74 protein-coding genes, 1 tRNA gene, 2 rRNA genes and 3 pseudogenes (2 of these 80 running past the window's edge) are annotated in these 87,579 nt (G+C 60.7%); 43 read left to right on the top strand and 37 right to left on the bottom strand.

The window, feature by feature from the left end; translation table 11 throughout:
• The 4 genes from WDB91_RS16355 to WDB91_RS16340 form a co-directional block, all read left to right on the top strand.
• Positions 1-1,635: ribosomal RNA gene (locus tag WDB91_RS16355) — 23S ribosomal RNA — on the top strand (it extends 1,196 nt beyond the left edge of the window).
• 78 nt (positions 1,636-1,713) lie between these two features.
• Positions 1,714-1,828: ribosomal RNA gene (rrf, locus tag WDB91_RS16350) — 5S ribosomal RNA — on the top strand.
• Between the two features lie 58 nt (positions 1,829-1,886).
• A tRNA-Met gene (locus tag WDB91_RS16345) sits at positions 1,887-1,963 on the top strand.
• Positions 1,964-2,162: 199 nt separating this feature from the next.
• Positions 2,163-2,585, top strand: a complete 423-nt coding sequence (locus WDB91_RS16340; protein ID WP_339114692.1) for a hydantoinase B/oxoprolinase family protein — start codon at positions 2,163-2,165, stop codon at positions 2,583-2,585.
• A gap of 157 nt (positions 2,586-2,742) precedes the next feature.
• Here the strand turns inward: WDB91_RS16340 and WDB91_RS16335 are convergent, their stop codons facing one another.
• The 6 genes and pseudogenes from WDB91_RS16335 to WDB91_RS16310 all read right to left on the bottom strand — a co-directional run bounded on the left by WDB91_RS16335 (position 2,743) and on the right by WDB91_RS16310 (position 11,136).
• On the bottom strand, positions 2,743-3,636 hold the full coding sequence (locus tag WDB91_RS16335; protein ID WP_339114691.1) for a LysR substrate-binding domain-containing protein: 894 nt from the start codon (positions 3,634-3,636) through the stop codon (positions 2,743-2,745).
• Positions 3,637-3,782: 146 nt separating this feature from the next.
• Positions 3,783-4,766: pseudogene (locus WDB91_RS16330) on the bottom strand (aldo/keto reductase); the annotation flags it as partial.
• 121 nt (positions 4,767-4,887) lie between these two features.
• Positions 4,888-5,826, bottom strand: a complete 939-nt coding sequence (locus WDB91_RS16325; RefSeq protein WP_339114690.1) for a helix-turn-helix domain-containing protein — start codon at positions 5,824-5,826, stop codon at positions 4,888-4,890.
• A gap of 161 nt (positions 5,827-5,987) precedes the next feature.
• Complete coding sequence (locus WDB91_RS16320) at positions 5,988-9,530, bottom strand: ATP-binding cassette domain-containing protein (RefSeq protein ID WP_339114689.1); 3,543 nt, start codon at positions 9,528-9,530, stop codon at positions 5,988-5,990.
• A 95-nt stretch (positions 9,531-9,625) separates the two neighbouring features.
• A complete protein-coding gene (locus WDB91_RS16315; RefSeq protein ID WP_339114688.1) occupies positions 9,626-10,735 on the bottom strand; it encodes a substrate-binding domain-containing protein in 1,110 nt (369 codons plus the stop codon).
• Between the two features lie 50 nt (positions 10,736-10,785).
• Positions 10,786-11,136, bottom strand: coding sequence for an EthD domain-containing protein (locus WDB91_RS16310; RefSeq protein ID WP_339114687.1), 351 nt, complete (start codon positions 11,134-11,136; stop codon positions 10,786-10,788).
• A 255-nt stretch (positions 11,137-11,391) separates the two neighbouring features.
• Here WDB91_RS16310 and WDB91_RS16305 point away from each other — a divergent pair, with 255 nt between their 5' ends.
• Positions 11,392-12,294, top strand: coding sequence for an arginase family protein (locus tag WDB91_RS16305; protein ID WP_339114686.1), 903 nt, complete (start codon positions 11,392-11,394; stop codon positions 12,292-12,294).
• Positions 12,295-12,351: 57 nt separating this feature from the next.
• Here WDB91_RS16305 and WDB91_RS16300 read toward each other — a convergent pair whose 3' ends face one another.
• The 8 genes and pseudogenes from WDB91_RS16300 to WDB91_RS16265 all read right to left on the bottom strand — a co-directional run.
• Positions 12,352-13,062 carry a cysteine hydrolase gene (locus tag WDB91_RS16300; protein WP_339114685.1) on the bottom strand — a complete coding sequence of 237 codons (711 nt, stop codon included), beginning with the start codon at positions 13,060-13,062 and terminating at the stop codon, positions 12,352-12,354.
• Between the two features lie 188 nt (positions 13,063-13,250).
• Positions 13,251-14,339, bottom strand: coding sequence for an ABC transporter ATP-binding protein (locus WDB91_RS16295; RefSeq protein WP_339114684.1), 1,089 nt, complete (start codon positions 14,337-14,339; stop codon positions 13,251-13,253).
• A 7-nt stretch (positions 14,340-14,346) separates the two neighbouring features.
• Positions 14,347-15,240, bottom strand: coding sequence for a carbohydrate ABC transporter permease (locus tag WDB91_RS16290; protein WP_339114683.1), 894 nt, complete (start codon positions 15,238-15,240; stop codon positions 14,347-14,349).
• Positions 15,237-16,118 (bottom strand): sugar ABC transporter permease, encoded by an 882-nt coding sequence (locus WDB91_RS16285; RefSeq protein ID WP_339114682.1) that lies wholly within the window; start codon positions 16,116-16,118, stop codon positions 15,237-15,239. Before WDB91_RS16285 ends, WDB91_RS16290 begins: the two co-directional genes overlap by 4 nt.
• 60 nt (positions 16,119-16,178) lie before the next feature.
• Positions 16,179-17,414, bottom strand: coding sequence for an ABC transporter substrate-binding protein (locus WDB91_RS16280; RefSeq protein WP_339114681.1), 1,236 nt, complete (start codon positions 17,412-17,414; stop codon positions 16,179-16,181).
• Positions 17,415-17,457: 43 nt separating this feature from the next.
• Entirely contained in the window at positions 17,458-19,149 is a 1,692-nt protein-coding gene (locus tag WDB91_RS16275) for a glycoside hydrolase family 3 N-terminal domain-containing protein (RefSeq protein WP_339114680.1), read from the bottom strand.
• Between the two features lie 143 nt (positions 19,150-19,292).
• Positions 19,293-20,234 (bottom strand): AraC family transcriptional regulator, encoded by a 942-nt coding sequence (locus WDB91_RS16270; RefSeq protein ID WP_339114679.1) that lies wholly within the window; start codon positions 20,232-20,234, stop codon positions 19,293-19,295.
• Positions 20,235-20,537: 303 nt separating this feature from the next.
• Positions 20,538-21,632: pseudogene (locus WDB91_RS16265) on the bottom strand (integrase core domain-containing protein); the annotation flags it as partial.
• 264 nt (positions 21,633-21,896) lie between these two features.
• Here WDB91_RS16265 and WDB91_RS16260 point away from each other — a divergent pair.
• The 3 genes and pseudogenes from WDB91_RS16260 to WDB91_RS16250 all read left to right on the top strand — a co-directional run bounded on the left by WDB91_RS16260 (position 21,897) and on the right by WDB91_RS16250 (position 24,586).
• A complete protein-coding gene (locus WDB91_RS16260) occupies positions 21,897-22,979 on the top strand; it encodes an amidohydrolase family protein (RefSeq protein ID WP_339114678.1) in 1,083 nt (360 codons plus the stop codon).
• 68 nt (positions 22,980-23,047) lie between these two features.
• The gene (locus WDB91_RS16255; protein WP_339114677.1) at positions 23,048-23,776 is read left to right on the top strand and encodes an IclR family transcriptional regulator; all 729 of its coding nucleotides are present in this window, start codon (positions 23,048-23,050) and stop codon (positions 23,774-23,776) included.
• 61 nt (positions 23,777-23,837) lie between these two features.
• A pseudogene (locus tag WDB91_RS16250) lies at positions 23,838-24,586 on the top strand (IS5 family transposase).
• A gap of 30 nt (positions 24,587-24,616) precedes the next feature.
• Here the strand turns inward: WDB91_RS16250 and WDB91_RS16245 are convergent.
• Positions 24,617-25,051, bottom strand: a complete 435-nt coding sequence (locus tag WDB91_RS16245; RefSeq protein WP_339114676.1) for a DDE-type integrase/transposase/recombinase — start codon at positions 25,049-25,051, stop codon at positions 24,617-24,619.
• Between the two features lie 38 nt (positions 25,052-25,089).
• Positions 25,090-25,578: a hypothetical protein gene (locus tag WDB91_RS16240; protein WP_339114675.1), complete on the bottom strand. Its 489-nt coding sequence runs from the start codon at positions 25,576-25,578 to the stop codon at positions 25,090-25,092.
• A gap of 645 nt (positions 25,579-26,223) precedes the next feature.
• Here WDB91_RS16240 and WDB91_RS16235 point away from each other — a divergent pair.
• Positions 26,224-26,856, top strand: a complete 633-nt coding sequence (locus WDB91_RS16235) for a MarR family winged helix-turn-helix transcriptional regulator (RefSeq protein ID WP_339114674.1) — start codon at positions 26,224-26,226, stop codon at positions 26,854-26,856.
• Between the two features lie 53 nt (positions 26,857-26,909).
• Here the strand turns inward: WDB91_RS16235 and WDB91_RS16230 are convergent, their stop codons facing one another.
• The 5 genes from WDB91_RS16230 to WDB91_RS16210 all read right to left on the bottom strand — a co-directional run bounded on the left by WDB91_RS16230 (position 26,910) and on the right by WDB91_RS16210 (position 31,364).
• On the bottom strand, positions 26,910-27,617 hold the full coding sequence (locus tag WDB91_RS16230) for an ATP-binding cassette domain-containing protein (RefSeq protein ID WP_339114673.1): 708 nt from the start codon (positions 27,615-27,617) through the stop codon (positions 26,910-26,912).
• Entirely contained in the window at positions 27,614-28,351 is a 738-nt protein-coding gene (locus tag WDB91_RS16225) for an ABC transporter ATP-binding protein (RefSeq protein ID WP_339114672.1), read from the bottom strand. The genes WDB91_RS16230 and WDB91_RS16225 overlap by 4 nt, the downstream gene beginning before the upstream one ends.
• Before the next feature lies 1 nt (position 28,352).
• Complete coding sequence (locus WDB91_RS16220; RefSeq protein WP_339114671.1) at positions 28,353-29,189, bottom strand: branched-chain amino acid ABC transporter permease; 837 nt, start codon at positions 29,187-29,189, stop codon at positions 28,353-28,355.
• Positions 29,189-30,082, bottom strand: coding sequence for a branched-chain amino acid ABC transporter permease (locus WDB91_RS16215; RefSeq protein ID WP_339114670.1), 894 nt, complete (start codon positions 30,080-30,082; stop codon positions 29,189-29,191). Before WDB91_RS16215 ends, WDB91_RS16220 begins: the two co-directional genes overlap by 1 nt.
• Positions 30,083-30,149: 67 nt before the next feature.
• Positions 30,150-31,364 carry an ABC transporter substrate-binding protein gene (locus WDB91_RS16210; protein ID WP_339114669.1) on the bottom strand — a complete coding sequence of 405 codons (1,215 nt, stop codon included), beginning with the start codon at positions 31,362-31,364 and terminating at the stop codon, positions 30,150-30,152.
• Positions 31,365-31,883: 519 nt separating this feature from the next.
• Between WDB91_RS16210 and WDB91_RS16205 the strand changes: the two genes are divergently transcribed.
• The 7 genes from WDB91_RS16205 (at position 31,884) to WDB91_RS16175 (ending at position 37,809) form a co-directional block, all read left to right on the top strand.
• Positions 31,884-32,387 (top strand): flavin reductase family protein, encoded by a 504-nt coding sequence (locus WDB91_RS16205; RefSeq protein ID WP_339114668.1) that lies wholly within the window; start codon positions 31,884-31,886, stop codon positions 32,385-32,387.
• Positions 32,388-32,430: 43 nt separating this feature from the next.
• Positions 32,431-33,888, top strand: a complete 1,458-nt coding sequence (locus tag WDB91_RS16200; RefSeq protein ID WP_339114667.1) for a 4-hydroxyphenylacetate 3-hydroxylase N-terminal domain-containing protein — start codon at positions 32,431-32,433, stop codon at positions 33,886-33,888.
• Positions 33,889-33,966: 78 nt separating this feature from the next.
• Positions 33,967-34,365, top strand: coding sequence for a cupin (locus tag WDB91_RS16195; protein ID WP_339114666.1), 399 nt, complete (start codon positions 33,967-33,969; stop codon positions 34,363-34,365).
• Entirely contained in the window at positions 34,362-35,744 is a 1,383-nt protein-coding gene (locus WDB91_RS16190; protein WP_339114665.1) for an amidase, read from the top strand. Before WDB91_RS16195 ends, WDB91_RS16190 begins: the two co-directional genes overlap by 4 nt.
• A 1-nt stretch (position 35,745) precedes the next feature.
• Positions 35,746-36,423 (top strand): DUF2848 domain-containing protein, encoded by a 678-nt coding sequence (locus tag WDB91_RS16185; RefSeq protein ID WP_339114664.1) that lies wholly within the window; start codon positions 35,746-35,748, stop codon positions 36,421-36,423.
• Between the two features lie 20 nt (positions 36,424-36,443).
• Positions 36,444-36,857 carry a hypothetical protein gene (locus tag WDB91_RS16180; protein WP_339115118.1) on the top strand — a complete coding sequence of 138 codons (414 nt, stop codon included), beginning with the start codon at positions 36,444-36,446 and terminating at the stop codon, positions 36,855-36,857.
• Positions 36,763-37,809 carry an AraC family transcriptional regulator ligand-binding domain-containing protein gene (locus WDB91_RS16175; protein WP_339114663.1) on the top strand — a complete coding sequence of 349 codons (1,047 nt, stop codon included), beginning with the start codon at positions 36,763-36,765 and terminating at the stop codon, positions 37,807-37,809. The genes WDB91_RS16180 and WDB91_RS16175 overlap by 95 nt, the downstream gene beginning before the upstream one ends.
• A 50-nt stretch (positions 37,810-37,859) precedes the next feature.
• Here the strand turns inward: WDB91_RS16175 and WDB91_RS16170 are convergent, their stop codons facing one another.
• From WDB91_RS16170 to WDB91_RS16160, 3 genes are all read right to left on the bottom strand, one after another.
• Positions 37,860-38,693: an alpha/beta hydrolase gene (locus tag WDB91_RS16170; protein WP_339114662.1), complete on the bottom strand. Its 834-nt coding sequence runs from the start codon at positions 38,691-38,693 to the stop codon at positions 37,860-37,862.
• Positions 38,686-40,098: an APC family permease gene (locus WDB91_RS16165; RefSeq protein WP_339114661.1), complete on the bottom strand. Its 1,413-nt coding sequence runs from the start codon at positions 40,096-40,098 to the stop codon at positions 38,686-38,688. The genes WDB91_RS16170 and WDB91_RS16165 overlap by 8 nt, the downstream gene beginning before the upstream one ends.
• A 314-nt stretch (positions 40,099-40,412) precedes the next feature.
• Positions 40,413-41,339 carry a LysR family transcriptional regulator gene (locus tag WDB91_RS16160; RefSeq protein ID WP_339114660.1) on the bottom strand — a complete coding sequence of 309 codons (927 nt, stop codon included), beginning with the start codon at positions 41,337-41,339 and terminating at the stop codon, positions 40,413-40,415.
• Between the two features lie 96 nt (positions 41,340-41,435).
• Between WDB91_RS16160 and WDB91_RS16155 the strand changes: the two genes are divergently transcribed.
• From WDB91_RS16155 to WDB91_RS16145, 3 genes are all read left to right on the top strand, one after another.
• Positions 41,436-42,143 (top strand): HAD-IA family hydrolase, encoded by a 708-nt coding sequence (locus tag WDB91_RS16155; RefSeq protein WP_339114659.1) that lies wholly within the window; start codon positions 41,436-41,438, stop codon positions 42,141-42,143.
• On the top strand, positions 42,140-43,450 hold the full coding sequence (locus tag WDB91_RS16150) for an FAD-binding oxidoreductase (RefSeq protein ID WP_339114658.1): 1,311 nt from the start codon (positions 42,140-42,142) through the stop codon (positions 43,448-43,450). The genes WDB91_RS16155 and WDB91_RS16150 overlap by 4 nt, the downstream gene beginning before the upstream one ends.
• 84 nt (positions 43,451-43,534) lie before the next feature.
• On the top strand, positions 43,535-45,148 hold the full coding sequence (locus tag WDB91_RS16145) for an ABC transporter substrate-binding protein (RefSeq protein ID WP_339114657.1): 1,614 nt from the start codon (positions 43,535-43,537) through the stop codon (positions 45,146-45,148).
• Positions 45,149-45,283: 135 nt separating this feature from the next.
• Here the strand turns inward: WDB91_RS16145 and WDB91_RS16140 are convergent, their stop codons facing one another.
• Complete coding sequence (locus WDB91_RS16140) at positions 45,284-46,294, bottom strand: LacI family DNA-binding transcriptional regulator (protein ID WP_339114656.1); 1,011 nt, start codon at positions 46,292-46,294, stop codon at positions 45,284-45,286.
• Between the two features lie 222 nt (positions 46,295-46,516).
• On the opposite strand from WDB91_RS16140, the gene WDB91_RS16135 reads away from it, so the two are divergent.
• The 6 genes from WDB91_RS16135 (at position 46,517) to WDB91_RS16110 (ending at position 52,487) form a co-directional block, all read left to right on the top strand.
• Positions 46,517-47,551, top strand: coding sequence for a sugar ABC transporter substrate-binding protein (locus tag WDB91_RS16135; protein WP_339114655.1), 1,035 nt, complete (start codon positions 46,517-46,519; stop codon positions 47,549-47,551).
• Positions 47,552-47,604: 53 nt separating this feature from the next.
• Entirely contained in the window at positions 47,605-48,381 is a 777-nt protein-coding gene (locus tag WDB91_RS16130; RefSeq protein ID WP_339114654.1) for an ATP-binding cassette domain-containing protein, read from the top strand.
• Positions 48,378-49,610, top strand: coding sequence for a sugar ABC transporter permease (locus tag WDB91_RS16125; protein WP_339114653.1), 1,233 nt, complete (start codon positions 48,378-48,380; stop codon positions 49,608-49,610). Before WDB91_RS16130 ends, WDB91_RS16125 begins: the two co-directional genes overlap by 4 nt.
• A 9-nt stretch (positions 49,611-49,619) precedes the next feature.
• Complete coding sequence (locus WDB91_RS16120; RefSeq protein ID WP_339114652.1) at positions 49,620-50,342, top strand: SDR family oxidoreductase; 723 nt, start codon at positions 49,620-49,622, stop codon at positions 50,340-50,342.
• Position 50,343: 1 nt separating this feature from the next.
• Positions 50,344-51,909, top strand: a complete 1,566-nt coding sequence (locus tag WDB91_RS16115; protein WP_339114651.1) for an FGGY-family carbohydrate kinase — start codon at positions 50,344-50,346, stop codon at positions 51,907-51,909.
• A gap of 272 nt (positions 51,910-52,181) precedes the next feature.
• Positions 52,182-52,487: a zinc-binding dehydrogenase gene (locus WDB91_RS16110; protein ID WP_339114650.1), complete on the top strand. Its 306-nt coding sequence runs from the start codon at positions 52,182-52,184 to the stop codon at positions 52,485-52,487.
• A gap of 148 nt (positions 52,488-52,635) precedes the next feature.
• Here WDB91_RS16110 and WDB91_RS16105 read toward each other — a convergent pair whose 3' ends face one another.
• From WDB91_RS16105 to denD, 3 genes are read right to left on the bottom strand one after another with little or no spacing between them, the layout of a single operon-like run.
• The gene (locus tag WDB91_RS16105) at positions 52,636-54,417 is read right to left on the bottom strand and encodes an IlvD/Edd family dehydratase (protein WP_339114649.1); all 1,782 of its coding nucleotides are present in this window, start codon (positions 54,415-54,417) and stop codon (positions 52,636-52,638) included.
• Positions 54,414-55,295: an NAD(P)-dependent oxidoreductase gene (locus WDB91_RS16100; protein ID WP_339114648.1), complete on the bottom strand. Its 882-nt coding sequence runs from the start codon at positions 55,293-55,295 to the stop codon at positions 54,414-54,416. The genes WDB91_RS16105 and WDB91_RS16100 overlap by 4 nt, the downstream gene beginning before the upstream one ends.
• Positions 55,292-56,263 carry a D-erythronate dehydrogenase gene (denD, locus tag WDB91_RS16095; RefSeq protein ID WP_339114647.1) on the bottom strand — a complete coding sequence of 324 codons (972 nt, stop codon included), beginning with the start codon at positions 56,261-56,263 and terminating at the stop codon, positions 55,292-55,294. Before denD ends, WDB91_RS16100 begins: the two co-directional genes overlap by 4 nt.
• Before the next feature lie 124 nt (positions 56,264-56,387).
• On the opposite strand from denD, the gene WDB91_RS16090 reads away from it, so the two are divergent.
• The 13 genes from WDB91_RS16090 (at position 56,388) to WDB91_RS16030 (ending at position 71,510) form a co-directional block, all read left to right on the top strand.
• Positions 56,388-57,800, top strand: coding sequence for an FAD-binding oxidoreductase (locus WDB91_RS16090; protein ID WP_339114646.1), 1,413 nt, complete (start codon positions 56,388-56,390; stop codon positions 57,798-57,800).
• Positions 57,801-57,836: 36 nt separating this feature from the next.
• Positions 57,837-58,553, top strand: a complete 717-nt coding sequence (locus tag WDB91_RS16085; protein ID WP_339114645.1) for a FadR/GntR family transcriptional regulator — start codon at positions 57,837-57,839, stop codon at positions 58,551-58,553.
• Between the two features lie 138 nt (positions 58,554-58,691).
• Positions 58,692-59,858: a fumarylacetoacetate hydrolase family protein gene (locus WDB91_RS16080; protein WP_339114644.1), complete on the top strand. Its 1,167-nt coding sequence runs from the start codon at positions 58,692-58,694 to the stop codon at positions 59,856-59,858.
• 2 nt (positions 59,859-59,860) lie between these two features.
• Positions 59,861-60,409: a TRAP transporter small permease gene (locus WDB91_RS16075; RefSeq protein WP_339114643.1), complete on the top strand. Its 549-nt coding sequence runs from the start codon at positions 59,861-59,863 to the stop codon at positions 60,407-60,409.
• Positions 60,406-61,683: a TRAP transporter large permease subunit gene (locus WDB91_RS16070; protein WP_339114642.1), complete on the top strand. Its 1,278-nt coding sequence runs from the start codon at positions 60,406-60,408 to the stop codon at positions 61,681-61,683. Before WDB91_RS16075 ends, WDB91_RS16070 begins: the two co-directional genes overlap by 4 nt.
• A 48-nt stretch (positions 61,684-61,731) precedes the next feature.
• Complete coding sequence (locus tag WDB91_RS16065) at positions 61,732-62,739, top strand: TRAP transporter substrate-binding protein (RefSeq protein ID WP_339114641.1); 1,008 nt, start codon at positions 61,732-61,734, stop codon at positions 62,737-62,739.
• Between the two features lie 59 nt (positions 62,740-62,798).
• Complete coding sequence (locus WDB91_RS16060; protein WP_339114640.1) at positions 62,799-63,995, top strand: mandelate racemase/muconate lactonizing enzyme family protein; 1,197 nt, start codon at positions 62,799-62,801, stop codon at positions 63,993-63,995.
• Between the two features lie 3 nt (positions 63,996-63,998).
• The gene (locus WDB91_RS16055) at positions 63,999-64,760 is read left to right on the top strand and encodes an SDR family oxidoreductase (RefSeq protein ID WP_339114639.1); all 762 of its coding nucleotides are present in this window, start codon (positions 63,999-64,001) and stop codon (positions 64,758-64,760) included.
• A 22-nt stretch (positions 64,761-64,782) separates the two neighbouring features.
• Positions 64,783-65,589: an HpcH/HpaI aldolase/citrate lyase family protein gene (locus WDB91_RS16050; protein ID WP_339114638.1), complete on the top strand. Its 807-nt coding sequence runs from the start codon at positions 64,783-64,785 to the stop codon at positions 65,587-65,589.
• Positions 65,590-65,774: 185 nt separating this feature from the next.
• On the top strand, positions 65,775-66,743 hold the full coding sequence (gene araD1, locus WDB91_RS16045) for an AraD1 family protein (RefSeq protein WP_339114637.1): 969 nt from the start codon (positions 65,775-65,777) through the stop codon (positions 66,741-66,743).
• Positions 66,744-66,753: 10 nt separating this feature from the next.
• The gene (gene araD / locus WDB91_RS16040) at positions 66,754-68,502 is read left to right on the top strand and encodes an L-arabinonate dehydratase (RefSeq protein ID WP_339114636.1); all 1,749 of its coding nucleotides are present in this window, start codon (positions 66,754-66,756) and stop codon (positions 68,500-68,502) included.
• Positions 68,503-68,572: 70 nt separating this feature from the next.
• Entirely contained in the window at positions 68,573-69,919 is a 1,347-nt protein-coding gene (locus WDB91_RS16035) for an MFS transporter (protein ID WP_339114635.1), read from the top strand.
• A gap of 76 nt (positions 69,920-69,995) precedes the next feature.
• Positions 69,996-71,510: an aldehyde dehydrogenase (NADP(+)) gene (locus WDB91_RS16030; protein ID WP_339114634.1), complete on the top strand. Its 1,515-nt coding sequence runs from the start codon at positions 69,996-69,998 to the stop codon at positions 71,508-71,510.
• Positions 71,511-71,534: 24 nt separating this feature from the next.
• Here WDB91_RS16030 and WDB91_RS16025 read toward each other — a convergent pair whose 3' ends face one another.
• Together WDB91_RS16025 and WDB91_RS16020 are read right to left on the bottom strand one after the other, a co-directional pair.
• Positions 71,535-72,464, bottom strand: coding sequence for a LysR family transcriptional regulator (locus tag WDB91_RS16025; protein WP_339114633.1), 930 nt, complete (start codon positions 72,462-72,464; stop codon positions 71,535-71,537).
• Entirely contained in the window at positions 72,464-73,366 is a 903-nt protein-coding gene (locus WDB91_RS16020) for a sugar kinase (RefSeq protein ID WP_339114632.1), read from the bottom strand. Before WDB91_RS16020 ends, WDB91_RS16025 begins: the two co-directional genes overlap by 1 nt.
• 342 nt (positions 73,367-73,708) lie before the next feature.
• Between WDB91_RS16020 and WDB91_RS16015 the strand changes: the two genes are divergently transcribed.
• Both WDB91_RS16015 and WDB91_RS16010 read left to right on the top strand, forming a co-directional pair.
• On the top strand, positions 73,709-75,169 hold the full coding sequence (locus WDB91_RS16015) for a NarK family nitrate/nitrite MFS transporter (RefSeq protein WP_339114631.1): 1,461 nt from the start codon (positions 73,709-73,711) through the stop codon (positions 75,167-75,169).
• Between the two features lie 71 nt (positions 75,170-75,240).
• Positions 75,241-77,046 carry a bifunctional protein-serine/threonine kinase/phosphatase gene (locus WDB91_RS16010; RefSeq protein ID WP_339114630.1) on the top strand — a complete coding sequence of 602 codons (1,806 nt, stop codon included), beginning with the start codon at positions 75,241-75,243 and terminating at the stop codon, positions 77,044-77,046.
• Here the strand turns inward: WDB91_RS16010 and WDB91_RS16005 are convergent.
• Positions 77,009-77,419 carry a (2Fe-2S)-binding protein gene (locus tag WDB91_RS16005; protein ID WP_339114629.1) on the bottom strand — a complete coding sequence of 137 codons (411 nt, stop codon included), beginning with the start codon at positions 77,417-77,419 and terminating at the stop codon, positions 77,009-77,011. The genes WDB91_RS16010 and WDB91_RS16005 overlap by 38 nt on opposite strands.
• Positions 77,420-78,649: 1,230 nt before the next feature.
• A complete protein-coding gene (locus WDB91_RS16000) occupies positions 78,650-78,856 on the bottom strand; it encodes a cold-shock protein (protein WP_339114628.1) in 207 nt (68 codons plus the stop codon).
• 329 nt (positions 78,857-79,185) lie between these two features.
• Between WDB91_RS16000 and WDB91_RS15995 the strand changes: the two genes are divergently transcribed.
• Complete coding sequence (locus WDB91_RS15995) at positions 79,186-79,692, top strand: PRC-barrel domain-containing protein (RefSeq protein ID WP_339114627.1); 507 nt, start codon at positions 79,186-79,188, stop codon at positions 79,690-79,692.
• A gap of 974 nt (positions 79,693-80,666) precedes the next feature.
• Here WDB91_RS15995 and WDB91_RS15990 read toward each other — a convergent pair.
• Genes WDB91_RS15990 through WDB91_RS15970 form a run of 5 tightly spaced genes read right to left on the bottom strand, consistent with a single transcriptional unit; the run spans position 80,667 to position 86,024 of the window.
• Complete coding sequence (locus tag WDB91_RS15990) at positions 80,667-81,644, bottom strand: sugar ABC transporter substrate-binding protein (RefSeq protein ID WP_339114626.1); 978 nt, start codon at positions 81,642-81,644, stop codon at positions 80,667-80,669.
• Positions 81,645-81,698: 54 nt separating this feature from the next.
• Positions 81,699-82,658, bottom strand: coding sequence for an ABC transporter permease (locus WDB91_RS15985; protein WP_339114625.1), 960 nt, complete (start codon positions 82,656-82,658; stop codon positions 81,699-81,701).
• Between the two features lie 11 nt (positions 82,659-82,669).
• On the bottom strand, positions 82,670-83,644 hold the full coding sequence (locus WDB91_RS15980; RefSeq protein WP_339114624.1) for an ABC transporter permease: 975 nt from the start codon (positions 83,642-83,644) through the stop codon (positions 82,670-82,672).
• Positions 83,641-85,149, bottom strand: a complete 1,509-nt coding sequence (locus tag WDB91_RS15975; protein WP_339114623.1) for a sugar ABC transporter ATP-binding protein — start codon at positions 85,147-85,149, stop codon at positions 83,641-83,643. The genes WDB91_RS15980 and WDB91_RS15975 overlap by 4 nt, the downstream gene beginning before the upstream one ends.
• On the bottom strand, positions 85,146-86,024 hold the full coding sequence (locus WDB91_RS15970) for an arginase family protein (protein ID WP_339114622.1): 879 nt from the start codon (positions 86,022-86,024) through the stop codon (positions 85,146-85,148). The genes WDB91_RS15975 and WDB91_RS15970 overlap by 4 nt, the downstream gene beginning before the upstream one ends.
• A 309-nt stretch (positions 86,025-86,333) precedes the next feature.
• Here WDB91_RS15970 and WDB91_RS15965 point away from each other — a divergent pair, with 309 nt between their 5' ends.
• Both WDB91_RS15965 and WDB91_RS15960 read left to right on the top strand, forming a co-directional pair.
• Positions 86,334-87,260 (top strand): AraC family transcriptional regulator, encoded by a 927-nt coding sequence (locus WDB91_RS15965; protein WP_339114621.1) that lies wholly within the window; start codon positions 86,334-86,336, stop codon positions 87,258-87,260.
• A gap of 105 nt (positions 87,261-87,365) precedes the next feature.
• On the top strand, positions 87,366-87,579 hold the 5' portion of the coding sequence (locus tag WDB91_RS15960) for an EthD domain-containing protein (RefSeq protein ID WP_339114620.1). Its footprint extends 131 nt past the window's final position; the window shows 214 of its 345 coding nt (coding positions 1-214); its start codon is at positions 87,366-87,368; the stop codon falls past the right edge of the window.

Genomic DNA, 87,579 nt, shown 5'->3' with positions numbered 1-87,579 from the left:
TGAAGTGCGTGGTAGCGGAGCGTTCTGTGATATAGAACGCTGCCTCCTTATCTCCTTCGGGAGTATTGGAGGCAATGTTCTGACTGTGAAGCCGGGCTGTAAGGCATCCGGTGGAGTGATCAGAAGTGAGAATGTTGACATGAGTAGCGACAAACAGGGTGAGAGACCCTGTCGCCGAAAGTCCAAGGGTTCCTGCTTAAAGCTAATCTGAGCAGGGTAAGCCGGCCCCTAAGGCGAGGCCGAAAGGCGTAGTCGATGGGAACCAGGTTAATATTCCTGGGCCGTGAGATGGTGACGGATCTGAACCGTTGTTCGACCTTATCGGATTGGTCGGGCAGCCTACAGGTCCCTGGAAATAGCCTCTCTATAAGACCGTACCCGAAACCGACACAGGTGGACTGGTAGAGAATACCAAGGCGCTTGAGAGAACCACGTTTAAGGAACTCGGCAAAATGCCTCCGTAAGTTCGCGAGAAGGAGGCCCCATCTGTAGGCAACTATAGGTGGGGGGCACAAACTAGGGGGTGGCGACTGTTTACTTAAAACACAGGGCTGTGCGAAGCCGTAAGGCGACGTATACAGTCTGACGCCTGCCCGGTGCCGGAAGGTTAAAAGGAGGGGTGCAAGCTCTGAATTGAAGCCCCGGTAAACGGCGGCCGTAACTATAACGGTCCTAAGGTAGCGAAATTCCTTGTCGGGTAAGTTCCGACCTGCACGAATGGCGTAACGATCTCCCCGCTGTCTCAAACGTGGACTCAGCGAAATTGAACTGTGTGTCAAGATGCACACTACCCGCGGTTAGACGGAAAGACCCCATGAACCTTTACTACAGCTTCACACTGGCATCAGGATTGTGATGTGCAGGATAGGTGGTAGCCTTTGAAGCCGGAACGCTAGTTCCGGTGGAGGCATCCTTGAGATACCACCCTTCGCACTCTTGATGTCTAACCGCGGTCCGTTATCCGGATCCGGGACCCTGTGTGGCGGGTAGTTTGACTGGGGCGGTCGCCTCCCAAAGAGTAACGGAGGCGCGCGAAGGTGGGCTCAGACCGGTCGGAAATCGGTCGTTGAGTGCAATGGCAAAAGCCTGCCTGACTGCGAGACTGACAAGTCGAGCAGAGACGAAAGTCGGCCATAGTGATCCGGTGGTCCCAAGTGGGAGGGCCATCGCTCAACGGATAAAAGGTACTCTGGGGATAACAGGCTGATGGTGCCCAAGAGTCCATATCGACGGCACCGTTTGGCACCTCGATGTCGGCTCATCTCATCCTGGGGCTGGAGCAGGTCCCAAGGGTACGGCTGTTCGCCGTTTAAAGAGGTACGTGAGCTGGGTTTAGAACGTCGTGAGACAGTTCGGTCCCTATCTGCCGTGGGTGTAGGATACTTGAGAAGAGTTGCCCCTAGTACGAGAGGACCGGGGTGAACGGACCACTGGTGGACCAGTTATCGTGCCAACGGTAGTGCTGGGTAGCTATGTCCGGACAGGATAACCGCTGAAAGCATCTAAGCGGGAAGCCCCCTTCAAAACTAGGTATCCCTTGAGGGCCGTGGAAGACCACCACGTCGATAGGCTGGAGATGTAAGTGCAGTAATGCATTCAGTTGACCAGTACTAATTGCCCGATTGGCTTGATTTGATCCAGTAGTAGACAGACACTCCTACAGATCAAAATCATGCATACGAACACAACTTGACTTGGACGCTCTTTATTCGGTTTGGTGGTCATAGCGCTGGCTATACACCCGGTCCCATTCCGAACCCGGCCGTTAAGGGCCAACACGCCAATGGTACTGCGTCTCAAGACGTGGGAGAGTAGGTCACCGCCAAACCTAATAAAGAGCGTCAATCATCTCTATAACGATACCCCCCCAATCAGACACATCCTTACGCGGGATGGAGCAGCCCGGTAGCTCGTCAGGCTCATAACCTGAAGGTCGTAGGTTCAAATCCTACTCCCGCAACCACTGAAATCTTACCAATTAGCCGCAAAGCCTCCTTAGGGAGGCTTTTTTGCTGTCTATCAACACCTTCCTCGAATGGGGCGGGCCTTCGTCTTCACCGAAACGGTGATGGGGACATGGGGGGCGTCTGCCGTTCACGACGGGCAGGTGGGCGTGCCGCATATGGGGGCCGGGGGCCAATCAGGCCAATGTCCCGATCGAGATGATCGAAGCTACCTATCCCTTGCGCATCCGCCGATACGGTATTGTGCCGGATACCGGTGGGGCGGGGCGCCATCGGGGTGGAAATTCCTTTATTCGCGAATATGAATATCTTGGCGAAACTGAGGGGCTTATGTCGCTACGCTCGGATAAACGCGATTACCGGCCACACGGGCTTTATGGCAGGCAAAAGGGCACTGGTCCGGTCAGCCATCTGATCCAAGGGGAAGAAATGATCGAGCTACCCGTGTTGGTAACCGAGCCCTACCCATTGAAGAAAGGAGATATTTTCCGTCATATCTCACCATCCGGCGGCGGGTTCGGCGCTCCTTCGGAGCGGTCGGCCAATGATATCCGGCACGATCTGGAGGCAGGGCTGATCTCGGCGGATACAGCAATGCGCGATTATGGATATACTGCGTAGGTGCTGGTGGGAGGATCGTGCATCAACGGAAGGAATAGCTGATCCCGGACCGAGCTTGGTCTTGCCCTCCTGAACTAGTCCTCCATCATTCGGGATAAACTATCCCAAAACCTAGACCGCTTCAGGGCGGCAAGGCCAGAGGCGTATCCATCTCCGTTCAGGTGGCGGACATATAGATTGCGAGCTGGCGGTCGAATGCCTCTAAATCGCGGCCCAGAAGCGTGCCGCGCGGGCGAATGATAGAGAAGCCGAAGCTGGTTCGTGCCTCGAATGGTCGTGTCACCCCGCCTGCAGCCGCGTGCAGCCGTCCGGTGCAGGGGTCGGCCACCGAGACCCCCAGACCGCGCAGCACCAACTGCGAGGCCAGTGTCGCCAGATGTGAGCGCACCACCACTTCGGGCGGAGTATTCATCTGGCTGAAGGCGCGCTCCATCATCACGCCGGTGGCGGTCGTGTCGTGATATCCGATCACCGCGTGGCCAACAAAATCCTCGAACCGGATTACGTCGCAGGCGGCGAGGGGGTGGCCTGCAGGCATCAGGCAGACATAGGGCAGGTGAACATTACGGATCAGATCGATGTCGTGGGCATGGCGGGTAGGGGCGGTAAATCCAAGCTGACACTGGCGGCTGGCGACCTGCCTGATGACATTGTGGGTCTGCATCGAGTTCAATGTCACGCGGAAATCGGGCTGATGGGGCAGGAGATCGGCCAACGTATCGGCAAGGATCGAATGCGCCAGTGCCGGCATCGCGGCAATCGAGACGGTCGAGCGCCGCCCCAGCCGAATATCGCGCGCGCTTTTCTCGATTGCGGTAAGTCCCACGAAAGAGCGGTTTACCTCGATCGCCAGCTCATGGGCTTCGGGCGTGGGCACGATTTTGCCACCGAAGCGGGTGAAGAGCCGCAGGCCCGTGCGCTCCTCAAGATCGCGGATCAACCGGCTAACGGCGGGTTGCGAGACATTCATGATTTCGGCCGCTCCCGAGACGGAGCCGCATTCGAGGACAATTTGGAAGGCTTCGAGGGCACGTTGGGAGAGGTAGGCCATAATTGGCCTTGCTCCGCTGAAGAGGTGGGTTCGGATGTTGGCGTGCTCTCGCAGGGGCTTCGCGCGTTACGCGCGGCGTTCTGAAAATCACTCTCCCCGGCCTCCCGTCCGGACGACGCTGTCCGGACGGGGCTTTCCGTGTCAGGCGGGAAGGGGGCTTTGGTGTGGACCAGCTCTGCCGCACGCAGATCGGCCCAGAAGGCTGCGGGGATGGTCTCGCGCAGGGCGGCTGTATCTTCGGCAATCCGCGAGGGGCGGCTTGCGCCGGGAATGACGGCGCTGACCGCCGGATTGGCCAGCGAGAATTGTAAGCCTGCCGCCTTCATCGACACGCCATGTGCCTCGGCAATGGCCCGTATCGCATCAATCCGCGCCTGCATCGGGGGCGTGATGGGGGCATATTCGAAATTGGGTCCGCCAACCAGCGCGCCCGAACTGTAAGGCCCGCCAACCACGATCCCCAACCCCTGAGCACTCACTTCCGGCATCAGCCGTTCAAGCGCGCGACTATGGTCCAGTAGGGTATAGCGTCCCGCCAAGAGCGAGCCGTCGGGGCGCGGTCCGTCGAGCGAGAGCAGCAACTCCACCGCTTCGACGCGGTTCACGCCAAGACCCCAAGCCTTGATCACCCCTTCATCTCGCAATCGATCCAGCGTCACGAAGGCGCCTTTGCGGGCCTGATCGAACACGCTGATCCAGTCGTCGCCCCAGAAATCTTGCGCCACATCATGCACCCAGACGATGTCGAGCCGGTCGGTCTGCAGTCGTGCGAGGCTGTCTTCGATCGAGCGCATCGTGGCATCATGGCTGTAATCGCTGATGACCCTGTTTTTGCGCCCATGCGCGAAGACCGGATTATCGTTCGGCTCGGCCATCTCGTCGAGCACGACCCGCCCGACCTTGGTGCTCAGAACATAGTCATCGCGCGGCTTGTCCTTGAGGGCCTGCCCCATACGGATCTCCGCCAGCCCCGCGCCATACATGGGCGCATTGTCGAAATAGCGGATCCCGTCGGCCCATGCGGCTTCGACGGTCTCCATGGCTTCGTCTTCGGGGATTGCGCGGAACATATTGCCCAAGGGCGCGGCCCCAAAGCCGAGTTTGCTGGTCAGGAGATCTTTGAGCGCCAAGAGTGATGTCCTTTCGGTCTGCGTGACATCCCGCATCCGCAGGACCTGCGTCGCAGCTTGACGCAAATCTGCAGCTCGCACAGCAGACGAGCCTGCCCGATTGCAGGAGCATCTTGCCAGATCAGTTCCGCTCGAGAAGCGTCTTGGGCGTGATCCCGTAGGTCTTCTTGAACGCCTTGCCGAAATAGGAGCTGTCATTGAAACCATAGGCAAAGGCGGCCTCGGAGACGTTTTCGACGCGGCGTTCATTGAGTGCGGCATAGGCACAGGCCAGACGCTGGCTCTGCAGCCATGCCATAGGCGTTGTGCCCGCTTCGGTGAACAGCCGCGCCAAGGTGCGCATCGAGACATTCTGGGCAGTGGCGATTTCGGCGAGGCCCAAGCCGCTATCGGCGAGATTGTCACGCATGTAATGCTGGATGCGGCTCAGAAGCCGCTGGTTGCGAGAGCCGCAACTTTCTGCGCCAAAGCTTGCACCTATGGCTGCGGTCATCATGTCCAGTACCGAGGTCGAGAAGCCTTGCAGGGCTTGCTCGCGGTCACCCTGCGCCGAGATCTCGGAGGCTTCGACAATCAACGAGGACAGGATACGCCCATAAGGCGTGTCGCCCTTGAGGACGCGACCCGTGATGTCGTCCAGCTGGGTCAGGCGTGCCTGTGCCAGCGCGCGGGGAATGCGCAACGAGACGCAGCGGTAATCGGCATCGGAATGGTGCTGGTAGGGGCGGGCGGAACTGTAGAGGTAGATGTCCCCCGGTCGGGCCCATGTCTCGTGGCCGTTTTGCACCAGCATCGTGCGCCCCGACAGCATTGCCACGGCAAAGAAATCATCGCGCGGATCATAGCGCACATCGCTCAGGCGGCGCTCATAGGTGATCGGGCTCGACGCCACGCGTGAGATCATCATCTGCCCGAAAGGTAGGGCTTCTAAAGTCGCGCTGAATTCCTCGTCTTTGGGTGCACGCCCCATACACGGGGCATAATTCTTGAAGACGAGATCGTTCCAATAGGCGAAACGGTTCTGTGTCTCGATCTGGCTGGTGTCAAAAAGAGCGCTCATTGACCCTCGCGATAGCAACTTGGTTTGGACCGAGTATTTCTTCAAATAGCTGTTAGGTGAATGTCATCTTGGGGAAGATGGGGCGTGCACCCTATCTCCCCCGAGAAGCCGAGCATAATCTGCCGGAAATATAGGCTATAAGCGTAAATTTCCGGCATAAATTAGCCAGTCCGGCGACCGAGCGCGAAGAGGCTTGCCGCAAAGAGAGTCACCAGACCGACCAGCCAGTATTGCCATTCGGTGCCGACCTGCATGAAAGTCGTGGCCGAGAAGGTCAGCTGGATCAGCAATGCGCCGAAGATCGTGGCGATGAAAGATCCCATACCACCGCTGATCACGGCCCCTCCCAGCACCACTGCGGTAATGGCCATCAGAGAATAATTGGCGCCGGTTGTTCCCGAGCCTACCCCCACGGTCGCGGCCAGAATAAGCCCCGCCAACCCGACCAGAAACCCGTTGAGGGCAAAGGCTGCCGGTAGCAGAACCTTGCGTTTGGCGCCGAGTTTGGCCGCCGATGATCCGTCCGAACCCAATGCCCGCAACTTCTTGCCGAAGGCTGTGCGCATGAGCACCAGCTCCAGCCCGACTGCCAGCATCACGGCCACAATGGCGGCCAGTGTGACCGGACCGAAACGCATCAATGCACCGTCAATCAACTTGGCATCGATGATCCCGCCCGGCACCGGGCGCAGATAGAGCGAGAGCCCCTGCAACGCGAAGAAGGCTGCCAATGTGACGATGATCGAGGGAATTCCCAGCACCAATGTGATCAAGCCTTGCAAAAAGCCCATTGCGGTGGTGATGGCCAGAATGCCAATGACGGTAAACACAAGCTGCGTGCCCGAGATGCCGTCCGGGATCCAGAACGACGACAGCACCACGACGAACCCCGCCATTGGCCCGACCGAAAAATCGATCTCGCCTTGCAGGATCAGGAAGAGCTGGCCAAAGGCGATCAAGGCCAGCGTTGCCATCTGGATCTGCACATTGTCGAGGTTATAGGGCGACAGGAAGCGGCTGTTTACCGAGACCGCCGATTGCACGATCAGCGCGCAGGCCAGCGTCAGGATGCCGATGGCAAACCATTTGCTGTCCAGAAGGCCACGCAGCATGCTGCGCTCGCCTGTGGCTGGGCTTTCGGTTTCGCGGCGGCCACCGGCGGTCAGGTTGGCTGCGGTAATCTCGGCGTCATTGACGTGATCGCCCGAAAGCTCGGCTGCAACCTCGCCCCGCGCCATGATTGCCACATGGTCGCACAGCCCCTCAAGCTCTACCCCGTCCGACGAGGCCACGATCACGGCCACACCCTGCGCGGCAAGCGCCCGCAGCTTGTGGTAGATATCGCTTTTCGAGCCGATATCGACGCCTTTTGTGGGCTCGTCCGCGAGGAAGATGCGCGGGGAGCCAAGGATCTCGCGCCCGATCAGCACCTTTTGCTGGTTGCCACCCGAAAGGGCATTGATGGTCACGCCATGAGAGGGCGCCTTGATCCGAAGATCTGTCGTGCGCTCGGCAATCTGGCTGCGTTCTGACAGCCGGTCAATGCGCAGCCCTTCGCCGTTGACACCCGCGCCAAGGTTCTCGGCGATGCTCATCGACATGAAGAGCCCCTCTTTGTGGCGGTCGTCAGGCACATAGGCCACGCCTGCCTCGCGGGCGGCAGCGCGGCTTTGCCATTCGAGGGCTTCACCGTGCAGGGTGACGGTTCCACTATGGGGCGCAAGTCCCGCCAAGGCACGCATCACATCGCGCTGGCCCTGACCCTCGACGCCCGCAAGGCCCAGAATTTCGCCCGGACGCAGGGTGAGGTTGATATTATTGAACCCTTGCCCCGAGAAGTCACGCAGTTCGAGCAGAGGTGCCTCTCCCTGCGCCCCCGCTTTCGGCGGATAGACCTGTCCCACAGGGCGGCCCACAATCATCGATACGATATCGGCGCGGGTGAACGCGTCACGCGGGCGGGTGGCGATCAGTGCGCCATCACGCAGAACGGAAATCCGGTCGGCGATCTCTTCCACCTCGTCGAGACGGTGCGAGATATAGACGATGGCCACGCCACGCTCCCGCAGACGCCGGATCAGCGCAAAAAGCTGGCGGACATCTTCTTCCTTGAAAGGTTCGGTCGGCTCGTCCAGCACGATGATGCGCGGATCGGAGGCCAGCGCCCGCGCGATCTCGACGACATGGCGCTGGCCGATGGTCAGGTCCGAGATGCGCGCATGGGGGTCCGCAGCCAGAGCGCCCGTGGTTACCTGTGCGATCAGCGCACGCACGCGGGCGGCTCCTTGTGCCCCTTTGAGCGAGGGGTCGGCCAGTGACAGACATTCAAGCACGCTCAGATGCGGCGGCAGTGGCGGGTGCTGGAAGGCCACGGCAATCCCGGCAGCCCGGAAGCGGTCGGGATCTGCGCCCTGCATGCGTTGGCCATTGATGACGACCTCGCCCAGCGTCACCGGCAAAACCCCGCAGGCCACCGAGATCAGCGTGGATTTGCCCGCGCCGTTTTCACCGATCACGGCATGGACCTCGCCCGGCGACACCGAAAGATCGACGCCGTCTAGGGCTATGGTCTTGCCGAAATGTTTATGGATGTCGCGCAGCTCCAGCACGGCGGGTCTATTGGACACCGCCGCCTTCGGTCGCGAGGCCGGATCTTTGGGGCGCGGTTGCGGCCGGTTCCGGATATGCCGGATCAGCTGCGGCAGGGTCACGCCTGCCAGAATGATGGCCGCCTGCACGATGGACTGGATGGCATAATCAAAACCCAGCGACACGACGATCTGGTCCAGCAGGACAAGGAATACCGCCCCGATCATCGTCGCCAGCACGCTGCCGCGATCACCGTTGAGCGGGCTGCCGCCCACAATAACGGCGGCGACCGTGGTGAGCATATAGGGATTACCCGACAGGAGCGTGGGCGTAACAGCAAGCCCTGCCAGCATTACACCGGCCAGCGCGAAGAGAAGCCCTGCCGTAGTATAGGCCCCCAGCGTGCACAGGCTTACGGGAATGCCCAAGGCGCGCGCGGCATCGGCGCTAACAGCAGACATGAGGAACTGGCGGCCTGGACGGGTGCGCGAAATGCCCCAAGCGAGGGCGGCCCCGAGCAGCAGAAACGCCAGAAACAGCACAGAGACCAGACCGACCCGTGCGCTGGCGATCTGCACAAGCGCTGAGGGGGCCGAGCTGATCGAGCCGCCTGTCATCCAATAGACGAGACCGACCAGCAGGGAATTGGTGCCGATGGTGACAATCAGCGGCGGCACCCGCACAAAGGTGACGAGCGCACCATTGACCAGCCCGATCAGCGCGCCGCAGATCAGTGTCAGCGCCACATAGCCCAATGTCGCCCCGAGCCCTGCATCGCTTGCGGGCAGGGCGGTCATCATGACGGCCGCGACAGAAATGGTGCCTGCCACCGAGAGGTCGAAGCCGCGTTGCTGGATGACCAGATACTGGCCGATCGCGGCAACACCCAGCACCCCGATAAAAGGCGCCATCGCGAAAAGGGAGCCCGCCGACACGGCCCGCGGTGCCAGAACAAGCGCCAGTGCCACGAGAAGCACGACACCGAGGGCTGCACGGAAAGCCAGCGTTCCGGTGCTTTCCCGTAAAGTCTGGCGCAGCGCGGCTCCGGTTTGCGGCGTGGGGTCGGGGGCGGCCTGAAGGGAGGCCCCTTGATGATAGGGGTCGGGTGCGGGCATCGGGTGTCTCGTCTTGCAAATGGGTAGAAACAGGCGGGCCCGTATGCAGGCCCGACGGGCGTGGCGGCGGAAGTTTCCTCCCGCCGCGCTATGTTTTATTTGAAGATTGCGATCAGCTGCTCTTTCGACAGAAGCGAGGAGTGCAGCGAGACATCTGCCGGAAGATCAGGGTCACAGACTGGGTGGATTTCGGGATTGTCGGAGGTGCTATCGACCAGAAGATCCACATTGACGATGCTGGGCTCTTCGCTGTCGATATCATTCACCGCCGCAAGACCTTTACGCAGGGCAAGGCGGAAGATCCAGGTCCAGGAGCTGGTCAGACCCATTTCGAGTTTCGGCTCATTGGGCTTGTTCTCGGTATAGAAGCATTGCGCGCCGTTGGCATCAAGCCCCGTGACGGGCGGCATCGGACGACCAGCGGCCTTGAAGGCCCGCAGCGAGCCCAGAACGCCCACGCCATAATCCGAATACATGCCATCAATCTCGGGATATTTGGCCAGAAGCGCGGTGGTCACTTTCTGGTATTGTGCCGGATCCCAGCCCGAGACAACCGGACCCTCCAGAACATTGATGCCCGGATTATCGGCAAAGACCTTTTTCCAACCCGGTTCCTGTGCGGTGGTTTGCGGTGCCCCCGGCGAGCCACCCCAGACGATTACATTCCCTTTGCCGTGCAGCTGGTCGACGAGGAATTGCGCATAAACGCTGGCCATCTGTTCCTGATTTGGGGTGACGATGGTGGTGTAATCGGTGCCGATCTTGCCGGGGAAGTTCACGCCCACCTCGATCGGGATCACGACAGAGCCCATGCGCATCGCATCGCGCATGGCGGGGATAGCGGCGGGGCCTGCATCCGGCGGGCCAAGCAGGATGATGTCAAAGCCTTGCGCCGCGAGCGAGCGGATATTGGCCAGTTCTTTTTCGGGGTTGCCCTGACCATCGGCCAGACCGACCTCGGTGATGTTGGGGCATTTCGCGGCCTCGTCCTTGAGTTCCTCGAATTTCATCTGCCGGTTGGCATTCATGAAACCGACCGAGAGCGCCACTTTGATGGGCTTGGTGCCACAGAATTTCGTGACATCCTCGAAATCGGCTTCGGTGCCGACCTTATCGGAGTTGAGATTGGCGGCATGCGCCGCACCGGCCACAAGAAGGGCAGCGGCCACCGCGCCCGCGCGCTGTGTCAGGGTCTTGAAATTCATGATGTCTCCTGTTGGAAGAGCGTTTACGGGGCTTTTGCCCCTTTTGTTATTCAGTTGGCTTTGGGGAAAACCGCGCGGCGCGAAAGCGGCAGAGAGATCATCGTTTCGAAATCGATGAATTTCGCGCTGTCTGCCATCACCTCGGGGATAGCCCAGCATTCCTCGGCCTGTTGCTCTGTCTCGAAGCTGTAGATCGAAATGGCGTCATATTCGAGATCGCCCTCGGTCACATAGCGCGCACCCGCGCTGGCACTGGCGGCAGGGAAATGCTCGTAAGAAATCAGGCCGCGATTGGTGATATGTTCCAGCATCAGCGGGCCATGACGGTCACGGTAATACGCCTGAAATTCCTCCAGCGACATGCCGGGTTTGCGGCGGAAAATCATTGCGACAGAATACATTGGCTGTCCTCGGTGTTGGGTGTCTATTTGCTATGCGGCCCCTTTCGAGATCGGGCCGTTCCCCTATGGCTAGCAACTGGCGTGGCGCTGCGCCCGTACCCTGTTGCCAGATTGCGGGATTCTCTTGCCAGCCTTGGTCTCTGGCTGCCACGCGGCCATGATCTTGGCAAAATGCTCCCGTTTTCGGGCAATCTCGTCCGGTCGCATCAGGTGTCCGCGCTTTATCAAAGGTCCGAACACCGATTGGAGATATAGATGCCGCATTCCCCGACACCCGCGCCCCAAACGTCCCCCGCCCCCAAAACGTTACGCCTGAAGATGGCGCAATGGCAGGGCGGCAATCTGCCTGCCTATCATTTCGGAGCCGAGTTGCTGGCATGGCTGGCACCACCCTCCGACACACCGATGGTCGAAGTGCCCGTCGATCCGCCGAGCGCCGATCCTTTGCCGCTCGAGGATGGAATTCTCGCCAAAAGCCGCGTGCTCGCGCAGGCCAGATCCGCCCGCGTGCTGATTGATGCCCATGCGCCCGACCGTCTGGTTGTATTCGGCGGGGATTGCGGCGTGGATCTGGCGCCCTTTGCCTATCTCAACGAGAAATACGAGGGTGATCTGGCGATCCTCTGGGTCGATAGCCATCCCGATATCATGACGCCCGCCGAGTTCGAGCGTGCCCATGCGATGGTGCTCGGTGCGTTGATGGGGCAGGGCGATCAGGATCTGGCGGATATCGCGGCACGCAAGGTTGAGCCTGCACAAGTGGTTTATGCCGGTATGGACGAGATGAGCCCGCTCGAGCGTGAGCGCCTGACGGATTGGGGGATCCCGTTTATCGGGCCGGATCAGCTGGCTGAAACCAGCGCGCCTGTATTGGACTGGCTCCGTCAGAGCGGGAAGAAACATGTTGCGATCCATCTGGATCTGGATGTGCTCGACCCGAAGGGGTTCCGCTCGCTGCTGTTTAACAAACCCGGTAGTGACAATGCCGAATGGGCAGACACGCCGCAGGGCCGCATGAGCCTTGCGCAAGTGGTGCGGCTGCTGCGCGATGTGGCGGGAGAGGTCGAGATTGTGGGGCTGGGTATTGCCGAGCACCTGCCGTGGGACGTGATGAACCTGCGCGACATGCTGGCAGAGCTGCCGCTTTTATCGGACTAATGGCAAGGGGCGCCCAATTGGCGCCCCTGTTTTATATGCAGGCGTGACAGATCGGGTTCATTCAGCGGCCGCGCGGCTTTCCGCTCCCGCCTGTAAAAGCCCCACGACCTCTTTCGTGCTGCGGATATCGGCATAGACCGGATAGAGACTGTCCAAGCTGCCGTTATGCTCGTCATCATTCAGCGCCGCATTACCGTCAGAGATGAAGATCACCTTATAGCTCAGCTGATGGGCGTCACGGGCCGTTGCCTCGGAACAACAATTGGTGACGGTGCCGGTAATCAGAACCGTGTCTATATCGAGATCCTCCAGAACCCTCTGCAGATCGCAGGTGCCTTGGATGAACCCGCTGAAGCGGGTCTTGTCGAGGATCGCCTCGCCCTCGGCGACATCGAGACCCGGCCATAGAGCGTGATCATGTTCGCCCGCGGTGAAGCCTTTTTTCAGACCTTCGGAGAATGGCGTGCCAAGCATCGACCCATACCAGCTATTCCACTGCTTTTTCTCATCGGGATCATAGGTATAGCGCAGGAAAATATTGACGCCGCCCGCCGCGCGGACCGCTCGCGAGAGGTCATTGACATTAGGGACGATGTCTCGCGCGACAGGCACCTCGGAGACGGCGCCTTCTTCCATGAATCCGTTCTGGAGATCGACGATGATATGCGCCGTGCGCGAAGGATCAATGGTCTCGAAGGCATGGTCGCGGCCATTGCGGTTATGCTTGCCCCGAGCCAGGGAGGCGGGGGTCATCTTAATGTTATGCATCTGATTTCCTTTCTTGTTATCAGGGTTCGAGACCCCGGTGCAGACGGGCCTAGCGCAAGCCTGACCGAGTTTACAAACTCGGCTCGGTCAGTGCATGTCGCGGTGGATAGGCGGGTATGGGTTGTACTGTTTGCCTTGGTAAAAGCGGGTGTTTGCCGGAACTCTGGGCTGCGGTCGCGGGCAATGGATCAGAGGCGTTCCTCCGTTTTGGCATCGAAGACCGAAAGACGCGCGGCGTCATACCACATCGTTACCCGCTCGCCGGAAACCGGCACGGGCGACCAGTCGGAGGGCAGTTTGACCGACACGGTCGCCCCTGAAAGTTCCGCCCACAGAAGCGCATCGGCTCCCATGCTCTCATGCACCGAGATCGTCATTGTTGCGGGGCAATAGCCCTCTTCCGGCTCGGGTTGCAAATGTTCGGGGCGCAGGCCCAACGTCACCTTATGGCCGTTTTGTGGCGGTTCCATGAACGGATAGCGGGTCAGATCAAGCGTGCCTTTTGCCGTTTTCAGGTCGATCTTGCCATCGCGGACCAGTAATTCTCCCTCGATGAAATTCATCCCCGGAGAGCCGACAAAACCCGCCACGAATTTATTGACCGGCCTGCGATAAATCTCGTCGGGGGCATCGAGTTGCTGGATCACCCCGCCTTGCATAACGGCAATCCGGTTCGCCAGCGTCAGGGCCTCGACCTGATCATGGGTCACATAGATCATGGTCGTTCCGAGCCGGGCATGGAGTTTCTTGAGTTCGACACGCAGTTCGGTGCGCAGCTTCGCATCGAGGTTGGAAAGCGGTTCGTCGAAGAGGTAGACATCGGCATCGCGCACCAAGGCCCGCCCGATAGCCACACGCTGGCGCTGGCCGCCCGACAGCTCTGCCGGACGGCGCTGCATCAGCGGTTTGAGCTGCAGCATCTCGGCCGCGCGCGCCACGCGTTCGCGGATTTCGGGTTTGGGCAGGCGCGCCATCTCCAGCCCGAAGGACATGTTCTGTTCGACCGTCATCCGCGGATAGAGGGCGTAGGATTGGAACACCATGCCGATCCCGCGATCCTTGGGTTCGGCCCATGTCACATTGCGATCCCCGATCCAGATCTGGCCGCCGGCCACATCAGTGAGGCCCGCCACCGCGTTCAGCAGCGTGGATTTTCCGCAACCGGACGCTCCCAGCAGCACGAGAAATTCTCCGGGTTGGATATGGAGGTCGAGATTACGGATAACCTTATGTGAGCCAAAGGCGATATCGAGGTTTTTGATTGAGACTTGAGACATTTGCGGATTATCCTTTGACAGCGCCTGCGGCGATGCCGCGCACGAACCAGCGTCCGGAGACGAAATAGACGAACAGCGGGACAATGGCCGTGAGGATGGTTGCGGCCATATGGACGTTATATTCCTGTGCGCCCCTCGCGCTATTGACGATATTGTTGAGCTGCACGGTCATCGGCAGGTTGTCCGCCCCTGCGAAGATGAGGCCGAAGAGGAAGTCGTTCCATACGCCTGTCACCTGCAAGATGACCGCGACAATGATGATCGGCGTCGACATCGGCAACACCACACGCCAGAAAATGGCCCAGAACCCACCGCCATCAACCCTTGCGGCCTTGAACAGGTCCATTGGCAGGCTGGCGTAATAGTTGCGGAACAACAGCAGCATGATCGGCATCGCGAAGATGGTATGCACGGCTACGATGCCGCCCAGATTGCCATAAAGCCCCACCGTCGAGAGCACACGCACCAGCGGATAGATGAAGACCTGATAGGGCACGAACAGGCCCAGAAGCAGCCCGCCAAACAGGAGCTTTCCGCCTTTGGGACGCCAGAAAGACAGCGCGTATCCGGTGATCGCCCCCAGCATGACAGGCAGTGCCACCGAAGGCACGAGGATGAAGACGGAGTTGACGAACCCGCCCTGCAGCCCGTGACAGCTGAGCCCCGTGCATGCGCTCTGCCAGGCGGTTTTCCACGCGCCGAGGCTCGGGTGCTGGGGCAGGGCGAAGATCGAGCCCTGACTGATTTCGGGCAGCGTTTTCAGCGAGGTCGAAACCATCACATAAAGCGGAAAGAGAAACAGCAGCCCCGCCAGACCAAGGCATCCATAAAGTGCCAGCCGCCGCAGGTTAAGCCGGTTCGGGCGCAGGCCCTCGGCGTGACTCGGATAGAGATCCTTCATGATTTGGCCTTCCGCGCGCGATGGGATTGGACATAGAGAACGGGTGCAAGGGCTGCGATCATGGTGGCCAGCAGAACGACCGAGGCCGCTGTCGCAAGGCCAAGGTTCGACCGCCCGAACAGGTAATCCATGATGAATTTTGCAGGCAGTTCCGTGGCATTTCCCGGCCCGCCACCGGTCATGGCAACAACGAGATCGTAGGATTTGATCACCGCAACCGACAGAAGCACGGTCGAAGACACGATTGAGGGTCTGATCAGCGGCAATACTACGCGCAGGTAGTAGCGGCTTGCCGAGGCCCCGTCCACGCGGGCGGCTTTCCACAAATCACCATCGACGCCGCGCAGCCCTGCCAGCATCAGTGCCATCACCAGCCCCGAGGCTTGCCAGATCGCGGCGCCCGCAAGCACATAGATCGCACGATCGCGGTCCACCAGCCAGTCGAAGGTGAAACTGCTGAACCCTAGATCCTGAACGGCTTTCTGCAGACCAAGTGTCGGGTTGAGCACCCATTGCCAGACCAGCCCCGTCACCACGAAGGAGACCGCATAGGGGTAGAGGAAAATCGTGCGGAAGAGACCTTCGCCTTTTACCTTCTGGTCCAGCAGAACCGCCAGCAGGAAACCGATCACCAGACAGCCGATGATGAAGATCCCTCCATAGACGACCATATTCTCGAGAGATTGCGTCCAGCGGCTCGAACTGAACAGGCGCCGATACTGGCTGAGCCCCGCAAAATCATTGACAGGGATAGAGCGCGAGGTGGTGAAAGACATCCGCACCGTCCAGACGATGGTCGCGAGATAGGCCCCGATCAGGATGAACCACCCCGGCAGCAGCGCGACCTGTCGGCTGATATGTCTGTAATATCGTGTCATATTTTAGCCCTTTGTGATCCGGTAGCGCCGCGCGGCCAGACAGCCGCGCGGCGCCCACCCTCACTGGAAGTCGGCGAAGACGTCTTGCAGCTCGGCTGCGAGATCCTCGGCGCTGGCACCGGTGTCGACCCAGAAATTGTCGAGGACATCGCCGATGCTACCTGCCACATCGCCCGAGAGCATCGCGGGATAGGCCGGCACGCTGCCGGCGGTTTTGGCCTGCGCAAGCGCCTTGGTCGAGCACATGTCAAGATCGGGCATCTGCGCATCCGTGCGCATGGGCAGGGCGCCTTTCGTGGTGGCGAAGGCCACCTGCGTGTCAACCGAGGTGACGGTCTTTGCCAGCAACGCCTGCGCCTCGGTGGGTGTCTTGCTGTCATTCATCGCAGGGAAGATCATCGCATCGCCATTCAGCGAGACGGGGGTATCATTCACGCCGATGCTGCACAGGATATCTTTGCCCGGCACCACGCCTGCCGCATCCAGTTCGCCCTTGACCCAGCTCCCCATGAAGAGGAAGGCCGCATCGCCCTTCATGACAAGCTGCGTCGAGAGGTTCCATTCGCGCCCCGCAGCCCCCTGATCGGAATAGTCGCGCAGACGGGCGAAAATCTCTGTGGCTTCGGTGAAGCTCGGGTTGTCGAACACCTGCGGATCGACTTTGTGGAACTGCATATAGGCTTCGGTATCGAGAGAGGCGAGAACAAAGCCGAAGAGGTTGAGATCCCAGTACCATTTACCCGGATGGGCATAGGGGATGATACCCTTTTCCTTCAGCTTGTCGCCATCGGCAAAGAATTCGTCCCATGTCTTGGGAGGCTCGGTCTCGCCAATGGCGGCCAGTGCCTTGGGCGAGGTCCACAGGAAGTTGTTCACCGCCATGCCGACGGGAGCGCCGTAAATATGGCCGTCAACGGTGACAGCCCCCATCAGCGCTTCAGGCACAACATCTTTCCAGCCCAGATCTTTCGCCAGATCATCGAGATTGGCGAAATAGCCGGCGCGCGCCATATCCTGATATTCAAGCACGGATGTTGCGACCATCGCAGTGGGTGGGTTGCCGGCTTGCACGCGCGTGGTAAAGGCTGCACGGGCGGCATCGGTGCCCGCCACCGCGCTATCGATCCAGTGGCCGCCCGCTTTGTCATAGGCATCGGCAAGCACCCGCGCCGAGGCGGCCTCGCTGGAGGAGGTCCAGAAATGGATGACTTCGGCATCTTGTGCATGGGCGGCAGCCGTGAGGCAGGTCAGCGCGGCACCGGCAAGCAGGCCAGCCCTGAGCGGGGAGTTCAGCATGGTCTTCTCCTGTTGGGTTTGTTTTATGGGGTCGGGCGGCGCGTCAGTACCGCGCCTGACCCTGTCCGCAGAACGCATCGACGGGCGAGCTTGCGACGAACGGCGTTTTGCCGGTCAGCGCGTCGACCACAGCCTGCTGCATCTCGGGCAGGGTGGAATAGGCGTTTACGTAGGTCGGCACACGCGGCGCATCATAGAGGAAATAGGGATGCCCGAAGCCCACCATGACCGTCGGGATATCGTGCCAGGGCCGTTCGGTGGTCCGGAAGAAGTCGCCCATCATACGGAACCAGTCGATATAGATATGGCTCTTCATATTCAGCGATTCATCGGCCATCAGATAGAGCACAAGATCGGTTTTGGCCGGATCATAGGTCGGGCCCTCGAATGTGTCCTTGTCATAGACCTGCACCTCGAAACCTTCGGCGCGCAGCATATCGGCGACGTCCAGAGGTTTGTTCTCCCAGCCCATCAGCGCGTTGCGGATGCCGGTCTCGATAATCAGGACGCGCTTATGCGTCTGCGGCGAGACCGGAAGCGTCTTGTTGACATCCTTCACCAGCGTGGGGGCACGGCGGAAGGCTTCCTCGGCAAGCGCTGCATCCTCGGGCTGGCGCAGGCGGGCGCGGGCCGTTTCGGCAGTAACCGGACGATGCGTGCCATCGAGAAGCCCGACCACGGTCTTGAGCGCCAGAACCCGCGCGACGGCCTCGTTCAACCGGCTTTCGGGCAGCGAGCCGCTTTCAACCGAGCCGCGCACCTGTGCCATATCCGCCTCGGGGTCGAGCGAGAACAGGATCACATCACAGCCCGCGCGCAGCACTTCGGTGGGCATTTCGCGATGCGAGATCCATGCGCTCATCCCGCCCATTTCGGTCGCATCCGATACGACGATGCCGTTAAAGCCCATTTCCTCGCGCAGAAGCCGCGTGGTCAGTGCCGGATTGATCGAGGCGGGACGATAGGCGTCAATGCCGCAATCGGGATCAATGGACTGCATATAGGCAGGAAAGCCGATATGGGCCGACATGATCGACAGCACGCCCGCATCGAAGGCCGCGCGATAGAGATGCCCGAAACTCGCCTGCCATTCCTCGATGCTCAGCGGGTTCTGGGTGGTGACCAGATGCTGGTCGCGGTCATCATAGCCTTCACCGGGCCAGTGTTTGACGGTAGCGGCGATGCCGTTGCTCTGGAGCCCCTCGATATGAGCCAGCGCGTGGCGCTCGATCCGCGAGACATCGCTGCCATAGGAGCGCGATCCCACGATAGAACTGCGGAAGGCCGCATTGATGTCGATCACCGGCGTGAACGACCATGTGACGCCCATCGTGCGGCCCTCCCGGGCCATCAGCGCCGAGCAGGATCCGGTCAGTGCCGGATCGTCGACGGCAGCAAACGCCATCTGGTTGGGCACCTTGGTGCCAAAGGCAAAGCTCAGATGGCTGCCCTCCATATCGGCGCTGACCAGGGGTGGAATGGGCAGGCTGTCGAAGATGCGCTGCATCTGGGTCGTTTCGCGGTCCAGATCGTCACTGAAAAACCGCGTCACCCCGCCAGGTTTCATCTTCAGCACCAGCTCCAAGTCTTCCGGTTTGTCGCCCAGCAGGATCAGGAAGAAGACCTGTGCCACGCGGTCGGCAAGCGGCATGGTGTCGATGCGGGAGCGGATATCGGCGACCTGCGCATCGGTCAGATTGAACGGCGCGGCCTTGAGGCTTTCGTAGATGGTCATGGGGCTATCGGTTCTCGTGGTTTGTGAAGGCGTCGCCTGTCGGACACAGGCGTCATGATCACGAGCCTAGGAGGAACCTTGTCACGGGGTCTCGGACCAGATGGCCAGAGCATAGGACGAGAGGGACAAAGGTCCGGTGCTGTCTATTGCTGATCGAGAAGCGTCTTGGGCGGGAAGCCATAGACCTTCTTGAACGCCCGCCCGAAATACGAACTGTCGTTGAAGCCGTAGGTGAACGCGGCTTCGCTGACATTGTCGACGCGTCCTTCCGCCAGCGCCGCATAGGCCACGGCAAGGCGTTGCGATTGCAGCCATGCCATAGGTGTTGTGCCCATATCTGCAAACATGCGCGTGAGCGTACGGGTAGAGATACCCTGTGCCTGTGCAATATCGGCCAGCCCCAGTTCTGGGTCTTCGAGATTGTCACGCATATAGCGCTGAACGCGCAACATCAGCTTGCGGCCGCGCGAACTGAGATCCTGCCCTTCGCAGGTGCCCGCACTGATTGCCGCTGCGATCAGATCCAGCACTGAACTCGAGAACCGCTGGATTTGTCCTTCGGCATCGTCATGTGCGGCCAAGGCGATCCCTTCGTGGATGAGCGCTGTGACGATGCGGTTATAGGGGCTATTGGCCTTGAGAATACGCCCGTTCATGTCATCGGCCCGTTCCAGCCGCCCCAGTGCGAGCGAGCGCGGGATCCGCAGGGCCATACTCCGATAGGGCGTCTCGGTATGGTGCTGATAGGGATAGGCCGAGCTGTAAAGATAGATGTCGCCGGTATTGGCCCAGACCTCGCGGCCGGATTGTCTGAGAAAGGTCCGACCGGCAAGCATGATGATCGCGTGGTAATCATCTCTGGATGAGAGAGAAATATCTGCAGGGCGCCGGTTATAGGTGATTGGACTGGAGCGGACATCACTGATCACCATCGGTCCGAACTGGGCCAGATGGAGTTGCGCCTGAAAACTTTGCCTGTCAGCTGCAGTCCCGACACAGGGCGCATAGATCTTATGAACCACGTCCTCCCAGAAAGAGAGCTGTTCGGCGGCCGCGACCTGCGTGGTGTCATAAAGCGGGGACATGTACTTCACTCGTTCAGGGAATGGCCCGAGACTGGAGAGCGGACGCTTATTTGTTAAGCGTCTATCTTCGGTTTCGGCGAGTAATGGCAGACATATGGCGTTAGGGCGCTGATAGAATAGACAGAACGCCGCGTTTTGCGCGAAAGACGGGCGGCCCCTGTTCGAAGACAGCCAAATAGTATGTGCTTAGCTCGGTGCGATTGTATGCGACGTCCCTGCCAAACCTACGCAAAAGCGGCTGACCTGACCCCAGCTGTGCCTACCAACTCTGGACCACCCGAAGCTGGAGTTTCGGACCTTTGATCATGATGGCGGGCGGCTGGGTTCGTCGAGACAGTATAGCGCGCTCGGGATTGTGTATCCGATGGCGCGATGTGGTCTGTCCTCGCTGTAGCGTCTACGCCAAGCCTCCAGCTTTTCGCCGGTGTCTTCAAGGCTCAAGACCCCATATGCGTTCTGGCATTCGGGCCTGAATGTGTTGTTGAAGGCGAGGCGGGATCAGCAAACAGGCCGGGAGACTTTACTGGCCCCGACGCAAGATGAAGCCGTTATCCGTTGGCTTTCCCGGTCGTAAGAAGTGCGGCGCGACGTTATTGCATCGGCCCATAGATCGAGGCCTCGGCAAAAGAGGTCACGGCCCTTATCGACTCTTATCGTTTTCGGATGGCCCGTTTTTGCGCAGACCTTTACCAATATCTGGATGACATCGTCGCCGCTGTAGCTGAAGCGGGCCTCAAAAACGCGGTAGGCGCGCGAGTGTGTGCGCCCACCGTAATACTGCGCGACTTCTGCCCTAGAGCGCTTGCGCGATTTTTCTGGAGCTCCGCCTATCCGGTGTCTTGTTCCGCAACTGCATGCCCATAGCCTTGTAAACATTGAAGGGTCTTTTAACCCTGTGATGCCAAGCTTCGCGATCAAGGAGGAAATGCAAGCGCCGATACCCCGACCGGACACGCGTTTCGTAACTCTCATTGCTGCGCGCCTTTGGCGCTGCCGGATCGGTGCGGCGGAACGGAGATTGTCGCTTGATCAGTCCAAACGCGGGGCTCCGCACGCCTTGCGGATCAAGAGCGCGCAATCTGTGCACATCCCGCGAACGAGTGTACGCGACCGCTCCGGTGCTTGCGAACTTTCGCCGGATGACTTCCGTTCGCGGGTATACTCGAACCGGTGGCCTTCCCCGCGTCCCCTCTCGCAGCCCAGCGTCGGGCTTGTAAGGATCTTGAGACGCGCATTCTCGTCTTCAAGCAACTTCAGCCGCTGCATTTCGTCAGGCAGCAAACCACCGAACTTTTTCTTCCGATTGAAATATACCGACTGACTGATGCCGATCTTCCGGCATATCACGGCGACAGGCATTCCCTCTTCACCTTGCCCAGCTAGAGAAGACTGCCAGGAAACTCCAGCTTTACATGGTCAGGTTTTCAGCAGGTAGATCAACTCTCCGGTGGTGCGCGCTATTGTGATGTCGCCTGATCTGCTCGTCTGAATGGACAACGTCTACTCCGTGCCCCCAGAACCATCCCACCGCTACCGCAATGGAGTTTGTGACCGCCGTTCTCATCAACTCTCATCGACGTGATAAATGGTTAATAGCCAAATTTTCCTGTGTCCTTTAATTGGACATCATATCCATTATTCGGTCATTACGTGGAGATTCTTATGTTACGCAATCAGTTCGATCGCCGTACGGTCCTTGCCGCGGGAGCCTTAAGTGCCCTCGCACCTGCTGCAGCCAAGGCGCAATCAGCAAAAACTGAAGGCCAGGCGGCGACCAAAAAAGCTGTGCCGAAGATCGCGCTCGAAGAACATATTATCTTCCCTGATTTTGTGGAATATCTAGCTGAAACAAAACAGAATATTCGTTCTGACCTGTTCGATAAGGTGGTCCCTATTCTAGAGGATTTTGGCGACAGGCGCCTTGAGGCAATGGATCGGAACGGCATTGCTTACTCGGTGTTGTCTATCTCGGGGCCAGGGGTGCAGATCGAACCCGATCACGCCAAAGCAGCAAAACTTGCGAAATCGGCAAACGATCGGCTGGCCGCGCAGGTCCAGAAACAGCCAAAACGTTATGGCGGTTTTGCCCATCTGGCATTGCAGGATCCGGCAGGTGCGGCGGATGAACTGGAACGTTGTATGACAGATCTCGGCTTTCAGGGCGCGCTGATCAATGGAGAAACCAATGGCGAATATCTCGACCATCGCCGTTTCGATGTGTTCTGGGAGCGCGCCGCGGCGCTGAAGGCGCCAATTTATATCCATCCAGGAAATCCCGCAGGCAAGTCGGCTGCCTATGCCGGGCATCCCGAGCTTTGGGGGCCGACCTGGAGTTGGGCGGCCGAGACCTGTACCCATGCGCTTCGACTGGTCTTCAGCGGTGTCTTTGACCGCTTTCCCGATGCGCGGGTTATTCTTGGGCATATGGGTGAGACGCTTCCCATGCAACCGTGGCGTCTAGATAGCCGCTACCCGATCTCCAACACAGCTTTCGAGATTGAAAAGAAGCCCTCCGAGTATCTACGCAATAACCTTTGGCTGACGACGTCTGGCGTGTGCGACGACGTGGCGCTGCGCTGTGCGCTTGATAATATCGGCGGAGATCGCGTGTTGTTCTCGGTAGACTATCCCTTCGAGAAACCCGAAATCGCGGCCAAGTGGATCGATAATGCCGAGATCAGCGAGGACGAGCGCTTCGCTGTTTCGCAGGGCAATGCGGCCAAGCTGATGAATATCTCGCTTTAAGCCCAATGGGATTGATTGGCCCTTTCTTCTTGCCGTGATAACTCTCACGACAAGAAGGAGGGCTGGAAATGACCCAGGCCAGTGAGAGCAAGGCGATTGGCGTAATCGCACGGGCCGCGACGATCTTTCGCGTGCTCGAGAGGGCCCCGCGCGGGATGAGCATCTCGGAACTTGCGCGCGAGGCAGCTCTGCCGCGCTCTACCGTACATCGTCTTATCACCGATTTGGTTCAAGAACACCTGCTGCTCCTTGCTAACGGACGGGTCTGTCTGGGCCCTGCGCTCCCGCGCCTTGCCGCAGCCAACCAGCATGATGTCCAGAGCCTTTCGCGCCCCGAATTGGAAAGGCTTGCCGAATGCTGTGGAGAAACAGTCAATCTTTCGGTTTTGCGGGCGGATCAGGCGCTGCTGGTAGATCAGGTCGCCTCGCGCCAGCCGTTAAGGGTAGTCTCGCCGGTCGGCGAGGTCCTGCCGCTGACCGTTACTGCGCAGGGTCATGCGTTTCTAGCTGCGCTACCGGAGGCCGATCTCCGAGCGCGGCTCGGGCTGGAGATTACACAGGCCGGCGATTACCTGGCACTTTGCAAGGAGCTTGACGTGATCCGTCGCGACGGGATCGCTTTTGAGGCGCAGCGATATCTCGCTGGTGTCTGTGCGTTCGCACTTACGCTTGATCTCCCCGTGAGCGAACGCTACGCGCTGTCGGTCGTCCTTCCACTCGCGCGGCTGGACGGACGCGAGGATATGATCCGCGATGCCCTAAGGCAGGCGGCAGACGCGATCAGGGCACGGTTCTAGGCTCAGGACCTATTAACTTTTGAAGTCGAATCTGGATCTGAACGATCTGGAGTTTGAGGTGATGAATAACTTGTTCTGGCTGACCGAGGCGCAGATGAAGCGCATTGGCCCCTATTTTCCGAAAAGCCGTGGGCGGCCTCGCGTCGATGATCTGCGTGTGTTGAGCGAGTTGTCTTCATTAATCGCAATGGGTTGAGGTGGCGTGACGCGCCCCAAGGAATTTGGTCCGCCCAAAACGCTCTACAATCGTTGGAGCCGAATGGGTGTCTTCGCTCGGATCATGGAAGGCCTGACCTCCGAAAATTCCGACACTCGAACCGTGATGATCGATGCGACATATCTGAAAGCGCATTGCACGGCATCCAGGCTGCGGGTCAAAAAGGGGGGCGTCGACGCCTGATCGGCCGCACGAAGGTCGGGATGAACACGAAGCTCCACGCCGTCACCGACATGAATGGCCGCCCGATCCGACTGTTCATAACAGCAGGTCAGCTCAGCGACTTCACCGGTGCGCAGGCGTTGCTCGACAGCCTGCCACAGGTGAAATGGATGCTGGGCGATCGGGGATGTGATGCAGATCGGCTCAGAGAAGCGTTGAAAGACAAGGGAATGAAAGTGTGAATCCCAGGTCGGAAGTCCCGCAGGGTGGCGGTGAAATATGACAAAAGGCGCTACAAACGGCGCAACCGTATCGAAATCATGTTCGACAGCCTCAAAGACTGGCGGCGCGTCGTCACGCGATAAGACCGCTGCCCGGAAACCTTCCTCTCAGCGATGATGCTCGCCGCTACCGTTCTGTTCTGGCTGTGAAAGGGAATGAGTCTGGAGCCTAAGATGGACTCATTTGTATTTCACAGAGCGCCAAAGCCGTTTGATCATCCGGTTGTCGATCCAGCGGCCCCGACAATTCATAGAGATTTTCACCCCGGCCTCGGTCAGCGTGTCGGCCCATTCACAGCCGGTGAACTGGCTGCCCCGATCGCTATTCATGATCTCAGGCGGGCCATATTTGGTCAAAGCCGCTTTCAAAGTCTCAACATAGAAGTCTGCCTCCATGCTCTTAGAAAGCCGCAAAGCCAAACCTTTGCGATTGAACCAGTCCATGATGGTGACGAGATACAGAAAGCCCCGATGCATCGGGATGTAGCTGATGTCGACACACCAGACCTGGCTGGGTCGAGTTACCGCCAGTCCTTTCAGTAGATAGGGCGTGACCTTATGCTGGGGACGTTTCTTGCTGGTGTTGGGCGTCTGATAAATCGGAACCAGCCGCATCTTGCGCCTTAGACGGTGTACCCTGTGGCAGCCGCATTTTAGCCCCTGATGCTGGATGTATCCGCCATCTGCCGCAAACCATACCACGGCGCTTCCAAGAACTGCTTGTCGATGAGGTCCATAAATCTCAGGCTCTCGGCACTTTCTCCAACAGGACGGTAATACAGCCCCGCTGCAGCAGTGCGGATTGCCGTCGCGGCCTCAACTGATGATCCGCGCTCTCCATTTTTAGCTTGCGCCCCGAGCAACTGGTGCGAGGCGCTCGATGGAAAAAACCACTCCACGACCAACTGTCCGATCCTCGAATGCAGTTTCTCAATCTCGGCCTCGGAGGCGCGAGCCCTATCGGTTTGATCGGGCTCGAAAGCCTGCGCCATGTTGGTAACCGCCGGACATTTCCACCCGCTGATCATGTTCGGATGAACGCCGTATTTCTTCGGCAATTCCGCCAGCGTCATCTCCTCGCGGATCGCTTCCAATGCGACCTTCGCCTTCAAATCAGCTGAGTGGTTCTTTCTCTTTGCCATGGTAGATCGCCTTTTTCATTCGGCGACCCAGCTTAAGCTCTGGCCCGAATGTCCAAGACCGCTTCTCGGGAAACTGTCCGATTTTCGGGGGGCAGCTCATATCTCAGGGCGGAGCGTCAGGTCCTCCACAAGCTTATCGAGCCGTATGTTCTTTTTCTCCAGCGCCTTCAGTTGACACATCTTGTTCGGAAACGGGTCGCGGTAATTTCTTCTAGTTGAAATAGGACGCTTGGCTGCCTCCCGCCTTTCGGAAGATCTCAGAAACCGGGGTGCTTTGCCTGTCCTTCTTCAGGATGGCCGCCTTCTGCGCCTCCGTGAACTTCGAGGCTTTCAAGCGTTTCCGCTCCTCTCCCGGCCAGAACAGAATAGCCAAAGCCTCCAGATTTAAACAATCCGGTTTTCAGGGGGCAGAGCAATACCCGAAGAATAAAACTGCAAGATCTGGGCTGCAGTGACAGACAGCTTCATTTTGAACCCGATCCACCAACTGATGGGACTGTACACCTTTCCTAATTCCCATAGCGCCAAACTCGCAAATTATTTATCACCGCTAGCATCAATCGCGGTGCCAACCTGCCCGCAGAAGGTGTTCGTACCTGCAAGTCTCTGTTATGCTGGTGCTTCAATTTGGAAAGATCGCGTTAGATGCCTTCAGAAAAGCCTACAGTCAAACCTATTGCAGGGCATAATTTTACGCCCGTGGCTGTAGATTTATATGATCGGACAGACCGTCCTCTGACAGTGTCGCGGCCTGAGCTGCTAATAAACGGATCAGATGCAGAGTTCCGCAAACTTATCCATGCTTTTTTCGGGTTTTTGTCTCGCCACGAGAAGGTGCGCGCAAATTTCGGGGCGAATATTGGACTGGGGGGGGTGGAATATAGCGTTCTCGTTGCGATCAGCCACATGACCGCCGACGATGGCTTCGTTATTGTCAGTCAGTTGGCCGAGCATCTCCATCTCTCAAGTGCGTTTGTCACTACTGTGACAAAGCGCCTAGAAAAAATGGGCTTGGTCGAGAAAACCGTCGATCCTGAGGATCGCCGAAAAATCCAGCTGACGATCACCGAGACTGCATATGGACTGCTGTGCACGTTGGCACCAATCCAGCAAAAGGTGAACGATGTGGAATTCGGGACGCTTCGCCGGGGCGATCTGAGCTTTATGGTTAATATGATGGAGAGCCTCATCGAGGGGGCTGAGCGAGCGCTGAAGCTGCAAGATTATTTGCGCAGTAACCCGGACCACATCCAGCCCGAGCCGAGCAAAGACGCCTGAGATGCGGCGATGGGGGTTCGGACCAGTTTTGGTCCGAACCAGTGATATGCCTGTCAGCCGATGGCCAACATTGTATTGAGAATGAGGCCACCTTCCGCCAGCTCGTTTGCGGCACCGCTTGCAACCACTTCGCCCATCGAGAGAAGATAGGCACGGTCGGCAATTGCGAGCGAATGCTTGGATTTCTGTTCCGCTACAAGCACACTCAACCCCTGAGCGCGGAATCCTGCAATGAACGAGAAGATTTCGGCCGTCATCAACGGAGCCAAGCCTAGAGATGGCTCGTCCAGAAGCAGAAGTTTTGGTCGTGCAAGCAGGGCCCGTACGATCGCAAGAATCTGCTGTTCCCCCCCGGACAGGTAGCCTGCCAGGCCGTTCCGGCGCTTGCCGAGGATCGGAAAACGCTCGAAGGCGCTAATGATTTCGCGGTTTACTGCCGCGTGGTCGCGGCGCAGATAGGCGCCCATCCGAAGATTTTCCTCGACTGTCATTCTTGCCAGAATGCCCCGTCCTTCCGGCACGAGTGACAGACCTGCCGCCAAATTGGCCTCGGCGCGCATTGGTGCCAATACCGATCCGCGATATCGGATTTCGCCACGATAGGGTAGCAAGCCGGCAATTGCTTTCATGGTCGTGCTTTTGCCTGCACCGTTTGCGCCGATCATTGCAACGATCTCTCCCTCGTCGAGAGTCAGATCGACTGTACGCACCCCGGGAATGGCGCCGTAATTCACCGCCAATGCATTCAGTTCGAGTATCAAGCCTCTTCTCCTAGGTAAGCGGCGATCACAGTAGGATCAGCCTGGATCTGCGCTGGTGTACCGCTGGCAATGCGGGTGCCGAAATTCATGACATGGATCTTGTCGCATAATCGCATCATGAAGCGCATGTCATGTTCGATAATGAGGATTGAGAGCCCATCCATACGCAGTCTTAGCAGGGTCTGACGTAGATCTTCGGCCTCGTCATGGTTCATCCCGGCAACGGGTTCGTCAAGCAGGAGGAGTTTCGGGGCCATAGCACAGGCCCGCGCCATCTCTATCTTGCGTTGCACGCCGTAAGGCAAGGAGGTGGCGACACGGTCGCGATATTGGGCAATACCGAACAACTCCATCATCTCGTCGGCACGCGCCTGCACTTTGCCGTCGGGCAGAAATCTGCGTGCCAGCCCTAGTTTCGGGGCCTGCGCCAGCAGAATATGCTCGCGTACGCTCAATGATGGGAAGAGCCTGATATTCTGGAAAGTGCGCGAGATCCCTGTCCGCGCGATCCGCCAGGAAGCACGGCCCAGTTGGTTCTCGCCCGACAGTCTTACGGCTCCGCTGTCGGGGCGATAGGCGCCAGTGATGACGTTGAAGATCGTGGTCTTACCAGCGCCATTGGGGCCGATGATGCCGGTAATTTCCCCCGCGCGACAATCGAACGAGACCTCATTGAGCGCGCGGATCCCGCCAAAGCTCTGGGTTACGTTCTCAAAAGTAAGGATATGGGTCATATCACGATTTCCTCCGTAAACGCGCCAGACCGAAGAAATTCCGGTCGACAAGCCCCTGACGGCGCACGAGCAGGACGCCGATCAGCAGCGCTCCGAAGATTGCCTGACGCCAGTCTGTGAAATCGCGCAAAACTTCGGGTAATAGGATCAGCACTGCAGCGCCCAAAAGCGAACCCAGCGCAAGGCTTGAACCACCCAGAATAACAGCCAGCACAAACGAGACCGAATGGTCGAACCCGAAGTTTGCCGGTTCGATATAGAGGTTTTGATGCGCGAACAGCGCTCCGGATACCGCTGCAAGACCCGAGCCAAACGCAAAGCTTGCGAGTTTGATGCCGGTGGTATTGAGGCCCATAAGCCCTGCCGCGAGTTCGTCATCCTTGATTGACTTCACCTCGAACCAGAGGCGTGTGCGTTCAAGTGCCAGCACCAGTGCCAGACAGCCTAGCGTCCAAGCAAGGATGTAGCCCAAAGACACATGTTCCATCCCCGCGTAGCCGCCGGAGCCACCTGTCGGTTCAAAGTTCAGGAAAAAGCTGCGGACCATCTCGCCAAAAGCCAGTGTGGCCATCGCAAGGTAAATGCCGCGAAGCCGCAGCGCCGGAAAGCCGATGAGCAGTCCAAACCCCATGGCGACCACCACTGAAATTAGGATGGCTGGCGTGAGGGCAAACCCCGCGCTCACCGTGAGCCAGGAGGAAAGATAGGCGCCGATTGCCATGAAACCCGCGTTGCCCAGTGATAACTGGCCGGTTGCAAGGATGACATAGACCGAAAGCGCGCCCAAAAGCAGGATGGAGCCATCGGCCAAGAGGCCGGATTGATAGGCTGACAACATTATACGCGTCCTCCGGAAGTCTTGGCCGAGCCTCCGAGCAATCCTTGCGGGCGGACCAGCAAGATGACGATCATCAGGCCATATACAATAAAATCACGCAATTCCGCGCCCAGGTAAGCAACGGTAAGAACCTCGAGCACACCGATGATCGGTCCTGCCAAGAGCGCCCCCCAGATATTGGTCGCCCCGCCGACCACCATGACAGCGATTGCCTTTACCCCGACATCCGCCCCGATATAGGGCGTGATAGCGGAGTATTGCACGCCCACAAGCACGCCCGCCGCGCCTGCTAGGGCTCCGGATAGCGCGAAGGTGATCAGGATCAACCGTCCCGGATAGATACCCAAAAGGCGTGAGATTTCGCGGCTTTCGGCAACGGCACGCAGCGCCCGTCCCACAGCACTCCGCTGGATCAGGAGGCCAATGACCACACAGAAAAGAACAGTGACTACGATGACGATGATCTGCACCAGGCTGATAGAGACCAGTCCGATTGAGAAACGTGTGGCAAGGAGACCATCAAGCGACAGTTGTAGCGGGTCCGAGCCCCATAGGTTGGTCGCAAGGTTTTGTAAGATCATCGAGAAGCCGAGCGTGCTTAACATCGGCGTGACATGACCGGCATTACGCAGAGGTTCGTAACCGATACGTGCGACAATCGCCCCGATGATAGCCGTACCCGCCATCGCGGCCACAAGCGCAAGCCAGAGGGGGAAACCAGACAATAGCAGTGCAAAGCCCAGGTAGGCTCCGAACATGAAAATTTCGGCAATGGCGAGGTTGAGGATGCCGAGCACCCCCATCACCAGCGAGAAAGCGAGAGCGATCAGCGTATACACCGCGCCCAAAGTTAGGCCATTCAAGACCTGCTGGATAAAGATACTGACATACATCGAGGCGACGCGAACCCTGGTGAGAGAAAGAAGATCGTCCCAACCCTGAGGTTGGGACGCAGAGTGCTTACTGGCTGCAGGCGCCTTCAGCGGAGCACGCCGTGTCTTTGGCTGTCCATGCGCCATCTTTGGCTTCAACGATGAAGAAGGACTTCACAGCATCACCATCCTCGCCAAAGGAGATTTTGCCGCCCAGGCCGGAGAAATCGTGCTCGGAAGCCATATAGTCGCGTATCTTCTCGCGGTCGGACGCTAGATCCTCAGGCTTGCCGGTGATTTTTGCCGATTTTGCCGCTTCGACAAAAAGCGACATGATTTCATAGATATTGGCATCGAATTGTGAAGGTTCGATTGTGTCGGGGAGGTTCTTCTGCGCACGCAGAAGGGGGGTAAGTTTGGCGGTGAAATCCTGCACTGCGGGCGTATCGAGGCCGGCGAAGAAGGTTGTCGGAGCTACTACCGGAATTTCGGGATCGGCCGCGAGGATTGCACTCGAGATTAGCTGGGTCGAGCCTAGAACAGGCAGTTTGACACCTTGACGACGCATCTCGCGCAGCACGGTGATCGCCTGACTGTAATCTGCGGAGAGGATTACGGCATCGGGGGCCATTGCACGGATCTTGGTGACTTGCGCAGAGACATCAAGATCGCCGGTATTGAAGGTAATAGGGCTTGCGCCGTCCACGACGTCGATGTCATTTGCCTCTAGCACCTTGGGAAAGATCGAGGAGCCGACAGCGGTCGCGGTGGCATCCTTGGCGTCATAGATGATGGCAACCTTCTTCACACCATAGGTTTCGACAAACCACGGCAGAGTAACATTCGCGAGCTTGGCCTCATCGACCGTATTTCGGAAGGCCCAGGGACGGTTCGAAGCTGCTAGTCCTGGTTTCGAGCTGTTTTGCGAGACCGCGACGATCCCGAGCTGGTTTGCGAGCGGAAAGGCGACCTCGGCAGCCGAGGAGGTCGCGGGGCCAGCAATCGCCAGAACCTTGTCGTCATCCGTTAGTTTGCGGATCATCGATGCAGCCTGACCGGGCTTTGCACCATCGTCATAGATCGAGATCTCGAGCTTCTCGCCATTGATACCGCCGGCGTCATTGACCTCCTTCTCGAGCATCTTGAGCGCCACCGTATTCGCGCGGCCCCATTCAGCGAACGGGCCCGAGGCGGGTACGACTGCGCCAAAACGGATCGTGTCAGCATAGGCCGCGCTAGATGCCAGCGTGATGGCGAGTGCAGCTGCTCCGGATCGCGCGAGCATCATCTTATTGAATTCCATGTCTCACTCCACTGTTGTTGCAGACCCGAGAGCCCGCGCATTCTTATTTTTCAGGGCAGGGATTCTGCCGCTTAGTCAATCACGCTTCGATACAGAAAAACTTTCAAATAAAAACTTCCTAACAAAGCTATTTATATTGATGCGCTCATGTATGCATCATCGGCGCCCAGCTTGGGCATGTTGAGTGAGCAAAATATAGACATTACAAGAATCTATGTTTTTCACCTGTAGTTCTATTGAAAATAAGCTATTGAATTTAGTGATATTAATAAACGATTATTGATTCGGACATTCGCGGATCCAAGAACATTGTATGACTTTAAAATATGCAATATTAGAGATCTCTTAAGGGATCTTCGACGCGTTTAGGTGCCGGACGCCAAATTTCTAGGCAAATATATTTTGGAAATACCTTTGTAAGTTAATTAAATTGACAGATGATCCTTGGTGACTGAACCTTAAGAACAGTTGCGGCCCGACAGGATTGTGGGGCCAGCCGTTTGATAAGGGACCTCCGTTATGGGCCATTACCGCCAGACCTTTACGCCTGATCCTGCCGATACCCGCAGCCTGCGCAACGCGCTCGGACGCTTTCCCACCGGCGTCGTTATCGTCACGGCGACTGTTGCCGGGGAACGTATCGGCATGACGATGAGCTCGTTCAACGCGCTCTCGCTTGATCCTGCGCTGATCTTATTCTCTATCGGGCGCCATGCACATTCGCTGCCACTCTTCGAGAAGGCCGAAAGCTATGCGATCCATGTGCTCTCGCAGGATCAGACCGATCTGTCGAACCGCTTCGCGCGAGCAGGTGCGGATAAATTCGCCGGGGTCGAGACGACTCCCGGTCTGAATGGCGCGCCCCATATCACTGGCGCCCAGGCCATTTTCGACTGCGTTCCCAACGCCATCCATGACGCGGGCGACCATCGCCTCTTCGTGGCGCAGGTCAGCGAGATCCATCTCGCTGAACCGAGTTACCCGCTTATTTTCTCCCAAGGAGGCTATGTCGAGCTGCGCTGAAGCGCTGGCTCGCCGCCTCTCCCCTGCCTGAAGGATCCCCCCGATGATCAAGAACGGTGCCCAGCACACCAAATCGCTTCGCGACGGACGCGAAATCTATATCTACGGCCAGCGTGTCGAGGACGTGACCACAGCTCCCGCTTTCCGCCACTCGGTGGCATCCATGGGCAAACTCTACGATTTTCAGGCGGCGCCGGAAAATCAGGCCCTGATGACTTTCGAGACCGGTAATGGCGCCCGCGCCAATCGCATCTGGCAGCTTCCCAAGAGCTATGCCGAGCTAGTCGAGCGCCGTCACGCGCTGGAAGCTTGGACCGAGCTGCATGGCGGCTTCATGGGCCGCGCGCCCGATCACGTCGCCTCTTGCATCGCGGGCATGTATATGGGGCTCGAGGTCTTTGAGGAATATGACCAAACGCGCGCTTCGGCTCTGGCGGATTACTACCATTATGCGCGCGATAACGAGCTTTATCTGACCTATGTCATCATCAATCCGCAGGCCGATCGTTCGAAGGCCGCCAATGAGCAGAAAGATCCGTTCTTCGCGTGTGGTGTGGTTGATCAGGACTCTTCAGGGCTCACCGTGCGTGGAGGCAAGATGCTGGCCACGGGGGGCGTGCTGGCCAACGAGGTTTTCGTAACATGTATTCAACCGATGCGTGAAGGCGAGGAGCCCTACGCCATCTCCTTCGCGATCCCGATGAATACTCCCGGCCTCAAAATCCTGTCGCGGAAATCCTATGAAGCGCAAAGCCCCGAGATCTTTGATAATCCGCTTGGCGCGCAGTTCGACGAGAATGACGCGGTGCTTTATTTCGATGATGTGAAAGTTCCGTGGGAGCGCGTCTTCATCAATCAGAATACCTCAATGTGCGCGCGACAGTTCCATGCGACCCCCGCCCATGTCTATCAAAACTATCAGGCGCAGATCCGGCTTATGGTGAAGATGCGTTTCCTTATGGGGATTGCGCGCAAGACAGCCGAGACCAATGGAACATTGGCTATTCCCGCCGTGCGCGAGACGCTGGGCCAACTGGCTGCGCAAGCGGCAATGGTTGAAGCGTTTGTCTATGGTATGGAAGCCAAGGGCAAGATGCGCGGGGCATACTACATCCCCGATACGCATCTGCTTTACTCGGCGCAAGTCTTGACCCAGCAACTCTATGCCCAAGTCATTACTACCATGCGTGATTTGGCAGGCGGTGGGCTGATTATGCTGCCCTCCTCGGTCGCCGATTTCGCAAATCCCGAAGTGGCGCGTCTGATCGAGAAGACGCAGGCCAGCCCTGTCACCGACGCGAAGGGCCGCGTGAAGTTCTTCAAGCTTGCATGGGATGCGCTTGGGTCGGAATTCGGCTCACGCCACCAGCAATACGAAATGTTCTATGCAGGTGCGACCTTCGTCACAAAGGGGCATTCCTTCCGGCACTTTGATTGGGACCGCTCCACCGGGCTCGTCGATGCCATGATGGCAGGTTACGAGCTGCCGGCTGTGTCCTGAATGTAATCCGAGCTTTGGTGTTTGATCGGCATCACTTGGCTCAAGTCGAAAACCTCTTATCTAACCACAGGAAAAAAAATGAAAATCGCAAAGTCGCATGAAGAGTTCTATCCGATTGATATGGGCACCGAGGGCTGGGAAGTGCCGCCGGGATATCCGCAGGGCATCGAGCAGAAAATCCTCTCGGGTTTCCTTGACGAAGAAAAGAAGGAGGGCTTCCGAACCCGCCTTCTGCGTTTTGCACCGGGGATCTATACGACCAAACCTTTCGTGCATGATTACTGGGAAGAGGTCTATCTCGTCTCGGGCGATCTGACCGTCGGAAATGATGAGAATGGCGAAGGGGGCGAGGCATTTGGCCAGCACACCTATGCCTGCCGCCCCAAGGGCGCCTATCACGGGCCTTTCAAATCCGAAAAGGGCTGCGTTCTGATGGAACTGCATTACTACGTTGCCGAGGATGAAGTGGTCGCATGAGTTTGACCATTGCTGAAGTAACCGCGGCGCTGGAAAGCGGCGCGGTTACCGCCCAGGGCCTGCTCGAGCGTGTTGAGGCAGCGCTCGACGCTGCGGGCCCCGAGGCGGCGCGCATCTATACCGCGCTCGATCTGGAAGGTGCCCGCAGGGCGGCTTGCGCCTCTGACGCCCGCCGTGCGGAAGCCGCGACTTTGGGGCCGCTTGACGGAGTGCCGATCTCGGTCAAGTGCCTTTTCGATATGAGAGGCTTTGTCACGCATTCGGGCTCGAAAGTATTGGCAAATGCCGCACCTGCTGCAGCCGATGCTGACGTTATCAAGCGGTTGCGCGCCGCAGGGGCCGTGATTGTCGGCCATACAAATATGACCGAATTTGCTTATTCCGGTCTTGGTCTCAATCCCCATTTCGGCACCCCGCGCAATCCGGCGGTAGCGCCGGACTTGCCCGCGCGCATCCCTGGTGGATCATCGTCGGGGGCTGCGGCATCGGTTGGTGCGGGGCTTGCGGTGATCGGTCTCGGCACCGATACCGGCGGATCGTGTCGTATCCCGGCAGCTTTCTGCGGGCTGACAGGGTTCAAACCTACTGCAAGGCGCATACCGCAGGAGGGCTGCTATCCACTGTCACATACGCTTGATTCCATCGGCTCGATCGCCGCAGATGTGGCTGGCGTGGCGCTTGCGGATGCGGTGTTGGTCAACGAGCCCGACCTCGGCCTCTCAGTGCCCGAGAGCATCGTCGGCCTTCGCTTTGGCGTCCTGCGGAATTATGTCGTCGACGGGCTCGAGCCCGAAGTTTCGCAAGCGTGGACTGATGCACTCGAGCGTTTGAGGCAGGCCGGAGCCGAGCTGGTAGATCTCGAGTTGCCTCCCATCGAAGCGATTCCGGCGCTCAATGCAGGAGGCGGGATCACCGGCGCGGAAGCCTTTGCCGTGCATCGCGAACGACTTGTTGAAGCAGAAGCGGATTATGACCCTCGCGTTGCGGTCCGTATCCGCAAGGCCGAAACGATGACGGCTGAGGACTATGCCGCCGTTTTAGCTGCCCGCGCGGCGATGATCGCCGAATGTGATGCGCTGACCGAGGGGCTTGATGCGGTGCTTCTGCCCACGGTGCCAATGCTTGCGCCCGAGCTTGCGCCGCTTGAGACGGACGAGGCGCTTTATGGTCAGACGAACCTGCGCGCTCTGCGAAATCCAACGGTCACGAATTTCCTCGACCGCTGTGCATTGTCCCTTCCGTTGCCGCAGCCCGATGGCGCGTTGCCGGTAGGGCTGACCCTCATGGGCGAAACCATGGATGACCGCCGCCTGCTTGGCATCGGCACAACCGTCGAGGCGGTGCTGCGTCATCTCGCGCCCGCATTTTCAGGAGAATGACATGAAATTCGAGATCATATCCCGCACCGGATCGCAGGAGATCGTCTTCGACCCGCGCCAGCTCGTCATTGCTGGCTGGGCCGGACGCGACAAGGCGGCAATGGAGCACCATATCGTCGAGCTGGAAGCGCTCGGCATCGCGCGCCCCAAGACCACGCCGACCTTCTACCGCGTGGCTGCCGAACGCCTGACGCAGGCCGACATGATCGAAGAACTTGGCGACAAGTCCTCCGGTGAGGTCGAGCCGCTTCTGCTGCGCCATAATGGTGCGCTCTATGTTGGGCTCGGTTCTGATCATACTGACCGCGAAGTCGAAGCTTACGGGATCTCCGTGTCCAAGCAGCTCTGTGCCAAGCCGGTTTCGACAACGCTCTGGCCCATGGACGAAGTCAAAGACCATTGGGACAGTCTAGTTCTTCGCAGCTGGATCGAGACCGAGACCGGTCGCGTGCTTTATCAGGAAGGCTCGGTTGCCTCGCTGCTAATGCCGCTCGAGACGATGGCCCGCTACGAGGCCGAGGGACATTTCGAGGACGGCACCGCCATGCTCTGTGGCACCATGCCCGCCATCGGTGGCATACAGTACTCCACATATTTCAGTGCAGAACTCGAAGATCCTGTCCTCGGGCGCACCATTACGCTGGGCTATAAAATAGCAAGTCTGCCGATCCTTGGCTAACCCACATTCAAGAGCGCGGCTTGTTCTGCGGCGCTCTTCTTGCTCTATGGCTCTACCAGTTCGGTAAGATCGATGCTCCTGTGAAAACAGGTCTCGAATGGTCCTCATGCACCATTCGAGACCCGAAGTCGCGCACCGGCTTCATGTTCCTCGCGGCAAACATTTCCAGTGCCTACTTTACTGGCGCCCGCAACCAGATCCGAACGATTTCTGGGCAGTTCATTCTGATGCTCTCATTACTCGGGTTCGCCGGAGACATATTTCTCGTCTGCTGCGATATTATAGGCCAGAGCCAAGGAAGGAAGACGTTGGCGCCAGAGCCATGGCAGGGTATCGGATATGCAGCAGCACAGCTCGCTGACAAGAAGTCTCGACAGCTCGATCCGGATCGGATGCCTGATTGGGTGCGCGGACATCGTCAGCCGGAACGGTAGCTCTTTCGAGGCAGTTGTCCGCAAGGCGGGGCTGAGCCCTGAATCGCTATCCACGCCCGATCGCATGATCCCATTAAGCCTGTATACGCGTGTGCTGGATGTGGCGGCCGCCGAATGTCCGACAGGTAATTTCGGGATCTGTTTCGGTGACGTTTTCGATATTCGTAATCTTGGCGCAATCGGCTATCAGATGTTGCATGCCGGAAGCTGGGGCGAGGCACTGGAAACCTTTTGCAGCAACTTTTCGGTTGTTCAGGACCATTCGCATATGCAGCTGAAGCGTAGCGGCGGTTTGGCCTGCCTGAGCTACGAGCTGAGCGCGTTGCACTCGGATCTTCGTGCGCAGGATGCGGAGTTTTCAATTGCGCTTTTATGTCGTGCGCTAACGCGTCTGTCACCGGCATTCGTCCCCTCGCGCATAGATTTCCAGCATGTATTTCGCGCTTCTGCCCGTGGCACCTGTCTTGAAGAGGTTGAAATCCGTAGCCGCCAGCCGATGACCGCGCTTTATTTCGACGCGGCATGGCTGGAACGGCCCGCGCCGCAGGCCGATCGATATATGCATCGGCTGATCCTGGAGGATTTGGAGCGAGAGCTTCTGACGCGCAGCAACCGGACGGGGCTGATTGGCGCACTCCATGACGCGATGCAGTCCCGCAGTGACGGTCGGGGTCTCGCGACCTGTAGCGCGGGTGAAATCGCAGCGGAACTCGGGCTCAGCGAACGCACGATGCACCGTCGGCTTGAGGCTTATGACACAAGCTTCCGAGATCTGCGCGCCGCTGTCTGCATGGAAATCGCCTGTGAGTATCTCCTCGGAAGCTCCATGTCTGTATCCCAGATCGGCTATCGTCTGGGCTATAGCGAGAGCAGCGCTTTCTCGCGGGCGTTCAAGGCAGAAACCGGCCTGTCGCCCAGTAATTTCCGTTTGAGGGGTCGCCTGATCTCGTGAGCATGGGCCTGCCGGAAAGACCGGAAGGCCCATGTCGGGCGTGTGCGCTTTTAAAGGCCGCAGAAGTTCCGGATTTCGGAGCAGAGCTCCTCGGGTACTTCCCAGTTCGGGGCGTGGCCGGCCGCAGCATATACGCTGAGCCGCGCATCGGGTAAGGCGGCGAGCAGGGTGTCCTGATCTTCGCGCAGGAAGATCTCGTCATGAGCGCCCCAGACGAGAAGGACCGGGAGCGTCAGTTGTGCCAGCTCGGGGAACGGTCCCGCCGGTGGCCGGTAGTCAAGCAACCCCGCAAGCGCCGATTTCCACACATGGGCGGGAGCCTTCATGCTTTCGTCCACGATCTTGTCCAGCGTCATGCCTCCTCCCAAGGGGTTGACGCATGTGCCTGCCTGAAACTCATGGGCAAAGCTGCGTGGAAGAGGATCCTGAAGCTCTGAGAGGTCCCGTGCCAGCGCCACCAGCGGCGGTGTCGCTCCTGTGGCAGCGGTATCGACCAGCACAAGTTTTTGGGCCAGACCGGGCGCTCGGAGTGCGATCTCCCGGGCGATGAATGTGCCCATCGAATGCCCGACGATGACGGAAGGCCCTGTCCCGAGCGCCTGCAGCAATGCGATAACATCCTCTGCATGCTGGCCGATGGAATAGCCGGTCTCCGGCTTGTCGCTCTCGCCGAACCCCCGCAGGCTCACGGCAAGGACGCTGCAGCTGTCGGGAAAGGCCTGCATCATGCCATAGAAGGAATACCAGCTATCACCATAGCCATGGACCAGAACGAAACTATGGGGCCCGTGCCCTTTACGGGCATATTCCATGGTGATGCCGGTCTCCAGTGGCTGCCGCCCGAAGGTGATCATCTCGCTTGCAATATCCGGAGCGTCAGTCATGCGATGCTCCTGCGATGGAGAGGAAACTCGTGCCGAGCGCATCATAACGGGCAGGGTCCCGCCGCGAGAGATAGACGGCATAGCCCCAGCCCATGAGCCCCGTGCCGATAACCGCCGCCGGAAGCAGCAGGATCACTGCGACATTGGTGGCGCCTGTCAGCATTGGAAGGTTCGACAGTGCGAGCAGCAAGACGATGATCAGACCGATCAATGCCACAACCGGCGCAATCACCCTTTGCCAGAGTGTCGTGTCATGTGGTGTGCGGGCAAAATAGCGCAGGATCGAGATGCCCACGAGGATCTGGACCGAGAGGACCCCCAGTGCCGAGAGTGCGGCCATGAACGAATAGACGGTTGCATAGGGATCGATCCTGAACAGGGCACATAGGCCGATGATCAGGGCGACCGAGAGGCTCTGGACACGATTGGCTGTATGGGTCGAGCCGAAATGCGGATGGACCTGTGCCAGCGCCTTGGGCAGGACAGCTTCGCGCCCGCCTGCAAAGAGATAGCGGCTGATCGTGTTATGGAAGGACAGGATACAGGCAAAAAGGCTGGTGACCAGCAGAGCGCTCATCGTCGTGCTGAGCAGGCTGCCGCCAAGTGCATGTGCCGTGTTCACGAAGAGATCCGAGCTATCGGCGGTTGCCGCGTCACGGATATTGGACGGGCCATAGGCAATCACCATGCACCACGCTGAAAAGGCATAGAACAGGGTGATACAGATCACGGCAAGATAGGTCGCCATCGGGATCGTGCGGCGCGGGCGCTTGGCTTCTTCCGCAAAAATCACGGTTGCCTCGAAGCCGAGGAAGGAGGCCACAGCAAATAGAAGGCTGACACCGATCCCCGCCGAGAACCCGACCGAGGGCAAGAACGAGGTTGCACTGATGCCTTCCGGCCCGCCTTGGGCAAGGATCAGCAGGTTGAGCACCATCAGCACAACGATTTCGCATAGCATGCAGATCCCGAGAATCCAGCCTGAGAACTCGATCTGGCGTCGGCCGCAGAGATCCACGAGGATCACGCAGATCAGAGCCGCGGCCCACCACGGCAGAGGCAGTCCTAGCGGTTCCAGAAGTCCCGCAATGACGATCCCGAAAAAGGCATAGATGGCAATCTGGATCGCATAATAAGTCAGCAGCGTCATTGCACCTGCCGCCAGTGCCCAGCGTGATCCCAGCCCTTTGGAGACAAAGGCGTAAAAGGCACCAGCGCTTCCGACATGGCGGCTCATTGCCGTAAAGCCCACGCTGAACAGGAGATAGATCAGCCCCGCAATGACATATCCCATAGGCGCACCCGCACCATTGCCGATCGAATAGGCCAGAGGTGCCGCACCGACGATCGCTGTCAGCGGTGCGGCGGCAGCGATAACGAAGAAGAGGATATGGGTAACACCCAAGGATCCTTTCCTGAGAGTGGTTTGAGGTTGTGGATCCGCCATATGGAATTCCTTTCCGAGAGAAGTGTGACACTTGCCATCAGGAAAATTCTAGTGAGGCAGCTTGGAACCCGTCTTGACAGTTCAGGCCAACGACATGGCAGTTTCAGCCAATTCTACGATCTGGTCTCCCGCATTTGACTGGCCTAGACCCGTGCCCAGAAGAGGTCGTATCGCCCAGCAGCCCTGAACCGCATCATGTCCGTAGGCCGAACTCCATGAGGCACGAGGTTTCAGACCGGACCACTCAAATGGGGGAAGATCAACTTACACACTCAGGCACGGGCTGGCGAAATCATCATTCGTTCGAGCTTCAGTTCAGGGTATTTCGCTGAAAGCGATTTAAAATCAGCCATCATCTGTCCCTCGATCCAATCGGCAACGGCGCGGGATCTGGCGGAGGTTTCGTTGAACTGGAGACAGCACAGGCGCGACGTCAGCATGACGGGCTCGGGGTATACGGGGACGAGAAGGCCGTTATCGAGCCAATGTGCTACGATGTTCAGCCACCCCGTGGCAGTTCCCTGACCTGACAAGGCTGCCTGGACGACAATGGAATAATCGGCAAACGAGAGCGCCGACGTCCTGTCGCTTTCCTCGGGGGTGATGATGCTCGCCGGATCGTTTATGCCTTCGAGATAGACACGCGGCACTGTTCCATGGCGCGCGGTCCGTGCGATCGAGGCCGCGCAGATATCGATATATCCCTCGCGCAGGAGAACACGGGCCCCGTCCGGCGGGCTCTCGTAATAGCGCATTGCCAGATCGACGCCCTCGATCGGGCCCGATACCGGTCCGGCAATCAGCTGGAAGCGCAGTTCGAGTTGCGGAAACGCGGCCCGAAAGACCGAGATCCGCGGCATGAGCCAATGCGCGACGAAGGCCGTCGAGACCGAAAGCGTGATCACCCGGTCCTCATCCCTCTTGCGGGTCAGGCGATCGAGCTCGGCGGAGATGTCGCTGAACGATCGTCCGACAACCTGCGCCAGACGCGCTCCTTCGGCACTCAGCGTCGCTCCGCTGCGCGAGCGTTCGAACAGGGGCTGTCCCAGATGGGTCTCGAGTGCATGGATCGCACGGCTGATTGCCGGCTGCGTGACGTTCAGCTCATCTGCGGCCCGCGAGAAGTTCTGATGCCGCGCGGCGGCCTCGAAGATGAAAAGGCTACCGACTGAGGGCAATTTACGACGAAGACTATCCATGATCTGAAGTTATAATAGTTATCAGACTTCTTCAATTGAATTTACCTTTATTGCACCGCAACATGAGGTCAACACATATCCCATTAGAGGCCTGTCATGGATCTGACCCGTTTCAAACTGTTGACCTTCGATGTGGTCGGCACCTGCATCGATTTCGAGAAAGGCGTGCTCGACGCGATCCGCGAACTGGGCGGCGATGCGGCCAGGGGCCTGAGCGATGACGAGATTTTCAAACCCTATGTGCAGGCGCGTGACATCCATCATGGCCGCACCAGCGAAGCCTTTGGCGATGTCTATCTTCATATGGCCAAGGTGCTAGGGCTTGAAACGGCGCACCGTAATGCGGAGCTGTTCCAGTTGCGGCTGTTGCAGCTTCCTGCTTTCCCCGATGCGCCCGAGGCGCTCGGGCGTATGCGGGCGCGTTTTCGTTTGTGCGCGATGACCAATGCCGATCGCACTGCCTTCAGCGCCTATCACTGGACGCTGGGGCTGCCCTTCCATGACGCCATTACCTGTGACGATGCGGGCGTCCCCAAGCCGGATCCGCGCGTCTTCGACTATAGCCGTGGCCGTGCTTCGGTGCTCGGGATCAAACAGGACGAGATCCTGCATGTGGCTCAAAGCCAGCATCATGATATCGGCGTGGCGAAGGCACTCGGCTACAAGACCTGCTGGATCCAGCGGCGCTTCGATCAGGAAGGTTACGGCGGCTCGCCCGATCCGGCCGAATATACCGAACCCGATCTGCATCTCCATTCGCTTGCGGATCTGGCCGATGCGGTTGATGCCGCCTTCGCCAAGTGAACGGGCGCGATACTGTCTCGGTTCCTCCCAAAGCGCCCTCGCTCTGGGAGGAGCTTGCTCCTGCCGCGCCAGAGTATCCGTCGCTTGCCGTCTCCGATCGCGCCGAGGTGCTGGTGGTGGGCGGGGGCTATGCGGGGCTTCATGCGGCCCTGACCCTTGCGCGGGCGGGCAAGACCGTGATCGTGGCAGAGGCGGGGCCCTTAGGCACGGGCGGCTCGGGGCGCAATGGGGGCGTGGTGAACGCGAAGTTCCGCATATCCTATAGTGCTCTGGCCCAGAGCCACGGGATCGCGACAGCCCGCAGAATGCACGAGATCGCCGACAGGTCGGTGGCCTATCTCGAGGAGACGCTCGAGAGGTATGATATCGGGGCGCATTACGCGCGTCACGGCGCGCTGCGCTGTGCCCATACCGCGCGCGCATTCGAGGCGCTGGCGCGGGATGCCGAATGGCAGAAGGCCGAACTGGGCGTGAGCGGTCTCGCATTGCTCGACCGTCAGGAGATGCAACGCGAAACCGGCAGCACGGATTTCTGCGGCGGAGTGCTTGCGCCGCAAGGGGGCACGATCCGTCCACTCGACTATCTGCACGGACTGGCGCAGGCGGCGGTAAGGGCCGGCGTGCGGCTCTATGCCCGAAGCCCTGTGCTGGAGGTCGAAGAAGCCACCGGATCTCTCCGAGCGACACTCCCGAACGGCGAGATCCGCGCCGATCATGTGCTCTATGCGACCGATGCCTATTCCTCCATCAGTCGCGTCACGGCACCATTGCGCCGGTCGGTCGTGCCGTTCCGCTCGGCGATGGTGGCCACGGCGCCTTTGCCTGCCACAATGTCCGAGGAGATCTGTGCCAATGCCCGTAGCTATACCGAGACTCGGCGGATGATGCGCTGGTTCCGGCGCGAGGGTGACAGGCTGATCTTTGGCGGACGCGGTGCGCTTGGCGCGGTGGATGCCCCTGCGGCCTTCGCGCGGCTGGAAAGCGCGATGCGCGCGATTTTTCCGCAGCTTGAGGGGCATCCGGTGACCCACCGCTGGTCCGGCCATGTTGCGTTGACCTTCGATGCCTTACCGATGGCGGGGGCACTTACGCGACGCCAGCACTTCGCGGCGGGCTTCAACGGCGCGGGTGTCGCGATGTCGGGCTATGTCGGGCATTGTATGGCGCGCAGGTTCCTGGGCGAGGCGCCGGATCTGGGGCTTGTGGCGCGGGACACCCTCCCCAAAGTGCCGTTCTTCGCGTTCCGCTCCATCGGGGTCAGGGCGGTTACGGCGGGCTACGAGACCCTCGACCGGCTCGGCTTCTAACGACAAAGAGAATGGCGGAAGGTGGCACCAGATCACCCCGCCAAACCATGATCCTCGGATATAGTTCCTCACAGGGAGACAGATATGACGACCGAACGACCGACAAACTGGACAGATCGTGATAGCCGCCTGCTGGAGGGCGCATTGCGGCAAGGCGCTACGCGGCGTGAGCTTCTGCATATGCTGATGGTCGCAGGCGTTGGCCTGAGCGCGGGCGGCACACTTTTAGGCCTTGCAGGGCGCACGAATGCCGCAACCCCCATGCGCGGTGGCCATCTGAAAGCGGCAGGCTGGTCGGCCTCGATTGCCGATACGCTCGATCCGGCCAAGGGCTCGAACACGACCGATTATGTCCGCGCCTGCACATTCTATAACCGGCTGACCTTCATCGACCGCGCGGGCGTGCCGCAGATGGAACTGGCCGAGAGCATCGAGACACCAGATGCCCAGACATGGCAGATCACTCTGCGCAAGGGTGTCACGTTCCACAACGGCAAGAGCTTTGGTGCGGAGGATGTGGTCTATTCGCTTCAGCGCCATCTGGATCCGGAGGTCGGCTCCAAGGTCAATGCGATTGCCAAGCAGATGGTCGAGATCTCGGCCACCGGAGCACTCGGCGTCCGGATCGTGCTGGCCGAGCCCAATGCCGACCTGCCTACGATCCTCGGGCTCCATCATTTCGCCATCATCGCGGATGGAACGACCGATTTCACCACAGCCAACGGAACCGGTCCCTTTACCTGCGAGGTCTTCGAGCCGGGCGTGCGCTCTGTCGGGCAGCGTAACGACAGCTACTTCAAATCCGAAGGCCCCTATCTCGACAGTGTCGAGTTCTTCGCGATCGCCGATGCCAGCGCGCGCCTCAACGCGCTTATGTCGGGCGATATCCAGATCGCGGCCAAGATCAACCCGCGTGCCATGCGGACGCTCGAGGGACGGGGCGGTATCTCGACGCTGACCACGACCGCTGGCAATTACACCGATCTCAATATGCGTATGGACCTTGATCCAGGGTCGAAGGCGGGTTTCATCGAAGGCATGAAGCATCTGGTCAATCGCGAGGCGATCCAGAAATCCGTGCTGCGCGGCTTTGCCGATATCGGCAATGACCAGCCCGTCTCGCCGGCCAGCCGCTATTACAATACCGAGTTGAAACCTGCGGAATTCGACCCCGACCGTGCCAAGGCAGCCTTCGATAAGGCGGGCCTGTTGGGGGTCGAAATCCCGATTGTGGCCTCGGAGGCCGCCGCGTCCTCGGTCGATATGGCGACGCTCATCCAGCAGGCAGGGGCAGGGATCGGGATGAATATCAGGATCGATCAGGTGCCCGCGGATGGCTACTGGTCGAATTACTGGCTCAAGGCGCCAGTCCATTTCGGGCATATCAACCCGCGGCCCACACCCGATATCCTCTTCTCATTGCTTTACAGCTCGGACGCGCCCTGGAACGAGAGCCGCTATATCTCCTCCCGTTTTGACAGTCTTCTGAAAGAGGCGCGCGGTTTGACCGACGAAAGCAAGCGCACCGAGATCTACTGGGATCTGCAGGAGATGGTCGCGCAGCAGGCAGGGACGATCATTCCGGCCTATATGAGCAATATCGACGCCTATACCGACCGGCTCGGCGGGTTGGAGCCCAACCCCTTGGGCGGATTGAACGGCTACGCATTCTCGGAATATGTCTGGCTCAACAGTTGATGGCAGCGCTTTCTCGGATGCGATTGTGGGAGCAGGGGAGGCGGAGGGAAACCGCCTGTCCCGACATGGCGCCATGACCCGCGGCGACTTATGGTTTGATCGGCGCCTGTTCGATCGGGCCGGGTCTACGCTGTGTCATCTCAGATGGAGTTTGCAGGGCACCTTGATGAGTTTATGTGCGGCCGGAGCCTCTTCCATCTGGGCCATCAGGCGGGCGATCAGGTTGGGCACATCCTGTTCGATCATGCCGACATTCTGCGGCAGCAATGCAGCAAACGGATCGTAGTCGAAGGTGCCATAACGGATCGCGGCTGCCTCCGGTGGTGGCAGCGCCTGCATCCAATGCACCACCCCTTCAAGGGTAATGGTCGAATTCACAAAGAGCCCGTGCGGCCGCGCGGGGAGATCTTCCAAGACCCGACGCGCTTTCAGCGGTGCATAGCCGGGCGTCAGTATATGCTCCGCTGGTACATCGAGCCCTTGTGCGGCATGCGCATCGAGGAAGCCACGCCGCCGTTCCCGCGTGTTATGATCGTCCAGCCGCCCGCCGATAAACACCAAGGCCTCACATATGCCGAGATCCCTTTTGCAGGCGTCGAGGATGGCATTGGTCAGGCTGAAGGCGCCCGCGTAGCTGTCGGATATGATGGAGGGGGCCAGGCTGCCCGGCAGATCGAGATTGATTGTCGGCACGCCATTTGCGGCACATAGTTCCGCGATGCGGTCCGGATTGGTGCTGCCACAGGCAACGAGGCGATCCACCTGATAGGAAAGCAGCCCCCTTGCAGCCTCGATCTCCAGATCGGGGTCGCGCTGTGTGCAGGTGATGACAGGGAAGAGCCCCGTCGCCCGCGCGGCCTCCTCGAATTGCTCGGCGATCGCGCCGAAGAAACGGTTGTCGTATTTCGGCACGACCATGCCGACGATCTTGGATTTGTCGCGCCGCAGGACACTTGCCTGAATATTGACCGCATAGCCCTGCTCCTCGGCCGCGCGCAGGACGCGATCGGCCAGATTCTGGCTGATTCGGCGCTTCTTCCACGATCCGTTCAGCACAGAGGACACCGCTGTGGGTGAGGTTCCGACGATCTCGGCCAGATCGTAGATCGTTGTCCGCCTTGCAGAATTGGCGTTGCTGGCTGACATCCTGCCCATCTCCCGCGTGAACGTCCCGTTGACGGATGTTGACAGCTCTGATGCGCAATGGCAATGATGCTCCATCGGTTGAGCATCTTGAGGAGAGGATGCTCTATCGAAAGAGCGCCCGAAGGTGGCGCATGGGGATCAGCTATGTGTCCTGCGACGTCTATTGGGGGCCCAAGTTGTCTTGTGCATCATCCGGAAGGCCGGTCTGACAGGAGGAGTAACATGACCAAATTCCGTATTTTCGCCGCATCCGCACTTGCGGTCGCTGCGGCCCATGCCGCCCATGCCGAAGCCACCGTGGCCTTTCTGATGCCCGATCAGGCATCCACCCGCTACGAGCAGCATGACTATCCCGGTTTCCAGGCCGCGATGGACAAGCTCTGTGCCGAATGCAAGGTGATCTACCAGAACGCCAATGGCGACGTCTCGCTCCAGCAGCAGCAATTCAACTCGGTCATCGCGCAAGGTGCCTCGGTGGTCGTTCTTGATCCGGTCGATAGTTCGGCTGCCGCGACGCTGGTCCAGATCGCCCATAGTCAGGATGTGAAGGTCGTCGCCTATGACCGCCCGATCCCCGATGTTCCGGCGGATTTCTATGTGTCCTTCGACAATGAGGGCATCGGCCGGGCGATCGCGCAATCGCTGGTGGATCATCTGAAGGCCGAGGGGGTCGCGGAGGGCGAGGGGGTGCTGCAGATCAACGGTTCTCCGACCGATGCCGCCGCAGGACTGATCCGCGACGGGATCGACAGCGCGCTCGACAATTCCGCTTATAAGACCCTGTCCGAATTCGATACGCCGGATTGGGCGCCGCCCAAGGCACAGGAGTGGGCGGCTGGCCAGATCACCCGTTTCGGAGACGATATCAAAGGGATCGTGGCGGCCAATGACGGCACTGCCGGTGGGGCGATCGCGGCGATGAAGGCCGCGGGCGTCAGCCCGCTGCCGCCGGTGACCGGCAATGACGCGACCATCGCGGCACTGCAGCTCATCATTGCGGGCGATCAATACAACACCATTTCCAAACCCTCCGAAATCGTGGCCGAAGCCGCCGCCGGGGTGGCGATGAAACTCGTAAGGGGCGAGACACCCGATGCGACGACCGAACTCTATGACACGCCGTCGCAGCTCTTTGTCCCCGCCGTGGTGACGCAGGAGAACATCAAGGCGGAGATCTTCGACAAGGGCATCCAGACCGTCGCTGAAGTCTGCACCGGTGAATATGCCGAACCCTGCGCGAAGCTGGGCCTCGAATAAACGGCTGCCGGGGGCGGAGACCCGCCCCCGGCTTTCAAGGGAGGAGACTGGATATGCACAAGGGTGATCTCATCCTGAAGCTGCGCGGCGTGACCAAGCAGTTCGGCGCGGTGACCGCGCTTCAGGATATCGAACTCGACGTTCATGCGGGCGAAGTGGTGGCGCTCGTGGGCGACAATGGCGCGGGGAAATCCACGCTGATCAAGGTTCTGGCGGGTGTGCACCAGCCCACCAGCGGGAGCATCGAATGGTGTGGCAGGCCGGTGACGCTCGATAGCCCCGGCACCGCGCTGGAACTGGGAATTGCCACCGTCTTTCAGGATCTCGCCCTTTGCGAGAATCTCGATGTGGTGGCGAACCTCTTTCTCGGGCACGAGAAAGGCCCCTGGGCGCTCGACGAGGTCGAGATGGAAGTCCGCGCCTGGACATTGCTGCAGGAACTGGCCGCGCGTATCCCCTCGGTGCGCGAACCGATCGCCTCGCTCTCGGGCGGCCAGAGACAGACGGTGGCCATCGCGCGCTCGCTGCTGCTCGACCCCAAGATCATCATGCTGGACGAGCCGACCGCGGCACTGGGTGTCGCCCAGACCGCCGAGGTGCTGAACCTGATCGAGCGGGTGCGTGACAGGGGGCACGGGGTGATCCTCATCTCGCATAACATGGAGGATGTGCGCGCGGTGGCCGACCGGATCGTCGTGCTGCGCCTTGGCGAGAACAACGGTGTGTTCACCGCAGCGACCTCGCATCAGGATCTGGTCGCGGCGATCACCGGCGCCTCCGAGAATTCTGTCTCGCGCCGTATGGCCCGCAAGCAGGGAGAAATCGCATGAGCAATGCACAGCTCGACCGCGCCGATACGCGCGTGCGCCATGACGAGGGTCTCGCGGGCGCGGGTCGCGCCTTCATCGACCGGGTCCGCTCCGGCGATCTGGGGATGCTGCCTGTCCTTTCGGGACTGGTGCTGATCACATTGGTCTTCAGCACATTGAATCCGGTGTTTCTGGCACCGAACAATCTCGTGAACCTGCTATTCGATGCCGCCGCTATCGGGCTGATCTCGCTTGGCGTGGTCTGCGTGCTGCTGCTGGGCGAGATAGATCTGTCTATCGGGTCGATGTCGGGCCTTGCCTCGGCGTTGACCGGTGTGCTCTGGGTCAATTCCGGCCTTCCGATGCCGGTGGCCGTTCTCGGGGCGGTTCTCGCAGGAGCGGCAGTGGGCTTCATCTACGGCGTCCTGCGCAACAAATTCGAGATGCCGTCCTTCGTGGCGACCCTCTCGGGTCTGCTGGCGCTGCTGGGATTGCAGCTCTATCTCCTCGGCGCCACCGGTTCGATCAATCTGCCCTATACCTCGCCGCTTGTGAAATTCGGCCAGATCCTCATCATGCCGGCATGGTTGTCCTATCTGGCGGCGATCCTGCCGGGCGCGCTGATGCTCTATGGCGGGATGAAGACCATGCGCCGCCGCCGTGCGGTCAATCTCTCGAGCCCCGGTCTCTCCGTGCTACTGGTCAAGGCAGGGGTGATCACCGTCGCGCTTCTGGCCTGCGTCGCCTATCTCGAGCAGGGCCGTGGCGTGCCCTATATGTTCGGCGTCTTCACCCTGTTCGTCGTCGCGCTCGACTATGCGCTGCGCCGCACCAAATGGGGCCGTTCCATGTTTGCGGTCGGCGGCAATGCCGAGGCCGCGCGCCGCTCAGGTATCGACGTCAAGAAGATCCGCCTGTCGGCCTTCATGGCCTGCTCCTCGCTTGCGGCACTGGGCGGTGTTTTCGCCGCCTCGCGCCTTGCCTCCGCCTCCCAGCAGGCCGGAACCGGCGATGTGAACCTCAACGCCATCGCGGCTGCGGTCATCGGGGGCACGTCGCTGTTCGGGGGCAGGGGCTCCGCCTGGTCGGCGCTTCTCGGGATCATCGTCATCCAGGCGATCTCCAACGGCCTGACCCTTCTCAACCTCTCGTCGAGCCTGCGCTACATGATTACGGGGGCCGTGCTGGCCATCGCCGTGATCGTCGATAGCCTCGCCCGCCGCTCCCGTGCCTCGCATGGCCGTGCCTAAGGATCCGACATGAAACTCGAAAACAAAACAGCAGCGATTACCGGCGCGGCGTCCGGTATCGGACTTGCCTGCGCCAAGGGCCTTCTGGACGAGGGGGCCAGCGTCGTCCTGATCGACCGTGACGCCGAGAAGCTGTCCCAGCTCTGCGAGGCGCTGGGAGACAGGGCCCACCCGCTGGTGCTCGATCTCTTCGACGGGCAGGCCGTCTCGGCAATGGTGCCGCAGATCGAAGCACGGGTAGGGCCGCTTGACATCTTCCATGCCAATGCCGGCGCCTATGTCGGGGGTGCCGCAGCCGAAGGTGATCCGGATGCCTGGGACCGGATGCTCAATCTCAATATCAACGCGGCGTTCCGTTGTGTGAATGCCGTCCTTCCCGGCATGATCGAACGGAAATCGGGGGACATCCTGTTCACCTCTTCTGTGGCAGGTGTCATCCCCGTGGTCTGGGAGCCGGTCTATACCGCGTCCAAATTCGCCGTGCAGGCGTTCTTGCATTCCACCCGTCGTCAGGTCGCGCCGCATGGCATCCGGATGGGGGCCGTCCTGCCCGGTCCCGTGGTGACCGCATTGCTCGATGACTGGCCGCAGGAAAAGATGGACGAGGCATTGGCCAACGGGTCCCTCATGCAGCCCGAGGAGGTGGCGGAAGCCGTTGTCTTCATGCTGACCCGCAAGAAGGGTGTCGTGATCCGCGACATGGTGATCCTTCCCAATAGCGTGGATCTGTAAGATGCATCTGATCGGCATAGACGTGGGAACGGGCTCGGCGCGCGCGGGTGTCTTCGATCTGCGGGGCGCTCTCAAAGGCACATCCGTGCAGGAGATCGCGCTCTGGAAGGGGCAGGGCAACCGCGTCGAGCAATCCTCGGATGATATCTGGCGCGCGGTCTGCGGCGCGGTGCGCGGGGCCGTTGAAGCCTCGGGTATCGACCCCGCAACCGTCGGCGGCATCGGGTTCGATGCGACCTGTTCGCTTGTGATCCTCGGGGCGGGCGGCGTGCCGCTCCCGGTGGCACAGGACCGCAACATCATCGTCTGGATGGATCACCGCGCCACCGGGCAGGCCGAGCGTATCAACGCCTCGGGACATCGGGTCCTCGATTATGTCGGCGGCATCATCTCGCCCGAGATGGAAACGCCGAAGCTCCTCTGGCTCAAGGAGAACATGCCGGAGATCTATGCGCAGGCATGGCAGTTCATGGATCTTACCGACTTCCTGACATGGCGCGCCTCCGGTGATCTTGCGCGCTCCATCTGCACGGTGACCTGCAAGTGGACCTATCTGGGCCATGAGAACCGATGGGATGCGAGTTATTTCGAGCAGATCGGACTGGCCGATCTTTGTGCGGACGGGTTTGACCGGATCGGCCGGCGCGTGGTTCCGGCCGGCACGGCGCTCGGTCAGGGGCTGACTGCGGCGGCGGCGCGGGAGATGGGGCTGCCCGAGGGAATCCCCGTCGGCGCGGGGCTGATCGATGCGCATGCGGGCGGGCTTGGCACCGTCGGCACTGCGGGGGATCCGACCGCCGATCTGGCCTATGTCTTCGGCACCTCTTCCTGCACCATGACGACCACCCGCGATCCGGCCTTTGTGCCGGGGGTCTGGGGGCCGTATCATTCGGCGATGGTGCCGGGTATGTGGTTGAACGAAGGCGGGCAGAGCGCGGCCGGAGCGGCGGTGGACCAGCTGCTGGATCACCATCCCTATGCGCCCGAAGCGCATCGGCAGGCCGCAGCTTGTGGCCAGTCCTTGCCCGCGTGGCTGGCCGCGCAACTCGGCGATAGGCCGGTTCTCGATCTGGTGGCGGGGCTGCATGTGGTGCCCGAGGTGCTGGGCAATCGTGCACCGCATGCCAACCCGCATCGTCGCGCGACGGTCATGGGGATCGGCATGGATCGGGGGCTGGAAAGCCTGCTGGCGCTCTATCTCGCGACGCTTTGCGGCCTGGGCTACGGGCTGCGCCAGATCATCGAGGCGCAGGACGCTCTCGGTGCCAAGGTGGAGCGTATCGCGATTAGCGGCGGAGCGGGGCGACATCCGCTGGTGCGCCAGATCCTTGCCGATACCACCGGCAAACCCGTGATTGCCCCCGAAACGGAGGAGCCGGTGCTTCTCGGGGCGGCGATGCTGGGGGCGCTGGCGGGGGGCGTCCATGCCGATGCGGAGACGGTTATGCAGTCGATGTCGCGCAGCGGCAGCGTGAACCAGCCCGATATGGAGGCCTTCGCGCGTCATACCGCCCGTTTCGGGGTCTTTACCCGCCTGCAGGACATAGGAAGCGCGGCAACCGCGTGACCCGCAGAGGCTGTCCATCATGGGGAAAGGTGTAGGCTGCTGGCAGGACAGGAGAAATTCGCTTGGCGTCTTGGACATCATTTGACGCAAAGCGCGGGAGAATGCCGCAGTGCACGAAAATACGGCCTTTCCCGCGACTGGTAAGATGGCCTTGCCGTGTCCGAGTTCCGAGACTGCCCACAGGATACGGGTGACGTGTTTGACCGTGTCATTGCGGCGGGGGGCAGTCCCGTTGACAGGGAGATCTGCAATGGCGATGGCACAAGGAGGGAATGACGTTTCTTCTCCGTCTGGGCAGTGAGTTTTTTGGGATCATCGAGGAGACTGGCGAGGGCATTACGGGCTTCGCCTGCGGCGACACGGTTTACGGAATGATCAGAATCGGTGCCTTCTCGGACTCTCGCGTCGTCCCTGCGACGGATATCGCGCGGTCGCCCGAACGGATCACAGCCCTTGTCGAGGCCGGAACGGTCACGCCCTATGTGGAGCGGATCTTCCGATTGGCAGTGGTCCGGCAGGCTCTGGAGTTACCGGAAGCCGGACGCACGCGCGGCAAGATCGTCCTGTCCATGGGCTGAAGGGGAAAGGTGATGCGGAATTCGGGAGATGGACCCTGCGCCGCGGAACATCCGTCGGCTCAGGTCTGCCGGCTCGCCTCGCGCGGTCTGGTAAGGACCGATGGCCTTTTGGGTGAAGCGCCTGCCCGAAGGGGGCAGGTGCGACGGGTCAGTGGTTGTGGCGCGGGAGTTTGCGCGAGATCGCGCGAAATTTCTCGGCTCCGCGGATGGTGGCGCCATCCTGCATCTGGGTGACCGTCTCGCGATAGAGCTGTTGCCATGGGGTGGCCGAGGGGGGCACCTCCGGTAGCCCTTCCGCCTTGCGCCGGTCCAGTTCGGCATCGGAGACCAGCATATCGCAGCGTCCTCCGGTCAGATCGATGCGCAGCCGGTCGCCCGTGCGGATCCAGGCCAGCCCGCCGCCCGCCGCGCTTTCGGGCGAGGCATTGAGGATCGAGGGGCTATCGGCAGTGCCCGATTGCCGCCCGTCGCCAAGTGTCGGCAGAGAGGTTATGCCGCGTTTCAGAAGACGGTCCGGCGGCTGCATATTGACCACCTCCGCCGAGCCGGGCCAGCCCAGTGGCCCGGCGCCGCGGATCACAAGTATGGAGTGTTCGTCGATGTCCAGCGCGGGATCATTGATGCGCGCATGGTAATCCTCCGAGCCGTCGAAGACGAAGGCCGTGCCCTCGAAGACCCCCTCCGAGCCGGGGGTCGTCAGATACCGCCGGCGGAAGTCCTCGGATATCACGCTGGTCTTCATGATCGCGAAATCGAAGAGATTTCCCGTGAGCACAAAGAACCCCGCGCGCTCCATCATCGGTGCGCCATAGGGCAGGATGACCTCGCGGTCCGAACTCTGACGGCCCTCGAGATTAGCGCCCATATTTTGGCCCGTGACCGTCCGGCACGAGAGGTCCAGCTTGCCCGCCCCCATTAGCTCCCACATGATTGCTGGTACCCCGCCTGCACGGTGGAACCGCTCGCCCAGATATTTGCCCGCAGGCTGCACATTGGCCAGAAGCGGAATGTCATAGCCGTAGGTCTGCCAATCCTTGGCGGTGATCTCGACGCCCGCATGTTTGGCCATGGCCGCGATATGGGGCTGGGCATTGGTCGAGCCACCGATTGCCGCATTCACGCGGATCGCGTTCAGGAAAGCGGGCCGTGTCATGATATCGGACGGGCGCAGATCCTCGTGAACCAGCTCGACCGCGCGTTTGCCGGTGCGATAGGCCATCTGTCCGCGCTCGCGATAGGCGGCAGGGATCGCGGCGCAGCCCGTCAGCGACATGCCAAGCGCCTCGGCAATCGCGTTCATCGTGGAGGCCGTGCCCATGGTGTTACAGTGACCCACCGAAGGAGCACTTTCCAGAGCGGTTTCCAGAAACTCCTCGCGGGTGATCTCGCCTGCGCCATATTTGCGCCGCGAGCGCCAGATGACGGTGCCCGAGCCCACCAGATCGCCCTCGTGCCAGCCATCGAGCATGGGCCCGCCCGACAGCACGATGGCCGGAATGTCGACCGTGGCCGCCGCCATCAATGCCGAAGGCGTGGTCTTGTCGCAGCCGGTGGTCAGCACCACCCCGTCGAAAGGATAGCCGTAAAGCAGCTCGACAAGTCCCAGATAGGCCAGATTGCGGTCCAGCGCGGCCGTGGGACGCTTGCAGTTCTCGAACAGGGTGTGGGTTGGAAACTCGATCGGGATACCGCCGGCATCGCGAATGCCGTCGCGCACCCGTTTGGCCAGATCCAGATGGTGGCGGTTGCAGGGGCTGAGGTCGCTGCCGGATTGTGCGATCCCGATGATCGGGCGTCCCGCGCGCAGCTCCTCGGGGGTGGTGCCATAATTCATGAAACGCTCGAGATAGAGCGCCGTCATATCGGCATGGTCGGGATTGTCGAACCAGTCCTGCGAGCGCAGACGGGGTTTGGGCGGGGTCTTGGTCATTGTGTCTCCTCCACAGGGTCGCAGGCATTCAGCGCCTCGAGATGCATCAGCAGGCCTGAATGGTCCGTCTCAGCATGGCCCTGTGCGACGAATTGCGCAAACAGGCGCCGGATCTCCTTTGAAAGGGGCAGGTCCAGCGCATGGGTGGCGGCCTGACCCAGCACTCCGTCAAGGTCTTTCAGCTGCAGGCGCGCGGGGCCTCCCGGGGTAAAATCACGGTCGATCATCCGCTGGCCATGCAGCTCCAGAATACGGCTTTCGGCAAAGCCGCCACGAATGGCATCGCGGAAACGGGCGCGGTCCGCGCCGGCGGCCCCGACCATCACCATTGCCTCGGCAAGGGCGCCGATGGTGATGGCGACAATCTGCTGGTTGGCCAGTTTGCACACCTGCCCCGCACCGGTGGGCCCGACATGGGTCAACCTGCCGAGCGCGGCCATGACCGGTGCGATACGGGCGATGCTGTCGGCGGACCCACCGGCCATAAGCGCCAATGTGCCCGCACGCGCGCCATCGACGCCGCCAGAGACAGGGCAATCCACATAGTCGATCCCCGCCTGCGCCAGCCGTCGGGCGTGCGCGCGCGCGACGTCGGGCGCAATCGAGGAACAATCGACAAATGTGGCCCCTTTTTGCGGCAGGCCCCCTTGGGCAAACAGCACATCGTCCACCGCCGCACCGTCGCTAAGCATCGTAAAGACCAGCTCGGCCCGTGCCACGGCCTCGCGCGGCGTCTGTGCGTGCCGCGCGCCGTCCTCGACCAGCGCCGCCGCCTTTTCCGGCGCGCGGTTCCAGACGGTGACATGATGCCCCGCGCGCAACAGGCAGCGCACCATCGGCGCGCCCATCAGGCCGGTCCCCAGAAAAGCGATCGTCATTGGACCCCCTCCAGCTCGTCCTCGATATGGGCCTTGATAATCTGGGTGAAGTCACTCTCGGCGCGAAAGCCCAGAGCGCGGGCGCGGCTGGCCTCGAACCCCGGAGCCCAGCCCTCGCACATGGCGGTAATCGCGGGATCGGGGACGCGCCGGATCAGTTTGACCGCAGTGTCGCCCGCAATGCGGCGCAGGGCTTCTATCTGTTCGGCGACCGTGGCCGAGACACCGGGCATCGAGAGATTGCGCCGCGGACCGATGGCCGCGGTGTCCATGCTTGCAGCATGGAGCATGAACCCCACGGCCGAGCGCGGCGAGGCATGCCAGTGGCGGATGGTGTCGGGGACCGGAAGCACGGCGTCCTTGCCGACGAGAGGCTCGCGCAGGATGCCCGAGAAGAAGCCCGAGGCCGCTTTGTTGGGCGCGCCCGGACGGATGCAGATCGTGGGCAGGCGCAGGCCCACACCGTCAAGGATCCCGCGCCGCGTATAATCCGCCAGCAATAGCTCGCAGATGGCTTTCTGGGTTCCATAGCTGGTAAGCGGGGTGCAGTGGAAGTCATCTGGGATAGGATAGGGCAGCGGTGCCCCCACCACCGCGATCGAGGAGGCAAAGACCACACGCGGGCAGTAGCTTTGCGTATGACGGATCGCCTCGAACAGGGCGCGGGTGCCGTCGAGATTTATGCGGTATCCCTTGTCGAAATCGGCCTCCGCCTCGCCCGAGACAATGGCCGCGAGGTGGAAGATCACATCGGGGCGGCGGGCGATCAGCGCGGGTGCCGTATGGGGGGTAGACAGATCCGCGGCCTCGCAGTGGATATCGATCTCGCTTTGCGGCTCATGCGGGGGGATGACATCGACCAGATCCATCCGCTGGATGGGCGTTCCGCCGAGATGGCCGGTTGTCAGAAGTTTTGCCGTCAGCTTGCGCCCGACCATACCGGCGGCGCCGATTATCAGAATATGCATGATGTCTCCTCCGTTAAGGGCCAGCCTCCCAACTGGTCCAATCTTGTAATGTTGTCTGACAACATGGTAGGAAAAACAAGAGAGGATTTGCCCGATGGGAGGGCATAGAGAGGGAGGAACGGGGATGACCGAGGTGAATGTGCCGTCAGTCGCCAGAGAATTGCTGCAGCGATTGGGGCCGGAACTTGTTGTGACGGGGGAGGATGTCCTGCGCTATTGCCATGATTGGCATGGCGATGTGCAGTCTTCCGCGTTGGCGGTGCTGCGCCCCCGCAACACGCCGGAGGTGCAGGAGTGCGTGCGTGCGGCTGGAGCGCTGGGATTGAATATCGTGCCGCAGGGCGGCAATACGGGGCTTGTTCTGGGGGCGGTGCCAGATATGCCCGATCATCAGGTGGTGCTCACCCTGGAGCGCATGACCGCGATACGCCAGCTTGATTGTGACAATTTCTCGGCGGTGGTCGAATCGGGTATCGTCTTGGAGGAGTTCAAGGCCAAGGTGGCCGAGGCAGGGCTGTTCTTTCCCTTGACGCTCGGGGCGCAGGGGAGCTGCCGTCTGGGCGGGAATGTCTCGACCAATGCGGGTGGAGTGAATGTGCTGCGCTACGGGATGACCCGCGATCTGGTGCTAGGGCTTGAGGTCGTCTTGCCCGATGGCAGTCTTTTCGAGGGGCTCTCGAGCCTACGGAAAGACAACAGAGGTATTGATCTTAAACATCTTTTCATCGGTTCGGAAGGAACCATCGGTATCATTACAGCAGTCTCCGTCAAGCTGCTGCCCGCTCCCGATCAGGTGGCGACGGCGCTGTTGGCGCTCGAGTCGCTGGAGGATGCGATCACGCTTTACCGGCATGCGCGGCGGCAATGTTGTGACCTCATGTCGGCCTTCGAATTTTTGCCGCCACTGGCATTCGATCTGGCCAAGGAAGGCATCCCCGATCTGGTCCTGCCGATGGCGGCGGAGCATCCCGCCTATGTGCTCATGGAAATCGCGGGCTCGGGGCTGGTGGATATGGACGACCTCATGGCGCGCTTTGTGGAATACGCGTTCGAGGCGGGGCTGGTGCTGGACGGGGTGGTGGCCCAGTCGCAAGCGCAGGCGCGTAATCTCTGGCTGATCCGGGAAGGCATGAACGAAGGTCAGGCCAAGCGCGGCAAGCATCTGCGCACCGATCTGTCCGTGCCATTGTCGCGGGTAGCGGCATTTGTGGCCGAAACCGAGGCCGCCATTCTGGCCGATATGCCCGATGTTATCTGTGTCTCCTACGGGCATGTGGGCGATGGCAATGTGCACCTGAATGTGTTGCCCGATCTGTCCGGTGATATCGATGCGCAGATCTGCCGCGCCAAGCAGATCGCCAATCGGGTGCTGGATGGGTATCACGGTTCGATCAGCGCCGAGCATGGCATTGGTCGGCTGAAAAAAGGTGATTTTTCTGAGAGGCTTCCTGAAGTTCAGCGCCGTTTGAATGTCGCGATCCGCAAGGCGGTCGATCCGGCGATGGTGATGAATAAAGGGTGCCAGATCGACCTTTGACTGCTATGGTCTGCTTGTCTGGTAAGAGGAAATGGTATGGAAAGCGGTTTCGAACAGATCAAGCGTGTGGCGCATCTTCCGACGCGGATCGCGTCGGAATTTGCCAAGCGTATCTATGACGGTGCGTTGCAACCCGGCGACAAGCTGCCCACCGAGCATGCGCTGTCGAAAAGCTTCGGCGTCAGCAGGACGGTTGTGCGCGAGGCGATTGCACAGCTGCGCAGCGAGGGGCTGGTCGAGACACGGCAGGGGGTCGGGGCGTTTGTGCGTGAGCGCCCCGCGCGGCAGATCCTCCTCGAAGATGCCAAGTCTATGGACCGGCGTAACTTTCGGGATCTCTATCAGTTGCGTGTTCCGCTAGAGATGGAGGCCGCTGCTCTTGCTGCAACCCATCATACCGCCGAACAGATGGAGGCGCTGAACGCGGCCTTGGCGCAGATCTCTGCCTCTGAGGATTGGGGCAACTCGGGTGTGGCTGCCGATCTGGACTTTCATCGCATCATCGCGGAATCGACGGGAAATAATTATTTCGCACAGTTTATCGGCGCGATTTCCGACCGGATCAGCCACGTCATCGCGATCGCCCGCACGGAGGGTCAGCTGGAAGAGGTGATCGAGCGCACGATCGAGGAACATACGGCTATTCGTGACGCGATCAGAACCAAAGATCCGGTAATGGCACGAGCGGCGATGCGCCGTCATCTGATCGGTTCTGCCCAGAGAGTTGGTCTAACTATCGAATTTTACGTATAAAAACCTACTTCCGACATTTTCCTGACTTTGCCGAAGTTTTCTCTTGCGCCGATTGGCGCGCTGCTGTTGTAATATTGTCAGACATCTAATGTCGTGCGCAACGAGTGGAGGCGGTGCGTAAAATCAAGGGAGGAGATTTTGGCTTCAGCATCTGTGTTGAAGGCCAATCAGGTTTTGCCGGATGATGCACATCTGGCAAAGCTTGTTGGTCGTGTCTGGTCGCAGGCACAAGGTGGCCCCTGTATTGTCACAATCCGTGATGGGAAACTTTATGATCTGACGGCGCAGGCCGTTACGATGTCCCATCTTCTCGAAAACAAGAATGTCTTGACGCTGTTGGCGGCGGAGGATCTGCCCTGTCTCGGACCGCTTGACGCATTCCTTGACGGCTCGGAAGGACGGCTGCTGGCGCCTGTGGATCTGCAGGCCATCAAGGCTGCGGGCGTAACTTTTGCCGAGAGTATGCTCGAGCGGGTGATCGAGGAACAGGCGCGCGGCGATGTGGGGCGTGCTGCCGAAATCCGCGCCCGCCTCGCGCCGGTAATCGGCGAGAATCTGCGCGACCTGCAGGCCGGATCGGAACAGGCGATGCAGGTCAAAGGGCTCCTGCAGGAAATGGATCTGTGGTCGCAATATCTCGAGGTGGGCATCGGGCCGGATGCCGAGATTTTCACCAAATCCCAGCCGATGTCGGCGATGGGCTGCGGCGAGACGGTCGGTATCCATCCGATGTCGCATTGGAACAACCCCGAGCCGGAAGTGGTGCTTGTCACGCGCTCCGACGGCGAGATCCTCGGGGCCGCACTGGGCAATGATGTCAATCTACGTGATGTCGAAGGGCGCTCGGCATTGTTGCTGGGCAAGGCCAAGGACAATAACGCCTCTTGCGCGATCGGTCCGTTCATCCGCCTCTTCGATGCCCATTTCTCCTTACAAGATGTTGAAAGCACAACGGTTTCCTTGACGGTTACAGGCGAGGACGGCTTCATCATGTCAGGCGAGAGCCCGATGCGGGCCATCTCGCGCCGCCCGACCGATCTGGTGAGCCAGATGCGCAACCGCAGCCATCAGTATCCCGACGGTGCGGTGCTGTTTCTGGGCACGATGTTTGCCCCCACCAAGGACCGCCACGGCGAGGGGCAGGGGTTCACCCATGTGGTGGGGGACCGTGTGGAGATTGCGGCGCCGCAACTGGGGTGCCTGACCAACTGGGTCGACCGCGCCGATCATTGCCCCGAGTGGAGCTTCGGCATCACGGCCCTCATGCGCAACCTTGCCGCCCGGGGTCTCGGGGAAAGGTTCTGACCATGACCCGATTGATCACATTATTCTATCGTCTGCTGGACCTCGTGCTGGTCGCCCTCCTGTCGGGCATGGCGCTGATGGTCTTTCTCAATGTCGTGCTGCGCTACGGGTTCAATTCGGGCATTGCGGTGTCCGAGGAGCTGTCGCGGTTCTTCTTCGTCTGGCTGACCTTTATCGGCGCGGTCGTGGCCCATCACCATCACATGCATATGGGGATGGAGACCTTTGTCGCAGCATTTGGCCGCAGGGGCCGGATGCTGATGATGGGCGTGGCCGAGCTGCTCATTCTGGGCTGCGCCTGGGTGCTGTTCATCGGCACCTGGAAACAGCTGCCGATCAATATGTCGATGGGCGCGCCCGTGTCGGGGCTGTCGATGGCATGGGTCTACGGGACTGGGCTGTTCACGGCGGCGATGATCGCGCTGATCTCCGGGACGCGGCTTCTCCGCCTTGTCACGGGGCGGATCACCGAGAAGGAGATCGCGGCCTTCGCGGGCGAGCGCCATCTGATCGACGAGCCACTCCATGAGCCGGAAGGAGATGCGAAATGACGCTTGTTGTCTTTATCGCCTCGCTGATCGGATCGATGCTGACAGGGGTGCCGGTGGCCTTCGCGCTGATCGTCTGCGGTGTCGCGCTCATGAGCTATATGGGCATGTTCAATACGCAGATTATCGCCCAGAACATGATGATCGGCGCGGATACCTTCACCCTTCTGGCCATCCCTTTCTTCATTCTGGCGGGGGAGCTGATGAATGCGGGCGGGCTGTCCAAACGCATTATCGATTTCTCCGTGGCCTGTGTTGGCCATATCCGCGGCGGGCTTGGGATCGTGGCGATCTTTGCCGCCATCATTCTGGCCAGTATCTCGGGCTCCGCGGCCGCCGACAGTGCGGCGCTGGCGGCGATCCTGCTGCCGATGATGGCGCGGGCGGGGTATAATCTGCCACGTTCGGCGGGGCTGATCGCGGCAGGCGGCGTCATCGCGCCTGTCATCCCGCCCTCCATGGCCTTCATCATCTTCGGTGTGGCCGGCAATATTTCGATCTCCAAGCTGTTCATGGCGGGGATCGTGCCGGGGGTGCTGATGGGGCTCGTGCTGATCGTCACCTGGATTATTGTCGCGCGCAATGACGATGTCGCCACGCTGCCCAAGGCCGGTTGGGCCGAACGTGGCCGGACGGGCGCGCGCGCCATCTGGGCGCTCGGCATGCCGGTGATCATTCTGGGCGGCATCAAGTTCGGCATCGTCACCCCGACCGAGGCTGCCGTCATCGCCGCGTTCTACGCGTTGTTCGTGGGGACCTGCGTCTATCGCGAGTTGCACCTGCGGGATCTGCCCAAGGTGATCCGGAATGCGGGCCGCACGACGGCGGCGATCATGTTCCTTGTCTGCGCGGCGCTTGTGTCCGCATGGCTGATTACGGCGGCCAATATTCCCGCCGAGATCTCGGGCTATATCGAGCCACTGATCGACCGTCCCATCCTGCTGATGCTGGCGATCATGGCACTTATTCTGGTGGTGGGCACGGCGCTCGATCTGACGCCCACCATCCTGATCCTGACACCGGTCCTGTTGCCCATCATCAAGGAAGCGGGCATCGATCCGGTCTATTTCGGTGTGATGTTCATCATGAACTGTTGCATCGGCTTGCTGACACCGCCTGTCGGTGTCGTGCTGAACGTGGTCAGCGGGGTAGGGAGGCTCCCCCTCGGTCGCGTTATTGTTGGTGTCTGGCCGTTCCTGCTGGCCCAGATCCTCGTCATCCTGACGCTGGTTCTGTTCCCGCAGATCGTTCTGGTGCCCGCGCAGTGGTTCTACTGACCGCTGCATCTCGAACCAAATCTTTTTCAACCGATTAGGGAGGATCACATGAAAAAGTCACTCAAGGCCGCACTTCTGGTCACGGTTGCCTGTGCCGTTGCAAGCCCTGCACTGGCCGATTTCAAGAAACGCAATATCAGGGTGTCGAACGGGATTGCCGAGGACCATCCGGTCCATAACGGCATGGATGCGATGCAGCAATGTCTGGACGAGAAGACCGGCGGCATGATGAAGATGACCGGCTTCTGGGGCGGGGCGCTGGGAGGAGACCTGCAATCCACACAATCACTGCGTTCGGGGGTGCTGGATTCGGTGGTGACATCGTCCTCGCCGCTGGTGGGCATCGAACCCGCGCTCGGCGTCTTCGATCTGCCGTTCCTGTTCCGCACGAACGAGGAAGCCTATGCCGTGATGGATGGCGAATTTGGCGATTACATCAACGAGAAGCTCGAAAAGGTCGGGCTGATCAATCTGGCCTATTGGGAGAACGGTTTCCGCAACGTGTCAAACTCGAAACGCCCCATCACCAAATGGGAGGATTTCGAAGGGCTGAAGATGCGCGTCATGCAGAACAATATCTTCCTCGACACGTTTTCGAATTTCGGGGCCAATGCCACGCCCATGTCCTTCGGCGAGGTGTTCTCGGCCCTCGAGACCAAGGCGATCGATGCGCAGGAAAACCCCTATGTCACGATCGATACATCGAAATTCTTCGAGGTGCAGAACTATATCAGCGAGACGAAACACACCTACACGCCCTTCCTGTTCCTGTTCTCGAAACCGATCTTCGACACCTATTCCCCCGAGGAGCAGGCCGCGCTGCGCGACTGTGCAGTGGTCGGGCGCGATGTCGAGCGTGATGTCATTCAGGAGCTGAACAAGACCTCGCTTGCCAAGATGGAAGAGGCGGGGCTGGAGTTCAATGTGATCTCGCCGGAGGAGCAACAGCGGATGCTGGAGAAATCGCAGGAGGTCTACGACACGCATAAAGACGAGATCGGTGCCGATGTCGTCGAGATGGTGCAGAGCACACTAGCCGAGATGCGCGCCCAGTAAGCCTGTCGCGCACCCTGCTTCGTTGCGGGGTGTGCCTTTGCGATCAAGCGAGGTGAGAGATGAAAATCACCGCACTCCGGACCCTTCGGGCCGCGGAATTCGCCAATATTCTCTGGGTCGAGATCGAGACCGATGCCGGAATTACGGGCCTTGGCGAGACCTTTTACGGTGCGGGCGCGGTTGCGGCCCATATCCATGACACGCTGGCCCCGCGTCTGCTGGGGCGCGATCCCTTTGCCATCGAGGCCCTGCATCGCGAGATGCTGAACCTGCCGATGGGTCAGGCCTCGACGGGGGCCGAGCATCGGGCGGCATCCGCCATCGATCTCGCATTGTGGGATATCTTCGGCAAGGCGATGGGCCAGCCCGTATGGCAGATGCTGGGCGGACGGTGCTGGGACCGGTTGCGCCTTTACAATACCTGTGCAGGCACGCGCTATGTGCGCAGCCACAACATCCGCCCCGTGTCGAACTGGAACAGGGGAGAAGGCGGGGATTATGAGGATCTCGATGCCTTCATGACCCGTCCGGCCGAACTGGCGGAGGAGCTTCTGGATCAGGGCATTACCGCCATGAAAATCTGGCCGTTCGATCCGCATGCGGACGAATTCCGTGGCCAGCATATCTCGGGGGAGGGGCTGAAGGCGGCGCTGCGCCCGTTCGAGGTCATCCGCCGCGCTGTGGGCGACAGGATGGATATCATGCTCGAGATGCACGGGCTATGGGCCCTGCCTGCGGCCAAGGTGATTCCAGGCGAGGTCGATGCCTTCCGCCCCTATTGGTACGAGGACCCGGTCCGCATGACCAATGCGCAGGCGCTGGCCGAATTTGCCCGCGCCACGGCGACATGGACCTGCGCCTCCGAGACGCTGGGCACCCGCTTTGCCTATAAAGACTATCTCGACCGCGATGCAATGGCGGTGGTGATGGCCGATCTGTGCTGGACCGGCGGGCTGACCGAGGGGCGCAAGATCGCCGCGCAGGCCGATACCTATCACCGTCCCTTTGCCGCCCATGACTGTATCGGGCCGGTGGGCTTTGTCGCCGGTATCCATGCAGGCTTCAGCCAACCTAATACATTGATCCAGGAGAGCGTGCGCGCCGCCTATCTGGGCTGGTATCTGGAGCTTGTCGAAGAATTGCCGCGCATCGAGGCGGGCTATGTCTACCCGCCCGAGGGCGCAGGGCTGGGCATGCGGCTGCGCGCCGATCTCTATACCCGCCCTGATCTTGAAACACGCATGACGGAGGGCTGAAGGATGCCTGATTTCTCTCTTGGCGGGAAAACCGCCCTTGTGACCGGCTCCTCGCGTGGGCTGGGGCGCGCCTTTGCCACCGGTCTGGCCGAGGCGGGGGCGAAGGTGATCCTGAACGGGATCAACCCCGACCGGCTCGAGGCGACCCGTGCCGAACTGGCGGCACTGGGCCATGATGTGCAGGCTTGCGCCTTCGATGTCACCTGCGAGGATCAGGTGATGGTGGCGTTCGAGGCGCTCGATGCGCAGGGCGTGGCCGTGGATATCCTCGTCAACAATGCCGGTATCCAGCACCGCCAGCCCCTGCTCGATCTGGCGCTGGCTGACTGGACCCGTGTGCTGGAGACCAATCTGACGGCGGCCTTCCTGTGCGGGCGCGAGGCGGCACGCCGTATGGGGCCGCGCGGCGGCGGCAAGATCATCAATATCGGATCGCTCATGAGCCAGCTCGCCCGCGCCACCGTCGCGCCCTATACGGTCGCCAAAGGCGGCATCCGGATGCTCACGCAATCCATGGCTGCCGAATGGGCGGGCGCGAATATCCAGGCCAATGCCATCGGTCCGGGCTACATGATCACCGATATGACCCAGGCGCTGCAGGAGGATCCGGCTTTCGACGGGTTCGTGCGGGGCCGCGCCCCCGCAGGCCGCTGGGGCCGCCCCGAGGAGCTGCAGGGCGCGCTAGTGTTCCTCGCCTCCTCCGCCTCGGATTACGTCAATGGCCAGATCCTTTATGTCGATGGCGGCATGACCGCTGTTTTGTAATACCTTTCAAGGAGATAAAACCATGCCAGCCCCTTTGAACCCGTTCAAGAAAGCCCTGCAGGAGAAGCGCCTGCAGATCGGTCTGTGGCAGGACCTCGCCCATCCCTATTGCACCGAGCTTTGCGCTGATGCCGGATATGACTGGCTGCTGATCGATGGCGAGCACGGCCCCAACGATCTGGCCACCATCTCCGGCCAGATCGGAGCCCTGCGCGGCAGCGCGACCCATGCCATCGTGCGAGTGCCGGTGGGGGAGGCATGGATCATCAAGCAGGTGCTCGATGCGGGGGCCCAGACGGTTCTGGTGCCGATGGTGGAAACCGCAGCCCAGGCCCGCGATCTGGTGCGCGCCATGCGCTATCCGCCGCATGGCATCCGCGGGGTCGGGGCTGTGGTAGGGCGCGCCTCCGGCTTTGGCCGGATACCCGATTATGTGAAAACCGCTGATGCCCAGACCTGCCTTCTGGTGCAGGTCGAAACCGCCAAGGGGCTCGAGAACCTCGACGAGATCGCCAGTGTCGAAGGGGTTGATGGTATCTTCATCGGCCCCGCCGATCTGGCGGCCAGCCTTGGCCATCTGGATGATCCGGCCCATCCCTATGTGCAGGAGGTCATCGAGGACATGATCGCCCGCATCATCGGCCACGGCAAGGCGGCAGGCATCCTGATCGGGGATCTGGGACTGTCGAAACGCTATGCCGAATTGGGGGCGAGCTTTGTGGCGATCGGCCATGATGTGGGGCTTCTGGCCATCGGGGCGTCAAGGCTCCTCGAGGACTTCCACGCCACGGCCCCCGCCAAAGCCAGCGCCACGACCAAGGTCTATTGAGGCATACCAGTTTTGGTATGCGATGCGCCGATATTGATATTTGAATGCTATCCCGCGGCTTTCTAATCTCCCCTCGAGCGGGAGAGGAGCCCGCGATGGAGGATATCACAAGAGCACCCGCCTCTATATGGCGCGTCCGGCCGATGGCTCGGGCGGGTCCGCTCTTGTTCAGGAGGAGAATTCGAATGACGGTCTATCTCAGTCAGCTGAAGGCGGGGGGTGTCATCATCCGCCAGGGCGGGGCCGCACGGCTCGTGCAGGGCCTGACGACCTATGAACTGGCGCGTGACGCCATTGCCCGGGGGCGACCTCTGGCCACGATCCTGCCCGAAGGGGGCGAGACGGTGGATGTGGCGGAACAGGCCGCCAAAGGCGCGCTGGATGTGCCGATGCGCCATCCCGAGCCCGCGCGGATGTATCTGTGTGGCACGGGGCTCACGCATACGGGGTCGGCCTCGACCCGCAATTCCATGCATGCCAAATCCGAGACCCATGTCTCGGACAGCATGAAGATGTTCCAGATGGGGCTCGAGGGTGGCAAGCCCGCCAAAGGCGCCATCGGTGCCCAGCCCGAATGGTTCTACAAGGGGCCGGGCACTCAGGCGGTGGCCACGAATGATGCGCTGATCTCGCCCGCCTTCGCCCTTGATGGCGGCGAGGAGCCCGAGATTGCGGGCTTCTATCTGATCGGTCCTGATGGCAGGCCCCATCGCGCGGGCTTCGCTCTGGCCAACGAGTTTTCCGACCATGTGACGGAAAAGCTGAACTATCTCTATCTGGCCCATTCCAAGCTGCGCCCTGCCGCCTTCGGCCCCGAGATGCGTCTCGGCGATTTGCCCAGACATATCGAGGGCCGCTCGCGGATCCTGCGCGGCGATCAGGTGATCTTCGACAAGCCCTTCCTGTCGGGGGAGGACAACATGTCCCACACCATCGCCAATCTCGAGCACCATCACTTCAAATATGCGCCCTTCCGCAGGGCGGGGGATCTGCATGTGCATATGTTCGGCACCGCGACCCTGTCGTTTGGCAGCCAGATCGCGCCGCAGGCGGGGGATGTGTTCGAGCTTTTCGCCCCCGAGTTCGGGCAGCCCCTGCGCAACCCTCTGGCGGTGGCCGCCGATGAGGGGTTTGTCGACGTGGCGGCATTGTAAGGAGATGTCCATGGCACAGAGCTTCACCCCCGCGCCCTGGCCGCGCAAGCTGCGCTCGCAGGAATGGTATGGCGGCAATTCGCGCGATACGATCTACCACCGTGGCTGGCTGAAAAATCAGGGCTATCCGCATGATCTCTTCGACGGGCGGCCGATCATCGGCATCATGAATACATGGTCCGAACTGACGCCCTGCAACGGCCATCTGCGCGAACTGGCCGAGAAGGTGAAGGCAGGCATCTGGGAGGCGGGCGGTTTTCCGGTGGAAGTGCCGGTCTTCTCGGCCTCGGAGAACACCTTCCGGCCCTCGGCCATGATGTTCCGCAACCTCGCGGCGCTGTCCATCGAGGAAACCCTGCGCGGCCAGCCCATTGACGGCTGCGTGCTGATGGTGGGCTGCGACAAGACCACCCCCTCGCTTCTGATGGCGGCGGCAAGCTGCGATGTGCCCTCGATCGTGGTGACGGGCGGCCCGATGCTGAACGGGTCGTTCCGTGGCGAGCGCGTGGGCTCGGGCACCCATCTGTGGAAATTCTCCGAAGCCGTGAAGGCCGGAGAGATGACGCAGGACGATTTCCTCGAGGCCGAGCAATCCATGAGCCGGTCCACCGGCACCTGCAACACGATGGGCACGGCCTCGACCATGGCCTCGATGGCCGAGGCTCTTGGTATGGCGCTGTCGGGCAATGCGGCGATCCCTGCGGTCGACAGCCGCCGCCGCGTGATGGCGCAGATGTCGGGGCGGCGGATCGTGCAGATGGTCAAGGACGATCTCAAACCTTCGGATATCATGACCAAGGAGGCGTTCGAGAACGCGATCCGCACCAATGGCGCGATTGGCGGCTCGACCAATGCGGTGGTGCATCTGCTGGCGATTGCGGGGCGGATGGGGGTCGATCTGACGCTCGATGACTGGGACCGCTGCGGGCGCGATGTGAAGACCATCGTCAATCTCATGCCGTCGGGCGCGTATCTGATGGAGGAGTTCTTCTATGCCGGTGGTCTGCCGGTGGTGATCAAACGGCTCGGGGAAAGCGGCCAGCTGCACAAGGAGGCGCTGACCGTTTCAGGCCAGACCATCTGGGACGAGGTCGCCTCGGTGCGCAACTGGAACGAGGATGTCATCCGCCCTGCCGACCGTGCGCTGACCGATCAGGGCGGGATCGCCGTGCTGCGCGGCAATCTCGCGCCCAAGGGAGCCGTGCTCAAACCCTCGGCGGCCAGTGCGCATCTGCTGACCCATCGCGGGCGGGCGGTCGTGTTCGAGGATATCGACGATTACAAGGCCCGCATCAATGACGAGGCGCTCGATATCGACGAGACCTGCGTCATGGTGCTCAAGAATTGCGGCCCCAAAGGTTATCCGGGCATGGCCGAGGTGGGCAATATGGGCCTGCCGCCCAAGGTGTTGCGCAAGGGGGTGACCGATATGGTGCGGATCTCGGATGCGCGTATGTCGGGGACGGCCTATGGCACGGTGGTGCTGCATACCGCGCCCGAGGCCGCAGCCGGCGGGCCGCTCGCGGTGGTGCAATCGGGGGATATGATCGAGCTGGATGTGCCCAACCGCCGCCTTCATCTGGACATCTCCGAGGCCGAGCTGACTGCCCGTCTGGCGGCATGGACTCCGCGCCACGAGATTGCCACCAGCGGCTATGCCTATCTGCATCAGACCCATGTCGAGGGGGCCGATACGGGCGCCGATCTCGACTTCCTGAAGGGCTGCCGTGGCAATGCGGTGGGCCGTGACAGCCACTGAGGCTTTTGAACATCCCCGCGAGGCCGCGCCACGGAGGAGACGGGCGCCCTTTGCGGGAGAGGGAGGATTTATGGAACAGACCTATCCGAAAGGCGCTGTGTCCGGCCATGCCGGCCGCGCCGATACGACCGACAGTCAGGAAAAGCGCATTATCAGGCTGACCAGCACCCGCCTGCTGCCGTTTCTGGCGCTGCTGTATATCGTGGCCTATGTCGACCGCGCGATGGTGGGCTTTGCCAAATTGCATATGAATGTGGATGTGGGGATCAGTGAAACCGCCTATGGCATGGGGGCGGGGCTGTTCTTCATCGGCTATTTCCTGTGCGAGGTGCCCTCGAACCTTGCGCTGGACAGATATGGCGCGCGCATCTGGTTTGCCCGCATCCTGATTACATGGGGGGTGATCATCGTGGCGATGGCGGCGATCAGCGGACCCATGTCGTTCTATGTGCTGCGGTTCTTGCTGGGCGCGGCCGAGGCGGGGCTCTATCCGGGCATCATCTATTTCCTGACGAAATGGTTCCCGCTGCGCCACCGCGCCCGCATCATCGGGTTGCTGGTGCTGGCCCAGCCGATTGCGCTGATTATCACCGGCCCTGTGGCAGGCATGATACTGGCGGGAAATGGTGCCTTCGGGCTGGCCAACTGGCAGCTTCTCTTCGTGGTCTGCGGATTGCCCGCGATCCTGCTGGCAGGGCCGACATTGCGCCTGCTGCCGGACACGCCCGCCAAGGCGCGCTGGCTGCCGCGCGAGGACCGGATCTGGCTGGAACGCCAGCTCGATCAGGAGGCGGCCAGCCGCAATCTGGTTAGCCACGGTAACCCGCTCAGGGCGATGCTCGACCGCCGCGTGCTGTTGCTGGCCGCGCTGTTCCTGCCGTTTCCGCTGGCGATCTACGGGCTGTCGCTTTGGCTTCCCACCATCATCAGCCAGTTCGGCACCAGCGATACCGTTACGGGCTTCCTTTATGCCATACCCTATCTCTTCGCGGTCTTGGGGCTGATCTATGTGCCCCGTTCGTCCGACCGAAAGGGCGAGCGCCACTGGCATATGGTCCTCATGGCGGGGGTGGCAGCCCTGTCGATGGCGGGCTCGGCGATGGCCAACGCACCGGTGCTGCAGATGGCGCTGCTCTGCGTGACGGCCTTCTGCATCTACTCCATTCAGGCGGTGATCTGGGCCTTGCCCGGCCTCTTCCTGACAGGGGCGCGTGCCGCAGTAGGCATCGCCACCATCAACTCTCTGGCCAATCTGGGCGGCTATATCGGACCCTTCGGGATCGGGCTCCTGCGCGATGCGACGGGTAACCTGTCCTCGGGCCTCTACTTCATGTCGGCGGCTCTGGTGTTCGGCCTGGTGATGGTCTTTGTGGTGCGCCACGCGCTGGGAGATACCAATCAGGGGTTCGGGCGCTAGCGCCCACCCCGTCCGCCAGTCCGCGGATCACGTCCGGCGCGCGAGATCTAACCCTACGATATAGAAGGATATCCTTATGAAATTTACACCGCATGGCAAACATCTGATCGCAGGCGAATGGGTGGCCAGCTCCGAGACATTCGAGAACGAGCCGGTCTATGGACCGGCTGTGGCCTTCTCGATGGGAACGGTGGAATTGGTGGACCGTGCCGCCCGTGCCGCCGAGGAGGCCTTCTGGTCCTATGGCTATGCCTCCCGCGAGCATCGTGCCGGCTTCCTCGAGGCTATCGCCGAGGAAATCGAGGCGCGCGGCGCGCAGATCACCGAGATCGGCTGTCAGGAAACCGGTCTGCCCGAGGCGCGTCTGAATGGCGAGCGCGGGCGTACCGTGGGCCAGCTCAGGTTGTTTGCCACCACCCTCCGCGAGGGCAGCTATCTCGATATCCGCCATGATGCGGCTTTGCCCGACCGCCACCCCCTGCCGCGCCCCGATCTGCGGTTGATGCAGCGCCCGATCGGGCCGGTTGCGGTCTTCGGGGCGTCCAATTTCCCGCTGGCCTTCTCGGTGGCGGGGGGCGATACGGCGGCGGCACTGGCGGCGGGCTGTCCGGTGGTGGTCAAGGGCCATTCCGCCCATCCCGGCATGGGCGAGATCGTGGCCGAGGCGATCCATGCCGCGATCCTGCGCACCCGGCAGCATCCGGGGGTGTTTTCCATGGTGCAGGGCGGCAAGCGTGAGGTGGGGGCCGCTCTCGTGCAGCACCCGGATATCAAGGCGGTGGGCTTTACAGGATCCTTGGGCGGGGGACGCGCGCTCTTCGACCTGTGCGCCGCGCGTCCCGAACCGATCCCGTTTTTCGGCGAGCTGGGCTCCGTCAACCCGATGTTCCTGCTCCCCGAGGCGCTGCATGCGCGCGCAGGGGCTCTGGGTAAGGGCTGGGCGGCCTCAATGACCGGATCGGCGGGGCAGCTATGCACCAATGCAGGTATCGCTGTGGTTCCCGAAGGGCCCGCGGGAGATGCCTTTGTTGCGGCCACGGCCGAAGCTCTGAAGGAGATCGGACCGCAAGTGATGCTGACCGCAGGGATGGCGCGCGCCTATCGGGAGGGTCAGGCACGGTTTGACGGGCGTAATTCCGTGCGGCCTGTCTACACCACCACATCGGAGGGCCGCGAGGCACGGCCCAATCTCTATGAGGTCAGCGCCCAGACATTCGTGAACGATCATATCCTCTCCGAGGAGGTCTTCGGTCCGCTCAGCCTTGTGGTGCGGGTGGCCGATGGCGCGGAAATGACCGATCTTGCCCGCCGCTTTGAGGGGCAGCTGACCGCGACTGTGCATATGGAGGCAGGCGATAGCGCTCTTGCGCGCGCGCTGCTGCCCGTGCTCGAACGCAAGGCGGGCCGCGTTCTGTTCAACGGTTTCCCGACGGGTGTCGAGGTGGTGGACAGCATGGTGCATGGCGGGCCCTATCCTGCCTCCACCAATTTCGGGGCCACCTCGGTGGGCACGATGGCGATCCGGCGCTTCCTGCGACCGGTCTGCTACCAGAACATCCCCGCCGAGATCCTGCCTGCGGATCTGGGCTGAGACCGGTCCGCCTGCGCGGGGGCATTATGCGCCGGGCGCCAGCCTGGCGCGTATTGCGGTAAACAGGGCCTCTGCTGCAGGCCCGAGATGCTGGTCCCGCCATCGCAGGATCTGATAGGGCGCGACATGGATCGGGGTGTCGAGCGGCAAGCGCCTGAAGGCCGCACTGACCGGATGGTCGATCATCATCTCGGCCACCTCGCGCGAGAGGGCGGCAATGGCATCGCTGTCGCGCAGAAGCGCGATGATGACCAGGATCGAAGAGGCCGAGACGACATTCGCAGGCGATGTGAGGCCGTTTTCATGAAAGGCGTTTTCGACCGCGCGACGGATCGGCGTGCCGTGTTGCTGCATGACCCAGAGGCGGTCGTGCAGGGCCGCGAGATTGAGCGGTTTTTCCGCCAGAAGCGGGTGATCGTGCCGGACCAGAAGATCGACCGCCTCTTCGCGTCCGGGCCAGATCGCAAATCCGCGATCGTCGACGCTCTCGGGCAGGCGGGCCAGAACGAAGTCCAGTTCATTGCGCTGGAGGGCTTCGACAAGCTGGGTGGAGGGCGCGACCTCGAGCGTCAGATCCACTTCGGGCGAGGTGCGTTTCATCTGTGTGATTGCGGGCACGACGATCCCGATGGCAGGTCCTGTCACCGCACCGATACGCACCCGCCCGCTTTGGCCCGCCTTGAAGGTGCCAAGGGCTTGCGATAGGCGCGTCTGCGCAGAGACAAGCTCGGCCGCATAGGCCGCCAGAAGTGCGCCTTCGGCGGTGGGCTCCATCCCCTTCGGTGTGCGCACAAACAGCGCGGCCTCATAATGCGTCTCCAGCTCGCGCAGCATGCGCGAGGCTGCGGGCTGGGCAAGTCCGCAGATCTCGGCGGCAAGCCCCAGCTGGCCATAGCGGCTGATCGCTGCGACGAGTTGCGCCTGCATTGGGCGCAGGGCCATGAAACGGGCCATCAGACCAGATCGGCCATGGGGATCAGCGCCCCGCGATGCCTGACCACGCGGCGCGCCATGTCATGGCCCGCCGCGATCGCGCGTGCAAGCGGTCTGCCGGTGGCCAGTTCGGCCAGACAGGCGCCATTGAAGCTATCGCCCGCTCCGGTTGTGTCCACCGGCTCCACCTGTTCGAGCGCATCGAACCGGTGGTCCTCTCCGGCGTGGTGGGCCATGATGCCGGCACCGCCATTCTTGACGATGACGGTCCGCGCGCCGGATGCGGCATATCGGGTGCAGGTCTCCTCGGGCGTCCGGTCGCCAAAACAGGCGGCCTCGTCATCGAAACTTGGCAGAATAACCGATGCTGCGCCCGCTGCGCGGGTGAGCCAGTCGCGGGCAGAGTGCGGGCTCTCCCAGAGTTTCGGGCGGATATTGGGGTCCAGAACCGTCATCACGCCCTCCGCTCTGGCCTGCGCCAGCGCCCCGATCAGCGCCTCGCGGCCTGAAGGGGACAGGATCGCGAGCGTGATGCCCGAGATATGAATGACCGCCGCGCCTGCCATCGTTGCCGCCAACGCCTGCGGATCATCCGCGAGGGTTCTTGCGGCCGAGTTCTCGCGCCAGTAGGTGAAGCTGCGCTCTCCGGCGGCCAGCGTAATGGCATAGAGCCCGATCGTTCGCGTCTCGTGGAACCGCAAGGCGCCCGTTCCGATGCCGTTATCTTCAAGGAAGACCGGGATGCGCGCCGAGAACCGGTCGCGTCCGATGACCGTGCCATACTCCACCTGCCATTGCGCGGGCAGCTGCGCTCGCGCATACCATGCTGTGTTGAGCGTATCGCCTGCAATGCCCATATGCCAGAGATCACCGTCCGCTTCGGACAGTTCCAGCATACATTCCCCCACCGACAGAAATCGCATCTTCTTGTCTCCCCCCAAGAACGGTTTTCCTGTCAGCAAGCTCGCTTAAAGTGAGCCTCGGTGCAAGCGCATGTCTGTGCCGTATAGGCGTTCGGGCCGCTGGACGAAGCCGATGTCCTGTCGGTGTCGCCGTGCCGGAGGAGGGCACGCGTGCAAATATGACGGAAGCACAGGTTTTGGGAACAAAGATCGGGGGTGGCCGCGCAAGCGTGCGGCAGGGGGTATCAAAGATCGGTGTTTTGCCTCTGGATTGCCAATGCCAGATATCCTGCCGGGGAATTCGCGTTTAACTAGGACCGGATTCTAATAGATTTTCATCCGCGACATGTCGAAGGATCTCTCATGTCACCATCCGGCTTCAACATTTTTTCATTCACAGGAAAGATGAAGATCCTGCATCTGACCTGGTTTGCGTTCTTTCTGACCTTTGTTGTCTGGTTTAACCTCGCGCCGCTTCTGGCGCAGATACAGGCGAGCCTTGGCCTGAGCAAACCGCAGGTGACGACCCTTCTGATCCTCAACGTGGCGCTGACTATCCCTGCGCGCATCATCATCGGTATGATGACCGACCAGTTCGGACCACGCCGCGTCTATTCTGGGCTTCTGATTCTCTGCTCGATCCCGTGCTTCATCTTTGCCGTGGCCGACAGTTTCACGCAGCTGGCATTGGCGCGTTTCGCGCTCGGGTTCATCGGGGCGGGGTTTGTCATCGGGATCCGCATGGTTTCGGAATGGTTTCCGGCCAATGAACTTGGCACGGCGGAAGGCATCTATGGTGGCTGGGGCAATTTCGGCTCGGCTGCGGCGGCCTTTACCCTGCCGACCATTGCGCTGATGTTTGGCGGCGAGGATGGCTGGCGCTGGTCGATCGGGCTGACAGGGGCGCTCTCGCTGGTCTTCGGCTTCATCTATTACGCCTCGGTGCAGGACGTGCCAAAAGGCTCCAAATATTTCCGCCCGAAAAATGCCACCGCGATGGAGGTGACCTCCAAGAGCGATCTCTACTTCCTGCTGGTCATGAAGATCCCGCTTTATATCGCTCTCGGGGCGCTGGCATGGCGGCTGAAAAACGTCGGTATCTTCACGCCGATGACCACCAATATCGTCTATTTCGGGCTTTTGCTGCTTTATGCCTATGACGCGATGCTGGCAATTCGCGCCAATCGCCGCGTCTTCAAGGAAGAGGTGCCGGAGTTCCAGCGCTACAAGTTCAAGCAGGTGGCGATCCTCAATATCCTCTATTTCGCGACCTTCGGCTCGGAGCTGGCCGTGGTCTCCATGCTGCCCCTGTTTTTTGCCGAGACCTTCGGCCTGAGCCCCGTGGTGGCGGGGATGGTGGCCTCGGCCTATGCCTTCATGAACCTCATGTCGCGTCCGGGCGGCGGGATCATCTCCGACCGCTACGGGCGCAAGAAAACGCTTCTGATCCTGACCGCCGGTCTGGCGGTGGGTTATGCGCTTATGGGGATCGTCGATAGCAGCTGGCCGGTCTGGCTGGCGGTGGTTGCGGCCATGGCCTGCTCGTTCTTCGTGCAGGCGGGCGAAGGCGCGGTCTTTGCGGTTGTGCCACTGATCAAGCGCTCGCTCACCGGCCAGATCGCGGGGATGACGGGGGCCTATGGCAATACCGGCGCGGTGATCTACCTGATCATCTACTCGCTTGTGCCGGCCTCGACCTTCTTCCTTGTGATCGCGGGCACCGCAATCATCGGCTTTATCGCGCTGTGTTTCCTCGAGGAGCCCTCGGGCGAGATCGCCGAGGTTGACGAGGGCGGTTCGGTGACCATGATCAAGGTGGGCTGAAGGCCTGCCACAAGGCAGGGCGGCGGGAGGGGTCGCCCTGAATATCGGGCAGCGCAGTGAGGGAGGTCATCATGGGCACCAGATCCGTTCCGAGTTATGCGCGTATGAAAGACCAGTTCCCCACCCATCCGTTAAAGGCCGTGATGGGCGGCTATTCCACCGCTGGCCCCAAGCCGCGTAATGATGACGCGATCTCGGGACGCATCCCGTCCGAGCCCTACGAGCTGCATGCCAAGGGCGCGGTGATCTGCATAGCCGACGGCATCAGCACGGGGCGCAATTCGGACAAGGCCGCGCAGATGGCGGTGCTGCAATTCGCGCAGGATTACTATTCCGCCCCCGAAAGCTGGACGGTGGCGGATTGCTCGGCTCGGCTGATCTCGGCGCTCAATTCCTTCTTCCACGCCCAGAACCGTTCCGGCTCGCCCGAGGCGGAGGGACAGGTCACCACCTTCACCGCGCTGATTGCGCGGGGTCAGTCGGCGCATATCGTGCATCTGGGCGACACGCGCTGTCTGCGCTTGCGGGGCGCTGCGCTCGAGGTACTGACCACCGTTCACACCACCGCCTATATGGGCAACGGGCAGGCACTGACACGTGCGCTGGGGATCGATAGCCATGTGCAGGTCGATTACCGAGAGGAGGTGATGCAGGCGGGTGATCTGTATCTGCTGCTTTCGGACGGGGTGCATGGGGTGCTCGGTCTGCGCGAGATCGGCGCCGTGCTTGCGGATTTAGACCTCGGCAACCAGAAGGCGCTTGAAAAGGCGGCTTGGGCGCTCTGCGATGCGGCGCTCAAGGCAGGCAGTGACGACAATCTGAGTGCCATGCTGATGCGCATCGTGGCGCTTCCGTCGGAAAGCCTGACCGAGGCCCATCAGCGGCTGGCTCGGAAGGCGATCCCGCCCGCCCTCTCGCCTGGCAACCGGATCGATGGCTATGAGGTGACCCAAGTTCTGCATGCCTCGACCCGCAGCCATGTCTACCGCGTACGCCGCGCCGATCTGGAGGGAAGTTTCGTGCTCAAGGCCCCCTCGCGCAACTTTGCCGAGGATCTGCATTATCTCGAGGCCTTCGCGCTGGAACAATGGGTCGGCCGCCGGATCGACCATCCGCAGGTGATGAAAATCCTGCCGCAGGAAGACAGCCGCTTCCTCTATTGCATCGCCGAGTGGGTCGAGGGCGAGACCCTGCGCGACTGGATGCGCCGCCATCCGGTGCCAAGTCTTGCGCAGGTGCTGCCGGTGCTCTCTTCGCTGATTGCCGCGATGCGGGTGTTCCACCGGCTCGGCATGGTGCATCGCGATCTCAAGCCCGAGAATGTGATGGTCATGCCCGACGGGCGCGCCAAGATCATCGATTTCGGCTCGGTGCAGGTGGCGGGCTTCAAGGGGCTCTTGGCAGGGTTCCAGACCGAGCGCCCCGAGGGATCGCTCAATTATATCGCCCCCGAGGTGCTGACGGGGCAGGGCGCGACCAAGCTCTCCGATCTTTTCTCGATCGGGGCGATTGCCTATGAGATGCTGGCGGGACAGGTGCCTTTCGACCTTGAAGACCGCGCAGGCCATCTGTCTTCCAAACCCTCGGACTGGGCGCTAAAGCCGCTTGTAGAGACGCGTTCTGATCTGCCCGAGGCCATAGGCGAAGCCCTTATGCGGGTGCTCTCTTTCGATCCCAAAGCGCGCCCCGTTGTGATGTCGGAATTTCTGGCCGATCTGCGTTCTGCGCAGTCCCAAGGGGCTTTGGTGCCCGAATTCGTGCCGCTTCTGCAGCGCGGCAGCAAGGGGTTCTGGCGGGCGTGGGCGCTTGGCGCCAGCGCATTGGCGCTGGCGCTGGGGGTCATGCTTGTCCTCGGATCTGGTTTCGGGCAGCCATAAGCAGCCCAGCAAGCTCGGCTTTGCACGAGCCGCAATTGGTGCCCGCCGAAAGACCGGCCCCGATCGCTTCGAGGCTTTCGAGCCCCTTCTCGGCGATCTCGCGCAGGATCGTATTGCGCCCCACCGCAAAGCACGAACACACCACAGGCCCCGGATCGGGCGTGTCGCCGCGCGCCTGACCGGCCAGCGCCCAAGAGGCTTCTGTCCCCGACAGACCGACCAGAAAATCGCATATGAGCGCCACCGGTTCGGAGCCGGTATAAAGCGCATGATCTGGGCGGGGGATGGTCGAAGCCCGCATATCCCATGCGGCGGGAGGCAGGAGCATATGGGCAAACTGCGTGGAAATCGTGGCCGCTGTCAGATCCCTCACGGTTTCCGCATCGGGCAGGGTTGCCGTTGGATTGGAATGAAGGCTCCAGCACGCCGTGACTTTTTCTTCGCCCACCGCTTCGGGTGTGGAGGAAGGATTCCGGTCACTTTACACGGCGGCACCGTCATCGGAGTGTTCCATATCCATATGGCAGCTGCGAGGTTTGACCCCGTTCGCACGATCAGATCGGCCTCTTCAAGACTGGCATCGATGCTCGCGCCCGTGGCGATGGACCGCTTGTCAGAGGGCACCTCTCCCTGTTCGCCGATCACGACCTTACAGGCGCGGTCGATGAATGCGCGCGCCCGCCAAGGCGTGTTGATACCTTATGAGCGGTATAGCAGCCCTTGTCATGGGTAACGATCTCATAAGGGTTCTTTCTTGAAAACACGGGAGGCCGCATGATCCGGTCATAATTGCGGCGAGGACACACTGGAGCGCGCTGCCTTTATGCCTGTTGAGCACCACGAAACAGCGCTCGGTCGCATCCTTTCCGGGCGGCCTTCGCCTTTGTCAGAACGCCTCCCGCCCCCAGCCGCATCAGAGGTTTCATCCGTGCCATATGCGCTGGCTTGAAAGACAAGCCTGTCAGCATCCGGCCTCCAGATGTCGGCGATATGCGTGGAAGTTACAACGGGTGGATCGGCGACGGGTGGCCGTCTTCGCTTCTTGGAAACAGTGATCTTGGGGGCATCCGGTGGAAAATGATGCTCCGGCATCTCGGACAGGATCGATCTTCAATGCGTTCATGTGAGCGTAGAGCGGAAGATCGGGAAAGCCCGCGCTTATGGATCCGCTTCACGACGACGGATGTCGCGGGAGAATACTGGCAGAAGGGGTCGTTTTCTGCGGACTGTCTTGCGCCGCCGGTCGGGTGCGGGCCTTACAGTTCGTCATGGCAAGATAAAAAGCGATCAGGCAGACCGCGTATGCGTCGCGCAAGAAAAAAGGCGGATCTTTGATCCGCCCTTTCGATAGTCTGGGTGCTTGATGCCCGTCTGCCTCAGCGATCCGTGTCGCGTGCCAGTCGGGCTGCTTTCAGCCGCGCCGTTTTTTCAGCGCGTTCTTTATGCTCGTCGTCTTGGATGTTCCTGAATGCCGCATCGGTCTTTTCCTGAGGGCTCGCAGACCTGCGGGAATTCTCCGCAGATAGCGCCTTCTGGTCAGGACGCGACGAGGCAGTCACACCGGAATCAGAGACTTTTCTGAAAAAATCGTCGGCCGAGCTGCTCAAGCGAGTTCGAGATCAGCAGCGGATTCACGACCATCGCGACCTGCGCGAAGCTCGTAGTTCACCTTCTGGCCGTCGTTCAGACCTTGCAGGCCGGCGCGCTCGACTGCCGAGATATGCACGAAGATATCTTTGCCGCCATCATCGGGCTGAATGAAACCAAAACCTTTGGTGCTGTTGAACCATTTTACGGTGCCGCTGGCCATATCCGTAGTCTCCAAGTAGAAAGCGCTGCCCGCGATATGCGACAGCTCGGCGAAAGTGATCCAAGTCGATCAGCCGAGACCGCAGAGGCGGGGGCAGAAATTCGATCAGAATAGCAATTGCGCACCCAACATGAAGGGAGATCGTCAAAGAGACAAGGGAAATTTTAGACTTCGGCGGATCTTGGCGCGGGATTTTCGCGACAGGGCGTGGAAGGGTGTCACGGTATTTTACACAGTGCGACACATATTCGAGATTTTTTTCAAAAATCCGTGGAACGAAAATTACGCCCAATAGTTGGGCAAGTGATCGACAAACGGAGGAAAACAAAATGAAATTCATGACCACCACTGCCGTCGCAATGGCCCTTATCGCTGGTGCAGCCTATGCGGATGACCACAAAACCGATGCGTCCATGGAGGCTGGTGCCGAAGCCAAAGTGGCAACCGAAGCAACCGCAAACGGCATCGATATGTCCGACTCGACGAATCTGATCCGCTCGCGCGACATCACCGGTGGTGACATCTACACCATCGCGAAGGATGGCGGTCAGAGCTGGGATTCGATGGATTGGGATGCGCTCGCCTCGGATTGGAACGATGACGGCTTGAACGACATCGGCGAGATCGAGGACGTGGTTCTCTCGCCCGAAGGCCAGATGGTCGGCGTCGTGGCTGAAGTCGGCGGCTTCCTCGACATCGCTGACAAGCATGTGGTGATCCCGGTTGACGCAACCCATCTGGTGCCGATCGATGACGGCAAATACGCAATCGTAACGTCGCAGACCGAAGAGCAGCTCGAGCAACTCAAGGATGTTGACGAAGGCTTCTGGAACTAAGACGCCAGACCACGGGCTTGCCCCTTTGCTATCGTGCCATCGCCATCAGGCGGTGGCACTTTTTTGGGTTGATCGCGCCAGTCCACAGGGCCCGTCCGGTATCGGCGGCTCCGTTATGTATCGCGGCGCGTGCCACGCCGATGCCGGTCAGGTGCGGATCCAAGATCTGGCCGATACGGTGGCGGGTCTGGATATCACACTCTGCATTGGACCCCTGCAAAGAAACGGGCCGATGCCAGCAGTCCGGATGACACGGGCGCGCGCAATGACCAAGGCACTGGCAAGCCGCAAGACGACGGACGTATTGGGGCCCATAACCTGCATGATGAGGCTGACCAAAACGAATGTGCTCACGGCGCTCAGGATAGGGGGCAGCACCCGATGTCCGGGGTGATGGAAATCTCCGCCTGTCGGGAAGTATGATCACGGCGCGCGCCTATACGTCTCGGGTTTCTGACGGGAGCTGTGATGTTGGCGCAGATAGGACCTTATCCCTGACCTCCCTTTCCACGCTACTCTGTGTCGGGCTGGCGTAAATCTTGGCGCGGGGCCCCGGCGGGCTGGAGGCGCATGTTGCGCCAGCGATCCGCGCGGCGGGCCTGCACCGCCGCGGAGCACTGCCCTCGAGCGCCATCCGGTCTTTTATCCGCGAAGGCGACCAGTATCCTTCTCGGGGAGAGGCCGCCACATTGCCCTACTCTGCACCTATATCCTTCGGCTGAAGCATGTGGTTTTTCATGGCTGCGTGCCCCCCGTGCGAGGCGCATAGGGTATGATCCGAATGCGATGGCACCCGGTGTCCTGCGCCGCTCTGCCGAGCCGACCGACCCCCGTCTGCGCTTGCTCGGGTCGGTGTTTCCGGCAGGTGGTAAGGCACGCGGATCCGTGCTGGGTGCCATTCCATGACAAAAGCGCCATGACAAAAGGGCAGCACGGGGATGCTGCCCTTCCGGTCTGCCGGTGTCGGCTGGACCTTACTTGCTCGGCCACGGTTTGCAGACGGCATCCACGTTTTCGGCGGTGACCATCGGGTGGGGCACATAGACCGATTTCGGCATGTCCGCGCCGTTGAACAGATCCACTATGGATTGCACGGCATATTGCGCCTCATCCAACGGCGATTGCAGAACGGTGCCATATTGCAGGCCGGCCTTGATGTTCTTGATGCCGACCGGTTCGCAGCCGCCACCAATCATTGCCATCGTCTTGGGGTCGAGCCCCGCGCGTTCTGCCGCAATCAGGACGCCCTGCATCATGATATCCTCCGCCGCATAGACGCCCACGATCTTATCGCCATATTTGGTGAACAGACCCGCAGCCGCCTGTGTCGAGGTTCCGGTATCCCAGTTGCCGGGCTGTGCGCCAAGGATTTCCAGTTTGGGAGCAATCTTGGCGAGCGTCTCGGTGAAGCCCTTGGTCATCGAGATGGTCTGCGCCTGACCGACGATGCCGGTAATCATGATCACGCCGCCTTCCAGAGGCTTGCCCTTCGCTTCCAGAGCCTGCACGAGCAGCTGCGCGGATTTGGATCCCTGCTCCTCATAATTGCCGCCGGTATATTGGGTCCAGAGGTCCTCGCGGGCCTGATCGGGCTGCACATCAGTCAGCAGCAGCGGGATATCCGCACGCTGGATCTTGCGCATCGCGGGGAACAATGCGGTGCCGTCGATCGTCCACATCAGGATTGCGTCAGGCTTCTTGGCGATGGCCTGATCAACCTGCGTGGCCTGCTGGGCGGCATCGAACTTGTTGGTCACGACCTCGAGGTCGATGCCCTTTTCGGCGGCCATTTTGCGGATCTGGTCATTATAGACCGCGCAATATTCGCAGATATCGTCGGCACCGAGGAAGATGACCTTCTTGCCTTTCTGTGCATTGTCAGCGGCAAAGGAAGCGGTGGCCAGAAGAGAGCCTGCAAGCAGGGCGCCGAGGGTGGAGCGGATGAGAGTCATGGAAAGACCTTCCTGTTGGGATGACGTTGTTTCTTGGTTTTGGTGTGTTGGTGCTCAGGACTCCGAGGCCCTGAGCCGCGTTTTCAGCCAGAGCGCGGGCGCGCCTCCGGCAAGCACCGCGATCAGCAGAACGGCACCGTTCAGCAGCAGGATCGCGGGAGAACTGGCACCGATAAGCCCCAGCCCGTTATTGAGAACGGCCAGCACCATCACGCCCACGGCCACGCCGAAGGGGCGCCCGACGCCGCCCGAAAGAGCGATGCCTCCGAGGATCGCCGCCGAGGCGGCCTGCAGCAGCAGGTTCGCGCCGAAGGTCGAAGAGGCGCGGCCCAGCGTGATGGCCAGAAGCGCACCGGCAAGGGCGGCGAAGAGGCCAGAGAGCACGAAGGTCGTGACGATCGCACCGCCCACATTGGCGCCGGCCATGGTGGCGGCCTTGCGATGGCTGCCGGCAGCGATGATGTCGCGCCCCATGCGGGTGAAGACCAGCATCAGACCGGTGAGGATAAAGAGCGCGATAGTGATCACCGAACGGGGCGAGAAGACGCCGAACCAGTCCATGTTGAAGGCATCGGTCAGATCGTAATTGGCAAAGCTGACCGCCTGTCCGCCTTCCAGCCAGACCGCAAAGCCCGACAGAAGGATCATCACGCCCAGCGTTGTCACCAGCGAGGACACGTTAAGCTTCAGCGTGACGACACCGTTGAAGAGCCCGACCAGCGCGCCAAAGGCCAATGCGGCGACCAGCCCGAGAGCCGCGTTATCGGCCCCGCATTTGAGCATGATGAGCCCCGAGACGGCGACCATCGCGCCGCCCGACAGGTCGAACTCGCCCGCCAGCATGGTCAGGGCCAGACCCAGGGCCACCAGACCCAGCAGTGCAAAACTGTCGCCAAGCGCGAAGATATTGCCCGCAGCAAGGAAGTAGCTGTTGAGCGCGGTGAAGATCACGCCCATGCCGATCAGCAGCACCCAGCGCAGGACAAGAAGGGGGTTTTCTGCAAGCGTTTTCATAGCGATCCCTTTCAGCGCTTCTTGCGGGCCAGAAGGGCACCGGCCGTCACGGCCACCAGAACGGCGAGCCCTTTGACCATCAGCTGGACCTCATAGGCGAAGTTGTTGACGAGAAGGATATTGGTCAGGACCGCCAGAAACAGCGTGCCCCAGGCCACATCGATGATCCGGCCACGGCCACCGCCAATGGCAATGCCGCCTACCAGCATCGCGGCGATGGCGCTGAAATCGAGGTCGGCGCCCACCCGCAGGTTGCCCGTGCCCGATTGGGCGGCAATCAGGGCCCCCGCAATTGCGGCTCCGGCCCCTGCCAGAACATAGGAGAGGATGACCATCCGCGTGACCCGCAGGCCCGCCAGCTCGGCGGCGGCGGCATTGGTGCCGCGCAGGCGCAGCTCCCATCCGGCGCGGGTGCGGCTCATCAGGATTTCGCCCAAGACAACAACGATGAGGAAAATCACCGCCTGCCACGGAACGCCGGGCAGGATGGCGCCGCTTCCCAGCCATGTGGGACCGCCCCCGGCCAGAACCGTGCGCCCGTCCGACACCCATGTCGCCAGACCTGCAATCAGCGAGCCTGCCGCGATGGTCGAGATGATGGCATTGCAGCGAAGCCAGCCCACGACCAGCCCTTGCAGGAGTCCGAAAACCAGACCCAGCAGGATGCTGGCCAAGAGCGCGGGGATCACACCCCAGCCGGAGACCATGACGAAGATAATCGACGAGAAGGCCGCCGTGCTGCCAAGCGACAGAGCGAAGAGATTGCCCGAAATGGTGACGGAGGCCAGACCGACTGCGGCAATTCCCACGGTCGATGCCGCAAAGAGGATCGAGGAGATATTCGAAGCGGTGGCGAAATTGTCGATTGTCGCGCAGGCCACCAGAAACATGACGACCGTGGTGATCTGGATTACCGTGGCCTGCACGCGGGCGGGGGCGAACATCCCCGATACGCGCGAGGGCGGGGAAAGAGGTGCGGCGCTCATGCGGCAGTCTCCTTTTCGGGGCCATGGAGGATATCGTGCAGGATCGCATCGGCATCCATCTCGGGGCGGTCGGCATCGCGCACCACGGCTCCGCGATAGAAGGTCACGATACGGTCGGAGGCATCGAGCACCTCTTCAAGGTCGGTAGAGTAGAAGAGAATGGCCAGCCCCTCGGCCTCGGCCAGACTGCGCAGCTGGTCATAGATCTCGGAGCGTGCGCCGATATCGACACCACGGGTCGGCTCGTTGAGCAGCAGAAGACGCGGCCCGAGAGCTGCGGCCTTGCCCAGCGAGACCTTCTGCTGGTTGCCACCCGACAGGGTCGAGACATCATGGGGCAGACGCGCGGGATCGATGGCGAAGCCGCGGGCCAGCCCGGTTGCCTTTTCGCGGATCGCTGCCGGAATTATCCAGCCTTTCCTGGACACGCGATCAAGGATCTGGCTGACCAAATTGGTCCCGATCGGCGCCTCGAGAAACACCCCACGGCGGGCGCGGTCCTCGGACACATAGGCGATACCTGCGGCATAGGCCTGCGTGATGTTGCGCGGCGTGACGTCCGCGCCATCAAGCGACAGTGTCCCCTTGGCGGGTTGCAGGCCCGCAAGGCTTTCCAGAAGCGCATCGGCCCCCGAGCCAAGCTGGCCCACCAGCGCCAGGATCTGGCCCGGCTGCACATCCATGCTGACGGGCGCGACACGGCCCGGCACGCTCCAGTTGTTCAGTGACAGGCGCGGGGTTACGCCATGCCGGGCATGGCTCGGGGCGATCTCGCCGATCTTGATCTCATGGCCGATCATCGCCTCGACCAGCGTCGCATTGGTCAGCGCCGATGTATCGGCGGTCATCACATGCTGGCCCGAGCGCAGCACGGTGACGCGGTCTGTCAGCGCGAAGATCTCGTTCAGGCGGTGCGAGATGATAACGATGGTGGTGCCTTTTTCAGCCTTCAGGCGGCGCAGAACGGCAAAGACCTTCTCGATCTCGCCATCCGACAGGGTCGCGGTCGGCTCGTCGAGCAGCAATACCTTGGCCCCGCGTGCGATGCCGCGTGCGATCTCGATCAGCTGGCGCTCGGCCAGCGGTAGGGTCTCGGCCAGCGCATCGAGCGCCACATGCTCCAGCCCCACGGAATCCAGCACCTGACGGACATGCGCGCGGAACGGCTCGCGGCGGTAGATCCGGCCCACCTCGCGCGCGCCCAGCATGACGTTATCCAGAACGCTCAGATGCGGGATGATCGACAGTTCCTGGTGGACGATTGACAGGAGCGCCGGATCGACGGGCGTGCCCAGTTCGATCTGCATGCCGTCAATGCCCAGTTCGCCCTCGTCGGGCATCACAAACCCGCCGAGGATTTTCACCAGCGTGCTTTTTCCCGCGCCGTTTTCACCGCATAGGCCGTGGATCTCGCCTGCCGCCAGATCGATGTCCATGCCGCGCAAGGCACGGACACCGCCATAGCTTTTCTTGAGGCCCCTTGCGCTCAGGATGGGTGCGCTCATGCGTTCTCCGATCCGACCATCGGCAGCTCGGCCAGCGTTCTGGACAGGTTGATCATGTCCCAAGGCAGGAATTCGGTGATGGCGAGGCCGACCATATCCAGTTCGCCCGCCACGCCCTTCAACAAGCTGACGATCTCTTCCAGCTCCAGCTTGCCGGTAGCGACCCCCTCAAAGGCACCTTCGGGGGCGTCGGGTTTGTTAAACAGCAGGTAGTCGCGGCCGACGGGGTTCAGCACGTCAAGGTCGAAATGGACTGCAACCTTGGTCGCGCCCGAGGCCTTCAGCCAATCGACAACCGCTTGCGGGTTGGCGCGCAACGCATCGGGGCCGATCACGCTCATGCCGCGGTCTGCCAGATAGGTTTCTTCGACATCCATCATGTCGTTCACGCCGACATAGAGAACCTTCTTGGGATCGACCGGACGTTTCACAACAGAGGTGAAATCGGCATCGCCATCACCCAGCAGCATTGCCAGCACATGGGCGTGAGCGTGACTGAACAGGCTCTTGTTCATTACGTCGGGATGAGCATCGACCCAGAGAACGGCCATGTCGTCTTCGTATTTCTCGGCCAGATAGGCGATGGGGGCCAGATCGACAAGGCAGTCGCCGCCCACCGTCATGATCGCTTCGGGGGCATGTTTGGCAATCGCCTCGCGGGCGGCGTCCAGCTGCGCCAGCAATGCCGCGCGCGCTTTGATGCCGTCCTGCTCGGAGCGGTCGCTCTCTACGGGGATGGCGATCGTCTCGACAGGCCCCGTTGCATCGGGCAGCAAAGCCTCGAGGATCTTTGCGCCCACGCGATACGCCGGCAGGTCACCGCCCTGCCATTGGGGCATTACAAGGCGCAGGGTGGTCTGGGAAGTGCGGGTCATGTGATCTCCGTCGATTTGCAGCGTCATTTGGAAGGATGATGGCCATTTCTTGTCCCGGATCGCTTGGCTTACACGGCCAGAAAGTCGGACTCGCTGGCCAATTGTCAGAGGGTTCCGGGGCCACGATATGCAGGGCGCAATTCGCACTTTGTGTGATATTTAGGCTTAGTGATGAGTTGATGATGAAAATATCGTCACATATTGGGCAATTTGCACCGGATCATGCGGCAGGACTCGCGCAAATGAATCAAACCTCTTAGCGGAGGTTATAGGGAAATCCATCTCTTCACGGTTATCAGGGATACAGGAATGCAGCATCTGAGCACCGCACATCAGGCGCCGGGAATGCAGTATGATTTCTGGCACAATATCGTCGAGACCTCCTTCACCCATTGCGATGGCATCGCGCCCGATCGGTCGCGCTTCTATGCGGAGATCGATATCGCGCGCTGCGGCGACAGCGAGCTGACGCTGCTATCCTCTGATCCTGTCCGCTACGACCGCAAGGAACGCCATATCCGCCAGAGAGACGAGGAGACCTTCTTCATCTCGGCGATGCTGGAGGGTGGCGGCTTCTTCCGCCAGAATGACCGCTCGGTCCGTCATGACGCGGGCACGGTGCTGATCTATGACGGTTCGCGCCCCTATCATTACGATTATCCCTCCCGTTACCGTACCGCGCTACTGCGTGTGCCGCGCCGTATGATAGAGGCACGGATGCTGGGCGTGTGCGATCTGGGGGGCACCCTGCTCGAGGCGCACCGTCCGCAAGCGGCGCTGATCCGTAACCTGATCACCAATCTGATCGACACTGCCCGCGAGACCGATGTGCCCGAGCAATTCCTGTCGCCGACGCTCGACCTGATCTCGGGAGCCGTTGGGCAGGGCGCGCCGCGCACCGAAGTCGCAGGCCGTAACGATACCCTCAACCGTATCAAACGCTTCATGATTGCGCATATGGCTGAAGAGGAGCTGTCGGTGGCCGATATCAGCGAGGCGCAGAATATCTCGGTGCGTTCGCTGGGGCGGGTGTTTGCCGCCGAGGGTACCACGCCGATGAGCTGGCTGCGCGACCGGCGTCTGGCCGAAGCCCATGCAATGCTTTCGGAAGGGCGAGCGCGCTCTGTTACCGAGGCGGCGTATGCATGCGGCTTCCGCGATCTGAGCTATTTCGGACGGGCGTTCAAGAAAGCCTACGGCAAGACACCGCGGCAGGTCTCCACCCTTCGTCATTGAGACGGCTCGCATTCGTCCGTCACGGTCAAATATGTGACCGTCAAGGACGAGCGAGTGGCAGGGTCTTGTGCAAATCTGGGGTCATCAACAGATACGGAGACCGCAATGTATACCGTCGCCTTCATCATGAAGCGCAAGCCCGGCATGTCGCTGGAGGACTTCCTGACATATTACCGTGACCGTCACGGACCCCGCATGGTCGAGCTGATCAAAGATAAGGGGCTAATTTCCTATGAGCATTTTCCTGTGGCCCCGCAGGATAAGGGCCGCTATCTGGCCGAGGGCGGTCCGGCCTATGACGCCGTCTCCGTCTATAGCT

It is taken from the genome of Thioclava sp. GXIMD2076, from assembly GCF_037949795.1.
In the GTDB taxonomy this organism is placed as follows: Bacteria; Pseudomonadota; Alphaproteobacteria; order Rhodobacterales; family Rhodobacteraceae; genus Thioclava; species Thioclava kandeliae.
Note: the sequence above shows the minus strand (reverse complement) of the source record. Positions and strands in the feature narration are given on the sequence as shown.

Coding starts and splice junctions, on each gene's coding strand:
- WDB91_RS16340 (WP_339114692.1), top strand. CDS start 2,163: ATGATCGAAGCTACCTATCCCTTGCGCATCCGCCGATACGGTATTGTG.
- WDB91_RS16335 (WP_339114691.1), bottom strand. CDS start 3,636: ATGGCCTACCTCTCCCAACGTGCCCTCGAAGCCTTCCAAATTGTCCTC.
- WDB91_RS16325 (WP_339114690.1), bottom strand. CDS start 5,826: ATGAGCGCTCTTTTTGACACCAGCCAGATCGAGACACAGAACCGTTTC.
- WDB91_RS16320 (WP_339114689.1), bottom strand. CDS start 9,530: ATGCCCGCACCCGACCCCTATCATCAAGGGGCCTCCCTTCAGGCCGCC.
- WDB91_RS16315 (WP_339114688.1), bottom strand. CDS start 10,735: ATGAATTTCAAGACCCTGACACAGCGCGCGGGCGCGGTGGCCGCTGCC.
- WDB91_RS16310 (WP_339114687.1), bottom strand. CDS start 11,136: ATGTATTCTGTCGCAATGATTTTCCGCCGCAAACCCGGCATGTCGCTG.
- WDB91_RS16305 (WP_339114686.1), top strand. CDS start 11,392: ATGCCGCATTCCCCGACACCCGCGCCCCAAACGTCCCCCGCCCCCAAA.
- WDB91_RS16300 (WP_339114685.1), bottom strand. CDS start 13,062: ATGCATAACATTAAGATGACCCCCGCCTCCCTGGCTCGGGGCAAGCAT.
- WDB91_RS16295 (WP_339114684.1), bottom strand. CDS start 14,339: ATGTCTCAAGTCTCAATCAAAAACCTCGATATCGCCTTTGGCTCACAT.
- WDB91_RS16290 (WP_339114683.1), bottom strand. CDS start 15,240: ATGAAGGATCTCTATCCGAGTCACGCCGAGGGCCTGCGCCCGAACCGG.
- WDB91_RS16285 (WP_339114682.1), bottom strand. CDS start 16,118: ATGACACGATATTACAGACATATCAGCCGACAGGTCGCGCTGCTGCCG.
- WDB91_RS16280 (WP_339114681.1), bottom strand. CDS start 17,414: ATGCTGAACTCCCCGCTCAGGGCTGGCCTGCTTGCCGGTGCCGCGCTG.
- WDB91_RS16275 (WP_339114680.1), bottom strand. CDS start 19,149: ATGACCATCTACGAAAGCCTCAAGGCCGCGCCGTTCAATCTGACCGAT.
- WDB91_RS16270 (WP_339114679.1), bottom strand. CDS start 20,234: ATGTCCCCGCTTTATGACACCACGCAGGTCGCGGCCGCCGAACAGCTC.
- WDB91_RS16260 (WP_339114678.1), top strand. CDS start 21,897: ATGTTACGCAATCAGTTCGATCGCCGTACGGTCCTTGCCGCGGGAGCC.
- WDB91_RS16255 (WP_339114677.1), top strand. CDS start 23,048: ATGACCCAGGCCAGTGAGAGCAAGGCGATTGGCGTAATCGCACGGGCC.
- WDB91_RS16245 (WP_339114676.1), bottom strand. CDS start 25,051: ATGCGGCTGGTTCCGATTTATCAGACGCCCAACACCAGCAAGAAACGT.
- WDB91_RS16240 (WP_339114675.1), bottom strand. CDS start 25,578: ATGGCAAAGAGAAAGAACCACTCAGCTGATTTGAAGGCGAAGGTCGCA.
- WDB91_RS16235 (WP_339114674.1), top strand. CDS start 26,224: ATGCCTTCAGAAAAGCCTACAGTCAAACCTATTGCAGGGCATAATTTT.
- WDB91_RS16225 (WP_339114672.1), bottom strand. CDS start 28,351: ATGACCCATATCCTTACTTTTGAGAACGTAACCCAGAGCTTTGGCGGG.
- WDB91_RS16220 (WP_339114671.1), bottom strand. CDS start 29,189: ATGTTGTCAGCCTATCAATCCGGCCTCTTGGCCGATGGCTCCATCCTG.
- WDB91_RS16215 (WP_339114670.1), bottom strand. CDS start 30,082: ATGTATGTCAGTATCTTTATCCAGCAGGTCTTGAATGGCCTAACTTTG.
- WDB91_RS16210 (WP_339114669.1), bottom strand. CDS start 31,364: ATGGAATTCAATAAGATGATGCTCGCGCGATCCGGAGCAGCTGCACTC.
- WDB91_RS16205 (WP_339114668.1), top strand. CDS start 31,884: ATGGGCCATTACCGCCAGACCTTTACGCCTGATCCTGCCGATACCCGC.
- WDB91_RS16200 (WP_339114667.1), top strand. CDS start 32,431: ATGATCAAGAACGGTGCCCAGCACACCAAATCGCTTCGCGACGGACGC.
- WDB91_RS16195 (WP_339114666.1), top strand. CDS start 33,967: ATGAAAATCGCAAAGTCGCATGAAGAGTTCTATCCGATTGATATGGGC.
- WDB91_RS16190 (WP_339114665.1), top strand. CDS start 34,362: ATGAGTTTGACCATTGCTGAAGTAACCGCGGCGCTGGAAAGCGGCGCG.
- WDB91_RS16185 (WP_339114664.1), top strand. CDS start 35,746: ATGAAATTCGAGATCATATCCCGCACCGGATCGCAGGAGATCGTCTTC.
- WDB91_RS16175 (WP_339114663.1), top strand. CDS start 36,763: ATGCAGCAGCACAGCTCGCTGACAAGAAGTCTCGACAGCTCGATCCGG.
- WDB91_RS16170 (WP_339114662.1), bottom strand. CDS start 38,693: ATGACTGACGCTCCGGATATTGCAAGCGAGATGATCACCTTCGGGCGG.
- WDB91_RS16160 (WP_339114660.1), bottom strand. CDS start 41,339: ATGGATAGTCTTCGTCGTAAATTGCCCTCAGTCGGTAGCCTTTTCATC.
- WDB91_RS16155 (WP_339114659.1), top strand. CDS start 41,436: ATGGATCTGACCCGTTTCAAACTGTTGACCTTCGATGTGGTCGGCACC.
- WDB91_RS16145 (WP_339114657.1), top strand. CDS start 43,535: ATGACGACCGAACGACCGACAAACTGGACAGATCGTGATAGCCGCCTG.
- WDB91_RS16140 (WP_339114656.1), bottom strand. CDS start 46,294: ATGTCAGCCAGCAACGCCAATTCTGCAAGGCGGACAACGATCTACGAT.
- WDB91_RS16135 (WP_339114655.1), top strand. CDS start 46,517: ATGACCAAATTCCGTATTTTCGCCGCATCCGCACTTGCGGTCGCTGCG.
- WDB91_RS16130 (WP_339114654.1), top strand. CDS start 47,605: ATGCACAAGGGTGATCTCATCCTGAAGCTGCGCGGCGTGACCAAGCAG.
- WDB91_RS16125 (WP_339114653.1), top strand. CDS start 48,378: ATGAGCAATGCACAGCTCGACCGCGCCGATACGCGCGTGCGCCATGAC.
- WDB91_RS16120 (WP_339114652.1), top strand. CDS start 49,620: ATGAAACTCGAAAACAAAACAGCAGCGATTACCGGCGCGGCGTCCGGT.
- WDB91_RS16115 (WP_339114651.1), top strand. CDS start 50,344: ATGCATCTGATCGGCATAGACGTGGGAACGGGCTCGGCGCGCGCGGGT.
- WDB91_RS16110 (WP_339114650.1), top strand. CDS start 52,182: ATGACGTTTCTTCTCCGTCTGGGCAGTGAGTTTTTTGGGATCATCGAG.
- WDB91_RS16105 (WP_339114649.1), bottom strand. CDS start 54,417: ATGACCAAGACCCCGCCCAAACCCCGTCTGCGCTCGCAGGACTGGTTC.
- WDB91_RS16100 (WP_339114648.1), bottom strand. CDS start 55,295: ATGACGATCGCTTTTCTGGGGACCGGCCTGATGGGCGCGCCGATGGTG.
- denD (WP_339114647.1), bottom strand. CDS start 56,263: ATGCATATTCTGATAATCGGCGCCGCCGGTATGGTCGGGCGCAAGCTG.
- WDB91_RS16090 (WP_339114646.1), top strand. CDS start 56,388: ATGACCGAGGTGAATGTGCCGTCAGTCGCCAGAGAATTGCTGCAGCGA.
- WDB91_RS16085 (WP_339114645.1), top strand. CDS start 57,837: ATGGAAAGCGGTTTCGAACAGATCAAGCGTGTGGCGCATCTTCCGACG.
- WDB91_RS16075 (WP_339114643.1), top strand. CDS start 59,861: ATGACCCGATTGATCACATTATTCTATCGTCTGCTGGACCTCGTGCTG.
- WDB91_RS16070 (WP_339114642.1), top strand. CDS start 60,406: ATGACGCTTGTTGTCTTTATCGCCTCGCTGATCGGATCGATGCTGACA.
- WDB91_RS16065 (WP_339114641.1), top strand. CDS start 61,732: ATGAAAAAGTCACTCAAGGCCGCACTTCTGGTCACGGTTGCCTGTGCC.
- WDB91_RS16060 (WP_339114640.1), top strand. CDS start 62,799: ATGAAAATCACCGCACTCCGGACCCTTCGGGCCGCGGAATTCGCCAAT.
- WDB91_RS16055 (WP_339114639.1), top strand. CDS start 63,999: ATGCCTGATTTCTCTCTTGGCGGGAAAACCGCCCTTGTGACCGGCTCC.
- WDB91_RS16050 (WP_339114638.1), top strand. CDS start 64,783: ATGCCAGCCCCTTTGAACCCGTTCAAGAAAGCCCTGCAGGAGAAGCGC.
- araD1 (WP_339114637.1), top strand. CDS start 65,775: ATGACGGTCTATCTCAGTCAGCTGAAGGCGGGGGGTGTCATCATCCGC.
- araD (WP_339114636.1), top strand. CDS start 66,754: ATGGCACAGAGCTTCACCCCCGCGCCCTGGCCGCGCAAGCTGCGCTCG.
- WDB91_RS16035 (WP_339114635.1), top strand. CDS start 68,573: ATGGAACAGACCTATCCGAAAGGCGCTGTGTCCGGCCATGCCGGCCGC.
- WDB91_RS16030 (WP_339114634.1), top strand. CDS start 69,996: ATGAAATTTACACCGCATGGCAAACATCTGATCGCAGGCGAATGGGTG.
- WDB91_RS16025 (WP_339114633.1), bottom strand. CDS start 72,464: ATGGCCCGTTTCATGGCCCTGCGCCCAATGCAGGCGCAACTCGTCGCA.
- WDB91_RS16020 (WP_339114632.1), bottom strand. CDS start 73,366: ATGCGATTTCTGTCGGTGGGGGAATGTATGCTGGAACTGTCCGAAGCG.
- WDB91_RS16015 (WP_339114631.1), top strand. CDS start 73,709: ATGTCACCATCCGGCTTCAACATTTTTTCATTCACAGGAAAGATGAAG.
- WDB91_RS16010 (WP_339114630.1), top strand. CDS start 75,241: ATGGGCACCAGATCCGTTCCGAGTTATGCGCGTATGAAAGACCAGTTC.
- WDB91_RS16000 (WP_339114628.1), bottom strand. CDS start 78,856: ATGGCCAGCGGCACCGTAAAATGGTTCAACAGCACCAAAGGTTTTGGT.
- WDB91_RS15995 (WP_339114627.1), top strand. CDS start 79,186: ATGAAATTCATGACCACCACTGCCGTCGCAATGGCCCTTATCGCTGGT.
- WDB91_RS15990 (WP_339114626.1), bottom strand. CDS start 81,644: ATGACTCTCATCCGCTCCACCCTCGGCGCCCTGCTTGCAGGCTCTCTT.
- WDB91_RS15985 (WP_339114625.1), bottom strand. CDS start 82,658: ATGAAAACGCTTGCAGAAAACCCCCTTCTTGTCCTGCGCTGGGTGCTG.
- WDB91_RS15980 (WP_339114624.1), bottom strand. CDS start 83,644: ATGAGCGCCGCACCTCTTTCCCCGCCCTCGCGCGTATCGGGGATGTTC.
- WDB91_RS15975 (WP_339114623.1), bottom strand. CDS start 85,149: ATGAGCGCACCCATCCTGAGCGCAAGGGGCCTCAAGAAAAGCTATGGC.
- WDB91_RS15970 (WP_339114622.1), bottom strand. CDS start 86,024: ATGACCCGCACTTCCCAGACCACCCTGCGCCTTGTAATGCCCCAATGG.
- WDB91_RS15965 (WP_339114621.1), top strand. CDS start 86,334: ATGCAGCATCTGAGCACCGCACATCAGGCGCCGGGAATGCAGTATGAT.